81 protein-coding genes (1 of these 81 running past the window's edge) are annotated in these 115,343 nt (G+C 69.6%); 31 read left to right on the forward strand and 50 right to left on the reverse strand.

Annotation, left to right across the window (positions count from 1 at the left end; all coding sequences use genetic code 11):
• Positions 1 to 86: 86 nt before the first annotated feature.
• The 13 genes from ACFVAE_RS17620 to ACFVAE_RS17680 form a co-directional block, all read right to left on the reverse strand.
• Positions 87 to 4,598, reverse strand: coding sequence for an FtsK/SpoIIIE domain-containing protein (locus tag ACFVAE_RS17620; RefSeq protein ID WP_378895063.1), 4,512 nt, complete (start codon positions 4,596 to 4,598; stop codon positions 87 to 89).
• Positions 4,599 to 4,659: 61 nt separating this feature from the next.
• Entirely contained in the window at positions 4,660 to 6,387 is a 1,728-nt protein-coding gene (locus tag ACFVAE_RS17625; RefSeq protein ID WP_378895066.1) for an RDD family protein, read from the reverse strand.
• Positions 6,384 to 7,151, reverse strand: coding sequence for a hypothetical protein (locus tag ACFVAE_RS17630; protein ID WP_378895069.1), 768 nt, complete (start codon positions 7,149 to 7,151; stop codon positions 6,384 to 6,386). Before ACFVAE_RS17630 ends, ACFVAE_RS17625 begins: the two co-directional genes overlap by 4 nt.
• Complete coding sequence (locus ACFVAE_RS17635; protein WP_378895070.1) at positions 7,148 to 8,821, reverse strand: serine/threonine-protein kinase; 1,674 nt, start codon at positions 8,819 to 8,821, stop codon at positions 7,148 to 7,150. The genes ACFVAE_RS17630 and ACFVAE_RS17635 overlap by 4 nt, the downstream gene beginning before the upstream one ends.
• Positions 8,818 to 10,149 carry an FHA domain-containing protein gene (locus ACFVAE_RS17640; protein ID WP_378895073.1) on the reverse strand — a complete coding sequence of 444 codons (1,332 nt, stop codon included), beginning with the start codon at positions 10,147 to 10,149 and terminating at the stop codon, positions 8,818 to 8,820. Before ACFVAE_RS17640 ends, ACFVAE_RS17635 begins: the two co-directional genes overlap by 4 nt.
• On the reverse strand, positions 10,149 to 10,967 hold the full coding sequence (locus ACFVAE_RS17645; RefSeq protein WP_378895076.1) for a PP2C family protein-serine/threonine phosphatase: 819 nt from the start codon (positions 10,965 to 10,967) through the stop codon (positions 10,149 to 10,151). Before ACFVAE_RS17645 ends, ACFVAE_RS17640 begins: the two co-directional genes overlap by 1 nt.
• Positions 10,964 to 12,196 (reverse strand): RDD family protein, encoded by a 1,233-nt coding sequence (locus ACFVAE_RS17650; RefSeq protein ID WP_378895079.1) that lies wholly within the window; start codon positions 12,194 to 12,196, stop codon positions 10,964 to 10,966. Before ACFVAE_RS17650 ends, ACFVAE_RS17645 begins: the two co-directional genes overlap by 4 nt.
• Entirely contained in the window at positions 12,193 to 14,589 is a 2,397-nt protein-coding gene (locus ACFVAE_RS17655) for a transglutaminaseTgpA domain-containing protein (RefSeq protein ID WP_378895082.1), read from the reverse strand. Before ACFVAE_RS17655 ends, ACFVAE_RS17650 begins: the two co-directional genes overlap by 4 nt.
• Entirely contained in the window at positions 14,586 to 15,848 is a 1,263-nt protein-coding gene (locus tag ACFVAE_RS17660) for a DUF58 domain-containing protein (RefSeq protein ID WP_378895085.1), read from the reverse strand. Before ACFVAE_RS17660 ends, ACFVAE_RS17655 begins: the two co-directional genes overlap by 4 nt.
• Before the next feature lies 1 nt (position 15,849).
• Positions 15,850 to 16,821 carry an AAA family ATPase gene (locus tag ACFVAE_RS17665; protein ID WP_378895088.1) on the reverse strand — a complete coding sequence of 324 codons (972 nt, stop codon included), beginning with the start codon at positions 16,819 to 16,821 and terminating at the stop codon, positions 15,850 to 15,852.
• Between the two features lie 49 nt (positions 16,822 to 16,870).
• Positions 16,871 to 22,906, reverse strand: coding sequence for an Ig-like domain-containing protein (locus ACFVAE_RS17670; protein ID WP_378895091.1), 6,036 nt, complete (start codon positions 22,904 to 22,906; stop codon positions 16,871 to 16,873).
• Positions 22,907 to 23,119: 213 nt separating this feature from the next.
• On the reverse strand, positions 23,120 to 29,215 hold the full coding sequence (locus tag ACFVAE_RS17675) for an Ig-like domain-containing protein (RefSeq protein WP_378895094.1): 6,096 nt from the start codon (positions 29,213 to 29,215) through the stop codon (positions 23,120 to 23,122).
• A 215-nt stretch (positions 29,216 to 29,430) separates the two neighbouring features.
• Positions 29,431 to 30,006, reverse strand: coding sequence for a DNA-3-methyladenine glycosylase I (locus ACFVAE_RS17680; protein WP_378895096.1), 576 nt, complete (start codon positions 30,004 to 30,006; stop codon positions 29,431 to 29,433).
• 80 nt (positions 30,007 to 30,086) lie between these two features.
• Between ACFVAE_RS17680 and ACFVAE_RS17685 the strand changes: the two genes are divergently transcribed.
• Positions 30,087 to 30,974 (forward strand): hypothetical protein, encoded by an 888-nt coding sequence (locus ACFVAE_RS17685; RefSeq protein WP_378895099.1) that lies wholly within the window; start codon positions 30,087 to 30,089, stop codon positions 30,972 to 30,974.
• 144 nt (positions 30,975 to 31,118) lie between these two features.
• On the opposite strand, the gene ACFVAE_RS17690 is transcribed toward ACFVAE_RS17685, so the two are convergent.
• A complete protein-coding gene (locus tag ACFVAE_RS17690) occupies positions 31,119 to 33,176 on the reverse strand; it encodes an acyl-CoA dehydrogenase (protein ID WP_378895102.1) in 2,058 nt (685 codons plus the stop codon).
• Between the two features lie 162 nt (positions 33,177 to 33,338).
• A complete protein-coding gene (locus ACFVAE_RS17695) occupies positions 33,339 to 35,147 on the reverse strand; it encodes an oleate hydratase (protein WP_378895105.1) in 1,809 nt (602 codons plus the stop codon).
• Between the two features lie 145 nt (positions 35,148 to 35,292).
• Here ACFVAE_RS17695 and ACFVAE_RS17700 point away from each other — a divergent pair, with 145 nt between their 5' ends.
• The gene (locus ACFVAE_RS17700) at positions 35,293 to 35,727 is read left to right on the forward strand and encodes an OsmC family protein (protein ID WP_378895108.1); all 435 of its coding nucleotides are present in this window, start codon (positions 35,293 to 35,295) and stop codon (positions 35,725 to 35,727) included.
• Here the strand turns inward: ACFVAE_RS17700 and recQ are convergent.
• A complete protein-coding gene (gene recQ / locus ACFVAE_RS17705; RefSeq protein WP_378895111.1) occupies positions 35,711 to 37,738 on the reverse strand; it encodes a DNA helicase RecQ in 2,028 nt (675 codons plus the stop codon). The genes ACFVAE_RS17700 and recQ overlap by 17 nt on opposite strands.
• A 100-nt stretch (positions 37,739 to 37,838) precedes the next feature.
• Complete coding sequence (locus ACFVAE_RS17710) at positions 37,839 to 40,871, reverse strand: S8 family peptidase (RefSeq protein ID WP_378895114.1); 3,033 nt, start codon at positions 40,869 to 40,871, stop codon at positions 37,839 to 37,841.
• A gap of 131 nt (positions 40,872 to 41,002) precedes the next feature.
• Here ACFVAE_RS17710 and ACFVAE_RS17715 point away from each other — a divergent pair, with 131 nt between their 5' ends.
• From ACFVAE_RS17715 to ACFVAE_RS17725, 3 genes are all read left to right on the forward strand, one after another.
• Positions 41,003 to 41,545, forward strand: a complete 543-nt coding sequence (locus ACFVAE_RS17715) for an ECF transporter S component (RefSeq protein ID WP_378895117.1) — start codon at positions 41,003 to 41,005, stop codon at positions 41,543 to 41,545.
• 91 nt (positions 41,546 to 41,636) lie between these two features.
• Positions 41,637 to 44,174, forward strand: a complete 2,538-nt coding sequence (locus tag ACFVAE_RS17720; RefSeq protein WP_378895118.1) for an energy-coupling factor transporter ATPase — start codon at positions 41,637 to 41,639, stop codon at positions 44,172 to 44,174.
• Positions 44,171 to 45,046: a siderophore-interacting protein gene (locus ACFVAE_RS17725; RefSeq protein WP_378895120.1), complete on the forward strand. Its 876-nt coding sequence runs from the start codon at positions 44,171 to 44,173 to the stop codon at positions 45,044 to 45,046. Before ACFVAE_RS17720 ends, ACFVAE_RS17725 begins: the two co-directional genes overlap by 4 nt.
• A 225-nt stretch (positions 45,047 to 45,271) precedes the next feature.
• Here ACFVAE_RS17725 and ACFVAE_RS17730 read toward each other — a convergent pair whose 3' ends face one another.
• Positions 45,272 to 46,435: an acyl-CoA dehydrogenase family protein gene (locus tag ACFVAE_RS17730; protein WP_378895123.1), complete on the reverse strand. Its 1,164-nt coding sequence runs from the start codon at positions 46,433 to 46,435 to the stop codon at positions 45,272 to 45,274.
• A 159-nt stretch (positions 46,436 to 46,594) separates the two neighbouring features.
• Here ACFVAE_RS17730 and ACFVAE_RS17735 point away from each other — a divergent pair, with 159 nt between their 5' ends.
• Positions 46,595 to 48,271 carry an MFS transporter gene (locus ACFVAE_RS17735; RefSeq protein WP_378895126.1) on the forward strand — a complete coding sequence of 559 codons (1,677 nt, stop codon included), beginning with the start codon at positions 46,595 to 46,597 and terminating at the stop codon, positions 48,269 to 48,271.
• Here the strand turns inward: ACFVAE_RS17735 and ACFVAE_RS17740 are convergent.
• A complete protein-coding gene (locus ACFVAE_RS17740) occupies positions 48,259 to 49,197 on the reverse strand; it encodes a M15 family metallopeptidase (protein ID WP_378895129.1) in 939 nt (312 codons plus the stop codon). The two genes, ACFVAE_RS17735 and ACFVAE_RS17740, sit on opposite strands and share 13 nt — an antisense overlap.
• A 95-nt stretch (positions 49,198 to 49,292) precedes the next feature.
• Between ACFVAE_RS17740 and ACFVAE_RS17745 the strand changes: the two genes are divergently transcribed.
• Positions 49,293 to 50,807, forward strand: coding sequence for an Rv2578c family radical SAM protein (locus tag ACFVAE_RS17745; RefSeq protein ID WP_378895132.1), 1,515 nt, complete (start codon positions 49,293 to 49,295; stop codon positions 50,805 to 50,807).
• Between the two features lie 103 nt (positions 50,808 to 50,910).
• Positions 50,911 to 51,450: a YaeQ family protein gene (locus ACFVAE_RS17750; RefSeq protein WP_378895135.1), complete on the forward strand. Its 540-nt coding sequence runs from the start codon at positions 50,911 to 50,913 to the stop codon at positions 51,448 to 51,450.
• A 12-nt stretch (positions 51,451 to 51,462) separates the two neighbouring features.
• Here ACFVAE_RS17750 and ACFVAE_RS17755 read toward each other — a convergent pair whose 3' ends face one another.
• The 3 genes from ACFVAE_RS17755 to ACFVAE_RS17765 form a co-directional block, all read right to left on the reverse strand.
• A complete protein-coding gene (locus ACFVAE_RS17755) occupies positions 51,463 to 51,648 on the reverse strand; it encodes a hypothetical protein (protein ID WP_378895137.1) in 186 nt (61 codons plus the stop codon).
• Positions 51,649 to 51,720: 72 nt separating this feature from the next.
• The gene (locus tag ACFVAE_RS17760) at positions 51,721 to 54,027 is read right to left on the reverse strand and encodes a DEAD/DEAH box helicase (RefSeq protein WP_378895140.1); all 2,307 of its coding nucleotides are present in this window, start codon (positions 54,025 to 54,027) and stop codon (positions 51,721 to 51,723) included.
• 249 nt (positions 54,028 to 54,276) lie between these two features.
• On the reverse strand, positions 54,277 to 55,521 hold the full coding sequence (locus ACFVAE_RS17765) for an MFS transporter (protein WP_378895143.1): 1,245 nt from the start codon (positions 55,519 to 55,521) through the stop codon (positions 54,277 to 54,279).
• A gap of 67 nt (positions 55,522 to 55,588) precedes the next feature.
• Here ACFVAE_RS17765 and ACFVAE_RS17770 point away from each other — a divergent pair, with 67 nt between their 5' ends.
• Positions 55,589 to 55,978, forward strand: coding sequence for a MerR family transcriptional regulator (locus ACFVAE_RS17770; protein WP_378895146.1), 390 nt, complete (start codon positions 55,589 to 55,591; stop codon positions 55,976 to 55,978).
• A gap of 51 nt (positions 55,979 to 56,029) precedes the next feature.
• On the forward strand, positions 56,030 to 56,932 hold the full coding sequence (locus ACFVAE_RS17775; RefSeq protein WP_378895149.1) for an aldose 1-epimerase family protein: 903 nt from the start codon (positions 56,030 to 56,032) through the stop codon (positions 56,930 to 56,932).
• 66 nt (positions 56,933 to 56,998) lie between these two features.
• On the opposite strand, the gene ACFVAE_RS17780 is transcribed toward ACFVAE_RS17775, so the two are convergent.
• From ACFVAE_RS17780 to ACFVAE_RS17800, 5 genes are read right to left on the reverse strand one after another with little or no spacing between them, the layout of a single operon-like run.
• Positions 56,999 to 58,759 (reverse strand): beta-galactosidase family protein, encoded by a 1,761-nt coding sequence (locus ACFVAE_RS17780; protein WP_378895152.1) that lies wholly within the window; start codon positions 58,757 to 58,759, stop codon positions 56,999 to 57,001.
• Positions 58,756 to 59,631, reverse strand: a complete 876-nt coding sequence (locus tag ACFVAE_RS17785; protein ID WP_378895155.1) for a carbohydrate ABC transporter permease — start codon at positions 59,629 to 59,631, stop codon at positions 58,756 to 58,758. The genes ACFVAE_RS17780 and ACFVAE_RS17785 overlap by 4 nt, the downstream gene beginning before the upstream one ends.
• Positions 59,628 to 60,602 carry a carbohydrate ABC transporter permease gene (locus ACFVAE_RS17790; RefSeq protein WP_378895158.1) on the reverse strand — a complete coding sequence of 325 codons (975 nt, stop codon included), beginning with the start codon at positions 60,600 to 60,602 and terminating at the stop codon, positions 59,628 to 59,630. The genes ACFVAE_RS17785 and ACFVAE_RS17790 overlap by 4 nt, the downstream gene beginning before the upstream one ends.
• Before the next feature lie 2 nt (positions 60,603 to 60,604).
• Positions 60,605 to 61,894: an ABC transporter substrate-binding protein gene (locus tag ACFVAE_RS17795; protein ID WP_378895161.1), complete on the reverse strand. Its 1,290-nt coding sequence runs from the start codon at positions 61,892 to 61,894 to the stop codon at positions 60,605 to 60,607.
• A complete protein-coding gene (locus ACFVAE_RS17800) occupies positions 61,891 to 63,168 on the reverse strand; it encodes a Gfo/Idh/MocA family protein (RefSeq protein WP_378895164.1) in 1,278 nt (425 codons plus the stop codon). Before ACFVAE_RS17800 ends, ACFVAE_RS17795 begins: the two co-directional genes overlap by 4 nt.
• Positions 63,169 to 63,305: 137 nt before the next feature.
• Between ACFVAE_RS17800 and ACFVAE_RS17805 the strand changes: the two genes are divergently transcribed.
• Both ACFVAE_RS17805 and ACFVAE_RS17810 read left to right on the forward strand, forming a co-directional pair.
• Positions 63,306 to 64,379, forward strand: a complete 1,074-nt coding sequence (locus tag ACFVAE_RS17805; RefSeq protein WP_378895167.1) for an ROK family protein — start codon at positions 63,306 to 63,308, stop codon at positions 64,377 to 64,379.
• 80 nt (positions 64,380 to 64,459) lie between these two features.
• Positions 64,460 to 66,487, forward strand: coding sequence for a right-handed parallel beta-helix repeat-containing protein (locus ACFVAE_RS17810; RefSeq protein ID WP_378895170.1), 2,028 nt, complete (start codon positions 64,460 to 64,462; stop codon positions 66,485 to 66,487).
• A 187-nt stretch (positions 66,488 to 66,674) separates the two neighbouring features.
• Here the strand turns inward: ACFVAE_RS17810 and ACFVAE_RS17815 are convergent, their stop codons facing one another.
• The 4 genes from ACFVAE_RS17815 to ACFVAE_RS17830 form a co-directional block, all read right to left on the reverse strand.
• Positions 66,675 to 70,229: an efflux RND transporter permease subunit gene (locus ACFVAE_RS17815; RefSeq protein WP_378895172.1), complete on the reverse strand. Its 3,555-nt coding sequence runs from the start codon at positions 70,227 to 70,229 to the stop codon at positions 66,675 to 66,677.
• Between the two features lie 13 nt (positions 70,230 to 70,242).
• Complete coding sequence (locus ACFVAE_RS17820) at positions 70,243 to 70,803, reverse strand: TetR/AcrR family transcriptional regulator (protein WP_378895175.1); 561 nt, start codon at positions 70,801 to 70,803, stop codon at positions 70,243 to 70,245.
• 66 nt (positions 70,804 to 70,869) lie between these two features.
• Positions 70,870 to 71,229, reverse strand: a complete 360-nt coding sequence (locus ACFVAE_RS17825) for a fluoride efflux transporter FluC (protein WP_378895178.1) — start codon at positions 71,227 to 71,229, stop codon at positions 70,870 to 70,872.
• Positions 71,226 to 71,597, reverse strand: a complete 372-nt coding sequence (locus ACFVAE_RS17830; protein ID WP_378859922.1) for a fluoride efflux transporter FluC — start codon at positions 71,595 to 71,597, stop codon at positions 71,226 to 71,228. The genes ACFVAE_RS17825 and ACFVAE_RS17830 overlap by 4 nt, the downstream gene beginning before the upstream one ends.
• 56 nt (positions 71,598 to 71,653) lie before the next feature.
• Between ACFVAE_RS17830 and ACFVAE_RS17835 the strand changes: the two genes are divergently transcribed.
• From ACFVAE_RS17835 to ACFVAE_RS17845, 3 genes are all read left to right on the forward strand, one after another.
• A complete protein-coding gene (locus ACFVAE_RS17835) occupies positions 71,654 to 72,136 on the forward strand; it encodes a nucleoside deaminase (protein ID WP_378895180.1) in 483 nt (160 codons plus the stop codon).
• A complete protein-coding gene (gene codB / locus ACFVAE_RS17840) occupies positions 72,133 to 73,455 on the forward strand; it encodes a cytosine permease (RefSeq protein ID WP_378895183.1) in 1,323 nt (440 codons plus the stop codon). The genes ACFVAE_RS17835 and codB overlap by 4 nt, the downstream gene beginning before the upstream one ends.
• Positions 73,456 to 73,555: 100 nt before the next feature.
• Complete coding sequence (locus tag ACFVAE_RS17845) at positions 73,556 to 74,194, forward strand: Pr6Pr family membrane protein (protein ID WP_378895186.1); 639 nt, start codon at positions 73,556 to 73,558, stop codon at positions 74,192 to 74,194.
• A 1-nt stretch (position 74,195) separates the two neighbouring features.
• Here the strand turns inward: ACFVAE_RS17845 and ACFVAE_RS17850 are convergent, their stop codons facing one another.
• Complete coding sequence (locus tag ACFVAE_RS17850; protein WP_378895189.1) at positions 74,196 to 75,599, reverse strand: FAD-dependent oxidoreductase; 1,404 nt, start codon at positions 75,597 to 75,599, stop codon at positions 74,196 to 74,198.
• A gap of 129 nt (positions 75,600 to 75,728) precedes the next feature.
• Between ACFVAE_RS17850 and ACFVAE_RS17855 the strand changes: the two genes are divergently transcribed.
• Positions 75,729 to 76,253 (forward strand): hypothetical protein, encoded by a 525-nt coding sequence (locus ACFVAE_RS17855; RefSeq protein WP_378895192.1) that lies wholly within the window; start codon positions 75,729 to 75,731, stop codon positions 76,251 to 76,253.
• A 65-nt stretch (positions 76,254 to 76,318) separates the two neighbouring features.
• Here the strand turns inward: ACFVAE_RS17855 and ACFVAE_RS17860 are convergent, their stop codons facing one another.
• From ACFVAE_RS17860 to ACFVAE_RS17885, 6 genes are all read right to left on the reverse strand, one after another.
• Complete coding sequence (locus ACFVAE_RS17860) at positions 76,319 to 77,506, reverse strand: Gfo/Idh/MocA family protein (protein WP_378895195.1); 1,188 nt, start codon at positions 77,504 to 77,506, stop codon at positions 76,319 to 76,321.
• A 20-nt stretch (positions 77,507 to 77,526) separates the two neighbouring features.
• Positions 77,527 to 78,909 carry an alpha-L-fucosidase gene (locus tag ACFVAE_RS17865; RefSeq protein WP_378895198.1) on the reverse strand — a complete coding sequence of 461 codons (1,383 nt, stop codon included), beginning with the start codon at positions 78,907 to 78,909 and terminating at the stop codon, positions 77,527 to 77,529.
• Between the two features lie 137 nt (positions 78,910 to 79,046).
• The gene (locus ACFVAE_RS17870) at positions 79,047 to 80,981 is read right to left on the reverse strand and encodes a DUF2264 domain-containing protein (protein ID WP_378895201.1); all 1,935 of its coding nucleotides are present in this window, start codon (positions 80,979 to 80,981) and stop codon (positions 79,047 to 79,049) included.
• Positions 80,978 to 82,609 (reverse strand): hypothetical protein, encoded by a 1,632-nt coding sequence (locus ACFVAE_RS17875; protein WP_378895204.1) that lies wholly within the window; start codon positions 82,607 to 82,609, stop codon positions 80,978 to 80,980. The genes ACFVAE_RS17870 and ACFVAE_RS17875 overlap by 4 nt, the downstream gene beginning before the upstream one ends.
• Positions 82,610 to 82,649: 40 nt before the next feature.
• Complete coding sequence (locus ACFVAE_RS17880; RefSeq protein ID WP_378895206.1) at positions 82,650 to 83,594, reverse strand: carbohydrate ABC transporter permease; 945 nt, start codon at positions 83,592 to 83,594, stop codon at positions 82,650 to 82,652.
• Positions 83,584 to 84,600 (reverse strand): ABC transporter permease, encoded by a 1,017-nt coding sequence (locus tag ACFVAE_RS17885; protein ID WP_378895209.1) that lies wholly within the window; start codon positions 84,598 to 84,600, stop codon positions 83,584 to 83,586. Before ACFVAE_RS17885 ends, ACFVAE_RS17880 begins: the two co-directional genes overlap by 11 nt.
• A gap of 202 nt (positions 84,601 to 84,802) precedes the next feature.
• Between ACFVAE_RS17885 and ACFVAE_RS17890 the strand changes: the two genes are divergently transcribed.
• Complete coding sequence (locus ACFVAE_RS17890) at positions 84,803 to 85,810, forward strand: hydroxyacid dehydrogenase (protein WP_378895212.1); 1,008 nt, start codon at positions 84,803 to 84,805, stop codon at positions 85,808 to 85,810.
• A 20-nt stretch (positions 85,811 to 85,830) separates the two neighbouring features.
• Positions 85,831 to 86,916, forward strand: a complete 1,086-nt coding sequence (locus ACFVAE_RS17895; RefSeq protein ID WP_378895215.1) for a LacI family DNA-binding transcriptional regulator — start codon at positions 85,831 to 85,833, stop codon at positions 86,914 to 86,916.
• 13 nt (positions 86,917 to 86,929) lie between these two features.
• Here the strand turns inward: ACFVAE_RS17895 and ACFVAE_RS17900 are convergent, their stop codons facing one another.
• Positions 86,930 to 87,781 carry a LysR family transcriptional regulator gene (locus ACFVAE_RS17900; RefSeq protein WP_378895217.1) on the reverse strand — a complete coding sequence of 284 codons (852 nt, stop codon included), beginning with the start codon at positions 87,779 to 87,781 and terminating at the stop codon, positions 86,930 to 86,932.
• A 90-nt stretch (positions 87,782 to 87,871) separates the two neighbouring features.
• Between ACFVAE_RS17900 and ACFVAE_RS17905 the strand changes: the two genes are divergently transcribed.
• On the forward strand, positions 87,872 to 88,720 hold the full coding sequence (locus ACFVAE_RS17905; protein WP_378895220.1) for an alkaline phosphatase family protein: 849 nt from the start codon (positions 87,872 to 87,874) through the stop codon (positions 88,718 to 88,720).
• A gap of 31 nt (positions 88,721 to 88,751) precedes the next feature.
• Positions 88,752 to 89,597: an EamA family transporter gene (locus ACFVAE_RS17910; protein ID WP_378895223.1), complete on the forward strand. Its 846-nt coding sequence runs from the start codon at positions 88,752 to 88,754 to the stop codon at positions 89,595 to 89,597.
• 139 nt (positions 89,598 to 89,736) lie between these two features.
• Here ACFVAE_RS17910 and ACFVAE_RS17915 read toward each other — a convergent pair whose 3' ends face one another.
• Both ACFVAE_RS17915 and ACFVAE_RS17920 read right to left on the reverse strand, forming a co-directional pair.
• The gene (locus ACFVAE_RS17915) at positions 89,737 to 90,495 is read right to left on the reverse strand and encodes a MerR family transcriptional regulator (RefSeq protein ID WP_378895227.1); all 759 of its coding nucleotides are present in this window, start codon (positions 90,493 to 90,495) and stop codon (positions 89,737 to 89,739) included.
• A 62-nt stretch (positions 90,496 to 90,557) separates the two neighbouring features.
• On the reverse strand, positions 90,558 to 91,073 hold the full coding sequence (locus ACFVAE_RS17920; RefSeq protein ID WP_378895230.1) for a hypothetical protein: 516 nt from the start codon (positions 91,071 to 91,073) through the stop codon (positions 90,558 to 90,560).
• 40 nt (positions 91,074 to 91,113) lie between these two features.
• Between ACFVAE_RS17920 and ACFVAE_RS17925 the strand changes: the two genes are divergently transcribed.
• The 4 genes from ACFVAE_RS17925 to ACFVAE_RS17940 all read left to right on the forward strand — a co-directional run bounded on the left by ACFVAE_RS17925 (position 91,114) and on the right by ACFVAE_RS17940 (position 97,492).
• A complete protein-coding gene (locus tag ACFVAE_RS17925) occupies positions 91,114 to 93,525 on the forward strand; it encodes a glycogen/starch/alpha-glucan phosphorylase (RefSeq protein WP_378895232.1) in 2,412 nt (803 codons plus the stop codon).
• Between the two features lie 119 nt (positions 93,526 to 93,644).
• A complete protein-coding gene (locus ACFVAE_RS17930) occupies positions 93,645 to 95,852 on the forward strand; it encodes a M64 family metallopeptidase (RefSeq protein WP_378895235.1) in 2,208 nt (735 codons plus the stop codon).
• Between the two features lie 162 nt (positions 95,853 to 96,014).
• Entirely contained in the window at positions 96,015 to 96,860 is an 846-nt protein-coding gene (locus ACFVAE_RS17935; protein ID WP_378895238.1) for a DUF4097 domain-containing protein, read from the forward strand.
• A complete protein-coding gene (locus ACFVAE_RS17940) occupies positions 96,857 to 97,492 on the forward strand; it encodes a PadR family transcriptional regulator (RefSeq protein WP_378895241.1) in 636 nt (211 codons plus the stop codon). Before ACFVAE_RS17935 ends, ACFVAE_RS17940 begins: the two co-directional genes overlap by 4 nt.
• A gap of 220 nt (positions 97,493 to 97,712) precedes the next feature.
• Here the strand turns inward: ACFVAE_RS17940 and ACFVAE_RS17945 are convergent, their stop codons facing one another.
• Positions 97,713 to 98,258, reverse strand: coding sequence for a universal stress protein (locus ACFVAE_RS17945; RefSeq protein WP_378895244.1), 546 nt, complete (start codon positions 98,256 to 98,258; stop codon positions 97,713 to 97,715).
• Between the two features lie 154 nt (positions 98,259 to 98,412).
• Here ACFVAE_RS17945 and ACFVAE_RS17950 point away from each other — a divergent pair, with 154 nt between their 5' ends.
• The gene (locus tag ACFVAE_RS17950) at positions 98,413 to 98,601 is read left to right on the forward strand and encodes a DUF3073 domain-containing protein (protein WP_378857825.1); all 189 of its coding nucleotides are present in this window, start codon (positions 98,413 to 98,415) and stop codon (positions 98,599 to 98,601) included.
• Between the two features lie 77 nt (positions 98,602 to 98,678).
• On the opposite strand, the gene ACFVAE_RS17955 is transcribed toward ACFVAE_RS17950, so the two are convergent.
• Positions 98,679 to 100,853 (reverse strand): alpha-galactosidase, encoded by a 2,175-nt coding sequence (locus tag ACFVAE_RS17955; RefSeq protein WP_378895246.1) that lies wholly within the window; start codon positions 100,851 to 100,853, stop codon positions 98,679 to 98,681.
• Between the two features lie 42 nt (positions 100,854 to 100,895).
• Here ACFVAE_RS17955 and ACFVAE_RS17960 point away from each other — a divergent pair, with 42 nt between their 5' ends.
• Entirely contained in the window at positions 100,896 to 101,921 is a 1,026-nt protein-coding gene (locus ACFVAE_RS17960) for a LacI family DNA-binding transcriptional regulator (protein WP_378895249.1), read from the forward strand.
• A 15-nt stretch (positions 101,922 to 101,936) separates the two neighbouring features.
• Here ACFVAE_RS17960 and ACFVAE_RS17965 read toward each other — a convergent pair whose 3' ends face one another.
• The 5 genes from ACFVAE_RS17965 to ACFVAE_RS17985 all read right to left on the reverse strand — a co-directional run bounded on the left by ACFVAE_RS17965 (position 101,937) and on the right by ACFVAE_RS17985 (position 108,665).
• Positions 101,937 to 103,688 (reverse strand): beta-galactosidase, encoded by a 1,752-nt coding sequence (locus tag ACFVAE_RS17965; RefSeq protein WP_378895252.1) that lies wholly within the window; start codon positions 103,686 to 103,688, stop codon positions 101,937 to 101,939.
• Positions 103,689 to 103,755: 67 nt separating this feature from the next.
• Positions 103,756 to 105,096 (reverse strand): ABC transporter substrate-binding protein, encoded by a 1,341-nt coding sequence (locus ACFVAE_RS17970; RefSeq protein ID WP_378895254.1) that lies wholly within the window; start codon positions 105,094 to 105,096, stop codon positions 103,756 to 103,758.
• A gap of 59 nt (positions 105,097 to 105,155) precedes the next feature.
• The gene (locus tag ACFVAE_RS17975) at positions 105,156 to 106,022 is read right to left on the reverse strand and encodes a carbohydrate ABC transporter permease (protein WP_378895410.1); all 867 of its coding nucleotides are present in this window, start codon (positions 106,020 to 106,022) and stop codon (positions 105,156 to 105,158) included.
• A 71-nt stretch (positions 106,023 to 106,093) separates the two neighbouring features.
• Entirely contained in the window at positions 106,094 to 106,987 is an 894-nt protein-coding gene (locus ACFVAE_RS17980; protein WP_378895257.1) for a carbohydrate ABC transporter permease, read from the reverse strand.
• 82 nt (positions 106,988 to 107,069) lie between these two features.
• Positions 107,070 to 108,665, reverse strand: a complete 1,596-nt coding sequence (locus ACFVAE_RS17985) for a glycoside hydrolase family 13 protein (RefSeq protein WP_378895260.1) — start codon at positions 108,663 to 108,665, stop codon at positions 107,070 to 107,072.
• A 105-nt stretch (positions 108,666 to 108,770) separates the two neighbouring features.
• On the opposite strand from ACFVAE_RS17985, the gene ACFVAE_RS17990 reads away from it, so the two are divergent.
• The 3 genes from ACFVAE_RS17990 to ACFVAE_RS18000 are packed head-to-tail and all read left to right on the forward strand — an operon-like array spanning position 108,771 to position 112,841.
• A complete protein-coding gene (locus ACFVAE_RS17990; protein ID WP_378895263.1) occupies positions 108,771 to 110,858 on the forward strand; it encodes a DUF5054 domain-containing protein in 2,088 nt (695 codons plus the stop codon).
• Positions 110,855 to 111,988 (forward strand): metallophosphoesterase family protein, encoded by a 1,134-nt coding sequence (locus tag ACFVAE_RS17995; protein ID WP_378895266.1) that lies wholly within the window; start codon positions 110,855 to 110,857, stop codon positions 111,986 to 111,988. The genes ACFVAE_RS17990 and ACFVAE_RS17995 overlap by 4 nt, the downstream gene beginning before the upstream one ends.
• Before the next feature lie 13 nt (positions 111,989 to 112,001).
• Positions 112,002 to 112,841: an MOSC domain-containing protein gene (locus ACFVAE_RS18000; RefSeq protein ID WP_378895268.1), complete on the forward strand. Its 840-nt coding sequence runs from the start codon at positions 112,002 to 112,004 to the stop codon at positions 112,839 to 112,841.
• Between the two features lie 9 nt (positions 112,842 to 112,850).
• Here ACFVAE_RS18000 and ACFVAE_RS18005 read toward each other — a convergent pair whose 3' ends face one another.
• Positions 112,851 to 113,408 carry a hypothetical protein gene (locus ACFVAE_RS18005; protein ID WP_378895271.1) on the reverse strand — a complete coding sequence of 186 codons (558 nt, stop codon included), beginning with the start codon at positions 113,406 to 113,408 and terminating at the stop codon, positions 112,851 to 112,853.
• Between the two features lie 105 nt (positions 113,409 to 113,513).
• On the opposite strand from ACFVAE_RS18005, the gene ACFVAE_RS18010 reads away from it, so the two are divergent.
• Both ACFVAE_RS18010 and ACFVAE_RS18015 read left to right on the forward strand, forming a co-directional pair.
• Complete coding sequence (locus tag ACFVAE_RS18010) at positions 113,514 to 114,077, forward strand: RNA polymerase sigma factor (RefSeq protein ID WP_378895274.1); 564 nt, start codon at positions 113,514 to 113,516, stop codon at positions 114,075 to 114,077.
• A gap of 12 nt (positions 114,078 to 114,089) precedes the next feature.
• The gene (locus tag ACFVAE_RS18015) at positions 114,090 to 114,548 is read left to right on the forward strand and encodes a hypothetical protein (protein WP_378895275.1); all 459 of its coding nucleotides are present in this window, start codon (positions 114,090 to 114,092) and stop codon (positions 114,546 to 114,548) included.
• A 10-nt stretch (positions 114,549 to 114,558) separates the two neighbouring features.
• Here the strand turns inward: ACFVAE_RS18015 and ACFVAE_RS18020 are convergent, their stop codons facing one another.
• A protein-coding gene (locus ACFVAE_RS18020) for a CynX/NimT family MFS transporter (RefSeq protein ID WP_378895278.1) crosses the window boundary here: on the reverse strand, positions 114,559 to 115,343 show its 3' portion. 532 nt of this gene lie beyond the right edge of the window; only the last 785 of its 1,317 coding nucleotides appear in the window; the start codon falls outside the window, past its right edge; its stop codon occupies positions 114,559 to 114,561.

Here is a 115,343-nt window from a genome sequence, read left to right on the forward strand (position 1 = left end):
GGCCCGACAACAACCACCCTACGAGAACCCACAAGAAACAGTCGATGGGTACAACTACCCATCCCACCCCACCCGACCAGGGCCCGTCAGGTCAGCCGGTCCCCCTCCGCCAGCGGAATCTGCACCGTCACCGGGCGACCGTTCTGCACGAAGATGCCTCGGCCGTCGGGGAAGTCGCTGCGCTTGACCTTCGGGAACGGCACCTTGAACACGGCGTCGCCGTCGAAGGCGTCCGGCTTGAGGATGATGCCCTTGCGGCCGGCCTTGAAGTCGCCGATGAAGCCGAAGCCGCTGGTGACCTGGGTCACGTCCGCATCGCCGATGAGCAGGTGGTCGCTGCGGTTGATCGCCTGGAACATCGCCTTCATGTCGCGCTCGGCCGGGCTGTCGGCGAACTGCGGCACGTCCTCGATCACGATCAGCATGCGCACCGGAACCGACTCGTCGCCGGCGATCTCGGCGATCTCCTTCGCGAGCTCCTTCGCGTCGTCCGGAGTGACGGCGCTGCGGGTCCAGTCCGCCCACTCCTTCAGCACCGCGCGACGGCCGCCGAAGTGGAACAGCTTGACCTCGGGGTCGAAGCGGCGCACCGAGGTGATGATCGCCTTGAGCGCGTTCGTCTTGCCGGACAGCGGGGGCCCGGCGACCACGAAGGTGCCGACCGGGTCGAAGCCGCGGGCCGCGAGCGTGTCCTCGGCGATACCCAGCACCGGCATGTCGTCGGCGCGGTCCGGCAGGTCGCGCAGCGCGAGCCTGGTGGGCAGCGAGCCGATCTCGGCGACCTCACGGGCGCCGCCCGACCGCAGTTCGGCAGCCAGCTGCTCGAGCAGCTTGGTCTGCTCCGCGACGTTCGGCGTGCCGCCGAGCGTCGCGATCTGCGTCTCGCGACCGTCGACGATCGCGCGCCCGGGGGCGGAGCGCTCGTCGAGCACGTCCTTCGGAGCGTTCAGCATCGCGTAGCCGGTCTCGTCGGCCAGGCGCAGCACCACGCGACGCGAGACGTTCGCGCTGACCGCGGTTGGCACGGAGCCGGCCCGGTCGGCGCTGGCGATCACGTGCACGCCGAGCGGACGCCCCTCGCCGAGGATCCGCATGAAGGTCTGGTAGAACGGCATCCGCGCGGTGGTCGACTCCCACTCGGAGCGGAACTGCGGGAAGCCGTCGACGAGGAACAGGATGCGGGGCTCGTCCCGCCCTGTGATCTCGCGGTACTCCGTCAGGCTGGCGGCGTTGGCCGCGCTGAACCGCTTGCCGCGGTCGTCGAGGATGCGGGCGAGCGAGCGCAGGATGCGCTGCACGCGCTCGGCGTCGTCGCCCGAGATGATCGAGCCGACGTGCGGCAGGATCTCCAGGCTCTTCAGCGCACCGGAGCCGAAGTCGAGTCCGTACACCTCCACCTGCGACGACGGCGCGTATCCGGCGGCGATCGCCATGGTGCGCAGCACGGTCGACTTGCCGGCACCGCTGGTGCCGTAGATCAGCAGCGAGCCGTCCTTGTCGGGCAGGAAGTACGCCGGCTCCTGCAGCTGCCGCTCCGGCACATCCTGCTTGCCGAGCAGGATCTGCCCGTCGCCCAGCACCGGCAGGTCGCGCAGGTCGACGGCCTGCTCGAGGTCGTCGAGCCACGGCCGCCGCGGGGCGGGGATGGATGCCTGGGCGGCGGCCTTCACGAGGGTGGCCACGATGCGCTTCTGGTCGTTGGGGCCGAGGTCCTCGTCGTGCGAGTCCGACTCGGGAGCCTGCTCGGGCTCCCAGAGCTGGATCGATCCGAAGCGCAGCTCGGCGACCTTCACGTCCGCCGCCTGCACCTCGTCGGTGGACCATCCGCCGGCGTACGCCGACTGGAACGGCACCAGGCGCCCCGGGCCGGTCTTCGCGATGCCGCGACCGGGGATCGACGGCGAGAAGCTCGCCGCCACCGGATCGTCCACGACGTCCTTCGAGTCGGACTCGTCGGCCATGCGCAGCGCGACGCGCAGGTTCGTGTTGGCGCGGAGATTGTCCTTGATCACACCCGCAGGGCGCTGCGTGGCCATGATCAGGTGGATGCCGAGGGAGCGACCGCGCTGAGCGATGTCGACCACGCCGTCCACGAACTCCGGGACCTCGCCGGCGAGCGCGGCGAACTCGTCGATGACGAGCACCAGCGCGGGCGGGGTGTCGGGGTCACGGCGCTTCTCGAGCTCGAGAAGGTCCTTGGCCTTCTTGCGATTGAACAGGTGCTCGCGATGGTGCAGTTCGGCGCGCAGGCTGGTGAGCGCTCGGCGCACCAGGTGCGGGCTCAGGTCGGTCACCAGGCCGACGGTGTGCGGCAGGTCGACGCAGTCGGCGAAGGCGGAACCGCCCTTGTAGTCCACGAACAGGAACGTGACGCGGTCGGGGCTGTGCGCCGCGGCCATGCCGAGCACCCACGCCTGCAGGAACTCCGACTTGCCGGCACCGGTGGTGCCGCCGACGAGCGCGTGCGGGCCCTGCAGGCGCAGGTCGAGCGTCATGGCGTCGGTCTGCGACTGCCCGATGATCGCGCGCAGGTTCCCGGCCTTCTTCAGCCGCGGCTGCTGCACGCCGGAGCGGTCGATGATCGTGTTGTTCTGCCGCCAGCGGTCGATCACCGCGTTCGGGTCCTCGGCCAGGTCGCTGCCGACCAGAGAGAGGAACATCACCGAGTTGGGGATGTCGGACGAGTCCTCCACCACGGTGCTGGAGTCCACCACCGGCGCGAGGCGCTTGGCGAACATCGTCATGTAGGCGTGCGACACGCCCTCGACCGCCACATCACGGTGGTCGCGGCCGCTGCGGACGGTGCCGACCGTCGCGGCATCCAGTCCGGTGGTGACGTCGAGGAAGGTGCGGCAGACGGCGGGCAGCGCCTCGACCACCGGCGCCACGAACAGTCCGTAGACACCCACGTCGGCGCCGCGCTCGAGCACCTGGGTGAGGCGCGCGCGATCGACCGGCGCGTCATCGGTGACGATCACCAGCACGGCGGTCTGCCCCGGGAAGGTCGCCTCCTCGGCGGCCCGCTTAACGTCGGTGCCGTACTGCATCGGGTTCCAGTCATCGCCGTACGGCGGACGCGGCGCGCTGGCCGCCTTCGACCGGCGCATCACGATCTCCTCGAGACCGCTGAGCAGCGCGTTGCCGGTGGAGGCCGAATCGGCGAGCGGCATCTCCTTGAACGGGTTGCGCTCGCTGGAGGTGTGCGGCAGCCACTTCAGCCAGTCCAGCTCCTGCGCCCAGCCCGGCTCGGTGAGCGCGACGGTGACCAGCTCGTTCGGCGAGTGCATGCCGAACAGCTGCACCGCGAGCCCGCGCAGGGCGTCGGCGGCGAAGGCCGTCGGACCGGCGACGCCGAGGGAGCCGACGCTCTGCAGCGACTCCAGCACCGGGACATCCGTGATCAGTCGGTAGCGGTCCTCGAGGCGGTCGACGCGCTCGACATACTCGGGAAGCGCCTCCGGGGTCTCGGTGCGCTTGATGATCGTGCGGGAGTTGTCGGTGCAGGTGCCGAGTCGCACCGCCAGGAAGTTCCAGTGCTCGGGGCGGCGGGTCCACAGCATGGGGCCGAGGCGCATCGCCTCGTCGAACACGACACCGACCGGCGGCACCTCGTTCTGCCGCACCTCGCGCTCGACCGGCACCGCGTTGTAGAGCTTCTCCTCGAGCCGCTCGTACTGCTGCTCGAACAGCTCGGACTCCTTGCCGAGCCGCTGTCCGAGGTTGGTCTTCTGCGAGATGAAGTTTCCGAACATCATCATCGGCGAGGCAGCGGCCATGAGCAGCGAGAGCACGCGCCCTGTGACCGCCCACATGGTCACGGCGAGCAGGATGGGCGCGACCAGCATCGGCCACGGGAACAGGCGCTGCACCTGGTCGCGCGGGTAGCGCGGCTCGTCGAGCTCTTCGCCGACGAAGCGCGCCTCGACGCGCGGGCTGCGGTTGAACAGCAGTGCGCCGCCGCGCTCCAGGATCGGATCCTTCGCCGCAGCGGAGCCGTCGTAGTCGCCGACGAGGTGCACGACGAGCTCACCGTCACCGATCGTGAACGGCTGCCCGGGGATGACCCGCAGACGCTGCACCAGGCCGCCGTCGACGAGGATGCCGTTCGCGGAGTTCAGGTCGACGACCTCGACGAAGCCCGGGCCGATCTCGATGCGGGCGTGCCGCTTCGACACCAGGGGGTCGGAGAGGTGCACGTCGCTGGCCGGGTCACGGCCGATCATGAAGTGTCCGTGCGGCAGCGAGACCTCACGACCGGCGGCGGGACCGCTGAGCACGGTGAGCAGTGCGACCGGACGGGCGCTGCCGAACCCGGTCGCGACGCGGTCGGGTCCGAGGTTCACGACCTCGGCGAGGAAGCCCGATCCCAGAGGCGCGTCCCCGACGACGAGGTCGGGGTTGAGCACCTCGGGGGAAGTGCTGGTCGGCGGAGCCACCGAGAGCGTCAGCGTGTCACCGGCCCCCACACGGATGCTGCGCTGCGGGTCGGCCACGGCGATCTGACGCGCCACGTCCGCGACGGTGGCGGTCGAGTCCGTCATCACCACGATGTCGGTGAGCGGGGCGCCGGGACGGCGCAGGGTGAGCTTGACCCTCATCGTTCATCCTCAGGGGTGTCGGGGCGTGAAATGACAGTGCGCGATGTCTCGGGGCGGGCGATCACGGCTGATCGACCCGCAGCATCCGGTCGCCGAAGCGCACGCTGTCGCCGGCGGTGAGCGGCTGGGGCTGCCCTGGCACGAGCGGCGTCTCGACGCCGGCGCGCAGGACGGCGGACCCGTTCGTCGATCCGCGGTCCACCGCGAGCAGGCCGCGCCTGGTGGGCATGATCGCCAGGTGCGTCTTCGACACCGAGCGGCTGTCGTCGGCGAGCGGCACCAGCTGGACGGAGCCTTCGCCGTCGGCCGGCTTCGGCGAGCGTCCGATGAGCACGGTCGCGCGCACCTCGACCCGCTCCCCGGTGTCGAGCACCAGCACGGCGCGCGGGATGGCTGCCGCGGTGCCGCCGGTCGGCGTGCGGCCCGCGGCCTCGGTGGCCGCCGGGACTGCCGGAGACGCGGGTGCTGCCGATCCGGATGCCGGAGCGGCAGGTGCCTGGGCCTCCGGCGATGCCGCCTCAGGGGCGATCGTCTCGACCGGGATCAGCGTCTCGGCGGGGATCCGGATCTCTCCGGACACGGGTGCTGCGGCGGGGGCGGTCGGCGCGGGCGCCGGCTGCACGGGAGCCGCGGGCGCGGGTGACCCGGATACGGGATCCGCGGCGTCAGGAGCCGCTGGCGCGGGATCCGGAGCGGCCGGCGCGGGCGCGGCCGGCGCGGGAGTCGCAGGCGCGGGCGTGGCCCGCGCAGGCGCGGCAGCCGCCGCAGCCGACGGCCGCGGAGTCGCGGGCGCCGAGGGCGCGGCAGCAGCGGAGGACGCCCCCTCGGACTGCGGCTTCAATGACGGCACGCCCGTGATCATCCCCATCGCAGCCGCCGTGCCGGCCGGAGCGAACGGCGCAGGCGAGGGCGTCTGGGACGCACCCGATGCAGGGGTCCATGCCGGAGCCGCGGTCGGTGCAGGCTCGGCGTTCGGCGGTGTGGCCAGTCCCCCGCCAGCCGAAGGCGCGGCGGGTGCCGCGGCATCCTGCGCGGTGTTGAGCCGGCGCGCGCCGAGCACGCCGCCCGAGAAGCGCCCGGTCGGCACGTACTCGGCGGTTCCGGGGCGATCGACCGCTGTCGCGAGCGAGGGCAGCGGGGCCTTCGCCTCGTGCAGGGTGACGGTCTGCTGCTTGCGCGCGATGCGCATCCGCTTGACGTCGTAGGGGTCCAGGCCCTTCCGCACGTCGATGAACCAGGTCGCGGCGACGAGGTCCGGCCAGCCGCGACCTCGTCGCTCCGCGTCCAGGAACGGCGAGATGACGATCACCAGCAGCGGACCGATCAGCGGAACGATGAACGACGCGCCGAGGATCAGATACCGCACCACGGCACCGCGCCAGAATCCCGGTCGCTCCAGCGTGCGCACGTTCACCGAGCGGATGCCGAAGATCGCCTTGCCGAGGGTCACTCCCTTGCGGCCGTGCAGGATCAGCTGCACGAGTGTGTAGGCCATGACCAGCACGTTCGAGGCGATCACCGCGACGAGCAGCCAGATCAGGTCGCCGCGCTTCCCGAAGGCCGCGCCGTCGAAGGTCCCTGCCGCGATGGACGACGCGATGGGCACGAGCACCAGGGTCGCGGGCAGTGCCAGCAGCACGGCGAGCACGATCTCGGTCAGAGTCGACATCACCCGCATCCCGGTCCGCGCCGGCACGAGACCGAGCGCCTTCGCGTACCCGGGGTCGGGCCGTCCCTGCGCGTCGAGTCCCTCGATCGCCTTCTCTCCGCTGTCGACCTCCCAGATCATTCCGCGTCGTTCTCCGATTCCGTCTCGTGATCCTGGTCGAGCAGCGGCAGGTCGTCGCGGGTCACCAGACGCGAGGTGACCGCGTACTCCACCAGCCGGGCGCGGCGGTTCGTTGCGCCGGAGCGCACCCCGCCGCGCATGCCGGGCACGCCGATGCGATCGAACTTGTCGCACACGTTGTCGAGCTTCCGGTTGAACCTGGTCACGGTCCACCCCAGGCGCTCGGCCGCGGCGGCCGACGACGGGATCGCGCTCATCCCGGTGCCGTCACGGCGCAGCATCGGCTCGGCCAGCGCCACCACCAGCAGCTTCTGGCTGAGCGTGAGCGGCACCTCGCCGATCGTGGAGTCGCCGTCGAGCAGCTCCTGGCGGACCGGTCGGAACTTCGGCTGCGTGGAGTGCACCACCAGCTCGTAGGTCGTCGGCCCGGCCGAGAACACGATCGTGGTGCGGGCGAACACCAGCGGCAGCCGCGCGCCGGGCGAGAGCCAGGCCTGCACACCGCCGGACGCATCCGTCACCGAGGCGGACAGGCGCGTTCCGACGTTCGCCAGCCACCACAGGCCCTGCTCCTCGGAGATGTCGAGGAAGTGCCGGTGCAGGAACAGGTTGTCGTCGATGGCGAGATCGCCCTCGCGACCGACGGTGAAGCGGCCACCGGCGAGCACCGGGAAGTACTCGCCCGCGAACTCGACCGTGACCTGCCCGGGAGAGGCCGGCTTCACGATCGGCTGGGCGTCGGTCTGCAGCTCCTCGTCGGTCATGGCGTGCACTCCCGGACGGGATCGGAGCTCCGTCCCTTGTCGCGGCGGAGGATCACCTCGATGCACGTGGGTCCGGACGCCTCGGCCTTGACGGTCGCGGTGGCCTTGTCGGTGCGCTCGGCCGAGCCCGCGCCCTCCAGAGTCACCGGCACCCAGATGTACGAGTCGCCTTCCTGGGGGTCGGCGTTCTTCCAGGTGAAGACCACCTTGTCGCCCTGATGGACACCCTTCAGGTCCTCGACCTGAGGCACGTAGTCGGGGATCGGGTTGGGCGGAGTCTGATCCTCATCGCTGCGATCGGGAGTGGGCTTCGGCGCCGCGTTGTTCAGCGCTCCGCCCGCGAACCAGGCCCCGCCGATGATCGCCACCACGAGCACGATCGATGCGACGACCCATGCCCACACCGGCATCCCGCGACGGGCTGCCGGCTGCGCGGCTGCGGGCGGGGTCTCGGGTGCCGCCGCCGGCGCCTGCTGCGCGGTCTGCTGCGGCTGCGCGGCATCCGGCGACAGCACGCGCGGAGCGCGCAGCATCGTGCGATCGTCGTCTTCGTCGTCGGATGCTGCCGGTGCGGTGTCCGCCGGCCGCCCGCGCTGCACGGTCGCCTCGAGCGCGGACGCGTCGAGAGCGGATGCCGGGGCGGAGGTGAACGCCGGGGTCCCCGCGGGGACGTCGCCGGCGGAGATGCCGGGTGCCGGATGCTTGCGCTCGGTCGTCGCCGACGGGCGGGTCGGCTCGATGCTGACGATCTCGCGCACCCGCGTGAGACCGTCGTCGTCCTCCTCGACACCGCCCTCGTGCGGCTGATCGTCGACGATGTCGACCGGGGTGACCGAGTGCGAGAGCTCGATCTGCACCTTCTGCAGCGCACGCGCGAAAGCCACCGCACTCGGGTAGCGATCGGCGGGGTTCTTCGCCATCGCCTTCTCGAGCGCCGCCTGCAGGCTGCCCGGCGCGTCCGCGCGCGCCAGCGGGGGCAGCGGCGAGCGCTCGATGCGCTCGATCAGGTCTGCGCCCGAATTGCGCCCGCCTGGCTGCTCGAACGGCGAGCGCCCGGTCAGCAGCGTGTACACCGTGGCACCCAGCGCCCAGACATCCGATCGGGGCGTGGCCGACGGCGGATCGCCGAAGGACTCCGGGGGCGACCACGGGATCGACATGCCCGTGGCCTCGCCGACGCCCTGCGTCGTCGAGGCGATGCCGAAGTCGGTCAGGGCCGGCCGGTTGTACTCGGTGACGAGGATGTTCGCCGGCTTGATGTCTCGGTGCAGCACACCCGCGCGGTGCGCGGTCTCGACGGCACCGGCGACCTGGATGCCGACGCGCAGCGCCTCGGCGACCGAGAAGCGCTCGCGGCGGGCGCGCAGCTGCAGGTTCGGCCTGGGGCAGTACTCCATCACCAGGTACGGCCGGCCGTCGCCGGCGACACCGGCCTGGTAGATCGTGACGATGGCGGGATGCGTGGAGAGCATCGCCATCACGTTCGCCTCATCGGCGAACTCCTTGGCCGCGCTGTCCGTGATCCGGTCGGCGAGCAGCACCTTCACCGCGACCTTGCGGCGCGGCATCTCCTGCTCGTACAGGAACACATCGGCGAACCCGCCGGTGCCCAGCGGATCGAGGTAGGTGAACCCGGGCAGTGCGGGAGGCGCAGACGGCGGACGACTCACGGCAGCTCCTCGAACGTGATGGTCACCCCGTCGCCCAGGTCGACCGTGTCACCACTGACGACGACGTTCTGCTCACCCGGGTGCAGGCGCACCGGGTCTGCGCCGGTGCGCAGCAGCGTCGATCCGTTCGTGGTGTGCAGGTCGATCACGACGCAGGCGCCGGCCTCAGGACGGATCTCGAGATGGTTGCGCGAGATGTCCTGCTGCGGGCTGTCGACGGCGATCAGGTGCGGCAGGTTGTCACCGCTCGCGCGCGTCGACCGCGGACGCCGCCCGATGATCACGGGACGGTCGAGCTCGACCACCTGACCGGTGGACATGCGGATGCGCCCGCGCCCGGATGCCGGGAGGTCGAGCACCTCGGTGGCGGCATCCGGCACGATCGGGGCGGGCGGCGGCGGAGGCACCGCGCCCTCGCCGCGCATGGCGCGCAGCTGTGCGAGCGAGATCGTCGCGCCGTCGTGGTCGCCCGGCGCCGGAGGTGCCGGCGGGGCGGGCGGGATCGGTGCGGCGAGGGATGCCGCGCTGACGATGGTCGACTCGACGTCCTCGTCGAGGCCGTCGCTGAGACCGAGTGTCGCGAAGGGGTCGGTCTGCGGAGCCGGCTCGGGCTCCGCCTCCGGCTCCGGCTCCGGCTCGGGCTCGGCCTCCGGCTCGATCTCCGCCTCGGGCTCGGGCTCGGCCTCCGGCTCCGGCTCGATCTCCGGCTCGGGCTCGAGCTCGGGCTCGGCCTCCAGCTCCGGCTCGATCTCCGCCTCAGTTTCGGGCTCGGGTTCCGACTCCGGCTCCGGCACGACGACCGGTTCAGGCTCCGCCACCGGCTCCGGGATGACGGCGGGCTCGGGCTCCACGGCGGCTGCGGGGAGCGGCGCGACCGCGGCATCCTCCCGGGTGAAGTCGAGAGTGATCCTGGCGGCGGTGATCACGCCGTGCGCGATCGGCAGCACCCGGCCGTTGACGTCCTCGTCGACCAGGATCTCCGCGTCGGACCCGCCGGGCACGAAGTGCTCGCTCCAGGTGGTGACCTCCGCGCCGGTGAACGTGCGCTCCTCGCCCTCGGCATCCGTCACGCGCGCCGACACCCGGCCGCGCACCGCGACACGCAGGTCCGTGCCCTCGCGCACGACGGCGACGAACGGCGGGATCGCCGCGAACACCCCTCCGACGTGGCTGGTCAGCACATCGACGATGGCGCTCATGCCGACGCCGCCCTCGATCACGTCCCAGAGGCCGTCGACCAGGCGGTCATCGGCATCCGGCGGCAGCACGACCACGCCGGTGCGCCCGATCAGCGACCACCATGTGCCCAACTCGTATCCCGCTCGCATCACTGCACTCCTCCGGTGGCCTCGGCACGCGGCAGCGTGTCGACGTCGATGTCGATGGTGTCGTCGCCCCCCGCGCCCTGAGGGCGCGTCCTGACATGCACGGCGTCGACGACGACCGCCGTGATGTTATCCCGTCCGCCCTGCTCCAGAGCAGCCGAGACGAGGTGGTCCGCAGCGACCTGCGGGTCGGTGTGCTGGGAGAGGATCCGCGCGATGACGTCATCGCCGACCTCCGAGGACAGCCCGTCCGAGCACACCAGGATGCGATCGCCGGTCTCGGCCGGCAGCATCCAGTAGTCCGCCTCGCCCGTGCTGCCCGCGCCCAGCGCGCGCGTGATGATGTTCCGTCGGCGATCGCCGCGGGCATCGGACTCGAGCAGCTCGCCCGCGTCGATCAGCTCCTGCACCACCGAGTGGTCGACCGTGATCTGCTCGAGCTCTCCGTCCGACAGACGGTACGTGCGCGAGTCGCCGATGTTCACGGCGAGCCAGTACCCGACGCCGTCGACGGATGCCACGGCGACACCGCTCAGCGTCGTGCCGGCACGGCCGGTGCCGGCATCCGAGAGCGCGTCGATGCGGGTCTTGGCGCGCGCGATCGCGAACCGCACGTCGTCGAGAGCGACGGCGGGGCGCCCGACCAGCCCGGCGAACTCCTGGATCGCACCCGCGCTGGCCTCCTCCCCGGCCTGGTGCCCGCCCATGCCGTCGGCGACCAGGAACAGCGGCGCCTGCACCAGCAGGGAGTCCTCGTTCAGCGTGCGGCGCAGACCCGCGTGGGTCGCCCAGCCGCACGAGACGACGATGGGAGGGATCATGCGTAGCCGCCGATCGTGACGACGCGGTCGCCGATCTCGATGACATCGCCCAGTCGCACCCGCGTGCGCTCGCCCGGCACGCAGGCGATCCGGACGCCGTCGCGCACGATGGTCATGCCGTTGGTGGAGTGGCGGTCCATGATCCAGCCGCCGGAGACCTCCGATGCCGCCTCGAAGTGCGTCTTCGACAGCGAGAGCGTCTCGTCTCGGACGGGCACGATCACCGCGCCGTCCTCGGGCGAGGGGTTGCGCCCGAAGATCGTCCGCCGCGAGACGGTGACGCGGCTGCCGTCGTCCCAGGTGAACACCAGACGGTGACCGGGGATGCTGATCCTGGTGTCCTCGACCTCGTCGGGATGGGCGGGCTGCACAGGCTCTGGCTCGGGCTCGGGGCGCACCGGCGCGGCCGGGGCGACGCGCGCCTCGGCGGCGGGCGCGGGTGCCTGGACCGGTTCGGCCGGCGCGGAGTCACGGGTGACGCCGGGGACGAACGCGATCAGCGACTCTGCCGGAGCGGGTGCCGCGGGAGTGCTGGGCGAGACGACCGTCTCGTCGAGGTCCGCGACGCCGTCGGCCGCGGGCGGTACCGGGGCGGGTGCCATGGGAGCGGCCGCGCCGGGCAGCGGCGGACGGGGCGGGATCGGCATGGCCATGGTCGGCGCTGCAGGCATGGCCGATGTCGGCGTCGCGGCGGTCGGCGTCGCGGCGGTCGGCGCAGGAGGAGCCGGCGCGGCGGGCATCGCCGTCGTCTGCGGCGCGGCCGGAGCGGCCGGAGCCGGCGAGACCCGCGCATCCAGCATCAGTGCGCCGGCGGCCTTGTCGTGCCAGCCCTGGAACCGGCCGGACCCGTCGAACAGCGGCGAGAAGTATCCCACCACGATCCAGGCGGTCACACCGAAGACCAGGTTGCGCAGCAGCGCCTTGCCGAACCCGAGGGGCGCGTCCTCGGTCGCTCGCGACAGGCGCAGGCCCTGCGCCCGCATCCCGATCGATCCGCTGCCGCCCTGCATCGCCGTGTAGACGAGCAACCAGGCCAGCATGACCAGCGACATGATGCCGTACCCGACAGCGGTCACGACGAGGATCCGGTCGGGGCCGGCCGTCGCCGCGATCACGGCGACGATGATCGTGAGCACGATCATCAGCCCGGCCGCGATCAGCGCGTCCACGACATAGGCCAGCACGCGCCGGTTCACCGGCGCGATCTGTCCGAAGGGCGGTGTCGTCATTTCGTCTCGCTCTCGGGAGCTGCAGAATCGGGGGCTGCAGAAGTGTTCTTGTCGATCGTGCCACCATCGCGGCGGACGCGCGCGGCCGCGGCATCCTTCAGCTCGCCGAGCTTCGCGGCCATCGCACCGCCACCCAGCAGCGACCGCATGTTCAGGCGCGCGCGCAGGCGCTTCCAGAAGCCCGCCTCGGCGCCCATGCCTGCGACGATGCCGTCGACCTCCTGCCAGAACGCGTCGACGTCCTCGGGAGTCGGGTCGGTCGGACCGAACACCTGCGCGTCGGCGCGGTCGGCCAGCGCGGTGACGGAGCGAACGGAGAGCGCGGTCGCCACGGTCGCGGCATCCTCGACCCGGGTCGCGCCCTGCACGGTGTGCGCGCCGTAGTCGCTGGCGCGGTCGGTGAGCTCGTCCCAGCCGCCGCTGATGCGGTCGGCCGCGTGCTCCGCGTTGCGGCGACTGCGCCGACGTGCCGCCTTCCAGGCACCGATCACGATGAACGGCGAGGCGAGCAGGGCGATCACGCCGAGGGAGATGCCGCCGATCGCGAGGATGGTGCCGATGATGCCCCAGATGTTGGCCGAGTCGTCCTCGGGCTCTCGATCGTCGGGGAGCGTCGGCGGCAGGTCGACGGGCTCCTGCGGCGGGGGCGGCGGCTGCAGCACCTGCGGCTTGGGGTCGACCTTCGGCTTGGTGTTCTGCTGGTTCGGGACCTTGTCCTCCGGCGGAGTCGGGTCGAACGGCAGCCAGCCGAAGCCGGCGAAGTTGACCTCGACCCAGGCGTGCACGTCGTCGCCGGTGGCCTTGAACACCTTGTCCTTCGCGTGGTCCTCGTCGGGGTAGTACCCCATGACGACCCGGGCCGGGATGTCGAGCTCGCGCGCCATCAGCGTCATCGTGACCGCGTACTGCTCGTCGTCGCCGATCATCTGCTGGCCGCCGAGCAGCGTCGTGATGCGCTCCGCGCCGTGGCCGGCCCGCGAGATGACCTCGCCCTCGAGGCCGTGGCTGAAGTAGCCGCCCTCGGCGAGGAAGGTCTCCAGCGCCCGGACCTGCTCGATGGGCGTCTTCGCGTCCTCGACGGTCTCGGCGGCGAGCGTGGCCAGATCGTCGGGCACGTTCGTCTGCTTGCTCTTCGGCACCACCCCGAACTTCGCGTCGCCGAGCTGGGAGTCCTTGATCTCGGTCGGCAGGACCGTCTGCAGCGTGTAGGCGTCGCCCTTCCGCAGTCCGGGGACGGCGACAGCGGTGCCGGTCGCCGGGTTGTAGTAGGTGTTGCGGCGCAGATCCTCGGCGCGATCGCCGTCGAACGTGATCTGCGAGACCGCGCCGGCGTCGGGGAGCCACACGCCCTTGTAGTCGCCGATCTTGACGTGCACGGTCGCGGGGACGCCCTCGGCCGTGGGCGACATGTTGGTGCGGATCGGAGTGAAGGCGCTGGACGTGCCGGGGCCGCCGTCCGTCACGTTGTAGACGACGCCGTCGTACTCGTCCATCGCGCCGAGCCGGATGCGAGCGCCCTTGGGCAGGCCGGTCGCCGTGAACAGCGTCTCATCGGCCTCGTCGCGCACGTTCTTGCGGAACGACTGCAGCGGGCTCGCGTAGTCGCGGATGTTGAACGGCGGGATGATCACGTCGCGGAACACGTGGCGCGGCTGCGCGGGAGCTGCCACCGCACTCGCTGCGACGCCGGCGCCGGCGGCGATCGCCAGCACCGCGCCCGCGCCCAGCAGTCGACGCATCCGCATCTGCGCGCCGCGCGACGGGTCGGCGGCGGCCGCCTCGATGACACCGGACTGCGGCGCCCACCAGGTGCGCAGCGACACCCATGCCGCGGCGACGACGGCGAAGACGATGCCCTGGACCAGCGGGAACGCCGGGTCGGGAACACCGAGCGCGATCACCAGTGCGAACGCCGCACCCGCGGGGATCAGCGCCCAGCCCGGGCGCCGCAGGCGCAGCGCGAGCGACGCCGTGGTGACGCTCGCGAGCAGAGCGACGAGGAACGGCACCAGTCCGTACCCGTCCACCACCGACACCGGGGCCACAGTGGTGAGCAACTGCTTCCAACTGGTCACGGCGCCGAGTGCGAGACCGGTGAGCGTGTCGAGGCCGGGCACGACGCCGACGATCGTGGTCTGCGGCAGCGCGAGCGCACCGCCGAACAGGAAGTAGACGACGACGGTGAGGCCGGCGACGATGAGGATGCCCCAGCCCCGCCAGGCGGACACCGCGGCCACGAGCAGTCCGAGAAGGATTCCGCCGATCGCGGCGGGCAGGAACCCCGGTCCACCGAACGTGGGCCAGAAGCCGGCGAGGGCCGCACCGACCAGCAGCGCCGAGGCACCGAGGTCGATCAGCCACCGTCGCAGCGGCAGAGTCGCTTTCGCGGTCATGAGAGGACTTTCTGAAGTGCCAGGGGGAGCTGGTCCAGTGCTCCGATGGTGATGACGTCGGCCTCGCCGATGCGACGCAGTTCGGGCTGGGTGAGCGTGCCGTCGACGACCACGGCCAGTGCCTTGGCGCCGAACGGCATGCGGGCGCAGGCCACGCGGAGATCGTCGTTCGAGACGGCCGAGCCGCACACCAGCGCGACGACGCTGGCCAGCGGGACGGTCGCGGCGATCACGCCGGCCAGATCGGCGATGCCGCCGTCACGGTGCTTGGACTCCTCGACCGCGGACAGCGAGTCGAGCAGCTGCTTGCCCGTTCCTGAGGCGAGCTCCCGACCGGGAACCCGCACGTCGACGCGCTGCGAGTCGCGCAGTGCGCGCAGGCCGATCGTGCCGGCCACCGAGACGCCCAGCTCGAAGTCGGCCTCGGACCGGTAGTCGCGATCCGATGTGGACAGGCCGATCACGAAGTGCGAGCGCCGGGTCTCCTCGAACTGACGCACCATCATCGTTCCGGTGCGTGCCGTGGACTTCCAGTGCACGTGCCGCAGGTCGTCGCCGGGCTGGTACTCCAGCAGCGCGTGGAACGACACGTCGTCGCGGGACAGGTCGGCGGCGGGGAGGCCCTCGAGGTCGCGGAGGAAGCCGAGCGACTGCCCCCCGAACATCGTGGTCTTCGGATGCACGAACAGGTCGACCGGCTCGTCGCTGCGACGCGCACGCTCGAACAGTCCGAGGGGATCACCGCGGACGACGCTGACCGGCCCCACCTTCACCACGCCGCGGCGCTGGGTCGGGATGGCGAAGAGTTCCTCGGCCTTCTGTCCCGGGGCCAGCCGGTGGATGCCGAACTCGCCTCGCCCCGATCCGACGGGCAGCACGACGCGGGAGGGCAGGATGGCGCGCGTGCCGCTGTTGGACAGCGTCAGTGCGCCGACGGCCCGCTCGCCCACGACCACCCGGGTGCGGGCGAGGTCGAGGGCGACGTCGTACTCGGTGCGGCCGATCAGGAAGAGGCCGCAGATCACGACGACGACCGCGAGCACGAGGCCGGCGACCGTGAACTCCAGCCATCCCAGCAGCTGGCCGACGACCCAGAGGCCGATCGCCAGCGCGATGAGGATCCAGCCGAGCGGGCGGACGACGCTCGCGATGCGCCGCAGGCGCGCGCCGATGCGCCCGAGGACGACCGCGGCGATGTCGCGCCACCCCGCCTCCGGCTGCGCGCTCCCCTGCCGCGTCGCGAGCGTCTCCGCCGTCACGTCAGGCCGCCACTCGTGCCTGCGGCGCTGCGACGGCGTCGAGCACGCGGGCGATGACGGTCTCGGTGGTCGTCCCGGCGAACTCCGCCTCGGCGTCGAGCATGAGGCGGTGCTGCCACACCGGACGGATGAGCGCCTTGATGTCGTCGGGCAGCACGTAGTGACGGCCGTGTGCGGCCGCCCACACCTTGGCGATGCGCACCATGGCGATCGCGCCGCGAACGGAGACGCCGAGCTTGGCCGCGGCATCCGTTCGGGTCGCTTCGGCGAGCTCGGCGACGTAGCGCAGCACGGCGGGCTCGACATGGGCGGTGGCCGCGAGGTCGGCCATGTCGGCGACGGCACCGGTGGTGATGATCGCCCCCAGCGCGGCGGCAGGGTTGCGGACGGATGCCCCGGCCAGGATGCTCTCGGTGACCTCGAGCGTCGGGTAGCCGACGGACGTCTTGATCAGGAAGCGGTCGAGCTGCGCCTCGGGCAGCTTGTAGGTGCCGGCCTGCTCGACGGGGTTCTGCGTCGCGATCACGAGGAACGGACGCCCGGTCTCGTGGGTCACGCCGTCGACGGTGACACGCGACTCCTCCATGACCTCGAGCAGAGCCGACTGCGTCTTCGGCGAGGCGCGGTTGATCTCGTCGGCGAGCACGATCGACGCGAAGATCGGTCCGCGGTGGAACTCGAAGCGGTGCTCCTGCTGGTCGTAGATCGTCACACCGGTGACGTCGGAGGGCAGCAGGTCGGGCGTGAACTGGATGCGACTGCTGGTGCCCTGCACGGTGGCGGCGAGCGCCTTCGCGAGGCTGGTCTTGCCCGTGCCGGGTGCGTCCTCCAGCAGCACGTGGCCCTCGGCGAGCATCGCCGACAGCACCAGGCTGACGACCTCGCTCTTGCCCTGCAGGGCCTTGTCGACGTTCTCGACGAGGCGGTGGAAGGTGCCCTGGAACCAGGCCGCCTGTTCGGGGGTCATGCTCATGTGATTCTCGTTCCGTTCGATGCGTGTGTATGAGTGCTGTGGGGGACTGCTACCAGGTCATGGACGTGGCATCGCCCCAGCCGCCGATCCTGACGTGTACCGACTTCCCGGGGAACCCGTAGTAGCACTTCGCGTTCACCTTGCCGTTCGCCGGAACCTTGATGTCGACGCCGCCGCCCCACTCGCCGCCGGGGTCGTTGCAGAACAGCCGGTAGTTGCCCGCGGGGAAGTTCGACACCGAGATCGCCATGTACGCGCACGTGCTCGACCCGCAGTCGCTCCAGGTGCCCGCGGATCCTCGCACCGTCTTCGCGGTCGCCTTCGGCTTGGAGTCGGTCTTGGCCGACGCCGCCGCCGACACGGCGGAGGTCCCGCCCTCGGTGGACGGCTTGGCGATCGCCCTGGCCCTGATCGCGAAGGTCTGGTCGTAGGCGTTGCCCGGTGTCCGCGACCCGGTGAGCGCGACGTTCTCCCAGGCACTCCAGGCGTTGTTGTTGTGCTTGGTGCTGATCTGCACCTGCACGGGCCTGCCGTTGTCGGAGCCGTTGCCGTTCCAACTGAGCTTGACCGACAGGCCTGCGTTGGAGGCGCTCACGGTCGGCGCGTTGGGCGTGCCGTAGGGATGCGCGCTCGCGGAGTTCGACGCGGCGCCGCCGTAGGACGAGCCGCCGACCTTCGCCAGCGCACGCACCTGCACGGTGTACGTCGTGTTCGTCGCCAGGTTCTTGATCGTCCTGCCGTCCCAGTCGCTCTTCCAGGCGCCGCTCGTGCTGGTGCGGTACTGGTAGGTGATCTCACCGGCCTGAGCACCGTTGCGCTGTTCGGCGGTGAGCTTGTTGTAGGTGGCGATGATGCTGTGGTCGCCCGCCTTGGCGGTCAGCCCGGTGGGAGCGTCCGGCGCGGTGACGCCGCGTCGCGCGACCGACTGCTTGCTGTAGTCGCCCCACCCGGCCTTGTTCTTGGCGTGCACGCGGAACGTGTATCCCGTCTCGCTGGTGTTCACGCGCACCGCCTGCGAGGTGGCGCCGGCCGCGATCGGGATGGTCTGCACCGTCGAGCCGCCGTTGATGACCTGCAGTTCGTACCCGGAGATCGCGTCGCCGTTGGCAGCCGGCTTCGACCACCGGACCTCCATCTGCGCCTGGGAGCCCACCGGCTGCAGCTCCGCAGTGGTCGGCTGAGCAGGCGCCGCCGGCTTGCCCGCGGGGACCTCCGGCTGAGACCACGGGCTGAAGGTCGAGGGCTCGGGTGCACGGTTCACGGCCTGCACGCGCACCGTGTAGTTCGCGCCGTTCTCGAGCCCCTCCCACACGAGCGAGTTACCGGTCACGCCGGTCTGCTCCGCCGACCCCACCGGCGGGGCCGGCGAGATCTGCAGGTTGTACTTCTCGACCGGGGATCCCGGCGTGGAGGGCGTGTTCCACGACACCTTCAGCGACTTGTCGCCGAACTTCAGCACCGGTGCCGCCGGAGGATCCGGGCGCGCGTCAGGGCGCGCAGGACCGGATGCAGGGGATGCCGGTCCCTCCCCGACGCGGTTGGTCGCGGTGACCTTGAACGTGTACTCGACGTTGTTGGTCAGCCCGTCCAGGGTGCAGGTCGTCGATGCGCACTTCTTGCTGTAGCTGCTGCCACCGACCGAGGTCACCGTGTACGACTCGATCTCGGCGCCGTTGTTCGCGGCCGGCGACCAGGACAGCACCACCTTGCGGTCCTGCACGCTCGACACCCTCGGCTGCCCCGGGGCATCCGGCGCGCCCTGCACCGTGACGGTGACCGCGCCGTCGACCTCGCGGTCGGCATCCTCGGTGGCATCCTGGATGCGGTAGCGCACGACCAGCACGCCGACGAACTCCTTGCCGGGCGTGATCTCCAGCTTGTCGCCCTTGATCTTCGCCCCGCCGATGCCGCTGTCGACGTTCGCCGCCACGATCTTCAGCGGCGTCTCCGGGAACGGGTTGATGTCGTTCGCCAGCACGGGAACGGTGATCGCCCTGCCCTGATCCGCCTGGTCGACGGTGTCGGGACTCGCCACCGGCAGGCTGCGGGTGGAGGCGGTGACCGTGGCGGTCACTCGGCCGGTGACGGGCTCGGTCGTGCCGTCCGAGATCTTCAGCTCGATGGTCGTGGCGCTGCCCTTGCGCGCCTTGGAGTCGGCCTCGACGAGCAGCTTCGATCCGTCGACCCTGGCCGAAACGCCCTTGTCGCCCTGACCGGTGATCGTGTAGCTGATGCGGCCGGCATCGGACGGATCCGGGTCGGTGGTCAGCGCGGCGAGGTCGAGCACCGTGGCATCCTCACCCGGCGCGACGTCGACCTGGCTGTCCACGAACACCGGCTGCTGGTTGTCGGGCGGCAGCACGTCGATCGGGATCGTCAGCGTCGACTTGCGCCCCTTCGGGTCATCGGGCCCGGCGCCGTCGGTCACCTCGAACGTCAGCGCGTCCTTGCCGAAGTAGTTCTTCTTCGACGTGTACACGAGCGTGTTCTCGTCCTTGATCAGCTCCGCACCGTTCGAGTTGATCGCGCTGACCTTGGCGGCCTCCGTGATGCGCACCTTGCCGGCACCCGCGACGGTGACGTAGTCGGCCAGGGGCAGTTCCTTCGTCTCGCCGCTCTTGACCTCGACCGGCTTGGCCGAGGTCAGCGTCGGGCGCAGCTCGCTCTTCGCGGGGACGAAGATGAACGCGGACGAGGTCAGCTCGTCCTGGTCGGTGACGGTGTAGCGGATCAGCTGGCGCTTCTCCCCCACGGTCACGCGGACCTTGCCGTTCTCGAGCAGCTCCGCGCCCTTCTCCACGTCGACCTTCAGACCGTCGGTGACGCCGTCCGGGTCCTCGTCGTTGGCGAGGATGTCCAGATCGACGTCGAGGCCGTCCTTCACATCCGAGACCAGCACGCGGTCGTCGCGAGCGATCGGGCTCAGCAGCGGCACGTCCTTGTCGACCGTGACGAGGATCGGAGCCGTGGCACGGGCGCCGCGCGAGTCGGTCACCGTGTACTGCAGGGACGTCTCGAGCTCATCGTTCGGCACGTCGACGACCACGCGGTCGCCGGCGGCGCGCGCCTTCAGCCCATCGATCTTCGGGACCTCGACGCCCTTCACCAGCGCGATCTCGTCACCGTCGGGGTCGGAGTCGTTGCCGAGCACAGGCACCGCCACCGACCGGCCAGGGCGCACCGTGACCGCATCCTTCACCGCGTACGGCGCCTGGTTCGCGGTCTCCGGAGGCGCGATGCCGACCCGGACTGTCGCGGTGCCCTCCTTGCCGAGCCGGTCCCGGACCCGGTAGGTGAAGGTGTCCACGCCCGTGGAGTCGTCGAAGGCGTCGTAGACCAGGAAGTTCTGCCCGATCTCGGAGACCTGCCCCTTGGCCGGCGCCGACGCCAGGCCCAGCAGCTCGACCGAGTCCCCGTCCTGATCCACGCCGTCCAGCGGCACGGCGATCATCGTCGACGTGCCTCCGACGGTCCGGGCGGTGAGGTCGCGCGGCCTCGGAGCCGCGTTGGTCTTCGCGTCGACGGCCCTGATCTGCACCGTCACGTAGCCGGCATCCTTCTGGCCCATCGAGTCCACGGCCTCGTACGTGAGGTACGCCGTACCGGCATCCGGGCCCGCGCGGAAGCGAACGGTGTCCTGCGAGACGAACGCCTCACCGACCTCGGGATCGACCAACGGCTCGACGAGGTCGGGCGCGACGTGCAGCGTGTCGCCGTTCGGATGCGTGTCGTTGTCGAGCACGGGGATCGTGACGACGTCGCCCGCGCGGACGACGACCTCGTCGTCGTTCGCGACCGGAGGCAGGATCTTCGACGGCGCGGGCACCGGGACGACGATCACCTCGGCCTCGGCGGAGGCCGAGCCGTTCGAGATCCGGTACTTGATGCGAACCGTCTCGTCGAGTGCGCCCTGGTCGGTGATGCGCAGCGTCTCATGGTTGAGCACCGAGACGGAGATGCCGCTGTGCGGCGGCACGGTCACCGACTGCACCACCAGCACACCGCCACCGGGGTCGGAGTCGTTGGCGAGAACACCGATCAGCGTGTCCTTGCCGCTGGGCAGCAGTGCGACGTCGCGCACCGCGACGGGCGGCTGCTCGCTCTGGTTGTCGTCGAGCACGTCGACTCGCACGATGCCGATCGCGCTCTCGGGTCCGGCGGACGCGAGGTACTGCACGTAGTAGACACCGGGCGTGGACGTCTTGAACGAGAACTTCTCGTTCGCGTAGTCCGGGGACAGGTCGGCGCCGGCCACGTCGTCGACGCGGGTGAGGCGCAGCTGCTCGCGACCGACGCTGGTGTCGTTCGCGAGCGGCGAGACCGTCACCGGCTCACCGGCGCGGGTGATCACGTGGTCGGCGTTGGTCTTGGGCTTGGTCGTGCCCTGCGGCCGCACGTCGATGTACAGCGTTCCGGTCGCCACCTCGCCGAGGGCGTCGGCGACCGTGACCTCGACCTTCTTGCGGCCCTGCAGGCTGGCCACGGCGTGGTACTTCATCTGCCCGTCGGTGGTGAAGTCCACCTCGTCGCCCGCCGAGGGCGTGACCGAGCGCAGGTAGATGTCGTCGCCGTCGGGGTCGATCCAGTCGGGCAGCAGGTTGTAAGAGAGGGTGCCCCCGGTCTCGACGACCAGCTTCGCGGACCGCTTCAGCTTCGGTGCGGCGTTCTTCTTCGGGCCGTGCACCTCGACGCTGACCGTGGCGGTGTCCTTGCCACCTCGGCCGTCGTCGATCTGGTACTCGAATGTCGCCGAGCCCGTCGCATCGTCAGGCACCGTGATCTGCAGGGCGCCGCCGCCCAGCACCGGCCGCACGTCGCCGATCTTGGGCTGCTTGCCCTTCACCGCCGCCACCAGCACGTCCCCGTCGGGATCGTTGTCGTTGTCGGTCACCGGCAGCAGCGTGGTCCCACCGGGGCGCACCCCGTACCGATCGTCCTCGGCCGTCGGAGGGGTGTTCTTCTCGCTGCGCTCCGGGAGGGTCGTCTCGACCGTCTCCTCGGTGGTGTTCTCCTCGTTCTCGGTCTCGCCCTCGGGCGGAGTGAGGATGCTCCAGTCATCGACCTGCTGCAGCGTGTCATCGGCAAGCCAGGCGTCGCCGGTCATGATGTCGTTGAGCACGATGACGTCGCGGTTCACGCGGAAGGTCAGCGAGGTCGCGTTCTTGGCGCCGGGGATCTTCTTGTTCAGATCGGCCGAGTCACCGGCGCAGTCGCGCACGAAGCGCGCCGATCCCGCCCACGCTCCGAAGGTGCACCCGCGCAGCGACACCGGCTCGGCCGGCTTGCCCTGTGCGTCGGTGCTCACCTCGACGGGCGCACCGCCCGCGAGCGGCACATGCACCAGACTCGAGGTGGTCGCCAGAGTCACCGAATCGGATGCCTCGGACGCCTGCTGGAGCTTCGCGCCGTCGGCATCCGCCACCTCGGTGCGGATGCCACCGGGCGTCTCGACGACCCCACCCTCGGGATCGAGCACGACGGGCGTCTGCCCGACGGCGGTGATGGACGGATGCGAGCCCTTCGCGAGCGCACCGATCGAGGCCTTGGTCGTGTCCGTCGCCTCGCCTTGCGGCGATGTGCGCACCGTCACGACCTCGCTGCGCTCTGCGGAGATCGCGTACACGGTGCCGTCCCGGCCGACGGTGACGTCCGCGTTCCTGCCCAGCTTCTCGAGCGGCTCGGCGCCCTTCAGATCGAATCCGGACAGGGCGCGGACCGGCGTCACCCACAGACTGCCCGAGGCACGGTCCAGGATGGCGGTGGCACTGGCTCCGAGGGCGACCTTCGCGTCGCCGGGGATCGACGCGCTGTCGGACAGCGCGACCGTGGACGGATCGATCGCGGTGACGGTGTCGCTGCCCGCATCCACCACCAACACGTTCCGCTCGTCCTGGAGGATGTCGTAGTCGTCGCTGCTGGTGCGCAGCCCGCCGTCGATCACCGTGGACGCATCGTTGAAATGCCCCACCATCAGGCTGGAGGTCTTGGTCAGCCAGACGCCGGCGTCGTTCAGGTCGACCTTCGTCGTCGGCAAGCCGTCATAGGCCACGGCCATCGTGCCGACCGCCAGGACCCCGACCGTCACGGCCGCGGTCGCGGCAAGCGTTTTCGCGCGCGACCTCGCCCAGGCAAAGGCCTTCATAGCGATTCCCCCCCTGGGTGTGGCTGCGGACGCTGTGCGAGTCAGACCGCGTGCCGCGGCCGGAATCGGCACCGGCTCATACTAACCGGACGCCCTGGGATGTGCGGATGGGGAGGACTCCCCATCCGCACCTCTCGGCGCCGCCGGCCGGCGCGACTACGGTCTCGGCCAGTAGTTGGTCTCGGTGTCGACCGACCCGCCCCAGCCGATGATGTCCACCCAGACGTTCAGGCCGTCGCGACCCTGCCAGCAGGGCAGCTCCAGGCTGCCGCTGCCGTCGAAGTTCACCGTGTAGGCGGTGTTGCTGACCTTGCCGGGACCGCTGGGGTATTGCGCCATGCAGTACACCGACTTCGAGCCGAGGTTGGCGTTCTGCCAGTTCACCACGAGCTTGCGGCACCCGTTGACGCACGATCCGTTCGAGGGGACGGAGCCCTGCGTCACCCACACCCGCGGCGGGGGCGGGTCGTTCGTGCGGGCGGAGGCGGAGCCGTCACCGGACCAGCCCCGGGCGTTCTTGACCTGCACGCGGATCGAGTGGCTCTGCGAGTACCCGTTGCCGACGGTCGTCGAGCCGTTCTTCGCAACCGGCTGCCAGCCGCCGCCGTCGATGCTGACGCGCGCGTCGGTGATCGCGGATCCGTTGTCACCGTTCGGGCTCCAGCTGAACGTGATCGAGGTCCCGTTGTTCGTCGCCGAGACGTTCGGCGCCGGCGGGATGCCGTACGGCGTCTTGCTGGCGGACGCTCCGGACGGGTCCGAGATGTAGTTCTTGCCGTCGACGTTCGCGACAGCGCGGATGCGCACGGTGTACGGCGTGCCGTTGTTCGCCGCGATGGTGGAGCCGTTCCAGTTGCTCTGCCAGCCGCCGTTGTTGAGGCTGTACTCGTACCTCATCTCCGACGTGCTGGCGCCGTTCATGTCGTCCGCCGACAGTCTGTACGACGACTCCGTGACCTCGAGCTGCTTGTCGCCGGCGGTCACCGCCGGCGTCCCCGGCGTGCCGGGCTTGATGGCAGCACGGCGCGGCGCGGATGCGTCGCTCCATGGGCCCCAGTCCGACCGGTTCTGCGCGCGCACCTTGTAGGTGTACGCGGTCGTCGAGGTGTCGACGACGACGGCCTGCGACGTGCTGCCGGCCGACACCGGGAGCGTCTGCACGACCTGGGATCCGTTGATCACCTGCAGCTCGTACCCGTCGATCGAGTCGCCGTTGTCGTTCGGCGGCGTCCACGACACCTGCATCTGCGCCCGGTCGCCGACCGCCTCGAGCTCCGCCGTGGTGGGCACGGCTGGCTTGGCCGGCGGGCCGGACGGGATCTCGGGCAGCGAGTCCAGACTCCAGGTCGAGGCCTCGGGTGCGAGGTTGTGCGCCTGGATCCGTGCCGTGTACGACGAACCGTTCTCCAGCCCCGTCCAGACGTAGGAGTTGCCGGTGAGGTTGGTCTGCTGCCCGGAGCCGAGGCCGCCCACGAGCTCCAGCGTGTAGTACTGCACCGGTGAACCCGGCGTCGACGGCGTCACCCAGTTGATCGTCAGCTGCTTGTCGCCGTAGACCAGGGTGGGCGCGGAGGGCGTGTCCGGGCGCGCATCGGGGCGCGCCTCGTCGGAGGACGGCGAGGATTCGGACTCGCCGACCCTGTTGGTCGCCGTCACCTGGAACAGGTACTTCACGTTGTTCGTCAGGCCGTCCAGGGTGCAGGTCGTCGACGTGCACTGCTTCTGGTACGAGTCGCCCTGCACCGAGCGCACCGTGTATCCCGTGATCTGCGCGCCGTTGTTCGCGGGCGGCGACCAGGAGAGCACCACCTTGCGATCCTGCACGCTCGAGATCTTCGGTTTGCCCGGAGCATCCGGCTTGCCCTGCACGGTCAGCACGATCTGGCCGTCGACCTCGCGGTCGGCGTCCTCGGTGATGTCTCCGATCCGGTAGCGGACCACGAGCGTTCCGACGAACTTCGCGTCCGGCGTCACGTCGACCTGGTCGCCGCGCACCGTGATCGAGCCGGATCCGCTCTCCACCTCGGCGCGGATGAGCTTGAGATCGCCCTCGCCGAGGAACGGGTTCACGTCGTTCGCCAGCGGCGAGACGGTGATCTTCTCACCCTGGTTCGTCTCCGGGAAACTGTCGGTGTTCGCCGTCGGGAGCTCCCGTGTGGACGCCGTCACCGCGATGTCGATGGTGCCCTCGACGGGCTCCGTCGTACCGTCCGTGACGCGGACGGTCAACGATGCGCCGGTGCCCTTCTTCGTGTTCGCCGATGCCTCCACCAGCAGCTTCGAGCCGTCCATCCGGGCGGAGATGCCACCGGTCGCACCGCTCACGTACGTGAAACTGTGCTTCCCGGCATCCTTGGGATCCGGATCGTCGACCAGCGGCGCCAGATCGATGGATGCCGCGGGCTCACCCGGCGCGACGTTGAGCTGCGCGTGGGTGAACGTGGGCGGCTGGTTGTCGGGTGGGAGCACCGTGATCGGGATCGACAGCGTCGCCTTGCGGCCCTTCGGGTCGTCCGGCCCGTTGCCGTCGGTGACCTCGAAGTACAGCGCGTCCGGGCCGAAGTAGCGGTCGGCCGAGGTGTAGACGAGCGTCTTGTCGTCCTTGATGAGGTTGGCGCCGTTCGCGTGCGCGGCGGAGACCTTCTCGGCCTCGGTGATCACGACGTGGCCACCGCCCGCGACGGTCACGTACTCGTTCAGCGGAACCTCGACGGTCTTGCCGCTGACGACCTCGATCGAGGCGCCCGCCTTGATCACCGGCGCGAGGTCCTTGAGCGCGGGCACATAGATGAAGGCGGCGTTCGTCTGGTCGTCCTCGTCGGTGATCGAGTAGCGGATCACCTGCGACTCCTCACCGATGGTGACGCGGACCTTGCGGTTCTCCAGGAGCTTGCCGCCGGACTCGACGTCCAGCTTCAGCGCGTCTGTGACGCCGTCGGGGTCCTCGTCGTTCGCGAGCACGTCGACGTCGATCGTCGTCTTGTCCTTCACGTCCTCGGACTTGACCCGGTCGTCGCGGGCGATCGGGAACAGCAGCGGCACGTCCTTGTCGACGGTCACCTGCACGACGGCCGTCGCCTCGGCCCCGCGCTCGTCCACGATCGTGTACCGCAACGAGGTCTCGACCTCCTCGTTCGGAGCCTGCACCAGGATGCGGTCGCCCGAGACGCGGGCATCGAAGCCCTTGACGCCCGGTGCCAGCTTGATGCCCTTCTTCACGAGCGCGATCTCATCGCCCTCGGGGTCGGAGTCGTTCGCCAGCACGGGAACCGCGACCTCACGGCCGGGACGCACCACCACCGAGTCCTTCACCGCGTACGGCGACTGGTTGGACTCCTCGCTGGGGGCGATGCCGACGCGGACGCTCGCGACACCCTCCTTGCCGAGGTGGTCACGCACCTTGTAGGTGAAGGCGTCCACGCCCGTGGAGTCGTCGAACGCGTCGTAGACGAGGTAGTCCTGCTCGACGGTCACCCGCCCCTTCGTCGGGTTGGAGTCCAGCCCGAGCAGCTCGACCGAGTCGCCGTCCTGGTCGATCCCGTCCAGCGGGATCGCGATGTTCGCCGTCGTACCGCTCAGGGTGCGTGCCGTGACATCCCGCGGCCGAGGAGCGGCGTTGCGCTTCTCATCCACGGCGAGGATCTGGATGGTGATGTAGCCGGCGTCGACCTGGCCGTTCGCATCGACCACGTTGTACGTCGCGTAGACCGTCTTGGCCTTCGGCCCGGCGCGGAACCGCACCTTGTCCTGCGAGACGAACGCCTCGCCGTCCTCCGGATCGATGAACGGCTCCACCAGCGCGGATTCCACGTGCATCGTCGCGTCGTTCGGATGCGTGTCGTTGTCGAGCACCGGGATGGTCACCACGTCGCCGGCACGGACCACGGCGGTGTCGTCGTTGGCCACCGGCGGAAGGAGCTTGTCGGGCGCGGGGATCGGGATGACCACCACGTCGCCCTCGGCCGTCTTGGACCCGTTCGAGATGCGGTACTTGATCCGCACCTGCTTGTCCAGGCCGCCCTGGTCGCCGATCCGCAGCGTCTCGTGGTTCAGCACCGAGACCGACACCCCGCTGCCCGGCTCGACCGTCACCGACTGCACGACCAGCATGCCGCCACCCGGATCGGTGTCGTTGTTCAGCACACCGACGAGTGCCTCGCCACCGGTCGGCAGCAGCGCGACGTCGCGCACCGCGATCGGCGCCAGATCCTCGGTGGTCTTCTCCTGCACATCGATGCGCACCAGGCCCGTGGCCGTCGGTACACCCGCGGTCACGAGGTACTGCACGTAATAGACGCCCGGGGAGTTCGACCGGAAGGTGAAGGTCTTGTTCGGGTAGTCGGGGTCGATCGTGGCGCCCTCGACGGTGTCCACCCGGTTCAGCCGCAGCTGCTCGCGGCTGGAGCTCGTGTCGTTCACCAGCGGCGACACCGTCACCTGCGTGCCCACGGTGGTCACCACGTGATCGGCGTTGGTCTTCGGCAGCGTGGAGCCGACCGGACGCACGTCGAGCTGGACGATCCCGTTCGCCAGTTCACCCGAGCCGTCGGCCACCATGACCTGCACCTCGTGCCGGCCCGGAGGGCTGGACACCGCACGGTAGGTGATCTGACCGTCGGTCGTGAAGTCGACCTCGTCACCGGGGGCCGGGACGACATCCTTGAGGTAGACGTCATCGCCGTCCGGATCGATCCAGTCCGGCAGCACGTTGTACGACACCGTGCCACCGGCCTCGACGGCGATGGCGCTCTTGCGCTTCGCCTTCGGAGCGGCGTTCACGCTCCAGTCGTGCACCGTCACCGACACCTTCGCGGTGTCCTTGCCCTTGCGACCGTCGTCGACCTCGTACTCGAAGGTGGCTGCGCCCGAGGCATCCTCCGGAACGGCTATCTGCAGCGCACTGCCGTTGTTGATCGGCTGCACCTCGCCCACCGAGGGCTGCTTGCTCGACAGCGCGGCGACCAGCACGTCGCCGTCGGCATCGGTGTCGTTGTCCAGCACGGGCAGGAACGTCGTGCCGCCGGGGCGCACGCCGAACTCGTCGTCCTCGGCGACCGGCTTGGTGTTCTCCTCGCTGCGCTCGGGGAGCGAGGTCTCCACCGTCTCCTCGGTGGTGTTCTCCTCTTCCTCGGTCTCGCCCTCGGGAGGAGTGATGTCGTTCCAGTTGTCGACCTGCTGGAGGCTCTCGGTGGCGATCCACGCCAGGCCGCCCACGACGTCGTTCAGCACGACGACGTTCCGGTTCACCCGGAACTGCAGGCTCGACGACGGCTTCAGGTTCGGGATCTGCTGCTTGAGATCGTTCGACTTGCCCATGCAGTCCCGCACGAACGCGCCCGAACCGCCCCATGCGCCGTAGGCGCATCCGGCGACCCGCACCGGGGCGGCGGGAACGCCCTGCGCCCTGGTGTTCGTGGCGACGACGTCGCCGCCGTCCAGCGGCACGTCCAGCAGCGCGGACGCGGTGGCCACCGACACGGCGCTCGCAGCGACCGAGGGCTGCTGCAGCACCGCGGTGTCGGCGCCGTCGATCTCGGTCCGGATTCCTCCCGGTGACATCACGACGCCCTGCGCCGCGTCCAGCACCACCGGCGTCTCGCCGACGACGGTGATCGTGGGCTCACTCGATGCCTTCAGCCCGTCCACGCCGGAGGTCCGAGGGTCCTCAGGGTCGCCCTGCGGCGTGACGGGGATCGTGTACACCGCGGAGTCCGCCGGCGACACCGCGTACACGGTGCCGTCCTGCCCGACGGCGATGTCGGCGTTCTTGCCGAGTTCCACGAGGGGCTTGCTGCCCGCGAACTCGAAGTTCGCCATGCGCTGCACGGAGTTGACCCACAGGCCGCCGGAGGCGCGGTCGAGGATCGCGACCGTGTTCTCCGCGAGTGCGACCTTGCTCGAGCCTGGAATCGGCACGGCGTCGTTCAGCGACACGGTCGCCGGGTTCACCGTCGCGAGAGTGGCGTCATCGCGGTTGACGACCGCGATCGTGGCCTCGTCCTGCAGGATGTCGAAGTCCTCGCCCGCGGTGCGCAGACCCGCGTCGAGAAGAGTCGACTCGTTGTTGAAGTGCCCGACCAGCAGGCTGGACGACTTCGTGATCCAGACACCGCCGTCGTTCAACTCGACCTCGGTGGTCGGGTTGCCGTCATAGGCCATCGCCATCGTCGTGATGGCGACGGCACCGGCAGTGACGACTGCGGCGGCGGCCAGCGTCTTCGGGCGTGTTCTGACCCAGGCGAACGCCTTCATTTCCATTCCCCCCTGGAACTGCAGTGAATGCTGCGCGCGGGGGACGGTCGGCTCCGGCCAGTCCGCACCCGCTTATCCTAACCGGGCGCGCCGGATGCGTCGGATGGGGAGAACTACCCATCCGACGCCCCGATCGAGCCGGCCGGAGGCGCTACGGTCGCCCCCGCCCCCAAGACAGGCCCCCGCATGCCGATGCGGCCACGGCATGGCATCGCTCAGGAACGGGCTCGCCAGCACCCCTGCAGATGGTCGTCGACCATGCCGGCGGACTGCATCAGCGCGTACATCGTGGTCGGGCCGACGAAGCGGAATCCGCGTCTGCGCAGCTCTTTGCTGAGCGCGACGGATGCCGGAATCGTCGCGGGCACTTCGGACATGTCGGCGGGCCGTGCCGCGGCGGCGGGCGGGGCGAACGACCACATCAGCTCGTCGAGCTCGCCGTCGGCCATCGCGTCGACGAGGGCGGCGTTGCCGATCGCGGCCTCGATCTTGGCCCGGTTGCGCACGATCCCGGCATCCGTCATCAAGCGCTCGACGTCGTCGTCGCCGAACCGGGCGACGAGGGCCGGATCGAAGCCGGCGAACACCTCGCGGAAGCGCGGGCGCTTGCGCAGGATGGTGATCCAGCTGAGCCCCGCCTGGAAGCCCTCGAGCGACATCTTCTCGAACAGCGCACGATCGCCGTGCAGCGGGACGCCCCATTCCTCGTCGTGGTAGCGCCGGTACTCGTCGTCGTCGCCGACCCAGGCGCAGCGCGCACGCCCGTCTGCCGCGGTGAGGAGGGAAGCCATGGCGACCACGGTATCGGTGACCGCCGACACCCCGCCCCGACGCGACCTCGCTACTGTGGGAGCGGACCGGAGGGGGACCCATGCGAAGCTCATCCATCGTGGCGCGGATCGTGACCGCACTGATCGGCCTGATCGTGACTCCGGTCGCGATCGGGCTCGTCTTCTTCGGCGGCCTGATCTGGCTGCAGCGGCTGGGCACATTCTCGCAGGAGCTGCCGCCGGGGGATCTGCTCACCGTCCGCCTGCTGCTGCAGCTGCTCGGTCTGCTGCTGCTCGCCGGTGTGGTGGTCACAGGAATCTGGAGCTCCGCCGGACTCATCGCCGCCGGAGTGCTCTCGCTGGTGCCGATCGCGGCGGCACTGTTCCCGGCTGTGCTGCTGGAGATCTACCGGGCCGCACCCGAGGCGGTCCGCCCGGCCGTGGACGCCCTCACCTACGGCCACGCCCTGCTCCTCCTGGTCGCGATGGGCGCGGGCGGCATCGCTCTCGCGCTCGCGCGGCGAGCACCCGCCGGCAGCGAGGGCGGCCTCGGCGTCCTCGGTCTCATCCTGGCTCCGCTGCTGCTGGCGCTGAGCGCCTGGCTGCTGCCCACCGGACTCGCGAGCGGGCAGCTCGAGTTCCTGCGCACCTATCGCACCGAGCCGCAGCTGCTCAGCATCCTCGCCGTGCTGGCGGGAGTCGCGCTGCTCGTCGCCGCGGTACTGCTGACGCGCTGGTCGTCGTGGGCCCTGATCCTGCCGGCCGCCCTCCTGCTGCTCGGAACCGTGCCGACGATGGTGCCCGACATGCTGCGGATGCTGCCCCGCGACCTGTACCCGGTCGTCGTGCCGCTCCTCGTGACCGGCGGCGGCGTGGCGATGGCCGTGGTGTTCGTCGTGCACGCCGTCGTCATCGCGAAGGTGCGCCGTTCCGCGGTGCCCCCGGCCTCGGTCGCCGCCGACCCCGCGGCGTATCCCGTGGCCGGCTGACCCGATCGCGTTGAAGGCCGGACCGGCGCACCTGCACGACGCGCGAACGCCCGCACGACCGGAGGGGCGGATGCGTCGTGCATCCGTTCCCCGGCCGTGCGGGCGTTCTCGCGAGGAGGGCGCTCAGCCCTTCACTCCGACTTGCTACGCCCGCTCAGTACCGTGCTTCTGCTGCTTGCGGAGCTCCTTCTCGGAGATCGGAGCCTGCCCCGAGGCCTTCAGCGCGGCATAGTGCGCGCGGGCCTCGTCCTGCCGCTGCTGCTCGATGCCCGAGGCGATCGGCGCCCGCAGGTGCTCGGGCTCATAGCCGAAGGCGTTCACGAGGTCGAGTGCGTAGGGGCGCAGCCGCGCGCAGAGCCGGTCGATGTAGCTCGATACGGCAGCGGCGCGCTGGGTGGACAGGCGTCCGTTGATGAGGTGCCAGGCGAGGTGCTTCTCGATCAGCTGCAGGCCGAACAGATCGCGCAGCCAGGTGAGCACCTTCTTCGTCTCGGCGTCCTCGACCTTGTGCACGGCGTCGGTGAACGCCTCCCACTGCAGCAGCTCGCCGTGCGCGCGGGCGGCCTCGATGAGCTCGGCCTGGTTCTCGTTGAACAGCTTCTCGCCGAGGACCTTGTCCTTGCCGGCGGGGCGAAGGCGGCCGGCGATGTCGGCGACCATCTGCTGCACGCGCTCGGTCAGCAGCTCGTGCTGCTGCTCCTCGCGCAGGCCGAGCCCGACCGAGCGGGCCGTGGAGCCGAGGTCGGCGACGGCCTGCCCCAGCGCGCGCAGCCCGGCGCCGTGGAACACCTTGCCGGCCGTCTGGCCGACCGCGTACTTGGCCAGCGCCGCGGCATCCTTGCCTTTGAACTGCTTGGCGTAGTCGGTGAGCAGACGCTTGCCGACCAGCTGCAACAGGATGTTGTTGTCGCCCTCGAAGGTGACGTAGATGTCGAGGTCAGCGCGCAGGCCGACCAGGCGGTTCTCGAACATGAACCCGGCACCGCCGCAGGCCTCGCGGGCCTCCTGCAGCGTGTCCAGCGCATGCCAGGTCGACAGCGGCTTGAGCGCGGCGGCCAGGGTCTCGAGGTCTTCGCGGTCGGTCGGGGTGTCGGTGCGACCAGAGAACACTCCGTCGAACTTCTGCAGGAACTCGTCGTGCGCGAAGATCTGCGCATAGGTGGTGGCCAGGCGGGGCAGCAGACGGCGCTGGTGCTTGCCGTAGTCGAGCAGCACGACCTCCTGCCCGTCGGCGCCGTCGAACTGGCGGCGCTGCGTGGCGTAGGTGATCGCGATCTTCAGTCCGAGGGCGGATGCCCACGACGAGGCGCCGTCGAGCGAGACGCGGCCCTGCACCAGGGTGCCGAGCATGGTGAAGAAGCGACGACCAGGGCTGTCGATCGAGCTGGTGTAGGTGCCGTCCGCGGCGACGTCGCCGTACTTGTTCAGCAGGTTGGTGCGCGGGATGCGCACGTGGTCGAAGCTGAGCCGGCCGTTGTCGATGCCGTTCAGGCCGCCCTTGAGGCCGTCGTCCTCGCGACCGATTCCGGGCAGGTCGACGCCGTCCTCGCCGCGCAGCGGCACGTAGAAGCAGTGCACGCCGTGGTTCACGCCATTGGTGATCAGCTGCGCGAACACGGTCGCCGCGATGCCGTGCAGGGCCGCGTTGCCGAGGAACTCCTTCGTCGCCGCGCGGAACGGCGTGTTGATGACGAACTCCTCGGTCTCGGGGTCGTACGTCGCCGTTGTGCCGACGGCCGCGACATCCGATCCGTGCCCGATCTCGGTCATCGCGAAGGCGCCGGGGATGGAGAGGTCCATGATGCCGGGCAGCCACTTCCTGTGGTGCTCGGCGGTGCCGAGCTGCAGCACGGCCGAGCCGAACAGTCCCCACTGCACGCCCGACTTGATCTGCAGGCTGGGGTCGGCGGCGACCAGCTCCTCGAAGCCGGCGATGTTGGCGCCGTTGTTCTCCGCACCGCCGAACTCCTTCGGGAACGCGCGGTGCACCGCCTTGTTCTCCACCAGCAGGTGCATCTGGGTGAGCACGCGCTCGCGGTGCTCGTCCTTGCCGAGTGAGTCGTCGCGCCAGAACGCCGAGTCCTTGATCAGCTCGCGGGACTCGCGGCGGGTGTCGGCCCACGAGCCCATGAGCAGTTCGTTCAGACGATCGACATCGAGCTGCGGGGCGGGTGTGGTGGAGCGGACGGCGGCGTCGACCATGGGGAATCCTCTCGAGAGGGAGTCTGGGGTTGCTTCGATGGTAGGTCTACGACAACACTCGTGGAACTCCACTGTGGAACATCCCCAATCGGATGCCGCGACCGTCTCCCCCGGCGTTGTCGTGACCCCACACCCAGCCGCGCTCGCGCGGCCGCGCCGCCCTCACTCGATCGCGTCGTCCGCCCGCTCGCGGCGGCGCGTGCTGCCGTGCTCGGGGATGATCCCGAAGTCCGTGAGCAGCTCGCCGATCTGCGTGCCGTCCAGCTTGGCGAACAGCCGGTTCCGCAGGATGGCGGGCCCGGGCAGGCTCACGTCGGCGCCGTCCCTCATCCGGCTCGTCGCGTTCAGCAGCGACCGGATGTCGTAGGTGGAGCCGAACACCTCCGGCACCCCGCGCTCCACACCGAGCAGTCGATAGGCCGCCTCCATCCCGGTGCGCACCGAGTACTCGGTGGTGAAGATGCAGTCGCGGGTGGTCTCGGCGAACTGGCCGATGAACGCGAAGTTCTGCGCTCCCTCGGGCACCACGTCGGGCCGGTCCCCCGCCTTGCGCGGCATGAAGAACGACGTCACGTACGGCATCATCACCGGCACGGCCGTGGCGGCGTCGCGCGCGAGCTCGTCGATCTGATCGACCGGAACACCCAGGTGGTACAGCCACTCGCGGGTGATCTCCTCGCCTGTGGACTCCTGCAGTGTCTTGCCGGTGTAGTCGCCGGGCACGTCCACGAACAGGCCGTACACCCAGACCACGATCTGGTCGGCCGGCTGGTTCTTGAAGTGCGGCTGCCGGTTGACCGTCCAGCTCATCAGCCACGACGAATCGCGCGCCGTGACGATGCCGCCGGTGACGACCTTGCCGCTGAAGGGGTCGCGCTTGGCGATCCGCTCGATGTACTCCGGGATGCGGCGGTCCAGTGTGGTCACCGTCGCCGACTCCCACTTGGTCTTCTCGATGTCGCCGCTGAACACCTCCGGCCGCCCGAACGACGGGTCCTTCGCTGCGATGCTCTGCCACAGCGCCCAGCCGGCCGCCGGCGAGGCATCCACCTTCGCGGCCGTGTGCTGGTCGCCCTCATCCGAGTTCTCGGTGAGGCCGCCGATCGTGGCGAGAACGAGATCGTCGGGGCCCAGATCGACGCCGCCCTCCTCGCCGTCGCGGATCCAGTGGATGCGGGTGGCCCTCTTCGACTCCGCCGTGATCTCGAAGTCGATGTCGGTCACCTGCGTGTCGAAGTGGAAGGTCACGCCCTGATCGAGCAGCCAGCGGTACATCGGCAGCACCAGCGACTCGTACTGGTTGTACTTCGTGAACTTCAGCGCGGACAGGTCGGGCAGTCCGCCGATGTGGTGCACGAACCGGTGCAGATACAGCTTCATCTCGAGCGCCGAGTGCCACTCCTCGAACGCGAACATCGTGCGCCAGTACAGCCAGAAGTTGCTCTTCAGGAACTCGTCCGAGAACACCTCGTCGATCCGCTTGTCCTCCATCTCCTCGCGGGTCGCGAGGAAGACGTGCAGCACCTCGCGCTGCGCCTTCTCGCTGAGCGCGAAGCGGTTCTGCGTACCGGCGTCCTGCCCCTGCTTCTCGGTGACGCGGCACAGCGAGAAGTTGGGATCGTCCTTGTTCAGCCAATAGAACTCGTCGAGCACGCTGGCGCCGTCGATCTCGAGCGAGGGAACAGTGCGGAAGGCGTCCCACAGGCACTCCATGTGGTCTTCCATCTCGCGTCCGCCGCGGATCACGAAGCCCTTCTTCGGCCTGCGGATGCCGTCCAGCGCACCACCGGGAAGGGGCAGCCGCTCCAGGATCGTGATCCGGTCGCCACTGAGCTGTCCGTCCCGGATCATGAACAGCGCGGACGACATCGATGCCAGGCCCGCGCCCACGTACCAGGCCGATTTCCGATCGACCCCCTCGGGCTTGCGCGGTCGCGCGAACGCCTCATAGTTCCCCGTGCTGTAGTACATGCCTCGCCCCTCTCGAAGATGAATACGTGCCGAACCTAACGCGGCACGGCGGAAATGACCAGGGACGCCGACCGGACTTTTCCCGGCTCCGGTGTGCGGGCGGACGAGCGGCCTCTTCCGCACCCGGTCCACATACAGTGGGATCATGGTGGTCAGGTACCGGACGGAAGCGATCAACGACGCGGAAGGGCACAGCTGGGTTCCGGGAGGACTGGATGTCGCGGTCGCCTCACCACTCGCGGACGATGTCGATCCGACGGCGAGCAACCCCGAGCAGCTGCTGGCGCTCGCATGGGCGACCTGCCTGAACGGCACCGCCCAGGTGCTGGTGCTGGAGCAGGTCCGCACCTCTGTGCGGGTGGAGGTCGAGCTGCATCCTGCCGAGCCCGGCCCCGGCTATGAGTTCCACGTCGACGCGTTCCTGTCGGCCGAGGGGTACTCGTCCGAGCAGACGGCCGACCTGGTCGAGCGCGCACACGCCCGCTGCCCTGTCTCGAAGCTGCTGCGGGCGTCGGCCACCGTGCACGTGCACGGTGAGGAGTACGCGACGGAGGCGGTGCCGCTCAGTTCGCGGCGATGACCTCGAGCACGGCCTCGCCGTAGGCGTCGCGCTTCTTGGCACCGATGCCGGTGATGCCGTCGAGCGCCGAGGCGGACGCCGGACGGTGCTCGGCCAATGCGCGCAGCGTGGCGTCGCCGAACACGATGTACGCCGGTACGCCCTGCTCGCGCGCGGTCTCGGCGCGCCAGGCGCGCAGCGCCTCGAACAGCGGCCGATCCCCCGCATCCAGCGAATCGGATGCCGCGGACTTGCGTGTCTTCGTGACGGAGACGCGCCCGATCGTGTCCTTGCGCAGCGGCACCGGCGTCTCGCCGCGCAGCACGCCGGCGGCCGCCTCCCCCGGCGCGAGGGTGCCGTACTCACCCTGCGCGACGAGGATGCCGCGCGCCAGCAGCTGCCGCACGACGCTGCGCCAGTCCTGCTCGGACAGATCGGCGCCGATGCCGTAGGTCGCGATCTTCTCGTGCCCGAGCTTGCGGATGCGCTCGGTGGACGAGCCGCGCAGGATGTCGATCAGCTGTCCGGCGCCGAAGGCCTGATTGCGCTCACGCTTGAGCCGCACGATCGTGGAGAGCAGCTTCTGCGCGGGGATCAGGCCGTCGAAGGTCTCGGGCGCCTCGAGGCAGGTGTCGCAGTTGCCGCACGGCTGCGAGTCCTGGCCGAAATAGCCGAGCAGATTCTGCCGGCGGCACTGCACCGTCTCGCACAGGGCGAGCATCGCGTCGAGGTGCTGGCCCATGCGCATCTTGAAGGTGCGGTCACCGGGGCTCTGGTCGATGAGGCGACGCTGCTGCACGACGTCACCGAGGCCGTACGCCATCCAGGCCACCGACGGCTCGCCGTCACGGCCGGCGCGACCGGTCTCCTGGTAGTAGCCCTCGACGGACTTCGGCAGGTCGATGTGCGCCACGAACCGGACATCCGGCTTGTCGATGCCCATGCCGAAGGCGATCGTCGCGACCATCACCACGCCCTCTTCCCGGAGGAAGCGCGCCTGGTTCGCCGCGCGCACCTCGGCCGATAGGCCCGCGTGGTACGGCAGCGCGTCGAAGCCCTGCGCGACCAGATGGTCGGCGGTCTGCTCGACCGACTTGCGGCTGAGGGCGTAGACGATGCCGGACACCGGGCCTCCGGTCCCGGAGCCCGACGAAGGGTCAGCCATCGTCCGGATGAACGCGACCAGCTGCTTGCGCGGGTCGACCTTCGGCACGATCCGGTACTGGATGTTGGGGCGGTCGAAGCTCGCGACGAAGTGCTTCGCACCGTCGAGGTGCAGTCGCTCGGTGATCTCCTGATGCGTCGCGCGGGTCGCCGTCGCGGTGAGCGCCATACGCGGAACCCCGGGGAACCGCTCGCCCAGGTCGCCCAGCGCCAGGTAGTCGGGCCGGAAGTCGTGGCCCCACTGCGACACGCAGTGCGCCTCGTCGATCGCGATGACGCTGAGGGTGCCGCGCTGCAGCAGCGCCGTGGTCTGCGGGCTGGACAGGCGCTCGGGCGCGACGTAGATGAGGTCGAGCTCGCCGGCGAGATAATCGCGCTCGACAGCGCGGCGCTCGTCGAGCGACTGTGTGGAGTTGAGGTACGCGGCCCTCACGCCGTTGGCGCGCAGGGCGTCGACCTGATCGTGCATCAGCGCGATGAGCGGGCTGATCACCAGTCCGGTGCCCTCGCGCACCAGCGCCGGCACCTGATAGGTGATCGACTTGCCGCCGCCGGTGGGCATCAGCACCACGGCGTCGCCGCCGGCGACGACCTGATCGACGATCGCCGCCTGATCGCCGCGGAACGCGTCGTAGCCGAACACCGTGCGCAATGCCTCGAGCGGCGTCGGGTAGCGGCTCGGCGCGGGGCGGCCCTGCGCCGGAGCGGATGCCGGCGGAGCCGAGGCGATGGGCGTCATCGGCCCCTGACCCCAGTCGAGCGGCGGCTCGTAGCCGTCCTCCGGCGGGATCCAGTCGAGGTCCTCAGGTTCCCCCCACGGCTCGTCCGGGTACGGCGGCTCGTCGTACGAGGGCGTGTGCTGCGGCATCCCTCCAGGGTAACGACCGTCGCCGACGCCGGCCGCGTTCTCCACCGGCCGGGCACGCAGAAGGCCGGGACCCCGCAGGACCCCGGCCTTCCGTGAGACGCTACTTCGCGTCGACGGTCACGACCGTCCGCACCGCGGAGTCGCCGTACTGCACGACGCCGAGGTACTTCCCGGCGTCGAGCCCCGACCAGCTGAGGTCGTAGCTCGTCGCCTGGCCACGCATCGCGACGATCGGGTTCGGAGTCGCGGTGAGCGAGCCCTCCCCAGCCTTCTGCACGTTGGCGTAGGTCATGTCCCAGGTCATCGGGTCAGTCGTGCTGTAGATGTTCGCGACCACCAGATAGGTGCCCGCGGTCGGCCCGTCCACCGTGACCCGCTCGTCCGCCGAGCCGGTCGCCGACTGCCACTTCTCGTAGTAACGAAGGTCGGTCGGCGACACCACGCGGTACACCGTCAGGTCGAGGTCGCTGCCCGAGTCGTCCGACGAGTCGAGGTCGAAGCGCGAGAGCGCGGTGCCCTCGGGCACGTCCACGACCCAGCTGACGTCCTTGTTCTCGTCGCCGGACTTCTCGTCGCCGCTGTGACCGGCGACAGGGTTGGCGTCGTCGACCAGCATCGTGAACGGTGCAAGACCGCTGAGGTTCAGCGGCAGCTCGCCGTTGACGCCGGGCGTGACGTCGACGGTGGTCTTGCCGTCGACGCCGGTGCCCGTGGCCTCGGTCGGAGCATCCGCCGTGACGGGGAACACCGCCAGCGGCGAGCGCACCGTGTTCGCGGTGCTCTTCCAGGTCAGCGAGCCGGTGGCCCACTTCTCGACCGGGGCGGACCGGTTGTCGAACGTGACCGTGAACGTCTTCGACTCGCCGGCCTTCGAGAAGTCCAGCGTCGAGGGCGAGACGGTCACGTTCACGCCGGGGATCGATGCCTGGGCGGTGTAGCTGCCCGCGGCGGTCGCGGTCACCGTTCGGGTGACGGTCTGCTCGCTGGCCAGGGTGCCGATCGAGATCGACGCCAGGTTCAGATCGCTGCCGTCGATCGGATCGATGCCGTCGAAGGCCGCGAGGCCCTTGCCCTCGAGGAAGGCCGCCCAGTCCGCCGTGCCGTTCAGGTACAGCAGGCCCGGGTTCAGGTAGCGCTTCGGGTCGACGTGACCCGCGCCCTGCTGGAACGGGTCGGAGTTGGTCGAGCCGTCGGCGTTCACCGTGTCGTACGCCGTGGTCATCAGCGCGGACTTGACCTCTGCCGGGGTCGCATTCGGGTGCTCACCGAGGTAGAGCGCGCCCAGGCCGGCGACGTGCGGCGAGGCCATCGAGGTGCCGGACATGATGCCGAAGGTGGGCTGCTGCTTCGCGCGGTTGTTCGTCGCGGCGAGGATCGCCACACCGGGAGCCGCCACGTCGGGCTTCATCACGTCGGAGCCGTCGGCGAGCATCGGGCCGCGGCTCGAGAACCCTGCGATCTGCGGGACCGGGGTGGTCTTGCCGGTGACGTTCTCCCCGATCAGCGTGATCGGCTTGTCCGCCCCGCTGCGCGCGTAGGTCACGACGGCGTCGTGGTACGCGGCGGCCAGGTGCACGGTCGGCACCGAGTGGAAGTCGTTGTCGAGCGAGTCGGCGGCGCCCGGGACGTTCACCAGGACCATGCCGATGCCCCCGGCATCCTTCACGACCTGCGACTTCTCGGCACGGGCGTTCTCGCCGCGGTCGCAGACCACGATGTGTCCGGTGACCTTGGCCGCGTCGAGTGTGCCCGGCAGACAGAGGTTCGCCTTGTCGCCCGCCGCCGCGTCGGCGGCGTAGATCGACGGCCCGGTGACCTTCGTGCCGAACGGCACGCTCACCGAGGCGCCGGCCTGCTGGAAGCCCTCGAACTCGACGGTGCCCTCCCAGGTCGGGATGGTGGATGCCGCGACGGTCGTGTACCACGGCGAGGCGTGGTCGGCCGTGGACGAGTCCGGTCCGCTGTTGCCCGCGCTGACCGAGACGAACACGCCGGCGGCGGCCGCGTTGAAGAACGAGATGTCGTCGGGGCCGAGCGTGGTGGTGGCCGCGCCGCCGCCGATCGAGTAGTTGATGACGTCGACGCCGTCGGAGACCGCGGCGTCGATCGCACCGAGCAGGTCGCTCAGCGCGCAGATGTCGTCGTCGGTGGCGGCGGGGTCGGGTCCGTCGTAGCAGGCCTTGTAGGCGGCGACCTTCGCGGCAGGGGCGACACCGGAGACGGTGCCGAAGTCGACACCCTCCACGGAGGCCTTCACGCCGAAGCTGCCGGCCGCAGTGCTCGCCGTGTGCGAGCCGTGGCCGGCACCGTCACGCGGGGACAGCACGTCGGACGAGAAGTCGAAGCCGGCCGCCTGAGCCCCCTTGTAGAAGTACTGTCCGCCGACGAGCTTGGTCGAATAGGACTTCTTGTCCCACTCCTGCCCCTGCACGATCTTGCTGCGGAACGTGGCGCCGTCCGACTTGTCGTAATAGATGTAGGTGCCGTCGGAGTAGGGCTGGTCGCCGGACTGCTTCTGCTTCTTCAGCTGCTCGCCGGCGAAGGACGGGTGCTCGGGGGCGATTCCGGTGTCGACGACACCCACCACGATGCCCTTGCCGGCGTCCTGCAGACCACCGAGCTGGTCCCACACGCCGCCCGAACCGTCCTTGTCGGCACCGAGGCCGAGGAAGTCGGTCGAGGACACGGCGTCGGGATGCCGGATCTCGTCGGGGAACACGCCCAGGACGTCCTTCGACGCCTGCAGCTTGCCCACCTGCGCACCGGTGAGGTCGGCGCTGAAGCCGTTCAGCGTGACCTGATAGGTCTGGTCGGGGGCGACCCCGGCATCCTTGGCGAGCTTGCGCTGCTCGTTCTCGAGGTGCGCGGCGTACTTCTTCGAGTTCTCGGAGCGCGCGTCGAGCTGCTTGCCCTTGGCGGGCTTGGTGGCCTTGAAGCCCTTGGTCTCGCCGGTGTACGTGGCGAGGGGATCCGCCTTCATCACGACGATGTAATGCCCGGGCGTCCCGTCGACGGGGGTAGGTGCTGTCACCTCCTCTCCTGTCGCTGCGATTCCTGCTGTCGCTGTCGAGGCGATGAACATCGCGGCGAGGGTGCCCGCGGCGGTGAACATCCGGAGGGGAGTTGTTCTCATGGGGAGTTGTTCCGATCGTTCCGGCCCGGCAGCAGTGCCGCGCCTGCCCTCAACATAGCCCGGGGCGCGGATGCCGTCGGCTACGCCCCGCCCGGACCGGGTGAGCGCTGTCCGGCCGGTAAACTGGAGGGATGGCCACCCGACCGGCGCTGAGCACACGCACTCTGCTCGTGTGCGCGGCGATCGGTGTCGCCACCGGCATCCTCGGCGGGATCGCCGGGTGGGTCACACCCGTCGTCATCCCCACCCTGCCGATGATCTACGGGCTCGTCCTCGGGGTGCACGTGCTGCCGGGGATCATCGCGCAGGAGGTGCTGCGCCTGCCCCTGGTGGCACTGATGACGCATGTGATCGCGGCGCTGATCTCGAGTGCCTTCAACCCGGCATGGGCGATGCGCTTCATCGGCACGGCGCTGCTGTTCGGCGCGATCCAGGAGGGCGTCGCCGCCCTCACCCGGTACCGCGCCTGGGGCGCCTGGCGGTTCTTCATCTCGGCCGTGATCATCGGTGCGATCGTGGCCGTCGTGGTGTGGTTCGTCGTCGACATGGCCGCGCTCGACCTGTGGGTGCGGATCGTCTACCTGATCGTCGCGGTGCTGGGCCCCGTGGCCTGGACCGCGGTGGGACTCGCGATCGGGAACTCGCTGCGCAAGGCGGGCGTCGCTGCGCGCTGATCCGGATCACCCCGCGCTGGCAGCGCAGGTTAGGCTCAGCTAAGTTGGAGGGGTACAGCTCCGCCAAGCGCCCTGATCCCGAGGTTCCGCCGTGCGCACATCCGCGCCCCTGCTCCGCGTGCGTGACCTCAGCATCACCCACGCCGGTGCCGAGCATCCGTCGCCGCGGGAGGTCTCGTTCGACATCCGCGCCGGCGAGGTCGTGCTGCTGCTCGGGCCGAGCGGATCCGGAAAGTCCACGCTGACGCTCGCACTGAACGGACTCATCCCGCAGTCCGTGCCCGCCGAGATCGCCGGCACCGTCGAGGTCGCCGGGCTCAACAGCGCCGACACCCCTGTCGCTCGGCTCAGCGAGCACGTCGCGATGGTCTTCCAGGACCCCGACGCGCAGCTGGTCACCGGCACGGTGCTCGATGAGGTCGCGTTCGCGCTGGAGAACCAGCTGCTGCCGGTGGACGAGGTGCTCGGCCGCGCCGAGGCCGCGCTGCGCCGCGTCGGCTTGTGGGAGCGTCGCGGCTGGAACCCCGACCTGTTGTCCGGCGGCGGCCGCCAGCGGCTCGCGATCGCGTGCGCGCTCGCGATGGGATCGCGGATGCTGGTGCTCGACGAGCCCACCGCGAATCTCGACCCGCAGGGCACGGCCGAGGTGCACGCCGCGATCGCCGAGCTCGTCACGGCGGGCGATCGGGCGGTGCTGCTCGTCGAGCACGAGTACGAAGCCGCACTGGAGTTCGCGACGCGGGTGATCGAGCTGGGCCAGGACGGGGCGGTGGTCTTCGACGGGGATGCTGCGGCGTGGGTGGAACGCCCTTCGTCGCTTCGTCTCGCTTCGCTCGCTCAGCACGGCGCTCGCTCCGCTCGCTCAGGGCCCGATGCTCTTGTCCCAGCCCCTGAGCGAGGAGCGCAGCGACGTGACGAAGGGCGCACCCCCGTGGTGTCCGTCCGCGATCTGCGCGTACGGAAGCAGCACGACGAGATCCTGCTGATCGACGATCTCGAGATCACGGCTGGCTCGTTCACGGCAGTGGTCGGCGCGAACGGTGCCGGCAAGACCACCCTCATCCAGGCCCTCGCCGGAGTCGTCCCGCCGGCGGCGGGCACGGTGCGCATCGCCGGGCTGGACGCCGGCACGGCAGCACCCCGGCAGCTCGCAGCCCGGGTCGGCTTCGTCTTCCAGAACCCGGAGCACCAGTTCATCACTCACACGGTGTTCGATGAACTCGCCCACGGTCTGCGACTTCAGCACGTGCCGCAGCCCGAGATCGAGGAACGCGTCACGGAGGTGCTGGAGCGGTTCGACCTGGCGCACAAGGCGCAGACGCATCCGTTCCTGCTCTCCGGCGGCGAGAAGCGCCGCCTGTCCGTCGGCACCGCGATCATCACCCGGCCGCAGGTGCTCGTGCTCGACGAGCCGACGTTCGGACAGGACCGCGACCGCGCGGCCGAGCTGCTCGCCCTCCTCACCGACCTGCAGCACGAGGGCACGACGATCGTGGTCGTCACCCACGATCTGCGCCTCGTCGCCGAGCACGCCACGCACACCGTCGTCCTCAGCAACGGCGGCATCCTGGCATCCGGGACGACCGCCGACATCCTCGCCGCCGACGAGTCCTTCGTCGACGCCGGCCTGCGCGCGGTCCGCGAATCCGCCGCGCGCCCGCGGCGAACGCCACCCGCGGACACGCAGCCCGGATGGAAACCGCAGCCCACGACGTCGCCGAACCCGCGAAATCCATCCGCGCCCCCCGCGCCCGGATGGAAAACGTCGCCAACGGCACCCCCGGAGCAGCGGAATCCATCCGCGCACGCGCCGGACCACGGCGACGCCCCGGATCCCTACGCAGAGACCCCGACGCCCCGGCGCTTCTGGCTCCACCATCTCAACCCGCTCGCCAAGGCGCTCCCCGTCGTGCCGGCGATCGTGCTGCTCGTGTTCACGCGTGACCTCCTGACTCCCGCCCTGTTCATCGCGCTGTCCTACCTCGTCATCCTCAGCGGCACCCGTCTGACCCGTCGCATCGCACTTCTGCTGTTCGTCGCCGTCCCTGTGGGCCTCGCCCTGATCACGCTCGGCTTCTCGCTCTGGGTCTCACCGGCGCTGGTCACCGGCACCCCCGGCATCCTGAGCATCGGCGGCTGGACCCTGCGCGCCGGCGCCGTCGCGATCGGCGCGGCCACCGCGCTGCGCCTCGGCGCGATCCTCGCGCTGGCGCTGATCGGCGGCCTCACCACGACCGGCCCCGACCTGGTGCGCGCGGGCGTGCAGCAGCTGCGCGTCCCGTACCGGATCGGGTACACGGCACTGGCCGCCTACCGGTTCGTGCCGAGGTTCGGACACGAGTTGTCGATCATCCGCGCCGCGCACCGGGTGCGCGGCCACCACGGCGGGCGCGGACCGTTCGCCCGGCTCGCCCGAGGCTGGGGCTACATCGTGCCGCTCCTCGCCGGCGGCATCCGGCACGCCGAGCGTGTCGCGCTCGCAATGGATGCCCGTGCCTTCGGCGCGCACCCCACCCGCACCGAGCGGCACCTCGTGCCGTGGCGCGTGCGCGACACGGTGTTCACCGTCGCCGTGCTCGCGGCATCCGCCGTCCTCCTCTTCGCGACCTTCCCCTGGGAGCTGCCATGACCCTCGCCAAGATCGTCAAGCCCGACGTGCAGGAGCTGCTGCACCTGACCGTGCTGCGCACCGAGCGGATCGCACCGCGCTGGGTGCGCGTCACGTTCGGCGGCGGTGACGTCGAACGGTTCCGCCCGATGGGCCACGACCAGTGGTTCCGCCTGTTCCTGCCGCTCGGCGGCGAGGCCGCGCTCGACCGGGTGCCGCCGAAGGCGAACGGGATGCTGGGATATCTGAAGTTCCTGCGCATCCCCGACGGCGTGCGCCCGGTGATGCGCAACTACACCGTGCGCGCGCACCGACCGGCGACGGCGGGGACCGGTGCCGAGATCGACGTCGACTTCGTGCTGCACGGCTCGGCCGCCGAGGGCACGGCGGGCCCGGCATCCCGCTGGGCGGAGACCTGCCGACCCGGCGAGCACGTACTGATCATCGACGAGGGCCTCTGCTTCAACCCCGAACGCGGCACCGACCGGGTCGTTCTCGTCGGCGACGAGACCGCGCTGCCGGCGATCGCCGGCATCTGCGCCTCCTTGCCCGCTTCCGCGACCGGCGTCGCGATCGTCGAGGTCGGGGATCTCGCGGACGCTCTGGACTTCCGGCATCCGCACGGTGTGGAGCTGCGCTGGGTCACGCGCTCCGCCGGGGAGGCGCCGGGCGCCGCGGCACTCGCCGCTCTGCGCGCGCAGCAGCTGCCGGACGCGCCGTTCCACGCCTATCTCGCGGGCGAGCAGGCGCTCGCCTCGGGCGGCCGCCGGATGCTCGTGGGCGAGCGCGGGGCCGACAAGGGCCTCGTCAGCTTCACCGGCTACTGGAAGGTCGGCGCCTCGTCACCGGCGTCCCGGGCCTCCCGCGAGGCCGCTGCGCGGCCGAGCACCTGAGGCCCGTAACGGATGCCGGCGGTTCGGCCGGTCCGGGCCACGAACGGCGGCGTGTCCGCCTGCAGTCGTCATTTCCGCCTGCATCCGTGACGGTCCGACACCGCCTCGGTCATTGAGCGAGGGAGCGCAGCCCGTGAGACGAGACGTCGTGAGGTGGCTGGCGGATCACCACCACGCAAAAGGGCCGCCCGGATGCATCCGGGCGGCCCTTCGCGTGAGCGGGTGTCAGCGCTTGCCGACGAGCTGCTTGCCCACCAGGTCGCGCATGATCTCGTTCGTGCCGCCGTAGATGCGGTGCACGCGGGCGTCGGTGAACGCCTTCGCGATCGGGTACTCCATGATGTAGCCGTAGCCGCCGTGCAGCTGCACGCCCATGTCGAGCAGCTCCCACTCGCGCTCGGTCGCCCAGAACTTCACCTTGGCAGCATCCTCGGCCGAGAGCTTGCCGTCCTTGTAGGCGAGCAGCGCGCGGTCGATGTACGCCCAGGTGGCATCCGTCATCGCGGCCATGTCGGCCAGGCGGAAGCGGGTGTTCTGGAAGTCGGCGATGCGCTCGCCGAAGGCCTCGCGGTCCTTCGTGTAGGTGAGGGTCCACTGGAACGCCGCCTGCATGGCGGCAGCGGCGGCGACGCCGATCGAGAGGCGCTCGAGCGGCAGGTTCATCATCAACTGGATGAAGCCCATGCCCTCCTTGCCGCTGATCAGGTTCTCCTCGGGGATGAACACGTCGGTGAAGCTCAGCTCGGCGGTGTCCCAGCCGTGGAAGCCCATCTTGCTGAGCTTCTTGCCCTGGTCGAAGCCCTCCATGCCCTTCTCGACGATCAGCAGGCTGAACGCGTCGGGGCGATTGCCCTCACCTGTCTTGACGAAGGTGACGACGATGTCGGCGGTCGTGCCGGACGAGATGAAGGTCTTGGCGCCGTTCAGGATGTAGCCGCCGTCGACCTTCTTCGCGTTGGTCTTGATGCCGCGCAGGTCGGAGCCTGCGCCCGGGTCGGTCATGGCGAGCGCGCCGAGCACCTCACCGGTGGCCATGCGGGGCAGCCACTTCTCCTTCTGCTCCTGCGTGCCCATGTGCACGAGGTACGGCACGGCCAGGTCGTCCTGGATGCCGAAGGCGCCGGCGAGCGAGCCCGCTCCGGCGGCGATGACCTCTTCCATCACGATGGTGCGGAAGCGGTAGTCCTGCAGCATCCCGGCGCCACCGAACTCCTCGGGGACCGACAGCCCGATCAGGCCGGCCTCACCCGCGGCGAGCATGGTGGCGCGGTCGATCTCGCCCGCGGCCTCCCACTTCTCGATGTTCTCGTTGGTGGCGTAGCGCTTGACGAAGTCCTTGACCAGGTCGCGGAAGGCTTCGTGGTCCTCTTCGTAGATGTCGCGTTCCATGTCACTCCTCCAGGCGTGATTCAGCGTCTTCGATGCCGTGAGTCTATGGTCGGCGGATGCCCTGACGGCAGTCCGTTGTGACTATGCATTCCAAGTTCCGCGGCACTCGGTTCCACGTTTGTCGATTGCCGCAAGACGGGCATTTCGATCGAATGATGGATGCACTCGCGCGCGGGCGAGTGCTGTGATGAGAGGGTGACCGCACCTTCTCGCCGCGACTGGGCAGGCCTGGCTGTACTCGCCACCGGGCTGGGAATGATCGTGCTCGACGGCACGATCGTCGGCGTCGCCCTGCCGGACATCATCCAGGACATCCATCTGAACCTCACGGATGCACAGTGGGTGAACAGTCTCTACGCCGTCGTGCTCGCGGCTCTGCTGCTGTCGACGGGGCGTCTCGCCGACCGCTGGGGCCGCAAACGGCTGTTCCTCTTCGGCGTGATGGTGTTCATCGGCGGCAGCGTGCTGGCCGCGGCCGCGGCATCCGCCGGTTCGCTGATCGGCGCCCGGGCGGTGCAGGCCGTGGGGGCGGCTCTGATCATGCCGTCGACGCTGTCCACGGTGAACGCGGTGTTCCGCGGCAGGCACCGTGCAGCAGCGTTCGGCATCTGGGGCGCAGTGATCTCGGGGGCCGCCGCGATCGGCCCGCTCGCCGGCGGTGCGCTGACGCAGTGGGCGTCCTGGCACTGGATCTTCCTCGTGAATGTGCCGCTGGGCCTGCTGGTGCTGATCGGCGGCATCCTGCTGGTGCCAGAGACGCGCGGCGCCGAGCCGCTGCCCGGCGTCGACGTGGACGGCGCGCTGCTGAGCGCGATCGGCTTCGGAGCGCTGGTGTTCGCCGTGATCGAGGGACCGGATCTGGGCTGGTGGTCGTCCAAGGCCGAGATGAGGATCTTCGGCTGGACCTGGCCGGCGGATGCTCCGCTCTCACCCGTCCCGGTCGCGCTCGCGATCGCGGTGGTGGCGCTGCTGCTGTTCGTGCGCTGGGAGCGGCATCGCGAGAAGGTGCGGCGGGCGGCGCTGCTCGACCTGAAGCTGTTCACACTGCCGACGTTCTCGTGGGGCAACCTGACCGCGGCGATGGTCGCGGTCGGCGAGTTCGCGATCATCTTCGTGCTGCCGCTGTACCTGATGAACGCGCTCGCGATGGACGTCATGGGCGCCGGTCTCGTGCTCGCCGGGATGGCACTCGGGGCGTTCGCGTCCGGGGCTGCGGCCCGGCATCTGGCGGCGCGGTTCGGCGCACCGGGCGTCGTGCTGATCGGCCTGGGGCTCGAGGTCGCCGGCGTGATCGCGCTGGTGCTGATCATGCAGCCGACGACTCCCGGATGGGTGATCGCGCTCCCGCTGGTCGTGTACGGCCTGGGGCTCGGCCTCGCATCCGCCCAGCTGACCGGAACCGTGCTGCGCGACGTGCCTGTCGACGTGTCGGGGCAGGGCTCCGCGACGCAGAGCACGGTGCGACAGATCGGCTCGGCGCTGGGCACGGCCTTCGCCGGGACGGCTCTGTCGATCTCGCTGGCGCTGACGCTCCCGTCCGCGCTCAGCGCGGCGGGCCTGACCGGCAGCGCCGCCGACCAGCTGACATCGGCCACGCGTGAGTCGGCGGGCACCAGCATCGTGCAGCTGCGCGCGCAGGGCGCGTCGAGTCCGCTCGGTACCCACACGGCGGATGCGGTGGCCGCGCTGTCCGCCGGATTCACCGACGGCGTGCGCTGGGCGCTGATCATCGCATCCGGATTCCTGCTGCTCGGCCTGGCCGGCGCGGCCATGCTGCGCCGGGCCGCCGCACGGGCGGATGCCGCGGCGCAGGCCGTCGCCGGTCAGCCGACGTAGTCGGGGGCGGCGGGCAGCCCGAAGAACTCCTCGAGGGTGTGGAACCCTCCGGCGTGATAGGCCGCGGCGAGCTCCTTGCCGATGTACCGCACGTGCCACGGCTCGGCGACGTAGCCGGTGGTGGCGGTCCGCCCGTCCTCGTAGCGCACGATGAACCCGTGCTCCCACGCGTGCTGGGCGACCCAGTCGCTCTGCGACGTGCCCGCGAAGGAGTGGATGCCGCCGCAGCTCGGGCTGCACGCGACGATGTCGGCCGAGAGTCCGGTCTGGTGCTCACTGTGCCCGGGACGGGCCGACACGGCGTCAGCCCCCGCTCGGCCCTCGCTCTGCACGTGCTGACCGTAGGTGCGCACCTGCAGGGCATAGGACCGGTAGCCGTTGTTGACGCCGATGCGGCCGGCGCCGGCGTCCGCCGCCGCTGCGGCGAGCTCCGCCAGCGCGGAGGCGACATCGTCGCGCGCGGTGCCGGAGCGCGTCGTCGTGGTCAGACCGCTGCCGGCGAGCGATCCAGGCGCGTAGTCGAGCGGGTCGAGCGCACGGGCCTTGTTGACGACGACCCACACATGCGACGGGTCGTTCATCGGCACGCACGGCGCCCCGCCCGAGGCGACCGAGGTGCGGAAGGCGTCCGCCCCTCCGAAGGCGGCGATCACCGCGGAGTCGTTCCGCGCGGCCAGCGCTGCGGTGACGTCGGGATCCGCGCAGGGATCGACGACCGCCACGGACTCGATCTTGATGGCGGGCAGCTGCTGCACGGAGGCGGCCGCCGGGGGCACCAGGGCCGCCGCGTGGGCAGGATCGGGGATGCCGCCCGGTGCGGCCAGCGCCCACAGCGAGGCCAGCGCCGTCACCAGCAGGCCGATGGGCAGGGCGTAGAACGCGGCTCGAGGAGGCGACGCGGCATGCCGGGGCTGCATGACGCTCATGGGTCAATTCTGGCGCACGCCGACGCAGCATTCCTGATCGAACGGAATGACTAGTGCTCCTTGACTTAACGTCGTTGTTTTGTTCGAATGAATGCATGCGGTGGCAGGGGCAGACGATCGACGAGGCCGACGGTGACGCGCTCCCGGGCTTGGAGAACCGCACCGGCATCGTGCGCTCGGTGACCACGCCCGAGTTCGCCGGGATGACCTTCCACGAAGTGCTGTCCAAGTCCGCGCTGAACCGCGTGCCCGCCGCTTCGCGCATGCCGTTCAGCTGGACCGTGAACCCGTACCGGGGATGCAGTCATGCGTGCGTGTACTGCTTATCCCCGGACACCCTCATCCTCTGCGCGGACGGGCGGCAGCGCCCACTGCGAGACCTCTCGGTGGGCGACGAGATCATCGGCACCGAGAAACGGGGATCGTACCGCCGGTATGTCCGCACGCGGATCGAAGCCAAGTGGGGGACGCACAAGCCGGCATATCGAGTGACGCTGGCCGACGGCACCGAGCTGGTCGCGAGCGGCGATCACCGATTTCTCACCGAGCGCGGGTGGAAGCACGTCACGGATGCCGACAGCGGCCAGCGGCCGCACCTGACGATCAACAATCGCCTGCTGGGGTTCGGGGGCGGCGCTGACCATCCGTCGATCGAGGGCACGGCCGTGAAGACTGTCGCCGACCTACGCGTCGTGTCAGTGGAGCGGCTCGAGGGCGAGCAAGACCTGATCGACATCACGACGGGTACCGGTGACTTCGTCGCAAACGGCGTGATCAGCCACAACTGCTTCGCTCGGGGGACGCACGAGTACCTCGACCTGGATGCCGGGCACGACTTCGACTCGCAGATCGTGGTGAAGACGAACGTCGTGGAGGTGCTCGAGCGGGAGCTCCGACGCGGATCCTGGAAGCACGAGACCGTCGCGCTCGGGACCAACACCGATCCGTACCAGCGCGCCGAGGGCCGGTACCGGCTCATGCCCGGCATCATCCGCGCGCTGGCCGCATCGGGCACGCCGTTCTCGCTGCTCACGAAGGGCACGCTGGTGCGGCGCGACATCCCGGTGCTCGTCGAGGCGGCGAAGCGGGTGCCGGTCGACGTGCAGATGTCGATCGCGATGTATGACGATGAGCTGCAGCACGCGATCGAGCCGGGCACTCCGTCGACGCAGGCGCGACTCGAGACGGTGCGCGCGCTGACGGATGCCGGATTCCGCGTGGGCGTCTTCCTCATGCCCGTGCTGCCGCATCTGACCGATTCCGTGGCACACATCGACACCGCGCTGTCCCGCATCAAGGAAGCCGGAGCCGATCACGTCGTGTACGGCGTGCTTCATCTTCGGGCCGGCGTGAAGCCGTGGTTCTTCCAGTGGCTGGAGCAGTACCGGCCGGATCTGGTCTCGTCGTACCGCGCGCTGTACCCGGGCGCGGCGGCCGAGGCGCCGAAGGACTACAAGAAGTGGCTCGCCCGGCGGATGCGGCCGCTCATCCGGTCGCACGGCCTGTACGCCGAGGCGGAGGACGACGAGCGGATGCGGGGCATCATGCGCGAGCGCACCGCCGCGCCCGTCGCCGCGGCCGGGCCGGGTGCCGCGGAGATGCTGTTCTGAGCACCGACTGAACCCCTTGTCGTCGACCGCACCATCTGCGGACGTCGACACGTGGTGCACTCGTCGGGACGTGGCGCACTCGAGGCGCCCGTAGGCTCGGAGCATGGCAATCGGCTCCACCATGCACACCTTCGACGTGCAGCTCGCGGACATGGACCGCGGCGTCTACGACGACTTCTCGCTGCGCGTCGCGCGGCATCCATCCGAGACCGACGCGTTCATGCTCACCCGCGTGCTCGCCTACGGACTGGAGTACGTCGAGGGCATCACGTTCGGTGGCAGCGTGTCGTCGACCGAGGAGCCGGCCGTGCTGGTGCGCGACCTGACCGGAGCGATCACCGTCTGGATCGAGGTGGGCGCCCCCGACGCCGAGCGCCTGCACCATGGCAGCAGGCTGGCCGAGCGCACCGTCGTCTACACGCACCGCGACCCGGCGAAGGTCATGGCGCCGTGGGCCGACAAGCGCATCCACCGCGCCGAGGATCTGCGGGTCTACAGCTTCGATCCTGGCTTCATCGACTCGGCGACCCCGCTGCTCGAGCGCCGGAACACGATGACGCTCACCGTGACGGAGAGCGTGCTCTACCTCGACCTCAACGGCACGACGCTGACCACCGCGGTGCACGAGCACGAGCTGGGCTGAGCTCGGCGACGCTCAGTCTTCAGCACCCCTCTTGCGCAAGGGCTCCGACCAGATCGCCAGGAAGAACAGCGCGAGCGGGCCGAAGATCGCGGTGATGAAGAACCACCACAGTTTGCCTCGCCCCTGCATACCCGCGACCGCGGCCGCGAGCAATGCGATCGAGAACCATCCCGCCGACACGACTCCCTGCAACTCCATCCGGCCAGCCTAGGGGCCGGTACGACGATGCCCCTCCTGCCGTGGAGGCGGGAGGGGCATCGAACGCGAACGTCAGGCGGTCAGGTCGGCGTCCGAGGGCAGACGACCGGCGAGCTCCTCGACGATGTCGTCGCCGGGGGCGGCCTGCTCGAACGGCGCGTCGATCTCGGCGCGCTCCAGCAGCTCCTCCATCCGGCGACGGCGGTGCCGGGTGATCAGCGTGACTACGGTGCCGGAACGGCCCGCACGACCGGTGCGGCCGGCGCGGTGCAGGTAGGTCTTGTACTCGTCGGGAGCGTCGGCCTGCACCACCAGGTCGATGTCGTCGACGTGGATGCCGCGGGCGGCGACATCCGTCGCCACCAGCACGTTCACCTTGCCGCGGGTCAGCTTCTCGAGGTTGCGGGTGCGCTTGGCCTGGTTCAGGTCACCGTGCAGCGAGACGGCCGGGATGCCGGCATCCTCGAACTGTTCGGCGAGCATCTCGGCGAACGCGCGGGTGCGGCTGAACACGAGGGTGCGGCCGTCGCGGTCGACCAGCGACGACAGGATGTCGGCCTTGTCGCGGTGCTCGACGACCAGCACGCGGTGGTCGATCGTGCCCGAGTCCTGCGTCTCGCCGGCGACCTCGAAGACCGCCGGATCGACGAGGAACTCGTCGACGAGCGACGCGACCTCACGGTCGAGGGTCGCCGAGAACAGCAGCTTCTGCGAGGAAGCGCCGTTCTCCAGGGCGGTGCCGGTGTGACGCAGGATGCGCTGGACCGGCTCGACGAAGCCCAGCTCGCACATGTGGTCCGCCTCGTCGAGCACTGCGATGCGCACCTCGGAGAGGTCGAGCTTGCCCTGGTTGATGAGGTCCTCGATGCGGCCGGGGGTGCCGATGACGATGTCGACGCCCTTCTTCAGCGCACCCACCTGGCGGGCCTGCGGCACGCCGCCGTAGATCTGCGTGGTGAACAGGCCGACGCTGCGGGCGATCGGCTGCACCGTGCGGTCGATCTGCAGGGCGAGCTCGCGGGTCGGGGCGAGGATGATCGCACGCGGAGCGCGGGCGAACTCGCGCTTCTTGCCCTTCTGCGAGAGCAGGATGCTCTCGACCAGCGGAGCGCCGAAGGCGATGGTCTTGCCCGAGCCGGTGCGACCGCGGGCCAGCACGTCGCGTCCCTCGAGCACGGCCGGGATCGACGCGGCCTGGATCGGGAACGGCTTCTCGGCGCCCATGTTCGCAAGCACCTCGACGATGTTCGAGCCGAGAGCGAGGTCGGCGAAGGTCACATCGGCGACCTCTGCGGCCTGTACGGTCTGCGCCTCGAGGCGCTCGTGCACGACATCCTCGACCTGCTGCTGCGCCGCGACGGTCGCCGGGCGGTTCCAGTCACTGCGGGTCGGGCGGGAGTCGCGCTCGCGTCGGGATGCTGCACTGTGGCGGTCGTCCGAGTGGCGGGGGCGCTCGGTGCGGTCGCCGTAGGACGGGCGGCCACCACGGTCGTCGCGGCGAGCGCCGTTGCGGTCACCGTACGAGCCTGACGAACGACGGTCGTCGCGGTCCCCGTAGGAACGACGCTGATCGCGGTCGCCGTACGAGGGACGACCACCGCGGTCGTCACGGCGAGCACCGTCGCGGGAGGAGCTGCGGTCGTTCCGGTCACCGTAGGAACGACGGTCGTCACGATCGCCATACGAGCCCGACGAACGACGGTCGTCACGGTCGCCGTAGGAACGACGCTGGTCGCGATCGCCGTACGAAGGACGACCACCGCGGTCATCGCGCCGAGCACCGTCACGCGACGAGTTGCGCTCGTAGCCGCGGTCGCCCGACGAGTTCCGGTCGTTGTACGACCGACGGTCGTCACGATCACCGTAGGAACGACGCTGGTCGCGATCGCCGTACGAAGGACGACCACCGCGGTCGTCACGACGAGCACCGTCACGCGAGGAGTTCCGGTCGTTCCGGTTGCCGTACGAGCCCGACGATCGACGGTCGTCGTCGTACCGACGCGTGCCGTACCCCGAGCGGTCGCCCGAGTAGCGGTCGTTGCGGGGCGCGCGATCGTCCGGCCGGCGGTCGTGGTGCGGAGCCTCGCGGCGTCCCGACTCCGCGCGGTTGCGGATGCCGCGGGCCTCGTCGCGACCGGCGCGCTCGGATGCGCCCCAGCGCTGCTTCTGCGCGCCCTCGGCCTCGGGGCGGTAGCCGCGGTGCTTCGGCGAGCGGCTGCCGGGGCCGCTCGGGGTACGCCGCTCACCGGCATCCGATCGCTCGTCGCGACCGGCGGGACGACCGCCGGCGTGACGGTCGCGGAACGACGTCTTCTTGGCGTAGCGGGGCTCGAAGTTGGCCGACGGGCGGCCGCCCTTGGGCTTGTGATTCTTGGGCACGGGAGTTTCCTACTCTGTCTCGAACACACGAGAACAGCGTCCGCTCCGCGCAGCGCGCGGCGGACATACCCGGGCAGTCGTCGGCCGGGGGCCATTCATGTGATGGTGATGAACCATCGGCCCCTGGGCTACACATTCAGAACACGATCCGCGATACGCGGTTGCCCGAAGCCGACCCCTCCAGTGTACCGGTGCCACCTGGGAGCCCCCGGTGCCCGGAGGGATCGGGCTCGGCGCGGCCGTGCCGAGCTACCGCGCGCCCCCTGCACCGCGCGGCAGGAGAGCGAGCGCCAGCCCTGCGGCGGCGACGCCGATCACGGCGGCCGCGACCAGCGGCAGCGCCGCGATGCCCAGTCCGGCGACCACGAACGAGGCGAGCGCTGCGCCGGCGGCGATCCCGAGATTGAACACCACCGGGATCAGCGCACCGGCGAACCCCCGTCGCTCCGGGCCGGCCAGCCGCATGATGATCGTCTGTGCCAGAGCAGGAAGGGCCCCTGAGACGACGGCCCACGCGATCACGACGACGATCCCGACGCCGACGTGGACCTCGACGACGGAGAGTGCGAGCACTGCGGCTCCCGTGGCGAATGCCGCGATCACGAGCGCGAGCCGGGTGCGCTCTCCGAACCGGCCCGCGAGGGCGATGCCCGCCGCCGACGCCAGTCCGAACAGGAACAGCATGGTGCCGGTTCCCCCGGGAACGACCGCCGCGGTCGGCTCCACGAGGCGCGTGATGAACGTGAAGGCGCCGTAGTGGCCGACGAGCAGCAGCGCCACCAGCAGCGTCACGGACAGCAGCAGCCCGATGCCCTTCACCGGCTCGCGGCCGCTCGCGTGGCGGCCGTCCGCGCCGTCTGCGGAGCTCCCCTCCGCGTCGCCCGGCATAGCCACGAACCGCACCGCCAGGGCGGCGGCGACGGCGACGCCGGCTACGCCGACGAACGCGGCCCGCCAGCCGACGGCCTGTGCGAGCACGCTGGCGAGCGGGACACCGATCACCGTCCCGAGTGTCGCTCCACCGAGGACGACGGCAACCGCCCGGGAGAGGCTGCGACCGGGGACGAGATCGGCGGTCAGCGCGTTCGTCGTCGCCCACAGCAACCCGACCGCGAGCGCGCCGAGCACGCGGGCAGCAGCGGCGACCGCGTAGACCGGCGCGACGGCGGTGAGCAGCGTCGAGCCCGCGAGCGCCACCAGTGCTGCGGCGATGACGACACGGCGATCGAGCCTCCGAGTGGCGCGTACGAGCGGGAAGCTGCCGATCACGACGGCCGCGGCCCAGATGGACACGAGCAGTCCGACCTGCGCCTCGCTCACGCCCAGCCCGCGACTCATCTGTGGGAGCACAGCGGCCGGCAGCATCTCCGCGGTGACCATGGTGAACGTCGCCGCGCCGAGGATCAGAAGAGACCGCCAGGGGAGGCGATCGGTGGCGGAGGGGCGGATGCCGGCGCCGTCGGGGCCGGCGAGGAGAGGGGTGTTGTCCGTCATGTGGACGACGGTAAAGTATGACACTAGTGTCAATGTCAAGCTTTGTTCGAAGATCGATCGGAGACTCATGAAGATCGGCGAACTCGCGGAGCGCGCGGGGGTCTCTCCCCGCCTCGTCCGGTACTACGAGCAGCAGTCCCTGCTCGCCCCGCACCGCGAGCCCAACGGCTACCGCACCTACGACGAGGCGCACGTGGAGCAGGTGCGGCGCATCGCCGGCCTCGTGCAGTCCGGGCTGACCACGCGGCTGGTCAAGGAGATACTCGCGCTCGACGACGCCGCGGCGATGCATCAGCCGACCTGCCCGCGCACCGTCGCCGAGATGCTCGCCACCGAGCTCGACGGGATCGAGGAGCGCATCGCCTGCCTCAGCCGCAGCCGGGACGCCATCCGCGACTACCTCCGGCGCAGCGACCACGCCGCGATCCTCGACGAGCGCGCCGCCACGAAGGCCTGACCCGCGCGAGACCGTGCCCGACGACCCCCGCTGCCGCCGTACGATGACCAGGTGACCTCCCCCACCGGCATCCAGCATCATCTTCGTCGTGGCGACGTGACCGCGCAGATCGCGCAGGTCGGTGCGTCGCTGCGCCACCTGACCGTCGGCGGGGTCGACATCGTGCCCCCGTATCCCGAGGACCAGCCCACGCCGATGTGCTCGGGAGTCGTGCTCGCGCCCTGGCCGAACCGCATCCGCGACGGCCTCTGGCAGGACGGCGACACCGAGCGCGCGCTCGCGATCACCGAGCCGAAGCTGCACAACGCCAGCCACGGGCTGCTCCGGTTCGCAGCGTACGAGGCCGCGTCGGTCGCGGAGGACGCCGTCGCGCTACGAGCGACGATCGTGCCGCAGACCGGGTACCCGTATCTGATCGAGACGACCGTCACGTACACGCTGACGGATGCCGGGATCGACGTGGAGCACACGCTCGTGAACCGATCAGATGCTCCCGCAGCGGTCGCGCTGGGCACCCATCCGTATCTGACCATCGGCGACGTCGATCCGCGCGAGCTCGTGCTGCGCGTGCCGGCCGCGACGTACTTCGAGACCGACGAGCGGATGCTGCCGGTCGGCGAGTCCCCGGTCTCGGGCGGCACGGATCTGCGCGAGGGCCGGCGACTCGGCGACGTCGAGCTGGACACCGGCTTCGCGACGCTGCTGCGCGACCACGACGGTGCCGTTCGAACCTCGCTGACGGCCCCCGACGGGCGCAGCGTCGAGCTCTGGCAGGGCGAGGGCTTCGATTACCTGCAGGTCTACACGTCGGACCGCTACCCCGGGCAGGCTCTCGCGGTCGCGATCGAGCCGATGACCGCGCCCGCGGAGGCGTTCAACTCCGGCCGCGGCGTGCGCCGCCTCGCTGCCGGCGAGGCATGGACGCTGCACTGGGGCATCCGCTTCTCGGGCTGAACCCGGCGGCCGACGCAAGGTGAGACATGAGGCAGTCCTGGGCGGCGATCGCCGCCCAGGAGCACCTCAGGCCTTCCACTCCTCGTAGTCGGTCACCGCGCCGAGCTCCGGCACGTCGCGGATCTCGATCGTGTCGCCGCGACGCTCCATCTCGAGGACCACGATCTCATTGCGCCCCGCACGCCACAGCGGCGCGGGCGCGTACAGGGTGAGCTGCGGCCCGATCTCCCAGTGCCGTCCGAGCAGGAAGCCGTTCAGCCACACGAAGCCCTTGCCCCAGCCGGGGAAGGCGAGGTGCGCGTCAGCCGGTGCGTCCAGCTCGACGGCCGCGCGCGAGACCCCCGCGACATCGCCGTCGGCGACACCGGCGAACTCCGGCATCCGGTCCAATTCGGCCGAGGCGTGCTGCCAGCCGGTGACCTTGCGCACACCGGACCCCTGCAGCAGCACGTCGCCGAGGATGCCCTTGCCCTCGCCGAGCAGCGGCCCGTAGTTCACCCGTCCCTGACTCTCCACGACGATGTCGAGCCGTCGACGCTCGCCGGTTCCGCGGACCGTCAGCGATTCCGCGGGCGCGTTGCGAGACAGGATGCCGAGGCGCTCGCCGTCGAGGAACACCGTGGCCCGATCGGCGAGACCGGTGATCCGCAGCTCGACCTCGCCGCGCGGGAGGATCGGCGTCGCGATGTAGTGGGTCAGACCACCGCTCTGCCTGAGCCGCTCCATGCTCAGCGGCAGCGGCGCCTCCGGTCCGGCCTCAGCGAGCGCGTCCAGCACCGGCAGCAGGCCGGCACCGTGCTCGACCGCCAACCGCCGCGGTGCGAGGAAGACGGGATCGGCCGGATGTGCCGGCGGCTGTTCACCCGACGCGGTCACGAACACCTCACGCAGCGCGTGGAACTTCTCCGTGAGCCTGCCGTCCTCGGCGACCGCGGCATCCGAGTCGTAGGACGTGACCGTCGGCTGGTGCTGCCCGTCGAAGTGATTCGCACCCGACCACAGTCCGAAATTCGTGCCGCCGTGCGCCATGTAGACGTTCACCGAGCCGCCAGCCTGCAGGATCTCCGCCACCGGCCCGGCGGCGTTGGCACCAGGGCGACGATGATGCTCCTCGCCCCAGTGGTCGAACCAGCCCGCCCAGTACTCGCCGCAGAAGAACGGTGTGCCGGGCAAGCGCTCCTCCAGGAAGCGCATCGCATCGGCGGGACGGCTGCCGAAGTTCAGCGTCGGCGTGATCCCGGGCAGCGTGCCTCCGTCGACCATGAGATCGGTCGGGCCGTCCGAGGTGAACAGCGGCACGTCGATGCCGCCGTCGCGGAGGGCGTCGCGGATCGCGCGCAGATACTCCGCGTCGTCCGCGAACGAGCCGTACTCGTTCTCGACCTGCACCGCGATCACCGGCCCGCCGTGCGTGGCCTGCAGCGGCGCGATGCGTGGCAGCAGATCGGCGAAGAACTCCCGCACGGGCGTGAGGAATGCAGGATCCGCCGTGCGCAGCGCCACCGGGCCGTCGAAGCCCAGCCAGGCCGGCAGCCCGCCGGCCTCCCACTCGGCGCAGATGTAGGGACCAGGGCGCACGATGACGTCGAGCCCCGCGGAGCTCGCGAGTTCGATGAACCGCGGCAGGTCGCGCCATCCGGTGAAGTCCCGCTCACCGCGGCGCGGCTCATGGAAGTTCCACGCGACGTACGTCTCGACCGTGTTCAGTCCCAGTGCTGCGAGACGTGCCAACCGGTCCGCCCACTGCTCCGGATGCACACGGAAGTAGTGCACGGCCCCGGAGAGCACCTGACGCTCGTCGATCCACCGTGATCCCGCTGCGCTCATTTGCCGATACCCGCCGTCATCCCGTCGATGATCCTCCTGCCCACCCAGAGATACAGCACGATCATCGGGAACACGAGGATCGCGATGCCCGCGAACAGACCGCCCCAGTCCGAGCTGTACCGCATCGCGGACTGCAGGTTCAGCAGAGCGACGGGCAGGGTGCGCTGCGAGGACTCCGAGATCACGAGCATCACCAGCAGCGCGGAGTTCCACAGCCCGATGATGTTCAGCACAAGCACCGTGGTCAGCCCGGGCTTCGCGAGCGGGATGATCACGCTGCGGAACAGCCGCACGGCTCCTGCGCCGTCGACCTCGGCGGCCTCCTCGACCTCGTTCGGCAGCGATCGGAAGAACCCGGACAGCACGAACACCGCGAACGGCAGCGAGAACACGACCTCGAACACGAGCAGGGTGATCCGGTCGTCCCACCAGCCGGTGACCCAGTCGATCATGAAGGTGCTGACGCCCAGCTTGGCGACGACGATCGGCACCGCGAGCGTCTGCAGCGGAATCGACAGGCCCATCGCGAAGTAGGCGATCATCGGGCTGGCGATGGCGCGCGTCGAGCGGGCCAGAACGTAGGCGGCAGGGGCGGCGAGCGCGACGATGAGCAGCGCGCCGAGACCGGTGATGACGACGCTGTTCAACGCCGCGGCGGAGAACTGGCCGATCTCCCAGACCGTCGCGTAGTTCTGCCACTGCGGCGACTTCGGCAGCCCGAACGGGTCGAGAACGACCTCGCTCGGTGTCTTGAGCGATTGGATGCCGATCCACACGACGAACACCAGATTGAACAGCACCCACAGCCAGAGCAGGGCGACGGTGACGGAGGGGAAGAACACGTTCCCCAGGAAGCGACGGGTCGCCCTCATGACAGCTCCACTCTCTCGCGCTTGGTGATGCGCCGCACGAGGACGATGAGGATGACGGTGAGCAGAGTGACGATGATGCCCATCGCCGCTCCGGAGCCGAGGTCGGGCACGCTGCCGCTGACGACGATGGCGTTGTACTGCTGCACGGCGATCGTGCGGGCCTGCAGCGGCGGGGCGCCGGCGGCACCGCCGGTGGTGAAGGCGATCACGATCTCGAAGATCTTCAGGCTGTTGACCACCCAGAGCACCGCAGCGACGGCGAACACGTCCCAGGTCAGGGGCAGGGTGATCAGCCGGAACTTCTGCCACAGCGTGGCTCCGGCCAGGTCGGCCGCTTCGTAGAGGGTGTCCGGGATGGAGTCCATCGCCGAGATCATCAGGGCGATGTAGAGACCTGTCGACGACCACACGATTCCGGCGATGATGCATCCGAACACCATGTCGGGACCGAGGAATCCGATCGGCGGGATGCCGAGAGCCCCCAGCAGCTTGTTGACGATGCCGTCGGGGTTCAGCATGAAGCCGACCGCCGCGCCGACCGCGATCGGCGAGACGATCACCGGCAGGAAGACGACCGACTGGATGAACGCCCGGCCCTTCAGCCCTCGCAGGACCATCATCGTCAGGAACGTGATGCCGAAGACCAGCACACCGCTGACGATCGCCATGACGAAGGTGTTCGACAGGGATCGCAGGAACGCCTCGTTGCGGAACAGCGAGACGTAGTTCTGAAGCCCGCGCCACGTCATCTCGGATCCGGGGCCGGCCCACTTCGTGAAGCTGACCCACAGCCCGTAGAACGAGGGCAGCACGAAGATGAACGTGTAGAGCACGAGTGCCGGGGTGAGGAAGCCCCAGAACGCCCGTTCGCGTGCGGGACGGAGTCGCGGGCGCTTCTTCCCCTGGCTCCTCTCCGGCGCCGGGGCGGGCGCGGTGATCGCACCCGCCCCGGTCTCCACGGCGGTGGACATCGTCACTGCGCCGCCAGGAACTGCGCGGTCTTGTCCTTGCCCTGGGCGAGGAAATCGGCCGCGCTGATCTTGCCGCTGAGCAGCTGATCGTCCAGAGGCAGGAACAGGTCGTTCCACCAGGACTTGTTCCCGGCCGCGGTGTCGTAGGTGAGGTGCACGGCCTTCGCATCGGCGATCGCGGTCTGCGCGGTCTTCAGTGCCTCGGGAGCGTCGACGTCGCCGCGGGCCGGGATGTTCTTCGCCTCGGAGGAGATCAGGCCCTGGTACTTCTCCTGCGCGAAGAACGCGAGGAACTTCTTGGCGACGTCGGGATGCTTGCCCTTGGCGTTCACGGCGAGGCCGAGCGAGCCGACCTCGACCGACTGCTTCCCACCGACGGGAAGCTGGAAGGAGCTGATCTTCGCGCCCTCAGGCGTTGCCGGGGCGACCTCGCTGGCCAGCCAGGTGCCGTTGATGTTCAGGTCGCACTTGCCCTGGATCCAGTCGTTCTGCGCAGCCGGGTACTTGGTCGCCATGAAGTTCGGCTGGAAGTAGTCGCCCGCAGCCAACTGCGCCACGCGTTCGGCGGCCTCCTTCACCTCGGGATCGTCCCAGGCCTCGGCCTTCTGCTGCAGGGCGAGCAGGCTGCCCGCGCCGTTCGCGTTCAGCAGCGCCGACGAGAACCAGTACACGTTGTAGAACGGCACGGTGCCGTCCTGGCAGATCGGCACTCGGCCCGAGGCTTTCGCCGAGTCGAGGTAGGCGATGAACTCGTCCCAGCTCTTCGGCGGGTTGGATGCCAGGTCGGGATGCTTCGCCGCGTCGAACCAGACCGCGGTCGAGATCGCAGTGTGCGGCATGAACCCGAGCCCGTCCTTGTCGGAGGCGGCCTTCAGGACCGACTCCGGGTAGGTCTCGCCGACGGTCTTCCCCTCACCGGGGATCTCCATCTTCAGCACGTCGTCGAGCGTCAGCGCGAGATTCTGCGCACGCCAGGCGGGGAGGTTGTCAGATCCGGCGTCGAACATGTCGGGCCCCTTACCGGCCGCGATCTCGGTGTTCAGCGCGTCGCCACCGGTGCGTCCGAGGAACTCGACCTCGACCTTGACGTCCTCGGCCTTCGCGAAATCGTCCAGGGCGGTCTGCAGGATCTTCGCTTGCGGCTCCTCCTTGCTCCAGATCGAGCGGTAGACGAGCACCTGCTCGCCCTCGGACGTCGCTCCGCCGTTCTTCTGACCACATCCGGCCAAGGTCAGGGTGATTGCACCCACGGCGGCCATCGCCGTGAGGACGCGGATCGTCTTGTGCTTCATCGCTTTGCCTCTCCTTGTATTCCCATCGTCACGACGGTGCTGTCGCGACGCGCAGCCTCTGCTGCCCACACCACGCGATGGCTGTCCAGGCTCGCCCTGCCATCCGTGAGAACCAGTCCGGGGTCGCCCTCGCGGACGGCCCGGAAGAACGCCTCGGCCAGCGCCTCGTCGGCGCCACCGTGTCCACCCGCCATGGAGGCGTCGTCACCGTCGCCGGTGTCGATCTCGGTGCGGGTGTCGGTGAGGAAGTCATGGATGCGCAGCATCCGCCCGTCCCCTTCGATCGATCCCTCGGTGCCGAAGATGCGCGTCTTCCGGTGCTCGAGAGCGGCGAAAGCGGTAACAGTGACCGTCGCGGTCGCCCCGGACGGGAACTCCAGTGCGACCACCTGGTTGTCGACCACATCGTTGTCGGAGGCGTAGACGCATCGACCGTAGGGGCCGTCGCGCAGCGCCTTCTCCACGCCGGCGGGCGTCGCGTCGGTCGTGACCGCCGACAGCGGCCAGAACTCCTTCTCGGGGTCTCCGAGGCAACCCAGGTAGAACTCCTTCGCGGAGTACGCGCAGCTGCTGCTCAGCGGGCACTCCCAGCACCGGTCAGCCGCACCCTCCGGACGGTTCTCGGCGCGGAAGTGGTTCAGCGAGCCGAACGACGACACCCGTCGCGGGACCGCACCCATCACGTAGGTGATCCAGTCCAGGTCGTGGCAGGCCTTGGCGAGCAGCATCGAGGTGGACTCGTCCTCGCGACGCCAGTTGCCCCGCACGAAGGAGTGCGCGAAGTGCCACCAGCCCACCTGCTCGAGGTGCTGGACGTCGATGATGCGCCCCACGATCCCCTCGGCGAGCAGCGTCATCAGTCGTCGCGTGTAGGCGGAGTACCTCATCACGTGGCAGACGGCCAGCATCACCCCGTTGCGCTCGGCGGCCTCGACGATCGTCGTGGCCTCCTCCTCGGTCGGCGCCATCGGCTTCTCGAGCAGGATGTGGTAGCCGAGGTCGGCGGCGGCGACGGCCGGTTCGAGGTGCATCCGGTCCTGTGTCGCCACGATCACGGCATCGGCAAGGCGGCCGGCATCCAGCAGCGCGGTCCAGTCGTCGAAGATCTTGTCGGGTTCGATCCCGTACTCACGGGCGAACCACTCGCGACGCGACGGGTCTGGCTCTGCGACGGCCACGATCCGCGCCGCCCCCGTCCGCTTCGCCTCGGCGGCGTAGACCGAGCTGCGCAGTCCGGCGCCGATCACGGCGACGGTGGGGATGCTGCCTTCCATCCACGCTCCTTTGCGATGCATACTTTTTAAAGAACCCTTCATTAATATAGAAATCGTATGATTCTGTCAACACAGGGAGGTAACGGATGCGGGCTGGGGACACATCGCGGTTGCGGCGCCAGAACACGATCGTCGCTATGCGCGCGCTTCGCACCAGGGGCGCCATCGGCTTGACGGAGCTCGCGCAGGAGACCGGGCTGTCGCGCCCCACCGCCGAGGGCATCGTCGACGCCCTGTCCGACAGCGGATGGATCGTGGAGGAGCCGGCGCCGGCCGGCCAGCCGGGGCGCCCAGGGCGCGTCTACTCCCTGCGTGCCGACGGCGCCTACGTGCTCGGGATCGACATCGGCTCGGCGACCGTGCGCGCCGCCGTCGCCGATGCGACGGGAGCCGTACTGGCGGAGCAGACCGTCGCCGTCGACCCCGCCGCAGGTCGCGACGATCGACTGACCGCGACCCACAGCACCGCACTCGCCGCCGTCGCCGCATCCGGCCTCTCCCCCGAGATGCTCGCCGCAGTCTGCGTCGGCACCACAGGGACGGTGAGTGCCGACGGCAAGGTCTCCCTCTCCGACGCGCTGCCGGGCTGGACCGGCACGGACCTGGCCGGCTCTCTCGCCGAGATCTTCAGCTGCCCGATCCGCGTCGAGAACGACTGCCATCTCGCCGCTGCCGCCGAGGCCTGGGCGGGCGTCGCGGCGGGGCGCAGCAACATCGTCTACATCCACTGCGGCCTTCGCACCGGCGCCGGCATCCTCATCGACGGTCGTGTCTATCGCGGCGCGCACGGGATGTCGGGCGAGATCGGCGCACTGCGCCTGCTGGGCTGGCACCGCGCGTCCGCGCATCTGGCCGGCGCGCACTCGCACGGTGCGGTCGACGTGTTCACCCGGGCAGCGCAGGGCGACCCTGACGCGGAGCGGGCGGTGCACGGTTACGCCTCAGACCTCGCAGAGGGGATCGCGGCACTCGTGCTCACCCTCGACCCCGAGGTGGTGGTTCTCGGCGGCGGCATCTCCGGGGCCGGCGACCGCCTGGTCACCCCGCTGCGAGCCGCGCTGACGGAGATGTGCCTGACGACACCGGAGCTCGCGATCTCGGCACTGGGGGATCGTGCGGTGCTGACCGGCTCCCTCAAGCACGCGATCGACCTGTTCGAGTCGAGGCTCTACGACCCGGACCACCCGCTCATCCCCGCGGTCGCGCGCTGAATCGGCGATCAGGGGTTGACGGACCCGCCCTCCTCTGCTGTTAATAAACCTTGTTTAATTATTAACTTCGGAGGAGTGCGATGCGATATTCATCGAAGACGCTGACCGGCGTCGTAACGACCCTGTTGGCCGCGGGGGCGCTGACAGCCGCACCGGCGCTGGGCGCCGCCGCGGACACCGGCGACGCCCCCGAGACGTTCTACGTCTCACCGAACGGACGCGACACCGCGGACGGGCACACCCCCGGCACCGCGTGGCGCAGCCTCGACAGGGTGAACGCCACGGAGCTCGACCCCGGTGACCGCGTGCTGTTCGCCGCCGGTGGCCGCTGGGACGGGCAGCTCGCGCCGCAGGGGTCCGGCACCGCGGGCGCGCCGATCACGATCGGGGCATTCGGCACCGGCGCGAAGCCGCTCATCGCCGGCGGCGGCGACGTCGACGCGGCGATCAAGATCTCCGACCAGGAGAACGTCGTGGTCTCCGGGTTCGAGGTCACCAACAAGGGCGCGGGAACCTCGCCGCGCATCGGCATCCAGGTCACGGCCCGCGATCACGGCGAGGTCGAGAACATCACCGTCACGGGCAACTACGTGCACGGCATCCAGGGTGTCGACAGCGGTTCCAACGCATCGAACCCCTCCGCGGGCGGCATCATCGTCTCGGCCCTGGGCCAGACCACGCCGACCTACTATCGCAACGTCACCATCACCGGCAATGAAGTCGCCGACTCCCGCTCCTACGGCATCGTCACCTGGTCGTCGTGGATGCAGCGCGAGGGCTGGAACGACCTCTGGGACTTCATGCCGGTCCCGGCGGACGGCTACCGCCCGTACGTGCCGAGCCTCGGGGTGAAGGTCAGCGACAACTACGTGCACGACATCTCCGCGGGCGGCATCACCGTGATGCAGGCCGCCGGGGCGCTCATCTCGCACAACCGCGTCGACAAGACCGCGCAGAACCACGGCAACGTGGGCATCTGGTGGGCGGACACCGACGACATCCTCGTGGAGTACAACGAGGTGTCCGGCACCAAGTACTGGGGCCTCGCCAGCGACGGCAACGCGTTCGACGCCGACGCCTCGGCGCACGACAGCATCGTGCAGTACAACTACAGCCACGACAACGAGGGCGGATTCTTCATCGCGGTGTCGACGGGCACCGCGCCGGCCGAGGCGGTCATCCGCTACAACGTGAGCCAGGGCGACGCCAACGAGGTGTTCGCCTTCTCGACCAACGCCCGCAACATCGACGTGTACAACAACACGATCTGGGCGACCGAGACCGACTTCATCGACGGACATCCCGACCGGGCCGAGTTCAGCCTGGTGAAGGTGTGGCGCGACACCGTGAAGAACGTGAAGTTCCGCAACAACGTCATCCACAACTCCGCGAACCTGCCGTATCGCGACAGCGCCGCCGTGACCTACGACCGCAACATCTACTCCACCGGGCCCGTGCCGGCGCGGGACACCACTGCGATCGTCGCCGACGCCGGGCTGACCGCTCCGGGCGCGGCGACGGGGATCGACGACCTCGGCGGCTACAAGCCGCGGAAGGACTCCCCCGCCATCGCCGCAGGGCTCACGGTTCCCCGCAACGGCGGCGCGGACGTCATCGGTACACCGCTGCCCTCCGGCATGCCCGACATCGGCGCGGTGCAGCGTCGCGCCGGCGAGGGCCGGGACGAGGACGCCGCCACCGCCGTGGCATCCGCCGCGAACGGCCAGGGCACTGTGCCAGCCGCCGTCGCCGACGGCAGCGACCTGTCCCCCTGGGCGAGTGCGACGGACGTGACGCTGCCGACGACACTCGACGTGACATTCCCGAGCCGCCGCAAGATCGCCGAGATCGAGCTCTCGGCGATCTTCGGCGCAGATCAGGGCGTCACAACCCTCGACGTGCAGGTTCCCGACGGCAGGGGCGGGTGGCGCACCGCCCTCTCGAACGCGAAGGTCGCCTGGACAGGTTCGTCCGCCACGCTCGAGAGGCACGCGCTGAAGCTGCCGCATCCCGAGCACGCGTCCGCCGTCCGCCTGGTGATCCGCTCGGCGAACCAGACGTGGGGCAACATCGCGGTGAGCGAGATCGGCACGATCTCCGGGCGCTGAAGCCGCACCCGGAACGAGGAATCCCCCGCCAGGCATCGCCTGGCGGGGGATTGTCGTCCCAGGTCGCGGTAGGAGTCGGTACCGCCGCCCCGGCTGTATCCAGGTCGGCGACAGAGCCGGGCACGAAGGAAAGAGCCGCCCGGCCCGGACACCTCACGGCACCCGGAGCCGGACGGCTCAGCGCGGATCAGCCGTGGTTCACGTCGTTCGCGGACGGGATGCCGCGGCCGCGCAGCTCGCGGCGGGTGAGCGCCTGCTCCTCCTGGTTGGCGTTCGCGGCCACGATCGCGGACGCTGCGGCAGCAGCGGCCGCGGCCGCGGCGGCGGCGGATGCGGCAGCCGCGGCAGCCATCGCCGAGGAGGATGCCGCCGAGGGTGCGGCCGGAGCGTCGTACACCGTCGGGTGCGCGGCAGGCTGCTGCCGGGCGACATCCGTCGCCGCGGTCTCGGGCGCTTCTGATTCCGCATCCGGGGCAGGCGCGACCGTCGCGGGTTCCATCGGCACGTGCGCGATCGGCCTGGACGCGCTTCGCGGTGCGCCGTCGGCCGGTCCGCCCGACGTCTCTGCCGCTGCGTCGGACCCGACGGCGGCTCCGACGAACGCGGGCACCGCCTCCGCGCCAGAGCTCGGCCCACCGGCATCCGGTCCCTCATCCACGGACGGAGCCGAACCGGCGTCGCCACCGCGCTTGGCGGCACGGCGCGCGGCGCGGCGATCCTTCGCCCCCTCGACGAGGTTGTACAGCGTCGGCAGCACGATCAGCGTCAGCACGGTCGACGACACCAGGCCGCCGATCACGACGATCGCGAGCGGCTGCGAGATGAACCCGCCGTGACCGGTGATGCCCAGTGCCATCGGCGTCAGCGCGAAGATCGTCGCCAGCGCCGTCATGAGGATCGGACGCAGACGCTTCTCGCCACCGGCGAGCACCGCCTCGGGCACCGACAGCCCCTTGTGCCGGTACTGGTTCACCAGGTCGACGAGCACGATCGCGTTCGTCACCACGATGCCGATGAGCATCAGCACGCCGATCAGCGAGGCGACGCCGAGCGGCACGCCCGTGACGATCTGCAGCAGGATCGCGCCGGTCGCCGCGAACGGCACCGAGACGAGCAGCAGCAGCGGCTGACGCAGCGACTTGAACGTCGCCACCATCACCACGTAGACGATCAGGATCGCCGCGAGCATCGCGAGCCCGAGCTGGCCGAACGAGTCGGCCTGCTGCGAGGCGACGCCACCCACCTCGACGCTGGCGCCGGCGGGCAGGTCGACCTTGTCGATCGCCGCGTTCACCGACGCAGTCGCGACGGCGAGGTCGTCGGATGCCGGCGGCACGGTGATCGTCGCGGTGCGCTTGCCGCGCTCCGTGGTGATCGAGGTCGGGCCCTCGCTCTGCGAGACCGTCGCCACGTCCTTCAGCTTCGCAGGGCCGATCGGAGTGAGGATCGTCATGTCCTCCAGCGAGGCCACCGTGGTCGGCGGCTCGGGGTCGGCGAGGTAGACGGTCAGCGCAGTGTCGTCGATCTCGACCGAGCCGATCTGCTGCGGACGCATCGCGTCGGAGACCATCGAACCGACGGCCACCTCGGACAGCCCGTGCGCCGCCGCCTTCTCCCGGTCGACCGCGACGGAGATGTACGGCAGCGAGGCGGCGAGGTTGTCCGTCACCTTGCCGATTCCTTCGCGTCCGTCGAGCTCCTTCTTCATCGCATCGGTCGCGGTCTGCAGGTCGTCGGCGTTCGACGCGGTGACGGTGATCTCGATGTCGCTCGAGCCGAAGCCCTGCGACGCGGCGACGGAGACGTCGCCCACACCGTCGAGGTCGTCCACGGCGTCCTGCACGTCGGCGCGCAGTTTCTCCTGGTCGGCGTCCGCGTCAGTCAGGATCGAGTAGGTGATGCCCGCTCCGCCCGAGAACGCGTCCCGCAGCGCGGAGCCGCTGGAGCCGATCGAGACCTGCACGTGCGTGATGCCGTCCACGCCCTCGAGGGCGTCCTCGACCTTCGCGGCGGCATCCGACTGCGCCTGCAGGCTGGCCGTCGGGCCGAGGTCCTGCGTGACCGTCATGGTGTTCTGGCCGGAGTCGCTGAGGAAGTTCACCTTCATCAGCGGGGCCAGCGCCAGGGTGCCGATGAGCACCACGACCGCGATGGCGACAGTCGAGGCCGAGTGCTTGAGTGTCCAGCTCAGGATCGGCGTGTAGATCTTCTGCAGCGGCGTCGGCGGGGCCGCCGGGTCCTCCGGATCGACCCGATTGCCCTGCTCATCGAGCAGCGGCTTGCCGGGCCTGAGGAACCAGTACGCCAGCACCGGCACGATCGTCAGCGCGACGAACAGGGATGCCGCCATCGCGATCGTCACCGTCATCGCGAACGGCCGGAACAGTTCGCCGACCATGTCGCCGACGAAGACGATCGGCAGGAACACCGCGACGGTGACGATCGTCGACGCGGTGACCGCGGATGCCACCTCCTTCACCGCGAGCCGGATCGCGTCGCCCTTGTCGGCGCCCTCGACGTAGTGTCTCTTGATGTTCTCGATGACGACGATCGAGTCGTCGACCACGCGTCCGATCGCGATCGTCAGAGCGCCGAGGGTCAGCACGTTCAGTGTGTAGCCGAACGTCTGCAGCCCGATGAAGGTGATCAGCACCGACGTCGGGATCGAGATCGCGGTGACCAGCGTCGAGCGGATCGACAGCAGGAACACCAGGATGACGACCACGGCGAAGGCGAGTCCGAGCAGGCCCTCCGTGGCCAACGAGTCGATGGACTGCTGGATGAACGGCGCCTGGTCGAAGATGATCGTGAAGGTGGCGTCCGGGAAGGACTTCTCCAGATCATCGAGCACGTCCTGCACGCCCTTGGACACGTCGACCGTGTTCGCGGCGGGCAGCTTGGTGACGGCGATCGACAGCGCGTCCTTGCCGTCCACCCGGGAGATCGAGGTGACCGGGTCGGCCTCCTGCTTCACCGTCGCGACATCGCCGATCGTGGCATCCGTGCCGACCAGGGGCAGGTCGGCGATCTCGCCCGCCGATGCCAGCTTCGAGCCGGTCTGCACGGTGTAGGTGTTCTCGCCCTCGGTGATGGATCCACCCGGGAACAGCACGCCGTTCTGCTGCATGGCCTGCGTGATCATCTGGGTCGTGGCGTGATGCTCGGCGAGCTTCGCGTCATCCGGCGTGATGGTGACGCGCTGTCCGGTGCCGCCGACGATCTCGGCGGCGTTGACGCCCTTGACGTCCTCGATCTTGGGGATCGCGACGTTCTCGAGGTCGGTCTGCGCGGTCTGGGCGTCGTCGAAGCCGGTGACCGCGATCTGGATCACCGGGAAGTCGTCGATCGACACCGACAGCACCTGGGGCTCGACATCCGTCGGCAGCTGCTGCGAGATGCGGTTGATCGCCTGCTGCATCTTCTGCTCGGCGGTGGCCAGGTTGGTGCCGTAGGTGAAGGTCGCCTGCACGATCGACGCGTTGGTCGTGCTGGTCGCCGTGGTCGATTCGAGTCCCGGCACGCCCTGGATGGCGGTCTCGATCGGCGTGGACACGTCGTTCTCGACGACCTCCGGCGAGGCACCGGGGTAGTTCGACATCACGACGAGCGCAGGCAGCTCGAGGGAGGGGATCAGCTCCTGTTTCAGGTTCGTCAGCGCGAGCCCGCCGAAGACGGCGGCGACGATGGTGATCAGCGCGATCAGTGCGCGGTTGCGCAGGCTGAAGACGGCGAGTTTCGACATGGGTCTCTCCAGGTCAGGGGATTGGCGCGCCGAGGATGCCGGCGAGAGCGGATTCGATGATGTGCTGCGGAAGCGGATCATCGTTGATCTGCGTGTACCAGAGGATGCCGTCGATGAAGACGGATGCCGCCACGGCGCGTTCCGCGCCGTGTTCCGGCTCGAGGAAGGAGGCGACCTGCTCCGACCAGCGCCGGGCCATCGCGCGCAGCTGCGGGTCGCGGACGGCGGCGGTCACCACGGCGCGATCGGTCTGCACGGCCGCGGCGTCGACCAGGGCGGCGTGGATGATCTCGGCGAGCACGGCCGGAGAGGCCCCGCGTTCGGCGAGGGCGGTGCGCAGCACCTCCATCTGCTCCTCGACGTGATCGATCATCAGCTGCAGCGCGGCGGCGCGCAGGTCGTCGAGCGTGTCGAAGTACTGGGTCGTCGCGCCGAGCGGCACGGCGGCACGGGAGGCGATCATGCGGTGGGTGACGGCGTCGACGCCGACCTCGGTGATCAGCTCGGCGGTCGCCTCGACGATGGCGCGACGGCGCGCTTCAGGATCGCGTCTGCGGCGCTCGGGTTCCTGCATCCGCCCCTCCTGGACATCCGTACATGTACGTTTGTACATTTCGCGGCTGTGCCCCTGCTGGGAGGGTCAGAGAGAGGCGCCGACGGCGAGGCCGGCGAAGGCGGCCGCCAGGCCGAGCACGAGCATGCCGACGGCGTTGAAGACGGATGCCCGGCGCTCACCGTCACGCCAGAGCGCGACGGTGTCGAGCATCGCGGTGCTGAAGGTCGTGTACCCGCCGAGGAAGCCGGTGCCGACGACGAAGGATGCCTCCGGCAGCCCGCCCACGATCACCCCGAGCGCGAACGACCCGGTGAGGTTGATCAGGAACACGCCCCACGGAAAACGGGTGCCGGTGAGCTTCGCGACACCGACGTCGATGAGGTAGCGGATCCCCGCCCCGAGGCCTCCGGCGAGCGCGGCGAGCACGAACACGAGAGGCGTCATGACGCCCCTCCCCGCTCGCGTCGGAAAAGGTGCAGCCCTGCGGCGGCCGCGGCGATGCCGAGCACGAGACTGCCGAGGGCGTAGCCGGCGGCGAGCACCGGCTGCGCGGTCCAGAGCGTCGCCGTGCCGACCATGAAGGAGCTGTAGGTGGTGAAGCCGCCGAGGATGCCGGTGCCGAGGAACAGCCGCCGCTTGGTGGCGGGCAGCCGGGCGGTGAGCACGCCCAGCAGGAACGCGCCCACGATGTTGGCGACGAGCACCGAGAGCGGGAGGCCCCCGGCGTCAGGAAGGGCGAGCCCCAGCAGCATCCGCAGCGCGACCCCCAGCGTGCCGCCCGCGGCGACGATGAGGGCGCGGGCAAGGATCACCCGGCCCACTCTACGCGGCGCCCGGACGGCCGATGCCTCCCGTTTACGATGGAATCATGCAGCTGAACACGGACGATCGTCGCTTCCTGGATCTGGCCATCGAACAGGCGAGGATCGGCTGGGACGAGGGCGGCATCCCGATCGGCGCCGTGCTCGTGCACAACGGAGAGGTGCTCGCCACCGGCCGCAACCGCCGGGTGCAGCAGGGCAGCGTGATCCGGCACGGTGAGACCGACTGCCTGGAGAACGCCGGGCGCCTGCCCGCCCGCGTGTACCGCGAGAGCGTGCTCTACACGACCCTCTCGCCCTGCTACATGTGCGCGGGGACCGCGACCCTCTACGAGATCCCGCGCATCGTCATCGGGGAGAACCGCAGCTTCCAGGAGTCGGAGGCGTGGCTGCGCTCGAACGGCAAGGAGCTCGTCATCGCCGACGACGAGGACTGCATCGCGCTCATGGATCGAATGATGAGCGAGCGTCCGGAGCTCTGGGCGGAGGACATCGGCGTCGAGGCGAGCGACCTCGGGCCACGCGCGTGAGCGCCGCCGCTCCCGGATCCGGGGCCGCCGACCTCACCGAGGACGCCGGGCGCCCCGTCGATCCCGATTACCCCGTCACGCCTGTCCCCGCGCACGCGCGCAAGGGATTCTTCTCGCTCGCCGTCGTGCTGCTCGGCTTCACCGTGTTCACGCCGACGATGCTGGCCGGTGCGGCGCTCGGAAAGTCGTTCGGCCTGACCGACCTGCTGCTCATCATCCTGATCGGGTCCCTGGTGCTCGGCGGGTACGTGGCCGTGCTCGGCTGGATCGGTGCGCGCACCGGCCTGACCACCGTGGTGATGGCGCGGTACACGCTCGGCACCGGAGGCTCGAAGCTGGCGTCGATTCTGCTCGGCGGCACCCAGATCGGCTGGTACGGCGTCGTGGTCGGCACGATCGGCGACCTCACCGCGCAGGCGCTCGGCTGGGACTCGTACCCGGCCCGCGCGGCGATCATGATCGTCGTCAGCGCACTCATGTGCGTGACCGCCTGCTACGGATACCGCGGCATGTACTGGGTGTCGCTGGTGTCGACGCCGCTGATCCTCATCCTGGCGTTCTGGGTGATGTTCCGCTCGCTCGACGAGGTCGGCGGATGGGCAGGGCTCGCCGCCATCCACCCGACCGCGACGATGACGCTGGCCACCGCGGTCACGACCGTCGTCGGCACGTTCGTGTCGGCCGGCACCCAGGCCCCGAACTGGACCCGCTTCGGCCGCACCGGCACCCAGGCCGTGCTGGCCTGCGTGATCGGCTTCCTCATCGGCAACGGGCTGATGATCTTCTTCGGCGCGATCGGCGCGATCGCCTTCGACGAGGGCGACTTCGTGCTCGTGCTGTTCAACCTCGGGCTGGTCGGCTGGGGCCTGTTCCTGCTGTTCGGCAACCTGTGGAAGTCGAACGCCGACGCCGCCTACGCCTTCGGCGTCGCCGGTGCGGAGCTGTTCCGCCGTCCGCGCAAGGTGCCGTTCGTGATCGCCGGCTCCGTCATCGGCACCGGACTCGCCCTGATCGGCGTGCACGAGCACCTGCCGCAGTACCTGGGCCTGCTCGGCACGTTCATCCCGCCCCTGGGCGGCATCATCGTGGGCGACTACCTCGCACGCTGGCGGCGCACCCAGATGCCGGAGGGCGAGCCGCTCCCGGTCGTGAACCTGGTGAACCTCGGCGTCTACGTCGTCGCCTCGGCGCTGGCCTGGCTGTCCGGGCAGTACGGGATCGGCATCCCTCCGGTGATCGGCATCCTCGCGGCGCTGATCCTGTCGTTCGCGCTCGCGCGGTTCTCGCCGCGCCGCACGACGGGCTCCGCCCGCGCCTGAGAGCGGCGGGGCCGCCGCGCGGCGACGGCACCCGTCGCCGGTTCCGTAGACTCAGCCGGGTGACGTTCCCGCCGACCCGGACGAGGAGGGCGACGCGCGAGTGATCTCGAGAACGCTGTACGGATGGCTGCGCCTGCTGGCCGCGGCCGTGTGCGGCGCCGCCCTCGTGCACAGGATGTTCTGGGGCCTGGGCTCGCAGACCATCGCCGGGCAGAACTTCTTCGCTTACCTGACGATCGAGTCGAACATCGCCTACACGATCCTCGGGGTGGTGGCGGGGATCATCGCACTGCGGATGCCGGAGGACCCGCCCTGGCTGACCACCGCACGCGCGATCGTGCTGAGCTGGACCATCACGGCCGGGCTGGCGTTCGCGCTGATCGTCTGGCAGGCGGGCCTGCGCGGCATCCCGATCACCGTGCCCTGGTCCGACGTCGTGCTGCATTTCGTGCTGCCCGCGTGGGCGATCCTGGCCTGGATCCTCGGCCCCGGCCGCGCCCCGGCGCCGTGGCGGATCGTGCCCTACGTGCTGCTGTACCCGGTGATCTGGGGTCTGTTCACGATCTGGCGCGGCGGGATCATCGGCTGGTACCCGTACTACTTCCTCGACCCGCGGCAGGTGTCCGGCATCCCGGAGATGGTGGCGACCTGCGCGATCGCGCTGGGCATCTTCGCGATGGTCGCCTGCGGCCTGGTGCTGCTGAGCCGGATGCATCCGACCGAGGCGCGCGGGCTCTGACTCAGGGCGTGGACGACGGCGTCGGCGAGGGCGACGGCGTCTCGGTCGCGAAGAACATCAACGACTGCCGGGCGGTCGCCTCGGCATCCGCGTCGTTCAGCTTCGCGAACGCCTGGGCATCGGGGCCGCCTACCAGACCGACCAGCACGGGCTCGCCCGTCACCGGCTCGAGGTTGAGCCAGGTGCGGATCGGTCCGTCACCGCCGACGACGTGCCAGATCTGGGCATCGGCGTTCCAGAACGACTCATCGAAGCGCAGCCAGACCGTCTCGACGAAGCCGGAGCCGAGCGCGGCGATCGCCCCGCGATGCGCGAACGGCAGGGCGGGGGCGAACTCGATCGCCTGCTTCTGCAGCACGCCGAGCGGCACGGTCACGATCACGCGGTCGAAGGACAGCGATTCGCCGGTGCCGAGCCGCAGGCTGACTCCCGAGTCGTCGTAGGCGATGCGCATCACGGGCGACGCCTGGGTGACCTTCAGCCCCTTGAGCGCCTGCTCGACGATCATGCCGACATCGCCGGTCGCACCGGCCAGCGAGTCGGGCGCGAATGCCGGCGGGTACCAGCTGGACGCCTTGTCGACGTCGACGCCGGACGTCGCGGAGAGCCAGGCCAGCGCCGCGGCGAGCGCGGGATCTGACGGGTCGGCGCCGTTCCCGGTCAGGGCGTCGACGAGCGGCACATCCGTGGGGTCGCCTGCGGCCCGCTTCACGGCGGCGGCGATCGGGGCGCCGTCCACGGTGGGTGCAGCGCCGTTCTCCGACCATCCGGTCGCGGTGTCGAACTCGATCTGCTCGACTCCGAGGGCGGCGAGCCGGCTGCGCAGCGAGACCGTGTCGTCGGTGGTCGACAGCCAGGCGCCGAGCTGCACCGGGATGGGCCAGTCGTCGTCGACGACCGACTGGATGCGGCCGCCGAGGCGGTCGCGCGCCTCGAAGATCGTCACGTCGCGGCCGGCGTCCGCGAGGGTCTTCGCGGCGGTCGCGCCGGCGGCGCCGGCGCCGATCACGGCGATGCGCTCGCCCTGCTGCGACGCGGCGGATGCCGCGACGGCGGCGCGCCGTCCGGAGTCGACGGCGCCGATGACGGTGCCGGGGCGCTCCGCATCGAGGGCCTCACCCGCGAAGAACAGCCGGTCGCCGATCGGCCCGGCGAGGTCGGCGCGATGCTGCGGCGTCGCACCGGCGGGCAAGTAGCTCATCGCTCCGTGCGAGTACGGGTCGGTCGACCAGGTGCTGCGCTTCCAGTCGGCGGGCTTCGGCACGGCGCCGGTGGGGATGCTGGGCCGGGGGGTCGGCGCTGCCGTCGTCGCGGTCGGCTTGGGCTCCGGCGTGCATGCGGCGAGGAGCACGGCGACGGCGCCGGTTCCGGCACCGACGAGAAGAGTGCGACGCGTGATCTCCATCGTGGTGTCAGCCTATCCGTCTCGCGCTCCTGAGAAGCCGTCCAGAATTTTGGTATACCATTCTGAGTTCGCAGGGACCCGCCACTGCCGCCGAGTCTCGGACACCCGACCGACGACCCAGGAGGCATCATGAAACGCGCCCTTCTCCCCTCGCTCACCCTCGTCCTCGCTCTCGGCCTCGCCGGATGCTCCGGTGCCACTGCTGCGACGCCCGCCGGCGAAAGTGCGCCCGCCCCTGCGGCATCCGCTCCCGAGTCCTCCGCTCCCGCGACCGAGCCGGCGGATACCCCTGCCGAGCAGCCGACCACGGCCGGCGCAGGCGCCACCCCTGACACCGTGCGCACCGCGTACGAGGAGAGCAACCGCTCGGTGTTCACGCTCGACGCCGCCCAGGTGCAGGCGTTCACGGGCATCCCTGTCTCCGGCGACCACGCCGCGATCCTCGCCGCGTTCGGCGACACCGCGAGCTGGTCCGCCGACTCGCGCACCCAGCCCTACGCGAAGCTGATCACCGACGCGTTCGCCCGCGAGTCCGGCAGCGCGAACAACGCACTGCGCGCTTTGAACGACAACCCGACCGCGCTGCTGCGCGTGTACGTGTCGCACAACAGCCACGCGACCATCGCGCACATCGGCATCGACAACAAGAACTGACGCGGCTCCACCGACGAGTCAAGAGATGCGGCATCCGCAGTTCGGATGCCGCATCCTCTGACACCTCAGGCGGGAACCGGGGCCTCCTCGACCTGTCCCCGCTCGAAGTAGGCGATGAGCTCGGGATCGAGCGGAGGCACATCGATCGCCGAGCCGTCGCCGCGCAGCGACTGCGTGGCGAGGATGCCGGCCGCCACGGCCTCACGCGCAGCCACCGGCGAGGTCTCGGTCAGCCCGCCGTCGCGGACGAATCGCAGGAACTCCGCGACCAGCAGCCGGTCGGCACCGCCGTGCCCGGCATCCGCGACGTCGGGCACGATGAAGGTCTCGTCGGCCGCGGTGTAGCCGTTGTGGCGGCGGTTCCACAGCTTGACCTCGTCACCGGACCCGTCGCCGAAGTTCTCGATGCGTCCCTCCGTGCCGATGACGGTGTAGTTGCGCCAGTAGTCGGGCGCGAAGTGGCACTGCTGGTAGGACGCGAGGATGCCTCCGGCGAGGCGCATGTTCACCTGGGAGATATCCTCGACGTCGACCACCGGATGCAGGCCGGTCAGGGTCGCCGGCGGCCAGTTGTCCAGGCTGTACCAGTCGAACATCCGCTCGTCGCTGCGATCGCGGCGGTCGTCGATGTCGCCGTACACGCTGAGCTCGCCCATCGCGGAGACCCGCTCGCTGTACGCGCCGGCCAGCCAGTGGATGATGTCGATGTCGTGCGCACCCTTCTGCAGCAGCAGCGAGGTCGTCCGACGCCGGTCGGCGTGCCAGTCCTTGAAGTAGAAGTCACCCCCGTTGCCGACGAAGTGCCGCACCCAGATGGCCTTCACGTCGCCGATCCGGCCGTCCAGGATGAGCTGGCGCATGAGCGTGACCACCGGCATGTGCCGCATGTTGTGCCCGATGTAGAGCCTGCTTCCGGTGCGTCGCGCCGTCTCCAGCATCGCGTCGGCGTCGGCCAGGTCGATCGCGAGCGGCTTCTCGCAGAAGACCGGGATGCCTGCCTCGAGCACGCGGATCGTGATCGACGCGTGCAGGTCGTCGGGCGTCAGCACCATCACCGCGTCGACTCCGGATGCCAGCAGCTCGTCCAGCGAGTCCGTGATCATCGCCTCCGGCGCGAACTCCCGTGCCTCCCGCCTGGCGCGCTCCGACAGGTCGCACACCGCCGAGATCCGCGACCCGTCGCCCGGACGGTGCACCTCCTTGCGCAGCGAGGAGCGCAGTCCGAAGCCGATGATGCCGATGTTGAGATCCATACCTGTCCTTGTCTCGTGGTTCACATGTGAGCGGCGGCGCGATCCGAGACGCCGGCCGATGCCGCACCGAGCGCGATCTCGACCACGAAGGCGCGATCTGCAGCGAAGTCGGCAGGGATGACGACGTCGTAGTGGATCGCGGCGTCCAGGTCGAAACCGATGTCCGTGCGGCGCAGCTCCAGTTCCCGACCGGATGCCAGGAGTCGGGCCGACACCGGCACCCGCGGCGCATCCGAGGGGAATCGCAGCCGGGCGATGCCCGTCACGGGGCGGTTGACGATGGTGAGGAACACCCGGTCGCCGTCGCCCGTCAGCCACCCGAGAGGGGTCTCGTCGAGGTCGACGTGCCCGGCGTCGTAGACGGCGTCCGCGTTCTCGCGGACCCAGCCGCCGAGCTGCTCGGCGATCTTCCCCTCGTACGGAGTCATCCGGCCTTCGCCGTCCGGACCGAAGTTGACCACGAGGTTGCCGCCCATCGATCGGCACCGCATGAGCAGGTCGATGAGGTCGTCGGCGGTCTTCTGGTACTGATCGCCCGTGTCGCGCATGAAGCCCCAGGCGTTCGGCCCGATCGTCATCACGCCGTCCCAGTCGTGCCCGTCGAGCATCGCGTGGTCGGCGGGCAGCTTGCGCTCCCAGCCCTGCTCGTAGTCGCCGAGCAGACGGCCGTTCGAGTCGAAGTGCCGTGCGCCGTGCTCGTCGTTGCGGAACCGCGAACCGATGATGAGTCCGGGGCGCCGCTCGCGCAGCTCCTGCTCGAGCCGATGCGTGAACTCGTACGAGGCGACCCAGGAAGCATCCCAGGTGCCGTCGAACCACAGGCCCTTCGCCGCCGGATAGCGGTCCAGCAGCTCGAGCAGCTGCGCGCGGGTGTACTCCAGGAAGTCCTGCCAGCCGGCCCTCTCGGCGTCGTCGTCGGTCACCGTGGTCGTGTAGCCGGGGTGATGCCAGTCGAGCACGGAGAAATAGAGGAACACGTCGATGCCCTCGGCCGTGTACGCGTCGACCACCTCGCCGACGAGGTCGCGTCCGCACGGCGACTGCGCGACCGTGTAGTCGGAGTGCGCCGACGGCCAGAGCGCGAACCCGTCGTGGTGCTTGGTCGTGAAGATCATGTACCGCGCGCCCATCCGCTTCGCCTGCCGCGCCCACTCCCGGGCGTCCAGCTCCGTCGGATCGAACACCTCGTTCAGCCGGTCGTACGTCTGCGGCCAGTCCTCCGGCGCGTTCGGCCCCGACCAGGCCCTGATCCATTCCGGGGCGAGGCTCGCCGGCCGCTCTCCGTGCCACTCGTTGCCCGGGATCGAGTACAGCCCGAAGTGGATGAACTGCCCGAGCCCGTAGCGACGGAAGCGCCGCATGGCCTCGTCGTCGCGGTGGCCGACGAGAGGTCCGAAGCGCACCTCCACAGCGGCGTCCGCACTGCGGCTGCGCGTGGTCCAGGGGTTCGCGATCGCGGAAATGATGCGGCTCCGTTCTTCGTGTGCGTGCAGGTTCGCCCGCCCCGACGGTGAACACCCACCGTCGGGGCAGGACGTTGTCAGACCCGTCGGCCGCCCGGGCGGCCCGGCTGGCCGTCCCACTCGACGACGGTCCGCAGGTCGAGTTCGACGTGGATGCCGTCATCGGGCCAGTCCACGGTGAGCTGCGTGCCCTCGACCGCGACGACGGGGTCGGTGGCCTGATCGTCGCCCTCGCGCAGCAGACGGTGCAGCGCGACATGCACGGTCTCATCCGCATCGCGAGCGGCGGTGAGGACGGGGATGGCGGAGTGCTCCCCCATCGCATTGGTTCCCCGATGGGCGACCGTGCCCGCGGCATCCCAGCCGTACAGGCCGGTGAGCACCGCGCGATGCGCGCCGTTCGAGACCTCGGCCTGCACACCCGCGACCGCGGCGTCGAGCGGTTCGGCGGCGGCGAGCGCGAAGGATCCTTCCCGGATCCGGTCGTGCGAGGCCGGTGCCATCACGAGGTGCGCGCGCACCTCGGTGCCGCGGTTCACCACGGATGCCGTGACGATGCAGGCTCCGACGAGCAGCTTCCCGTCGACCTGCGGATAGTGCACCGACGCGCTCATCGGCCCGTCAGCGGTCTGCCCGCGCAGCTTCACCCTCCTGCTCGGGCGGCCGGCGTCGTCGAACAGGGTGATGTGCCCGTCGACGGCCTCCAGCCATCCGTGGCCGACCTCCGGAGCGGTGTGCGTGGAGTAGGCGAACGAGGCGTAGTGGGGGTCGTCCGGGTCGGGAATGCCGTGCGGCTGCACGGCGAGCTCGGCATGGTCGGACCCGTGGTTCACGAGGATCACCGGGGCGTCGTCGCCCGCCGTGCTCAGCGTCAGTCCGGTGCCGTCGAAGGAGCGGGTGAATGCAGGTCGCTCGGAGGGCACGGCATCCGCCGTCCACACTCGATGACCGGCTTCCAGCGACAGCCCGAGGAAACCGATGCCGGCGAGGTACGGCGATCCGAATCCGCTGTAGTCCTGCATGGCGGGCAGGTACTCGTCGTACCAGCCCAATCCGAGCTGCCCGTCCGCGCCGACGCCGTGCTGCACGAAACCGTCCAGCACCGAGGTGGCGACCTCTCGCGTGCGCGCCGGCGGAAGCGGGCTGATCCCCGAGATCTCCGCGCACCACAGCGGCGCGAGCGCCGCCGTGCGGTACGTCAGCGAGCGCCCGAAGTGCAGCAGCGCGCCGTCGGATGCCACGAACGACGGCAGCCCCTCCGCGAAGGCGGCGAGGCGCTCGAGGTGGCGCTGTCCTTCGAAGGTCTGCGTGCGGTCGGTCATCCGGTACCAGGCCCACAGGTACGGGTGGATGGCCCAGGCGTTGTAGTAGTCGATCGCGTGCTCGGGGCCGTCGGTGTACCAGCCGTCACCGAGATACCACCCCTCGACGCGGGCGACGTTGCGCTCGTTGCGCAGCCCGGAGGCGTCGCCGTCGACGTGCCGGATGAAGGCCTCGGCCATCGCCGGGAAGAGCTGCCAGTTGTTCTGCCAGACCTCGCGCTGCGCATGGTGACGCAGCCAGCCGAGTACCTGGCGCTGCTGCCGGGCATCCAGCCGAGACCAGAACCGATCGCCGGCGGTGTACAGCCCGAAGGCGAGGTTCGCGCCCTCGACGATCGAGTTCGTGATGCCGGTGAGCGGGGTGCGGCAGGTCACGCCGAGCGGCCAGCGGGACGGATGCTCGGGGTCGGTGCCGTCCACGATCGCCTGCGCGTAGAACTCCACCAGCGCATCGGCCTCGGCGTCATCCGCCGTGGCACCCGCGATGCGGGAGGAGGCGAGCAGGAAGCTGCGGCCTATGCTCTCCATCGACTCGCGGCGCACGCCGTCACCGGTCACGCGGCCGGGGAGCACGACCCCGGCCGGGTCGTCCGCGCCGTGCTCGCGCACGGCGCGGAGCCACCGGTCGGCGGTCTCCGTCCAGAAGATGCGGGCGGATGAGCCGTCTGCGGGGTCGTGCTCGGGGGTCACTTGTTCAGCGCCTTCTCGTACTCCTTGCGGATCTTGTCGCCGCCGGCCGAACGCCAGGTCTTGATCGCGGCCTTGACGTCGTCGATGCTCTTGCGACCGGCGATGAAGTCCTGAGCGGCGTCGCTGACAGGCTGCTTGATGGTGCCGCCCTTAGACGCGTTCGTCGGGCTGAACAGGGTGGCGGTCGGGTCCTCGATGCCGAGCGGGATCAGCGACGAGTACGCGGCGTGCGTCTTCCGGATGATCTGCTCCTGGCCCGGCAGGTACAGCACGGGGCTGGGGGCAGCGATGTACTTCCACGGCACCGTGGTGTCGGCCAGCGCGTTCGGGGTCGGGATGGGGTTGCCGTTGGCGTCGAGCGCGTAGTCGGCGCCCTCGACGCCGTAGTTGATCAGCAGATACTCCTCGGTGCCGAACGGGGCGGCGAGCAGGTTCGCGATGCCGAGCAGCTTCTTGATCGAGGCGTCGTCGTTCTTCTTCAGCATCGTGCTGGCGAAGATGATGTTGTCCAGCCACGCGATCGCGTCACCGCCGCCTGCGGCGAACGGCAGGAACGGTGCGGAGTCGGGCACGGTCGCACCGTAGCCGTCCGACTTGAAGAAGGCGGGGAGGCCGTCGTAGATCTGCGCGACCTGACCGGTGGTGAAGGCGTTCACCATCTGCGACTTCGTCCATGCGTCACTGCCGGGCATGATGTAGCCGGCCTTGTTGGCCTTCTGCACGAACGAGATCGACTCGAGGTACTCGTCGGTCTCGATCGCATTGATGAGCTTGCCCTTGACCTCGCGCCACTGGTTCGGCACGCCGAACAGCTGATGGAATGTGCTCAGGCCGAAACCGGTCGACCCGAACGCCCACTGCTTGGCCTTGGCGTCGGTGAGCTCCTTCATCACGGAGAGGTAGTCGTCGGCATTCTTGATCTCGGATGTGTCGGTGATGCCCGCCTCGGCATATCGCTTCGCGTTGTAGAAGCCCAGGCCGGCGGTGCCGCCGCGCGGGATCGGCAGGGTGTAGATCTTGCCGTTCCGAACGGTCTGCTTCCAGTACAGCTCCGGGATGGCGGCGAGGTTCGGATAGTCCTTGATCTTGTCGCCGGACAGGAACGGCGTGAGGTCCTGGCACTTCGCCTGCAGGAATCCGATGATGTCGGGGATCGAGTAGCCGTCGTCGAGGATCATGTCCGGGATGTCGTTGCCGGCGATCGTCGTGTTGATCTTGGTGCTGAAGTCGTCCGCCGAGACGGCGGTGATGTCGAGCTTGCCGCCCAGGCGCTTCTCGACCTCCTGCCAGGCGGGGTTCTTGGCACGGCCGTTCGGCGGCGGGCCGAAGATGTTCGTGATCGCCGAGAAGGTCTCGCCGTTCAGCGGTGGGGTGGTGACGCTGCGCACCGGGTTCTTCGGATAGTTGAAGAACGCGGCGGGGACGCCCTCGGCAGTGCCGGCCAGGTCGGGCTGCAGCCCCTTGGCGGCGACGAACGTCGGCAGCTTCACCGCGTCCGAGGCCGAGGCCACGAGCTCCTCTCGGGTGCCGCAGCCGGCGAGCGAGCCGACGGCGGCGATGCTCAGTGCGCCGAACCCGGCGTATTTCAGGAAGGTACGACGATCAGCAGTGATCTCGTTGATGGACATTACAGGTCCTCTCTTGGGTGGGGAGTTGCGCTAACGGGGGTCAGCCCTTGACTGCTCCGGTGAGCACGCCCTTGGTGAAGTACTTCTGCAGGAACGGGTAGACGCACAGGATGGGCACCAGGCTGATGACCACGACGGCCATCTGGATGGCCTGGCTGGGTGCGGCGATCTCGGCGCCCGCGCTCTGGTCGATCGACGAGCCGAGCAGCACGTACTGCCGCAGCACCATCGCGAGCGGCCACTTGTCGCTGTCGACGTAGAGCATCGCGTTGAAGAAGGCGTTCCAGTACCCGACCGCGTAGAACAGGCCGATCACGGCGATGACGGCCTTCGACAGCGGCAGCACCACGTGCCAGAGGATGCGCATGTCGCCGGCGCCGTCCAGGCGAGCGGCCTCGAGCAGCTCGGCCGGGATGTTCATGATGAACGACCGGATGATGATGAGGTTGAAGGCCGACAGCGCCGTGGGCAGGATGAGCGCCGCGTACGTGCCGAGCAGGCCGAGCTCCTTCACGACGAGGAACGTCGGGATGATGCCGGGCGTGAACAGCATGGTCAGCAGCGCGGTCATCAGGAGGAAGTTGCCCCAGAGCAGCCCGCGCCGCGACAGCCCGTAGGCCATCATCACGGTGAGCGCGATCGACAGCGCGGTGCCCACCAGGGTGATGCCGATGCTGCGCACCAGCGCATCGGTCACGATGCCCCCGGAGAGGATCGTCTTGTAGGCGTCGAGCGTGGGGTGCTGCGGAATCAGCACGAAGCCGTTGTTGGCCGCGATCTCCTGCTGTGTGGAGAGGCTTGTGCCGATCACGACCAGGAACGGGTAGATCACGGCCACGCACACCAGCAGCAGCACCAGGCCCTTGGCACCCTGCGCCGCGACGCTGGGCTTCTCCATCCAGACCGGTCGCCTGGCCTTCAGCCGCTTGGCACCCTTGGCTCCGAGCCGGACGACGGTCGTCGGCGCATTCATCTCAACGGTCACGGGAGTACACCCCATCCTGTCCGAACATGTGAGCGACCTTGTTCGCGCCGAGGACCAGGAACAGCCCGACGACGCCCTTCACCAGGCCGACGGCTGCGGCTGTGCCCCATTGGCCGTCGACGATGCCGTGGTAGTAGACGAAGGTGTCGAGCACCTCGCCCGCCTCGGCACCGACGTTGTTGCGCTGCAGGATGATCTGCTCGAAGCCGACCGAGAGCGCGGAACCGAGGTTGAGGATCAGCAGCAGGATGATGATCGGCATGATGCCCGGGATCGTCACCGCCCAGGTGCGCCGCCACGGGCCGGCCCCGTCGATCGCGGCGGCCTCGTAGAGCTCGTCGTCGATGCTCGCCAGCGCTGCGAGGAACATGATCGTGCCCCAGCCGGCGTCCTTCCAGATCGTCTGCACGGTGACCAGCAGCGGGAAGGTCTCGGGGTTGGTCATCGGGCTGATGGACGGCAGGCCGAGCGACTCGAAGAGGCTCGGGACCACGCCGGTGGGCCCGAGGATCTGCGTGAAGATCGAGATGATGATCACCCAGCCGAGGAAGTGCGGCAGATAGATCACGCTCTGCACGAACTTCTTGAGGCGGGGCGACATGATGCTGTTCAGCAGCAGCGCGAGGGCGATCGGGACCGGGAAGAACAGGATCAGCTGCATCAGCGTGATCACCAGGGTGTTCCGCAGCGCGTACCAGAACATCGGATCCGCGAACGCGGCGACGAAGTTGTCGAGGCCGACCCAGACGCTGTCGACGAAGCCGAGGTACGGCTGGTAGTCCTCGAAGGCGATGATGTTGCCCGGGATCGGCAGCCAGTGGAACACCACGAAGTAGAGGAAGCCGGGGAGCACGAGCAGGAGCATCACCCTGTCGCGGCGGAAGCGCGCGGCGAACGACAGCTTGGTCGCGCCGCGCCGATTCACTCGGCGCGTGCGCGGCACGGCCTCGTGCGACGGCTCAGGCGCGGCCTCTGGGGGCCGGCTCGTGACGGGTGCTGCGGTCACCGCATCCTCCGAACGTCCTTGGTGACGGATGATCAGTCGCTAGTAAGCGATTTCTACAGACGGTAACCCAACATCGTCGAGACTGTCAACGAGAGATCCGATGTTCACCGTAATCCGTGGGATCTGCGCTGGAGAAGGTGGCGCGTCGGTGCGGTAACGTGATAGTAATCGCTTACTACTTTCGATTCGATGGAGAGAACGAATGAGCTGGCTTCCCCGTGTGGCGTTCGCCATGGACCGCGAGTCCCATGCCGCTGCCTTCCCACCGGCGGCACTCGCAGAACTGCGCCAGGTCGCCCGCGTCGTGGACCCCGCGCCGCTCTCCGATCTCGATTCCCCCCATGCCCTTCGCGTGCTGGCCGACACGGAGGTCCTGATCACCGGTTGGGGCACGCCCCGTGTCGACCCGAGCATCCTCGAGAAGGCCCCTGGGCTGCGCGCGATCGTGCACGCCGCCGGCACCGTTCGCCTCTTCCTCGACCCGGCGGTGTTCGACCTCGGCATCCGGGTCAGCAGCTGTGCGAGCGCAAATGCGATTCCCGTCGCCGAGTTCGCCCTCGCCAGCACCGTCTTCGGCCTGAAGCGCGCGAGCCGCTTCGCGGCGCAGCTGCGCGAGACCAAGAGCATCCGCGACCCGCGATCGATGCCCGAGATCGGCACCTACGGGGTCGTGATCGGCGTCATCGGCGCCTCGCGGGTGGGCCGCGAGATGCTCAGGATGCTGCGCACCCTCGACGCCGAGGTGCTGCTCAGCGACCCGTTCATCACGCCCGAGCAGGCCGCCGAACTGGGTGCGGAGCTGGTCGATCTCGCCGATCTGTGCCGACGCAGCGATGCCGTGACCGTGCACGCTCCGCTCACCGATGAGACGGTCGGCATGATCGGCGCCGAGGAGCTGTCACTCATGCACGACGGCACCGTCATCGTGAACACCGCCCGCGGCGCGCTGATCGACACGCCCGCACTCACCGCCGAACTCGTGTCCGGTCGTCTGGACGCCTATCTCGACGTGGTCCATCCCGAGCCGCTGCCCGCGGATTCACCGCTCTACGGCCTGCCGAACGTGGTGATCACCCCGCACATCGCCGGCGCGCTGGGCAACGAGATCGCGCGCCTCGGCGAACTCGCCGTCGCCGAAGTCGGTCGCTTCGCGGCAGGTGGTACGTTCGACCATGAAGTGCGCCCGGCCGACTTCGCGATCATGGCCTGACCGGCCACGGATGGGGGATCGTGTCTTCGACTTCTGACCACGCGTCTCGCCCGGCGACGCGGCGCCCGGCGACGATCAGCGATGTCGCCGAGCTCGCCGCCGTCTCGACCGCCACGGTGTCGCGCGTGCTGAACGCCAACTACCCCGTCGCCGCGGGCACCCGCGATCGCGTGATGCGTGCCGTCGCCAAGCTCGGCTACGCCGCCAACGCGAACGCCCGCGCCCTCGCCCGCTCGGACACCCGCACGATCGGCATCATCGTGCCCGAGCTGGTCGACCCGTTCTTCGGGTACATGGTCCGCGGGCTCGAGCAGGCCGCACAGGCATCCGGCCGACTCGCGATCATCGCGACCACCGGTTCCCGACCCGGTCATGAGATGACCTTGATCGATCTCATGCAGGAACGCCGTGTCGACGCCGTCATCCTGGTCAGCGGAACGAACGTCGACCTGCCCTACCAACGGCAGCTGGTGCAGCGCGCCGAGTCGCTCGAAGCCATGGGCAGCCGCCTGGTGCTGTGCGCGCATCCGGCGCTGACCATCCCCTCGCCGACCCGCTCGGTGGCCTACGACAACGAGGGCGGCGCGTTCGCGGTCACCGAGCATCTCATCGCGAAGGGGCACCGCCGCATCGCCTTCCTCGGCGGCGAGCGCGAGATCCCCTCGATCTCCCGACGCCTGGACGGCTATCTGCGCGCGCTCCAGTCGCGCGGCATCGAGATCGACGAGACGATCATCCGCGCCGAGGGTTTCGGCCGCGCAGCCGGCCATGCCACGACGCAGGCCCTGCTCCACGACTCGCCGGACGTGACGGCGATCTTCGCGGTGAACGACACGATCGCAGCCGGCGTCTACGACGGGCTGCGGGATGCCGGGGTGCGCATCCCCCAGGACATGTCCGTGGTGGCCTACGACGACACCCCGCTGGCCGTCGACCTGTCGCCGAAGCTCACGACCGTGCATGTGCCGCTCGAGCAGATGGGCCGCGAGGCGCTGCGCGCGGCGCTGTCCGAGCACGACGCCTTCGCCCGGACCCCCGAGGACGATCTCATCCTCGGTACGTACCTCGTGCACCGCGACTCGGTCGCCGCTCCGCCGACGCGCTGACCACGATCTTCCGTCAGGCGCGCAGCGCGGCCATCAGGGCGCGCCAGGCGACAGTCCCCTCGAAGCCCGCCCGGCAGACAAGGTACTCGGTGAGCGCGATCCTGGGCCCGATCAGGTCGAGCATCACCAGGCGCGGGTCGTCGAGCATCTCGTCCTCGGCGACGATCCCCACCCCCAGTCCGGACGCCACGGCCGCCACCACGGCCTCGCGTGTGTCCGCCGTCATCGCGTAGGACAGCGGCACCCCGGCATCCGCTGCCGCGCGCTCGAGTGCGGCCCGCGTGACGCTCCCCTGCTCCCGGCCGATCAGGGGCTCCCCGGTGAGCTCGACGAGCGGGAACTGCTTGCCGCCGGCACGCGGATGATCGGTGCGGACGACGGCGACGAGCTCCTGCTCGCGCAGCACCATCCGGTGCAGAACGGGGTCCTCGGGCACCTCCGCCGCCACGCCGATCTCCGACGCCCCGCTGCGCACGGCCGCGAGCGCCTCCGTCGCGTTCCCGCCGGTCACGGCGAACCGCAGATCCGGATGCGCGGCGCGCATGCGCGCGAGCAGCGGCATGAGGTATCCGGGGGCGTCGGCGGCGATCCGCAGTGGCTCTCCGCCGAGGCGCTCGGCCTGTGCGAGGCGCTGCTCGGCGCGGTCGGCGAGCGCGAACAGCGGCCGCGTGATCTCATGCAGCGCGGCTCCTTCAGGCGTCGGCTCGCCCGTGGATCGGTCGACCAGGCGCAGCCCGCGCGCTTTCTCGAGCGCCGAGAGCTGGGCCGACACCGCCGGCTGGCTGACGCCGAGGACGCGGGCCGCTGCGGCGAATCCGCCCTGGGAGATCACCGCTTCGAAAACGCGGAGCTGCGCGAGGGTCATAAGTTCACCTTATGTTCACATAACTGCGGTTGTGCATGCGACTCGGGAGTGCCCGCCTAGCGTTGATGCGTACCCGAGGAGAGGATCGCGATGACCGCGCAGCATGTGCTGATCATGGGATGGGACGGCGTGCGCGACGACGTGCTCCGCGCGGTTCGGACCCCGCACCTCGACGCGCTCGCCGCGCGAGGCTTCCTCGCCACCGTGCGCGTGCACGATGCGAACCCCACGATCTCCGGCCCCGTGTGGTCCACGATGGCCACCGGCGTGTATCGCGACAGGCACGGCGTGCACGACAACGACTTCCGCCGGAACGCGTTCGACCGGCATCCTGATCTGCTTCGCCGGGTGCGTGAGGCGCTGCCGGGCGCCACGACCTTCGCCGCGGGCGCCTGGGCGCCCCTCGTGGAAGAGGTGTCCGGCGGTCCGCTGTTCCACGAAGGCGGCTACCGCCCGCCGCTTCCGGCGGGCATCGAGGACACCGACGCGCTCGATCAGATCGCCGCGATGGATGAGTCGGTCACCGCCCGCGTCGCCCGGGAGCTCCTCAGTGCCGATCATGCGGCGGTCTTCGCCTACCAGCTGCTGCCCGACATGGTCGGGCACACCGAGGGCGTCACCGACCGGTATCGCACCGCGATCGAGGCCTGCGACGCGCATCTCGGCGTGCTGCTCGCCGCGATCGATGCCCGGCAGGCGCGCGCCGACGAGGACTGGACCGTCATCGTCCTGACCGATCACGGCCACCGCGACACCGGGCACCACGGCGGGGACAGCGACGAGGAGCGACTGGCCTGGATCGCGGCTGCGGGGCCCGGCATCCACGCGGGATCGCAGCCGGTGGTCGATCACGCCGATGTGCTGCCGCACGTGCTGGCGGCGCTGCGCCTGCCCGCCGATGACGAGCTGCCCGGCTTCGCGTTCGGCTCGCGCCCGTGACATCGATCCATCCTCCGGCTGCGACCGCGGCATGAGCGCCGTCGTCCTTCTCGCCGTGCTCGGCTCGGCGGTGATGCACGGCAGCTGGAACGCGATCGCGAAGGCGATCCCCGATCGGCTGGTGTCCTCGTCGCTGATCGGCCTCGTCTATCTCGTGGTCGGCGGCGCCGGATGCCTGCTGCTGCCGCTCCCGGACGCGGCATCGTGGCCGGCGCTGCTGACCTCGGTCGTCCTGCAGACCGCGTACTTGATCCTGCTCACCGCCGCCTACGCGCACAGCGACTTCGGCGTCGCCTACCCGCTCACCCGCGGACTCGCGGTGCTCGGCGTGACCGTGCTCGCCGTGACGATACTCGGCGAGCGACTCACCGCCCTGCAGTTCGCCGGCGTCGCGATCGTCATGGGCGCACTGTTCACGCTCGCCTTCGCCCGACGGCAACGCACCTCGCGGCGCGGGATGCTGCTGGCGGTCGCGGTCGGCGTATGCGTCACCGCGTACTCCTTCGTGGACGGCCTCGGAGTGCGGGCATCCGGCGCGCCACTGAGCTACGCGACCTGGCTGTTCTTCCTACAGGGCGTGACCATCCCGCTGTGCTGCCTGCTGCTCGCCCGCGACCGCCGCGCACACGTGGCCGGTCTGCGCCGGCACGCACCGGTCGGCGCGATCGGCGGTGTCCTGTCGCTGGTCGCGTACACGATCGTGGTGTGGGCGCAGTCGGTCGCGCCGCTCGCGCTGGTGTCCGCGCTGCGCGAGACCGGCGTTGTCGCCGCGGGGCTGATCGGGCTGCTGGTGTTCAAGGAGAAGCCTGGCGCCGTCGGCATCACGGCGACCGTCGCCGCGGCACTGGGCATCGTCGCGATCCGGCTCGGGATGTAGCCTTCCGGTCGCAGTCCGTCCCGGAACCGGCGGGTGACGCGCGTGCCCATCTTCGGATGCCGCAGCACGACGCGCCGGGATCCGTGAGGATTCACCGGCGCGCCGCGCGTCTCATCCGAAGTTGAGCACATCGGCGGGCTCACAGGTTCGCGTCGGCGTACTCGCGCAGCGCGTCGCGGACGAACTCCGCACCTTGCGCTCCGCCGTAGTTCGCGCCGAAGCGCGGGTCTGCGACGTACATCTCGCCGAGTCCGATCACGTAGCCCTTGATGTCGCCGCCGGGGGCGGCGGCGGGGGTGCCCGGCACTCCGCTGAGCCACTCGACGTGCCGGCGCGCCAGCGCCTGCGCCTCGTCGGATGCCGGGTCGATGTCGCTCTCGGCCGCCGCGATCCAATCGCGGTTCAGGTCCGAGACCCTCTTTTTCCAGGCATCCTGCTCGGCGGAGGACATGCCGCGCCACCAGCGGTCGCCGTCGGCGTAGGCCTTCCGGCCCCAGCGCTCCTCGACCTCCTCCTTGTACTGTGTGTGATCGAACCCGTCGAACATGTTCTCTGCCATGAGGGTTCCTCCTTCTGTCAATGCGGTGATGGTGTTCTCGACGGAGGCGATCTGCCTGGCAAGCCGTTCCTGCTCCTGCCGGAGCAGGGCGAGGTGCGTCTCGAGCGCGGACGCCTCGGACTTCTCGCGCTCGATGACCTCGGCCACCTGCGGCAGCCCGAGTCCGAGCTCCCGCAGCAGCAGGATGCGCTGCAGGCGCACCAGCGCGGCGTCGTCGTAGTGGCGATACCCGTTGGATGCCACGCGCGTGGGCTTCAGCAGACCGATGTCGTCATAGTGGCGCAGCGTTCTGCTGGTCGTGCCCGCGAGCCGGGCGATCTCCTGGATCGACCAGTCCATGGCGTTCCTCCTTCCGTCGATATCTCCACGGTAGAAGTTGACGCTGCGTCAATGTCAAGCGCTCAGTGGATGAGTGCCTTCGCGAGGATGATGACGATGCCGAACGCCGCCGTGGTCAGCGCTCCGAGCAGCCGGATCGGCCACGACGCGCCCCGGCGCCGGAACGCGATGTAGCCGAGGACGGCCAGCACCGCGACGCACATCCACAGCGCCAGCCAGATTGTCAGTTTGTCGCTGATCAGGCGCGCACTGCCCATCAGCAGGATCAGCAGCGGGATCAACGACGAGAGCAGCAGACCCATCGAGCGCTTCAGCGCATGCCGGAACGACTCTCCGAGGCCCACGACGCGGTCGCGATCCAGGCCGTGGCCGGCCACGGTTCCGGCGTACAGATGCGCCAGCCAGAACACGACCACGGTGACCAGCACGGTCCAGAACACCTTCAGCGAGGTGGCTCCGTGCGCCCCCGAGACGGCGATCATGCCGGCGACGAGGATGACGCCGTAGACGGCCTCCTCGGTCGCGAAACTCGCGCGCAGCAGGCGCGCCGCGGGGGATTCGGTACTGCGTTCAGGCACGCACCAAGAATACGAGTCGCGGCCGCGTTACGGTCATAGGGTGACCGCACCCGAGAGCACCAGCCCGAGGCATCCGCTCGCCCTCGCGAACGTGATCGCGCCGCCTGCGACAGTCGACGGATTCGTCGCCGAGTTCCTGCTGAACCTCGCGCAGGATCGCGGGGTCTCGCTGCAGGATTCGACCGTCGACGATCGCTATCTCGCCCTGGTGCGCACCGTGCGAGGACACCTCGCCGCACGGCGTCTCGAGACCGAGCGCGCGCCGCGCCACGGGAAGACCATCTGCTACCTCTCCGCCGAGTACCTGCTCGGCCGCCAGCTCGACAACGCGCTGCTCGCCACCGGACTCGCGGATGTCGCCGCCCAGGCGCTGGCCGCCTGCGGCGTCGACTTCGACGAGCTGCGCGCGCACGAGATCGAGCCCGGACTCGGCAACGGCGGTCTGGGCCGGCTGGCCGCGTGCTTCGTCGACTCGATGGCCACGCTCGGTGTGCCGAGCATCGGCTACGGCATCCGCTACGAATACGGCATCTTCCGGCAGTCGTTCGAGAACGGACAGCAGGTGGAGCATCCCGATGCCTGGATGCGCGGCGGCTCGCCGTGGGAGTTCCCCCGCCCGGAGCGGGCGCGCACGATCCGGTTCGGCGACCCTGACGCCGGCTGGGCGGTGCGCGCCGTGCCCCATGACTTCATCGTCCCGGGGTACCTCAGCGGCGCCGGCATCCTGCGGCTGTGGAGTGCGGAGGCCCTCGATCCGCTCGACCTGCCGGCGTTCAACGCCGGCGACTACGAGCGCGCGGTGCGCGCGAGGACGTTCGCCGAGAACATCTCGAAAGTGCTCTACCCCGACGACTCGACTCCGCAGGGCAGGCAGCTGCGGCTGCAGCAGCAGTACTTCTTCGCCGCGGCATCCGTCGGCGATGTCGTCGACGACCTGATCGCCTCCGGCGGCGCACTGGACGAACTGCCCGAGCGGGCGATCTTCCAACTCAACGACACGCACCCCGTGATCGCCGTTCCCGAGCTGATGCGCCTGCTGGTCGATGAGCACGGCATGACGTGGGATGCCGCGTGGGCGATCACCCAGCGCTGCTTCGCCTACACCTGCCACACGCTGCTGCCCGAGGCCCTGGAGATCTGGCCGGTCGATCTGCTGCGCGACCTGCTGCCGCGGCACCTCGACATCATCTACCGGATCAACGAGGAGTTCCTCGTCGCCGTGCGCGAACGGTTCGGCGAGGAGCGCGTCGCCGCGATGTCGATCATCGCGGAGAGCCCGGTGCGCGCCGTGCGGATGGCGCATCTCGCGACGATCGCCGGAGCGAAGGTGAACGGCGTCGCCGAGCTGCACTCGCAGCTGCTGCGAGACACGGTGCTCCCCGATTTCGCGGAGTTCTCTCCCGAGAAGTTCACGAACGTCACCAACGGCGTGACGCCTCGCCGCTTCCTGCGGCTGGCGAACCCCGCCCTGTCCGCGCTCATCACCGAGGCGATCGGCGACGGCTGGGTGACCGACCTGGAGCGGCTGCGCGCGCTGGAGCCGTTCGCCGAGGATGCCGCGTTCCGCAGCGCCTTCGCGCAGGTGAAGGCGGGCAACAAGCGGCGCCTGAACGACGTGCTGCGGGTTCGGGACCGCACCGAGATCGACGAGACCCACCTGCTCGACGTGATGGTCAAGCGGCTGCACGAGTACAAGCGGCAGCTGCTCAGGGTGCTGCACGTCGTGGACACGTACGAGGGCGTGGTGTCGGGCCGCGTCGCGGCATCCGCTCTGCAGCCGCGCACCGTGCTCTTCGGCGCGAAGGCGGCGCCGGGGTACGTCATGGCGAAGCGGATCATCCATCTGATCAATGCCGTCGCCGACGTCGTCAACGCCGATGAGCGGCTCGAGGGCAGGCTGCGCGTGCTTTTCCCGGCGAACTACGACGTGACGCTGGCCGAGAACGTGATCCCCGCGGCCGACCTGTCGGAGCAGATCTCACAGGCCGGCAAGGAGGCCTCCGGCACCGGCAACATGAAGCTCGCGCTGAACGGCGCGCTGACGATCGGCACCGACGACGGCGCGAACGTCGAGATCCGCGAGCGGGTCGGCGACGAGAACTTCTTCCTGTTCGGCATGACCGAGCCCGAAGTCGCCGCACTGGCCCCGGTCTACCGGCCGGGCGGGTCAGTGGATGCCGGGGCGCACCGCGCCCTCGACCTGATCGCCTCCGGCGCGTTCTCCGGCGGCGACCGCGCGGTGTTCGAGCCGATCGTCACGAACCTGCTCACCGAGGACCGGTACATGGTGCTGGCCGACTACCGCGCCTACGCCGACGCGCAGGCGCGCGTGGACACCGCCTACGCCGATCAGGATGCCTGGACGCGGGCCGCCGTGCTGAACGTGGCGCGCAGTGGGTACTTCTCCTCCGACCGCGCGATCCGCGACTATCTGGAGCGCGTCTGGGCCTGAATCGGCTCCCGCGAATCATCCCCTTTGTCGATCGATAACGATCGATAAAACGATCGATTCGTCACGATCGATCACGATAGCCTCGTGCCAACCGTCGGATCTCAGCGAGGAGAAGGAACGTGACCACACGATCGAAGACGATCGCCGGAATGACGGTGGGAGCCCTGCTCGCCGTCGGCATGCTGATGGCTCCGGCCGCCGGCGCCGCTCCGGTGACACCGCCCAGGGCCGCCGCGGCGGCGACCGCCTACGACACGGCCGATGCGACCGTCGTCCCCGTCCACATCAGCGGCGACCCGGCCAAGCGCTGGAACCTCGTCGTGCTCGGCGACGGATTCACCGCCGACGAGATGGGTGAGTTCGACGCGGCCGTCGAGCGGCACATGAACGTGATGTTCAGCCTGGAGCCGTACCGCAGCTACAAGAACTACATCAACGTGTACGCGGTGCGCATCCCGTCGAAGGACTCGGGCACCTCCTGCGAGGACGGCCCGAACGGCGCGCGTCTCGACACGCCCCTCAACATGCGCTTCTGGAGCGGCTGCAGCAAGACCGGCATCGAGCGCCTGCTCGTCATGGACAACACCGCGGCCAAGCGCTATGCCGCGCTCGCCCCGAAGGCCGACCAGATCCTCGCTCTCTCGAACAGCTCGCTCTACGGCGGCGCCGGCGGCTCGTACGCCACGGCCAGCGCGAACAACGCCATGTCGGCGCTAATCTCGCCCCACGAGCTCGGTCACTCGTTCGGCAGTCTGCAGGACGAGTACGACTACTACAGCCGCGGCACCACGACCGGCCCGTACACCGGGGCCGAGCCGTCGTCCAAGCACCACACGATCATGACGGTCGACGAGATGGCCGAGAAGAAGGCGAAGTGGTGGCGCTGGCTCGGCGAGTTCAGCGAGTCCGGCGGCGTCATCGGCACCTACGAGGGCGGCCAGTACTCGAGCACCGGCATCTGGCGGCCGAGCCAGCACAGCATGATGAAGTCGCTCGGGTTCTACATGGATCAGATCTCGCGAGAGATCGTGGCCGCGAACATCTCGGCCTCCATCTCGCTGGTGGACGAGTCCACCCCGACCGACAAGCCCGTCGCCCGCGACGGCAAGGTCTTCGTCGACACCGTCTACCCGGTGTACCACTCCCTGGATGTGACGTGGTCGGTCAACGGCACCGCGGTGCCGGCCGTGAACGGCGACCGCGTCGTCGACGTCAAGGCGCTGCGGGCCGGTCCCGGCGATGTGATCGAGGCCAAGGTCGTCGATCCCACCGAGTTCGTGCGCGACCCGAAGCTGCGCGACGACAAGATGACCGAGACGCTGTCGTGGACTGTCGGCGCGCAGAAGGCCGGGGGCGAGGACGTCGCGGCGAACGTGATCCGTCAGCACACGCCGAACGCCACGCCGGTCGGCGACAAGGACGTGCTGTGGGTGCACACCAGCCACCCGGCAGGCGACCGCCAGGTCATCGAGTGGCGCATCGACAACGGCACGCCGGGCGGCGCACTGCTGGGCCGTGACCCGCAGCTCGACCTGTCGAAGCAGAAGCTTCCCGCCGGCGCGACCGTGAAGGTCTCGGTCTTCGATCGCACCGACCGTCACGCGATGGCACAGGTGAGCTGGAAGGTCGACAACGTCGCCGCGAACACCGAGCCCGTCGTGGGCGAGGCCGTCTCCTCGAGCGTCGACGCGGACGGCGTGCGACACTACGTCGCCGACGACACGTTCACCATGGACCTGAACGGCACCGACGATCAGCCCGGCTACGTGGTGAGCGAATTCCGCGTGGACGGCGACGGATGGCACCACTACTACGGCTGGCCGAGCGACTCGTCCGCACCGTTCCGGTTCACCCCGACCGGGATCAACGTGGACGACCTGGTCTACGGCAACCTCGGCACCGACGGCATCTCGCTGTCGCCGTTCCACAAGCGCACCCCCGGCTACGGCACGCATGAGATCGAGTACCGCTCGATCGACGCGGCGGGCAACATCGCCGACGCGGGGAAGTTCCGCGTCACGGTGCGCGACCCGAAGGCGACGACCGACGAGGCGCTGACGGCCACCGCGTTCGCGCGGTGCCGCGCCGGCCACGTCAGCGTGGATCTGACGGTCACCAACAACGGCGCATCCGCCGTCGACGCGACCGCGACCGGTGCGATCGGCAGCGCGAGCCTGACCGGAATCGCTCCGGGAGCGACCGCGAAGGCCACGCTCAGCACCGACCGTCTGGCCGTCGAGAACGGCGAGATCGTGGTGAAGGCGACCGGTGGCGCGTCGCCGGTGACCATCACGATCCCGCAGAACCGGTACGCCTGCCACAGCTGACGGACCGATTTCGATCGATGCATGATCCGGCGGCCGGAGCCTCGCGCTCCGGCCGCCGAGTCTTTTGCACCACGAGGGGGTTGACAGACTCGCGATATATCGTGTTATCCTCGAAACACGCGATATATCTCGATATCGCCGCTCACATCAGGAGAAACTCACATGACCGAGAAGTGGCTCATCGCCCCGGGCGAGGAACGCGTCATCGACATCGCCACGGCGACCCGTCTCAAGGTCGGCCTCGTCGGCGGCCAGGTCGACATCGTCGCGCACGACGAACCGGGCATCCGCATCGAGGTGCACGGCGTCACCATCAAGGACCTCCGCGTCGAGTCCGACGGCACTCAGGTCGAGATCGACCACCCGCAGCTGGGCTGGGACAACTTCCTCGAAGTGTTCCGCAACTTCGGCTCCGGCGGCCCCAAGGCCGAGATCAGCGTCGCGGTCCCCCGCGCCATCGCCCTGAACCTCGGCGTCGTCAGCGCCGGCGCCCTCGTCTCCGGCATCCGCAACGACACCCGCCTGAACACCGTCTCGGGCGACATCATCGTCGACACCCTCGTCGGCGACCTGACCGTGAACTCGGTCTCGGGCGACGTGCAGATCCGCGACCTCACCGGCTCCCTGAACGCGAACAGCGTCTCGGGCGACGTGGCCGTCACCGGCAACGTGCGCAAGGCGACCATCGACACGGTGTCCGGCGCGACTCTCGTCGACGCCTCCGGCAACGTGAACACGATCAACCTCAACACCGTCTCCGGTGCCGCGACCATCCGCCTCGACGAGACGCTCCCCGCCAACTACGTCATGCGCTCGATGAGCGGCCGCATGACGGTCGACGGCGTGCAGCGCTCGCAGAGCGGCCCCAGCAACTTCACCGGCTCGACCGGCGAGCTCGCGGGCAGTTTCGTCGACGTGCGCGCGAACACCGTCTCTGGCGGCATCACCGTGCTGCGCCGGCCGCTGACCACCGTCGCGGACGACCCGGAATGGGAGGAGGGGGCATGAGTCCCGCGGTCTTCTCGCACGGCGACCTGAGGCTCTACCTGCTGTCGCTGCTGGCCGAGGCGCCGCAGCACGGCTACGGCATCATCCAGGCGCTCACCGACCGCACCGGCGGCACCTACACGCCCAGCGCCGGCACGATATACCCCCGCCTCGCCAAGCTCGAGGAGGAAGGGCTGGTCACCAAGACGGTCGACGGCCGCACCACGATCTACGCGATCACGGATGCCGGACGCGCGGAGCTCGCGTCCCGGTCGGACGACCTCGCGGGCATCGAGGACGGCCTGGCCGACTCGGTGCGCCTGATCGCGAACGAGGTCCGCCAGAGCGTGCAGGAGGCGATGAAGAGCCTGCGGGCCGACCTCGCCGCGGCGGAGCAGCAGGACCGCAAGGCGGCGAAGAACACGCCGCCCCGCGCCCCCGGCTACGACGACGAGCGCGTGATCGCGCGCGAGAACCTGCAGCGAGCGGATGCCTCGATCAATGCGTTCCGGGCACGGGTGCGCAGCGACCTGCGCACGCACGTCGCGCGCGGCGGCGCGCTGCCGACGACGGTCGTGAGCGACCTCGAGTCGGCGATGGATGCCGCGGCGAAGGCCGTGACGAGCGCGCTGGCGACATCAGCCGACCGGTGAACGCCCTTCGTCTCGCTGCGCTCGCTCAGGGTGCGGAGTCCCGGGCCCTGAGCGAGAACGTCAGAGTCCGTAGTACCCGGGCCCTGAGCGAGGAGCGCAGCGACGAGACGAAGGGTCGCTGCGCTCGCTCAGGGTCCGGATTCCCGGGCCCTGAGCGCCCTTCGTCTCGCTGCGCTCGCTCAGGACCCGGAGTCCAGAGCGACGAGACGAAGGGTCGAGGTCACTCCTCCGGCCAGAGGTCCTTGTTCTCCTTGCCGGACTCCTCTTCCTGAGGGATCACGAGTACGTTCCGGTGCTGGCGGTGCGCGAGGCGGGCGGCGACCGAGCCGGTGAAGAACTCGCGCACCGACTCGCCGAATCCGCGCCGGCGGGTGCCGATCACGATCAGTTCGGCATCGAGCTTGTCGGCGAGCTGCTTGATGGCCAGGGCCGGGTCGCCGACGAGCTGCCGGGCGGCCCAGGTGAGGCCGGAGTCCTTCAGCGCAGCATCCGCGACCTTCTGCACCTCCTCGAACTCGGCGGCACCGAGGTCGACGTTCAGGTCGATGGGTGCGGAGTGCACGTAGCCGTCCGGATCCTCATAGGTCACGAAGCGACTGACGTCGACATGCACGACGACCAGCGGCGAACCGAGCAGTTTCGCGTACTTGGCCGCTTCCTTCAGGACGTGACCCGGTTGACCAGGCTGCAGGCCGACGATGACGGCCTTCTGCAGCTCGTCGTTCGAGATGCTCTCGTCAGACGGGGTGGAGGTGGGTTCTGTCATGGCGATCTCTCCCTTCACCGGCGCCGCCAAGAGGGCTCATGCCCTGGCGTGCGTGCTATCCTGAATGCTACTCTTACCGGCCTCGAGCCGGTGCCGTGGATAAGACATCGGGCCCCGCACAGCCCGTTGCTGAACTCGTAAGGGGGTCTCGCGCATGGGCCGTGGCCGTCAGAAGGCGAAACACACCAAGATCGCTCGCGAACTCAAGGCGTACAGTCCGGATGTCAACTACTCCGCACTGGAGCGCGAACTCGGGCACCCCGCATCCGAGGGGGACGAGTACGTCGACAAGTGGGCCGACCAGTACGAAGACGAAGACGAGGACGAGCTCGAGAAAGCCTGAGCTCACTCATTCGCAAGACTGAGCCCCGGGTGGACAGGATGCTGTCCCTCCGGGGCTTCGTCGTGCCCTGAGTCCGGTCAGTCGACAGCGGTCGCGTGCAGCACGATCGCCTGCTCCGGCTGCAACGAGGGCATCACCACGCCGGCAGCGCCCAGCATCCGTCCGCGTGATTCGATGCCTGTCTCCTGCCAGGCGACCGGGTTCATCCGCGCGCCCGCCACGCTGAGCCGCTCGACGACGACCCGGTACCGGCGATCGGCGTCGAGTCCCGTGAGCCGCAGCCGGCCGGCCGTCGAGGTCGCCCCCACCGTCCGCGCGGTGTACACGTAGAGCGCGGAGGAGCCGTCGGCCGCGACGATGCCGTGCACGCCATGCGCGTTGTCGGGCACATCGAGCCGCACGAGACGACCGTTGTGCAGCATCCCGCGATGCTCCTTGTGCAGCGCGATCCAGGCTCTGACCGCAACGAGTTCGTCGGCCGCGCAGCGCCGCAGATCGAGTTCCACGCCGAGGTGCCCGATCAGCGCCTCGGCCGCACGGAAGGCCATCGGGTGCGTGCGCCCGGTGGTGTGCGACTCGGCCGACGCGATGTGCGCCCCGATCAGCTCGGGCGGCAGCAGCTGCATGGTCCAGCCGTTGATCCGCTCGCGCTCCAGAGGGTCGTTGTCGTCGGATGCCCAGACCCGATCGGTGCGCTCGATCACGCCGAGGTCGACCCTGGCGCCGCCCGAGGAGCACGACTCGATCTCGAGCGCGGGATGCGCCTGCTTCAACTCGTCGACGAGCCGGTAGAACGCGAGCGTCTGCCCGCGCACACCCGGGGTGCGCGCCGGGCCGTGCCCTGCGGCGACGAGGTCGCGGTTGTGGTCCCACTTGAGATACGCGATGTCGTACTCATCGAGCAGCGCGAGCAGGGAGTCCCGGATGTGCCGGTAGCAGTCCGGGTTCGCGAGGTCGAGCACCTGCTGGTTGCGAGCGGGGACGGGGAGCGCGGCGCCCGCGCGCATGATCCAGTCCGGATGCTCCCTGGCGAGATCCGAGTCGACGTTGATCATCTCGGGCTCGACCCACAGTCCGAACTGCATGCCCAGCTCGCGCACGCGGTCGACCAGCGGATGCAGACCCTGCGGCCACACGTCTGCGGAGACCGTCCAGTCGCCGAGGCCGGCCCTGTCGCTGCGGCGCGCGCCGAACCACCCGTCATCGAGCACGAAGCGCTCCACGCCGACGCCGGCCGCCGCCTCGGCCAGCTCGACCAGGTCTTCCTCGTTCTGGTCGAAGTACACCGCCTCCCACACGTTCAGCGTCACAGGCCGCGGTGTGGACGGATGCTGCGGGCGCGCCCGGAGCATCCGATGCGCGCTGTCCGCGATGTCGTCGAGCCCGTCGCCGTGGAACCCGTAGACCCAAGGGCTGAGGTACTCCTCGCCCTCAGCCAGCACGACCTCTCCCGGCAGCAGCAGCTCTCCGCCGCCCAGCAGCTGCCGGCCCTCCGGCATCCGCTCGATCTGGTGCACATGGTCGCCGGACCAGCCGGTGTGCAGCCCCCAGACCCGACCCGAGGCGTATCCGAACCCCGGGACGCCTGCGAGGAGCACCGTCGCGGCGCCGAGCCCGGTGCGTCCGCGGCGGTTCTCGCGGCGGTGCTGGCCGATACGGATCGTCCCGCGCTGCGGGATGCGCTCCGCACCCCAGCGTCCGGCGAAGTCGAGTGCCTCCGCCGCCTCGAGCGGCGTGGGCAGGCAGAGCAGCAGTCCGTCGAGCTGGTACGGGTCCGCAGCGGTGTTCCGCAGCGCGGCACGCATCCGCACCACGCCGGCGGTCGTCATCTCGATCTCCAGCGTCAGTGCGAGGCCGTGCTCGGCGTCGACGGCGTCGACCTGCAGCAGGCCGGCACCGTGCTGCAGCACTGCCCTCGCGCCGGCGGCGATCTCCGCGCCGTCGAGCATCGCGCCGGTCACGGTGAACAGCGGCGCCCAGTCCCTTCCGGCCCGCGATCCACTGATACCCGGTGCACCCTGCCAGCCACGTCCGTGCTCGGGAAGCACGGACACGGCGACGGGGACGTCGGGCTCGCTGCCCGCCGCCGGGAGGATGCCGGACGCGGCGAGCGCCTCGAACTCCGCGGCATCCAGATCGCCGCTGTCGGGACCCCAGTGCAGCACGGCAGGGAGCTCTCCATCCCTGATGTCGAGGGCGATGCTGCGACCGGCGGCCCGCATCACGAGACCCGCATCGACGGCTTCGGACATGTCTTCCTCCTCGAACTGTTCTGAGCTATTGTTTACGTTGCCATGAGTTTAGAACCGGACACCGCAGGACGCGCCTCCATCAAGGACGTCGCGCAGCACGCCGGGGTCTCTCCGCAGACCGTGTCGCGTGTCGCGAACGGCTATGTGCACGTGCGCCCCGCCATGCGCGAACGGGTACTGGCCTCGATGCGCGAGCTCGGCTACCGGCCGAACAGCGCTGCACGCAATCTCAAGTCCGGGCGGTTCCGCAGCATCGGCCTGGTCGCCTACAACATCACCACGCTCGGCAACGAGCGCACGCTGGAGGCCGTCGCCGAGGCCGCCGCGCTCGCGGGCTACACCACCACCCTCATCCCCGTGGCCGACCCGACCAGCGGGAACGTCTCCGGTGCGTTCGGCCGACTCGAGGAGCAGGCCGTCGACGGGATCATCCTCATCATGTCGGCGGAGCTCGGCTCCCCCGACGACCTCGCTCTGACGGCAGGACTGCCGCTGGTGATCGTCGACTCCGACGTCGCGACCGAGCACACCCTGGTGGACAACGACCAGGAGCAGGGCACCCGGCTGGCCATGCAGCACCTGCTCGATCTCGGCCACCGGCGCATCGCGCACGTCGCCGGACCCGACCGCGCCTATTCCGCCCGCCGCCGCGCCGAGACGTACGGACGCGTCGTCGCCGAGCAGGGACTGCCGGTCGTGGAGATGCAGCGAGGCAATTGGACGGCCGCGTCGGGCCGCGCCGCAGGCGCCGCCATCCTCGATTCCGAGCCCCGTCCGACCGCTGTCTTCGCGGCGAACGACCAGATGGCGCTGGGCGTGATGACGGCCGCTCACGAGCGGGGCATCCGCATTCCCGAGGAGCTGAGCGTCGTGGGCTTCGACAACGCCCCCGACAGCGACACCTACTGGCCCGCGCTCACCACGGTGCACCAGAACTTCGACGTCGTCGGGCAGCGCGCCACCGAGATCCTCATCGCGATGATCGACGGCGAGCCGCTCCCGGAGAACCCGCTCATCCCCACCCGGCTCGTCGTGCGCGCCAGCACCGCCCCGCCCCATCAGGGCTGAGCCCCTTCCACAGACTCAGAACTCCGTCGGCCCCAGGTCGGGGCCGGCCACGAACTCGGCCTGCGCCCTGGACATGCCGCGCAGCTCGAGCACCAGCAGCTCGTTGCCCTCGGACCGGAGCACGGGCGCCGGCACGTACAGCGTGCGCTGCGGGCCCCTGCTGGAGTAGCGGCCAAGGGCGAATCCGTTCACCCAGACCGCCCCGCTGCCCCAGGAGCCGGTGGCCAGATGCAGATCGGCGGATGCATCGGCGTCGAAGCGCCCGCCCAGCAGCACCGGGCCCCCCACCGGTCGGTCCGCGTCGATGGTCGCGCCCTCAGAGCGCAGCGCCTCACGGAGCGCCCCGGGATCGAGGTCGAGCCCGCCCGCGCGCCAGCCGGTCAGCGGCAGACCGTCGAGCTCCACCGGGCCGATCAGCCCCTTCCGCTCGCCGAGCCGATCCGCGTAGTTCACCCCGCCGAGCACCTCCACGATCAGCGTCAGCAGATCACCGTCCGGAAGGACGAGCACCCGGTCCCCGCTCTCGCGGTCGATGAGGCCGACCGGCCGGTGATCCACGAACACGTGGGCGCGGTCGCGAACCTCGCCCACGGTGAGCACACCGCCGCTCGGCATCTCCACCTGATAGCGCGCGTACCCGCGCGGAGAGCCGAAGGCCGTGGCATCCGGAGCCTCAAAGTGGTCGCTCAGCCGGGCGAGACCGGCGGTCAGCACGTCGGCCGCGGTTTCCAGCCCTGCCCTGAATGCGGGGGCCGGCCCGCGCGGAGCGGGCGCGTCGTCGGGCACCGGCGCGTACCGCGCGATCACCTCGCGGAACCGCCAGTACTTCTCGGTGGGCGTGCCGTCCTCGGCGAGCGGTGCGTCGTAGTCGTAGGAGGTCACGATGGGGCGATAGATGCCCTTGTCGTTCGCGCCGGAGGTGAACCCGAAATTCGTGCCGCCGTGGAACATGTAGATGTTGACCGAGGCGCCGGCCGACAGCAGAGCCTCGAGCTCGGCGGCGCTGGCCTCCGGAGCGGTCGTGTGGTGCGGTTCACCCCAGCTGTCGAACCAGCCGCACCAGAACTCGGAGCACATCAGCGGCCCCCGCGGCTGACGCTCTCGCAGCGTGGCGAGCCGCTCGGTCGCCCGCGTGCCGAACGACCCGGTGCGCAGCACCCCGTCCAGCCCGCCGCGCTCGAGCATCGCGGGCTCCGGCTGATCGACGGTGGTCAGGGGCACGGTGATGCCGTCAGCCACAGTGTGCTCGACGAGCGCGCGCAGATATGCGGCATCCGATCCGTAGGCGCCGTACTCGTTCTCGATCTGCACCAGGATGACGGGACCGCCCGCGTCGATCTGACGCGGCCGGATGATCCCATGCACCTGGGAGAGGTATTCGCGCACATCCTCGAGGTAGCCGGGATCCGAACTGCGCAGCGCGCCCTCGTGGGCGCGGAGCAGCCACTGCGGCAGGCCGCCGTCGTGCCATTCCGCGCAGATGTACGGTCCGGGGCGCACGATCGCGAGCATCCCGGCATCCCGGATGAGATCCAGGTAACGGCCGAGGTCGAGCCCGCCGTCGGTGCGGAACTCACCGCGCGACGGTGAATGCTCGTTCCACGGGACATACGTCTCGATGGTGTTCAGGCCCATCTGCCGCGCCTTGCGGATCCGGTCCTCCCACTGATCAGGGTGGATCCGGAAGTAGTGCATGGCACCGGAGATCACCTGGAAGGGCTCGCCGTCCAGGAGGAAGTCATCGTCGCCGATCGCGAAGGTGGGCATGGTGCTCGCTTTCGTGGGGGTATGCGGAGGGGAGCCCGGCTCGGAGCCGGACCCCCCTCCGGCGAACTCACTTGTTGGCGGTGAATCCCTGTGCGTTGCCGTAGTCGACCAGGGTCTTCTGCCACTCCTTGAGCGCGGCGTTCAGGTCACCCTCCTCGCTGATCGCCTTGCCGACCGAGTCCGCGAAGACGTTGTTCGCGTAGCCCTGGTACGGCAGGTACTGCCAGCCCGGGATGACGGACTTCGCCGACGCGGCGCCGACCTGGTTGGCCTTCTGCTCGTCCACGTACGCCGGGTAGACGCGGTTCGACCACTCGGGCTCGTCGAAGGTGGCGACGGTCGCCGGGAAGCCGCCCTGATTGACGAGGTCGCGCCCGTCGCCCTCGGCCAGGAACTGCAGCACCGCGGCACCGATCAGCTTGTTCTTGCTCTGCTCGGTCACGGTGATGCTGCTGCCGCCGTTCTCGGCGGAGCCGGGCTGGCCGTCCCAGGTCGGCATGGGCGCTGCCTTCCACTTGTCGACGCCGTAGTCCTCGCCCATGTCGATCATCCACGAGCCCATCAGCAGGGTGCCGAGCTTGTCCTGCGCGAGCGACTTGGTCCACTCATCCGACCAGGTGGCGACCTGGGAGAGCTCGCCCTTCTGCAGCATCCCGCCCCACATGTCGGCGAACTTCTTGCTGCCCTGGTCCTGCAGGTCGATCGTGACGTTCTCGCCCTCGGTCTTGAACGGGTGACCGCCGGAGGCCCAGATCATGCTGGTGAAGAAGCCGGCGTCACCGCCGTTGGCGATGTACGCGGAGGGGTCGTACTTGTGGATCGCCGCGCTCGCCGCCACGAACTCGTCCCAGGTCTTCGGAGCCTCCTTGATCCCCGCGGCGGCGTAGAGCTTCGTGTTGTAGATCATCACCATCGGACCGGAGTCCAGCGGGATGCCGACGAGCTTGTCGGCCACGTTCACCGCGTTCCAGGTCGACGCCGTGAAGTCGTCCTCGTACTTGTCCAGGCCGTACGCCGACATGTCGGCGAGCGCACCGCTCATCGTCAGCTGCGGCAGCGTCTGGTACTCGACGGGCACGATGTCGGGTGCGCCGGAGCCGGCCTTCACCGCGTTCTGCAGCTTCGTCACGGTGGCATCCGGGTTGTCCAGCTTGACGACCTTGATCTTCACCTTGGGGTTCTTCTTCATGAAGGCGTCGGCCCAGTCCTGAGTGGTGTCCCCCCAGGTCCACCAGGTGATCTCGCCGCCCTTCTTCACGGCCGCGTCGATGTCGGCCTGAGAGGTGCCGCCGCTCGTGTCGCCGGACGACGAGTCGCTCGAGCATGCCGCGAGCGGCGCGACGAGCAGGGCGACCGTGCCGAGGGCCAGTCCGGCCTTCAGCCAGGGGCTGGTGCTGTTCTTCTTCACTTCGGGTCCCTTCGTTGGGTGTGAGGTGTTGCTGGTGAGGTGTTGCGGGGTCGGGAGGGCTACTTGACGCTTCCCGCGGTCAGCCCGGCCTGCCAGTAGCGCTGCAGGTACAGGAACACCGCGGAGATCGGGAGCACGGTCAGCAGCGAGGCGGTGATGACCAGGTGCGGGATCGGCTCGGTGCCGATCGAGGTGGATGCCGAGGCCCACTGGTTCAGGCCGACCGTGAGCGGGTACCACTGCGGGTCGCTGAGCATGATCAGAGGCAGGAAGTAGTTGTTCCAGGTCGCCACGACGGCGAACATCAGCACGGTGATGAGCGCGGGCGCGAGCTGGCGCAGCGAGATCGAGAAGAAGATCCGGATCTCGCCGGCACCGTCCAGCCTGGCGGCCTCGATCAGTTCGTCCGGGATGGCTTCGGCGGCGTACACCCAGACCAGATAGAGGCCGAAGGCGCTCACCAGCGAGGGGATGATCACAGCCCAGGGCGTGTTGGTCAGGCCGAGCTTGCTGAACATCAGGAACTGCGGAACCGCGAGCACCGATCCGGGGATGGCGAGGGCACCCAGGATGATGGCGAACACGGCGCGGCGACCGGGAAAGCGGTACTTCGCCAGACCGTAACCGGCGAGCGTCGCCAGCAGCGTGGCGCCTCCGGCACCCAGCACGACGTAGAGCAGGGTGTTGCCGAACCACCGCACGAAGATGCCGTCGTCATAGGTCATCACCTGCGCGATGTTGTCGAACAGCGCGAAGTTCGGGCCGAACCAGAGCGCGAACGTGTCGTAGAGGTCGGTGCGCGACTTGGACGCGTTGACGACCAGCCAGAACAGCGGTCCGACGCAGTACAGCAGCATCACGGTCATCACGATCGTGAGCACGACGGAGGCTCGCTTCCGGCGGCCGGTGGCCTTCGGCGCGGGCATCCGCCCGATGCGTCCGCTCGCGAGCCGGCTGGGCCGGCGGGGCCGGCGGCCCGTGACGATCGCCTCGGTGCTCATCGGATCTTCTCCTCACGTCCACCGGCCGACTGGGCGAAGAACGCCACGACCATGGTGATGATGCCGGACACGATCGCGATCGCCGCGGCGTAGTTGAACTGGGAACCTGCGAACGAGAGGTTGAACGCGTAAAGGTTCGGGGTGAAGTAGCTGTTGATGACGTTCGGCGCGATCGACTGCAGCACGGCCGGTTCGTTGAACAGCTGGAAGCTGCCGATGATCGAGAACAGCGTGGCGACGACGATCGCACCGCGGATGGACGGGATCTTGATGCTGAAGATCGTGCGGTACGCGCCGGCGCCGTCGATCTCGGCGGCCTCGTAGAGCTCCTGAGGCACGGCCTGCAGCGCAGAGAAGAAGATGAGCATGTTGTAGCCCACGAACTCCCAGGTCACGATGTTGCCGATCGCGATCATGATGAAGCTGTTCGACAGCGGCGCGGGCAGCTCGATGCCGAACAGATGGTTGATGTCGGCGACCAGGCCGAACTGCGAGCCGTACATGTAGCCCCAGATCATCACCGCCACGACGCCGGGCACGGCGTAGGGCAGGAACAGGCTGAGGCGGTAGAACGGCACGTACCGCAGCCGCGCACTGTCCAGGGCGAGAGCCGCGACCATCGACAGCGCCAGCATGATCGGAACCTGAATCAGCAGGAACAGCGTGACGCGCAGGGTCGCATCCCAGAACTTCGGATCGTTCAGAGCGAGCACGTAGTTGTCGAACCCGACGAAGTGGTTGCCGCCTACCAGGGTCTCGCGGAACAGGCTGAGGTAGATCGCGTACAGCAGCGGCGCGATCAGCACGACGGCGAAGACGAGCATGAACGGCCCGACGAACCACCAGCCCGCCCAGGAGCGGCGGGGGCGTCTGGTCTGCACGAGCGTCATCTGCGACTCTCACTTCCTCGCAATTGGTTGCGTTATCAATGGATACTAGACACGTTTTGGTTACGTAAACAAGAGCCGAAGATCACGGAGCGATATCGGTCATCCACACCGTCGCGTCCGGAGCGAGCGAGTCTCCGGCCTGAGACCCGCTGCCCAGCAGCACGCGCCCCACCGGCAGCGCGACGGCCGCGTCGCCGGTGTTCGCGAACACACTCACGTCGCCGTTTCGGAATGCGAGGACGGATGCCGGGAACCCGTCTATCCACTGCACGGCGCCCGCCCCCAGACCGAGCCGTCGACGCATGTCGATCAGTGCGCGGTACAGCGCGAGCGTGGAGTCCCCCGAATCCCGCTGAACATCCCGCGCGAGTTCGGCCCACAGGGCCGGCTGCGGCAGCCAGGACGCAGCGCCCGGACCGAAGCCGAAGGACGGCTCGTCGGCCTCCCAGGGCAGCGGGACACGGCATCCGTCCCTGCCGTACTGCGCACCGCCGGTGCGGAACCAGGTCGGGTCACGACGGGAGTCGTCAGGAAGGTCGGTCACCTCTGGCAGGCCGAGCTCCTCGCCCTGATACAGGTAGGCCGAGCCGGGCAGCGCGAGCATCATCGCCGCGGCCGCACGCGCGCGCCGCTCGCCCGCGGTGCGGTCCGGCAGGCCCGGCGTGCGCGGACCGACGCCTCCGACGGGGCGCGGATGACGGAGCATGAGGCTCGTGGCGTGCCGGACCGAGTCATGGTTGGACAGCACCCAGGTCGGCGGAGCACCCACGCGCCCGAACGCCTCGATCGTGTCGGTGATCGTCTCGCGCAGCGATGCAGCATCCCATTCGTCGAAGAGATCGTTGAACGTCTGATGCATCTCGTCGGGACGCACCCAGTCGGCACGGCGACTCCGCGGCTTGATCCATGCCTCCGCGACGAGGATCCGGTCGTCGCCGTACTCCTCGAGCAGGCGCCGCCAGGAGCGGTAGATCTCGTGCACCTCGGACTGCCCCTCCCAGGGAGCCGGGTCCTCGTCATCCGCTTCGGGAAGACCGTCGGCCTTCACCAGACTGCTGGCGACATCGACACGGAAGCCGTCGACGCCGCGGTCGAGCCAGAAGCGCAGGATGCGCAGGAACTCGGCGCGCACCCGGGGGCTGCGCCAGTCGAAGTCGGGCTGCGACGAGTCGAAGAGATGCAGATACCACTGCCCCTCGCCGTCTGATGAGTTCGACTCACGCGTCCAGGCAGGACCTCCGAAGCCGGAGCGCCAACCGTTCGGCGGCTCGTCGCCGCGCGGACCCCGCCCGTCGCGGAACAGGTATCGCGCCCGCTCGGCGCTTCCCCGCGGCGAGGCCAGCGCGGCCTGGAACCAAGGATGCTCCGCACTGGAGTGATTGGGCACGATGTCGACGATCAGCCGCATTCCCCCGTGGTGCACGGCGAGCACCAGGTCGTCGAAGTCCGCGAGTGAGCCGAAGAGCGGATCGACGTCGCAGTAGTCGGCGACGTCGTAGCCGCCGTCACGCTGCGGTGACGTGTAGAACGGCGAGAGCCAGAGTGCGTCGACACCCAGTTCCTCGAGGGCGTCCAGCCGCCCGATGATGCCCCGCAGGTCGCCGATCCCGTCGCCGTCGGAGTCGGCGAAGGAGCGCGGATACACCTGGTAGATGACAGCCGTGCGCCACCAGTCCATGCGTCCACCTCCTCGTGTCGGTTGCGTCACCAATGGAACATACAACAGAATTGATTACGTAAACAATCATCCGTCCGATCGATCTTCTCGAAGGAGAGAACCCGCATGGCCGCGACGATCCATGTCGTCTTCAAGACCCACCTGGATGTCGGGTTCACAGCGCTCGCCGACACCGTCATCCGGCGCTATCTGGACTCGTACCTGCCCAAGGCGATGGACCTGGCCGAGGAGCTGAGACGCCGCGGCGGCCCGGCCGGCTTCGTCTGGACGACCGGCTCCTGGATGATCCACCATGCGCTGCGCATCGGCGAGCCCGACCTGCGAGCACGGCTGGATGCGGCGATCCGCCGCAGCGACATCCGCTGGCACGCGCTCCCCCTCACCACGCACACCGAGCTGATGGACGGGTCGCTCGCCGCGTACGCGCTGTCGATCGCGACCGACCTCGACGCGCGATACGGGCGGCGCACCACGGCTGCCAAGATGACGGATGTGCCGGGGCACACGATCGGCCTGGTGCCTGTGCTGGTCGCCGGCGGCGTCGACTACCTGCACATCGGCGTCAACGGCGCCTCCGCCGTGCCCGAGGTGCCGGAGTTCTTCCGCTGGCGGGCGCCCGAGGGCAGCGAGCTGGTCGTGCACTATGCGCGCAGCTATGGGGCCGAGGGGCTCGACGTCACGTTCACCCCCGACAAGCGCGTCGGCCTGCACCTCGCGCACACGGGCGACAACCTCGGCCCGCCCAGCGCCGACGAGGTCGAGGACCTGTTCCGGCGACTCGCCGCCCAGCATCCGGATGCCGAGATCGTGGCGAGCGGCCTCGACGACTTCGCGGCGGCGCTGGTCGCGCAGCGCGCGATCCTGCCCGTCCTCGAAGACGAGATCGCCGACTCCTGGATCCACGGCGCGGGCGCCGACCCGCTGCTCACCGCCGGGCTGCGCACGCTGCTCGCGCTGCGCAGGGACTGGCTGGCATCCGGAGAGCTGGCTGCGGGAACGGCGGAGCACGACGTGTTCAGCGAGTGGCTGCTGCGGGTCGTCGAGCACACCTGGGGAGAAGATCTCAAGACGTTCCTGCCCGACTACGTGAACTACCGCAAGCCCGACTTCGCCGCGGCGAGGGCCAGGGATGTGGTCGATCCGTCACAGAATCCGCCGGCGACGAAGGCGTACGACTGGGCGTGGGCCGAGCATCCGTCACCGCAGGGCCTGACCTACTCCGGGTTCGAGGCGTCGTGGGCCGAGCAGCGCGCTCACCTCGACCGCGCCCTGGAGGCGCTCGCGCCGCCTCGCCGTTCCGCGGCGGAGATCGCACTCGCGGCGCTGGCGCCAGGAGCGGATGCCCCCGCTGCCGTCAGGACGGCGGAACCCGGCGAGCTCCTCGAACTCGGCCGGTTCCGAGTGCGCTTCGCCGCGGACGGCTCTATCGATCTGCTCGACGACGAGCACCGGCGCGCATGGGCCGATCCCGAGCACCGCCTGGGGGCGTTCTCGTTCCAGACCTTCGACGAGCGCGACGAGCAGCTCTGGATGGCCCAGTACTGCCGCGACCGTGAGAACACCGACATGTGGGCGGTCCCGGATCAGAGCAAGCCTGGGCTGTCGATCGCCGGCGACCTGCCGGCCTCTCTGGTTCGGCCGGTCGTCCTCGGCATCGACATCGCGGAAGGAACGGATGCCGACACCGCGACCGTGCGGATGACGATGCCCGAATCCGCGACGGCGCACTGGGGCGCGCCGCGCCGGCTCACCGCGATGTTCACCTTCCCGCGCGATTCCGGCGCCGTCGGCATCCGTCTCGATGTCGCCGGCAGGGATGCGTCGCGACTGCCGGAGGCGAGCTGGTTCGCGTTCCGGCCGCTGCCCGCGGCGGGCGCGTGGAGCCTGGAAAAACTCGGCACCGCGGTCGACCCGACCCGGGTCGTGCGCGGCGGGAACCGCTCGCTGCACGCCGTGGAGGCCGTGCGACGCAGCGGCGAGCAGGCTCTCGTCCTGACATCCGCCGACGCTCCGCTCGTCTCCGTGGGAGAGCCGGGGCTTCTCCGGTTCGAGAACCGCGTCGCCCAGCCTGACGACGGGTTCCACGTCAACCTGCACAACAACGTGTGGGGCACGAACTTCCGGATGTGGTTCGATGACGACCTGAGTTACCGCTTCACGCTCGACCTCGATCCGGAAGGGTCCGCCTCATGACCTCACTGGTCACGACGCCGCTGTCGATCATGGCGCCCAGGCCGGACGGGTTCGAGGCCGTGTGGGGGGTTTCCCGGCTGAGTCGGGGCCGGCTGGAATGGCGCACGTCGCGTGAGTCCGGCGAGTGTCGGATGGATCGCTTCGGCATGACGCCGCAGGGCGACGAGGTGCTGCGCGTGCGTGCTCAGGGGCTGCCGCCGGGGCGAACCGTCGAGGTGAGGGCGGTCACCGAGGCGGTAGGCGGACCCGCCGACCGGCATGCCGGCGAATGGCGACGGGTGCACCTGCCCGACCCGGATGCCGGCGCCGCCCTCATCGTCGTCTGGAACGACACGCATCAGCAGGACGGGACCATCCGCGCCCTCGACGATCTCTCGCCCGCCGCGGACATGCTGGTCTGGAACGGCGATCTCTGCAACGACTGGAAGACGCCGGACGAGTTCACGCCGACTCTGCTGTCCCCCGCCGGACGGGACATCACCGCGAATCGCCCGCTCGCTCTCACTGTCGGCAACCACGATGTGCGCGGAGACTGGGCGTTCCGGCTGCAGTCCTTTGCGGCGATGCCCGAGGGACGGCCGTACTACTCGGTGCGCGTCGGACCGGTCGCCTGCATCATGCTGCACACCGGTGAGGACAAACCCGACGACCACCCGAGCTTCCGTGGCCGCGTGGCGATGGAGCAGTTGCGCGCCGAGCAGACCGCCTGGCTGCGCGAGGAGATCCGGCGCCCCGGCATACGGGACGCGCCGTACCGTGCGGTGTTCTGCCACATCCCGCTGCGCTGGACCGACGAGACCCCGGTCGACTACGACGATGAGGGGTACGACTGGTTCAGCCGTGCGAGCCGCGACGCCTGGCACGACTCCCTCGTCGAGTGGGGCGCGCAGCTGATCGTCTCGGGGCACACGCACTACCGCTCGATGATCCCGGCGGATCCCGCCTTCCCGTACGCCCAGGTGATCGGCGGCGGTCCGGTCGCCGACCCCGGCGATGAGGAGGCCGCCACCTGGATCGAGCTCGCGGCCGACGAGCACGAACTGATGCTGACGATGCGAACGCTCGATGGCGTGACCGCGCTGCGGGCGACGTTCACGCCCGTCACGGAGCAGCCGCCGACGCAGACCTGAAAGGATGGGTCGCATGCCTCGCGTCGTCGCCCTGTACCGCTATCCCGTCAAAGGATTCACCCCGGAGCCCTGCGAGGAGCTGACCGTGCAGTCCGACGGGCGCATCGCGGGCGACCGGGTGCTCGCGTTCCGGTTCGCGGATGCCGCGACCCCGGAGCTCGACGACGCGGGCCTGCACTATTGGCCGAAGTCGAAGGGCCTCGCGCTGGAGTCGTTCCCTGCTCTGGCCGCCCTGCGGCTGCGCTACGACCACGACACGCTGCGCGTGCAGGTCAGTCACGAGGACGTCGTGCTGGTCGATGCGAGTCTCGACGACGACGGCCGAGCCGAGCTCGCCGAGGCGATGACCGAGTTCGTGATGTCCACAACCGACGCCAAGCGGCTCGACCGTCCGGGTCGGCTGCCGCTCGCCCTGGTCGGCGACGGAATGCAGTCCCGGTTCCAGGACCGATCGCGCGGCTTTGTCTCGGTACACAGCACCGCCAGCGTCTCCGCGCTTGGCGACGCCCTCGAGATGGGGATCGACGGCCGCCGGTTCCGCTCCAACGTCGTGATCGACGGAGTGGATGCCTGGGACGAGCTGCGCTGGAGCGGCGACGTGCGCATCGGCGACGTGCGTCTGGTCGCCCAGGGCCCGATCGTGCGCTGCCTCGCCACGCACGCGAATCCCGACACCGGTGTGCGCGACGCGAAGGTGCTCACCACGCTCACCAGACGTGTCGGCCAGGCCGAGCCGATGCTGGGCCGCCTGCTGCTGCTTCAGAGCGAGGCCGGCGTCGTCAGCGGCGACGTCGACGACCTCAGCGGCCGCGGTGGTGTGATCCGCGTCGGTGACGAGGTCACCGTCGGCTGAGTGCGGGGCTCAGAGCCAGCGGATGGACGACGCTTTGTTGCGCCACGAACCGAGGTCGGCGACGTTCGTGAAGTAGCCGTAGGCGCTGCCGCTGAAGTCCGTACCGTCCCAGAGCTTCGTCATGCACCCGGAGTAGCTCTTGAACGAGTCGATGTCGTTGTTCCAGCCGATCAGCGACAGATCGCGGTAGTTGTACGCACCGCCGGAGCTGCACGGGGTGGACCCCGTCAGCGTGCGCGAACTGCCGCCGTAGTTCGGGTACGAGTAGAAGGTGCCGATCACGTAGGTCGCGGCAGCGCTCGCAGTGGCGCGGGACAGGGCGCCGTTCGTCTGGTAGGTGAGGACCTTGCCCGTCTCGTCGAAGACGGCCGCCCCGAGTTCGCTCTCGGAGTCGGCGCACACCAGGCTCCCGGTGTCGATGTTCTGCACGCAGTGCTGCTCCGGCTGCGCCGGCTCGACAGCATCCGGCTCAGCGGTCTGCGCACCCGCCATCGGTGCCGATGCGACCAGCATCACCGCCCCGAACACCGCCGCGATCGATGATCTGATTGCCGTCCTGCGCTTCATCGAACCCCTCCGAGTCTCATCACATGTCTTCTCAGAGTGCCTCGTGCGGAGCGCTTCGACAAGCTCGGGACACCATTTTCCCGATTTACAGGGAGAATGGAGGTGATGGAGGGCACACCCGAGAAATCCGCCCCCGCCGACCTCGCGACCGATCGCACCCTGGTGGCGGCGTTTCGTCGTGGCGATGCGGATGCGTTCCGCACCCTGTTCCACCGGCACGTGCCCGCCGTGCACGCGCTGATCCACTCGCAGCTGGCTGACGAGAACACCGTCGACGACGTCCTGCAGGAGGTGTTCACCTTCGCGTGGGAACGGCTCGACGAGAACCGGATGCCGGGCGGATCGGCCCTGCCGTGGATGCTGTCCATCGCTCAGGAGCAGATCGCGAACGCCCAGCACCTCCACGCAGGTGCCCGCACGTCCACCCGCCCCGCCACTCTCGCGGTCCCCGCACACGCTCCCCTCACCGAGATCGACCCTGTTGCGAAGCAGGCCCTGACCGCTACGCTCGAAGCCGCGGTCGCTCGCCTCGACGCGATCGACCAGGAGATCGTCTGCCAGTGCCTCGTGCATGGGCTGACCTACAAGGAGGCCGTGCGGAAGGTGCGGCCGAACGGAGGCATGATCCGCGAGTGGCTGCTTCGGCGACGAGGTGGGGCGACGTTCTGAGGGGGGCGGGCGATGGCTGACGTCGACGAGTACTACGCGGCCCAGTTCGAAGAGATCCGCAGGCGGATCTCGGCGCGGGGCGCTGCGCAGCGCCGGCGATCGCGCATCATGACCCTGGCCGGCAGCACGCTCGCCGCTGTGCTCCTCACCGGCGGCGCGTTCGCCGTCGTGCAGGCCACGGACACCGAGAAGAGCGGCTCGGTCTGCTATCAGGCCGCAGACACCGACTCGGCCTCGACAGAGGTGTCCGCCGCACCGACGGACGGCGTCATCGGCGAACTGCCCGCGATGGCCGACCGGGTGACCGCTGCCGAGAACCAGTGCGCGGCGTCCTGGCAGATCGGTGCCGTCGGCGGCGCCACCGGCCGCGTCCCCGACCTGTTCACCTGCGTGCTGGCCGACGGGCGCCTCGGCGTGTTCCCCGTCGACGGCCGGACCGACTGCCTGGCGCTGAACCTGGGCAAGCCCTGATCCGGGTCCGTCACCACTTCCCGTGGCGGCGGGTCCAGGCATCCTCGATCGTCAGCGGACGCGCGATCACGATGCCCGCCGGCACGGCGGCCACGAGAAGCACGACCATCATCAGCAGCGGCACCTGCCATCCGCCGGTCGCGCCGTGCAGCACGCCGAACAGGATCGGGAAGATCGCGGCGAAGCCGTAGCCCAGGCTCTGCACGAATCCGCTCAGCGCGACGGCGCTCTCGTGGGTGCGGGCACGGATGCTGAGCAGCGCGAGGCTCATCGGGAACATGATGCCGGTCAGGCCGTAGAGCACCACCCAGCCGTACAGGAACGCGTGCGGGGCCAGGACAAGGCCGAGCAGGCCGATCGACCCGGTCACGACCGACGTGATCAGCAGCACCGGTGTCGCCCAGGCATAGCGCACCGTCAGTCCGGGGACCACCAGCGAGCAGGGCAGCGCGACCACCGAGAAGACGCCGAGCAGGAAGCCGGCCTCGGCGGCCGAGACGTCGCCGACATCGGCGATCACCTGCGGCAGCCAGCCGAACGACACGTACGCCATCGATGCCGAGACACCGAAGATGAACGTCATCGCCCAGGCCAGCGGCAGCCGGGGCAGACGGCTCAGGATGCGGGAGTCGGCGGGCGCGACGACGACCGGCCCGGTGACGGACTCGAACTCGCGGTCCTGGGGCGTTTCGTCTGGCGCCTCCGTCGCTCGCGGGGCGGCCGGGGTGGGGGCCGGAGCCTTGTCCCGCAGCATCAGCACGATCCATGGGATCATCGCCGCAACGGCGAAAACGG

Source organism: Microbacterium sp. NPDC057659, assembly GCF_042799915.1.
Classification (GTDB): domain Bacteria; phylum Actinomycetota; class Actinomycetes; order Actinomycetales; family Microbacteriaceae; genus Microbacterium.

Bases quoted from the DNA above. Each gene is read 5' to 3' on its own strand.
- ACFVAE_RS17620 (WP_378895063.1), bottom strand. From the start codon at position 4,598: ATGAGGGTCAAGCTCACCCTGCGCCGTCCCGGCGCCCCGCTCACCGAC.
- ACFVAE_RS17625 (WP_378895066.1), bottom strand. From the start codon at position 6,387: ATGATCTGGGAGGTCGACAGCGGAGAGAAGGCGATCGAGGGACTCGAC.
- ACFVAE_RS17630 (WP_378895069.1), bottom strand. From the start codon at position 7,151: ATGACCGACGAGGAGCTGCAGACCGACGCCCAGCCGATCGTGAAGCCG.
- ACFVAE_RS17640 (WP_378895073.1), bottom strand. From the start codon at position 10,149: ATGCGAGCGGGATACGAGTTGGGCACATGGTGGTCGCTGATCGGGCGC.
- ACFVAE_RS17645 (WP_378895076.1), bottom strand. From the start codon at position 10,967: ATGATCCCTCCCATCGTCGTCTCGTGCGGCTGGGCGACCCACGCGGGT.
- ACFVAE_RS17650 (WP_378895079.1), bottom strand. From the start codon at position 12,196: ATGACGACACCGCCCTTCGGACAGATCGCGCCGGTGAACCGGCGCGTG.
- ACFVAE_RS17655 (WP_378895082.1), bottom strand. From the start codon at position 14,589: ATGACCGCGAAAGCGACTCTGCCGCTGCGACGGTGGCTGATCGACCTC.
- ACFVAE_RS17665 (WP_378895088.1), bottom strand. From the start codon at position 16,821: ATGAGCATGACCCCCGAACAGGCGGCCTGGTTCCAGGGCACCTTCCAC.
- ACFVAE_RS17675 (WP_378895094.1), bottom strand. From the start codon at position 29,215: ATGAAGGCGTTCGCCTGGGTCAGAACACGCCCGAAGACGCTGGCCGCC.
- ACFVAE_RS17680 (WP_378895096.1), bottom strand. From the start codon at position 30,006: ATGGCTTCCCTCCTCACCGCGGCAGACGGGCGTGCGCGCTGCGCCTGG.
- ACFVAE_RS17685 (WP_378895099.1), top strand. From the start codon at position 30,087: ATGCGAAGCTCATCCATCGTGGCGCGGATCGTGACCGCACTGATCGGC.
- ACFVAE_RS17690 (WP_378895102.1), bottom strand. From the start codon at position 33,176: ATGGTCGACGCCGCCGTCCGCTCCACCACACCCGCCCCGCAGCTCGAT.
- ACFVAE_RS17695 (WP_378895105.1), bottom strand. From the start codon at position 35,147: ATGTACTACAGCACGGGGAACTATGAGGCGTTCGCGCGACCGCGCAAG.
- ACFVAE_RS17700 (WP_378895108.1), top strand. From the start codon at position 35,293: ATGGTGGTCAGGTACCGGACGGAAGCGATCAACGACGCGGAAGGGCAC.
- recQ (WP_378895111.1), bottom strand. From the start codon at position 37,738: ATGCCGCAGCACACGCCCTCGTACGACGAGCCGCCGTACCCGGACGAG.
- ACFVAE_RS17710 (WP_378895114.1), bottom strand. From the start codon at position 40,871: ATGAGAACAACTCCCCTCCGGATGTTCACCGCCGCGGGCACCCTCGCC.
- ACFVAE_RS17715 (WP_378895117.1), top strand. From the start codon at position 41,003: ATGGCCACCCGACCGGCGCTGAGCACACGCACTCTGCTCGTGTGCGCG.
- ACFVAE_RS17725 (WP_378895120.1), top strand. From the start codon at position 44,171: ATGACCCTCGCCAAGATCGTCAAGCCCGACGTGCAGGAGCTGCTGCAC.
- ACFVAE_RS17730 (WP_378895123.1), bottom strand. From the start codon at position 46,435: ATGGAACGCGACATCTACGAAGAGGACCACGAAGCCTTCCGCGACCTG.
- ACFVAE_RS17735 (WP_378895126.1), top strand. From the start codon at position 46,595: ATGCACTCGCGCGCGGGCGAGTGCTGTGATGAGAGGGTGACCGCACCT.
- ACFVAE_RS17740 (WP_378895129.1), bottom strand. From the start codon at position 49,197: ATGAGCGTCATGCAGCCCCGGCATGCCGCGTCGCCTCCTCGAGCCGCG.
- ACFVAE_RS17745 (WP_378895132.1), top strand. From the start codon at position 49,293: ATGCGGTGGCAGGGGCAGACGATCGACGAGGCCGACGGTGACGCGCTC.
- ACFVAE_RS17750 (WP_378895135.1), top strand. From the start codon at position 50,911: ATGGCAATCGGCTCCACCATGCACACCTTCGACGTGCAGCTCGCGGAC.
- ACFVAE_RS17755 (WP_378895137.1), bottom strand. From the start codon at position 51,648: ATGGAGTTGCAGGGAGTCGTGTCGGCGGGATGGTTCTCGATCGCATTG.
- ACFVAE_RS17765 (WP_378895143.1), bottom strand. From the start codon at position 55,521: ATGACGGACAACACCCCTCTCCTCGCCGGCCCCGACGGCGCCGGCATC.
- ACFVAE_RS17770 (WP_378895146.1), top strand. From the start codon at position 55,589: ATGAAGATCGGCGAACTCGCGGAGCGCGCGGGGGTCTCTCCCCGCCTC.
- ACFVAE_RS17780 (WP_378895152.1), bottom strand. From the start codon at position 58,759: ATGAGCGCAGCGGGATCACGGTGGATCGACGAGCGTCAGGTGCTCTCC.
- ACFVAE_RS17785 (WP_378895155.1), bottom strand. From the start codon at position 59,631: ATGAGGGCGACCCGTCGCTTCCTGGGGAACGTGTTCTTCCCCTCCGTC.
- ACFVAE_RS17790 (WP_378895158.1), bottom strand. From the start codon at position 60,602: ATGTCCACCGCCGTGGAGACCGGGGCGGGTGCGATCACCGCGCCCGCC.
- ACFVAE_RS17795 (WP_378895161.1), bottom strand. From the start codon at position 61,894: ATGAAGCACAAGACGATCCGCGTCCTCACGGCGATGGCCGCCGTGGGT.
- ACFVAE_RS17800 (WP_378895164.1), bottom strand. From the start codon at position 63,168: ATGGAAGGCAGCATCCCCACCGTCGCCGTGATCGGCGCCGGACTGCGC.
- ACFVAE_RS17805 (WP_378895167.1), top strand. From the start codon at position 63,306: ATGCGCGCGCTTCGCACCAGGGGCGCCATCGGCTTGACGGAGCTCGCG.
- ACFVAE_RS17810 (WP_378895170.1), top strand. From the start codon at position 64,460: ATGCGATATTCATCGAAGACGCTGACCGGCGTCGTAACGACCCTGTTG.
- ACFVAE_RS17815 (WP_378895172.1), bottom strand. From the start codon at position 70,229: ATGTCGAAACTCGCCGTCTTCAGCCTGCGCAACCGCGCACTGATCGCG.
- ACFVAE_RS17820 (WP_378895175.1), bottom strand. From the start codon at position 70,803: ATGCAGGAACCCGAGCGCCGCAGACGCGATCCTGAAGCGCGCCGTCGC.
- ACFVAE_RS17825 (WP_378895178.1), bottom strand. From the start codon at position 71,229: ATGACGCCTCTCGTGTTCGTGCTCGCCGCGCTCGCCGGAGGCCTCGGG.
- ACFVAE_RS17835 (WP_378895180.1), top strand. From the start codon at position 71,654: ATGCAGCTGAACACGGACGATCGTCGCTTCCTGGATCTGGCCATCGAA.
- ACFVAE_RS17850 (WP_378895189.1), bottom strand. From the start codon at position 75,599: ATGGAGATCACGCGTCGCACTCTTCTCGTCGGTGCCGGAACCGGCGCC.
- ACFVAE_RS17855 (WP_378895192.1), top strand. From the start codon at position 75,729: ATGAAACGCGCCCTTCTCCCCTCGCTCACCCTCGTCCTCGCTCTCGGC.
- ACFVAE_RS17860 (WP_378895195.1), bottom strand. From the start codon at position 77,506: ATGGATCTCAACATCGGCATCATCGGCTTCGGACTGCGCTCCTCGCTG.
- ACFVAE_RS17875 (WP_378895204.1), bottom strand. From the start codon at position 82,609: ATGTCCATCAACGAGATCACTGCTGATCGTCGTACCTTCCTGAAATAC.
- ACFVAE_RS17890 (WP_378895212.1), top strand. From the start codon at position 84,803: ATGAGCTGGCTTCCCCGTGTGGCGTTCGCCATGGACCGCGAGTCCCAT.
- ACFVAE_RS17900 (WP_378895217.1), bottom strand. From the start codon at position 87,781: ATGACCCTCGCGCAGCTCCGCGTTTTCGAAGCGGTGATCTCCCAGGGC.
- ACFVAE_RS17905 (WP_378895220.1), top strand. From the start codon at position 87,872: ATGACCGCGCAGCATGTGCTGATCATGGGATGGGACGGCGTGCGCGAC.
- ACFVAE_RS17910 (WP_378895223.1), top strand. From the start codon at position 88,752: ATGAGCGCCGTCGTCCTTCTCGCCGTGCTCGGCTCGGCGGTGATGCAC.
- ACFVAE_RS17915 (WP_378895227.1), bottom strand. From the start codon at position 90,495: ATGGACTGGTCGATCCAGGAGATCGCCCGGCTCGCGGGCACGACCAGC.
- ACFVAE_RS17935 (WP_378895238.1), top strand. From the start codon at position 96,015: ATGACCGAGAAGTGGCTCATCGCCCCGGGCGAGGAACGCGTCATCGAC.
- ACFVAE_RS17940 (WP_378895241.1), top strand. From the start codon at position 96,857: ATGAGTCCCGCGGTCTTCTCGCACGGCGACCTGAGGCTCTACCTGCTG.
- ACFVAE_RS17945 (WP_378895244.1), bottom strand. From the start codon at position 98,258: ATGACAGAACCCACCTCCACCCCGTCTGACGAGAGCATCTCGAACGAC.
- ACFVAE_RS17950 (WP_378857825.1), top strand. From the start codon at position 98,413: ATGGGCCGTGGCCGTCAGAAGGCGAAACACACCAAGATCGCTCGCGAA.
- ACFVAE_RS17955 (WP_378895246.1), bottom strand. From the start codon at position 100,853: ATGTCCGAAGCCGTCGATGCGGGTCTCGTGATGCGGGCCGCCGGTCGC.
- ACFVAE_RS17960 (WP_378895249.1), top strand. From the start codon at position 100,896: ATGAGTTTAGAACCGGACACCGCAGGACGCGCCTCCATCAAGGACGTC.
- ACFVAE_RS17965 (WP_378895252.1), bottom strand. From the start codon at position 103,688: ATGCCCACCTTCGCGATCGGCGACGATGACTTCCTCCTGGACGGCGAG.
- ACFVAE_RS17975 (WP_378895410.1), bottom strand. From the start codon at position 106,022: ATGCCCGCGCCGAAGGCCACCGGCCGCCGGAAGCGAGCCTCCGTCGTG.
- ACFVAE_RS17980 (WP_378895257.1), bottom strand. From the start codon at position 106,987: ATGACGCTCGTGCAGACCAGACGCCCCCGCCGCTCCTGGGCGGGCTGG.
- ACFVAE_RS17985 (WP_378895260.1), bottom strand. From the start codon at position 108,665: ATGGACTGGTGGCGCACGGCTGTCATCTACCAGGTGTATCCGCGCTCC.
- ACFVAE_RS17990 (WP_378895263.1), top strand. From the start codon at position 108,771: ATGGCCGCGACGATCCATGTCGTCTTCAAGACCCACCTGGATGTCGGG.
- ACFVAE_RS17995 (WP_378895266.1), top strand. From the start codon at position 110,855: ATGACCTCACTGGTCACGACGCCGCTGTCGATCATGGCGCCCAGGCCG.
- ACFVAE_RS18000 (WP_378895268.1), top strand. From the start codon at position 112,002: ATGCCTCGCGTCGTCGCCCTGTACCGCTATCCCGTCAAAGGATTCACC.
- ACFVAE_RS18005 (WP_378895271.1), bottom strand. From the start codon at position 113,408: ATGAAGCGCAGGACGGCAATCAGATCATCGATCGCGGCGGTGTTCGGG.
- ACFVAE_RS18010 (WP_378895274.1), top strand. From the start codon at position 113,514: ATGGAGGGCACACCCGAGAAATCCGCCCCCGCCGACCTCGCGACCGAT.
- ACFVAE_RS18015 (WP_378895275.1), top strand. From the start codon at position 114,090: ATGGCTGACGTCGACGAGTACTACGCGGCCCAGTTCGAAGAGATCCGC.